The 111,741-nt window shown below is 61.5% G+C and carries 112 protein-coding genes and 10 pseudogenes (2 of these 122 cut by a window edge); 60 read left to right on the top strand and 62 right to left on the bottom strand.

Translation table 11 applies throughout. The features are described 5' to 3' along the window. The 3 genes from FOM02_RS28320 to FOM02_RS28310 all read left to right on the top strand — a co-directional run. Positions 1-126 carry the final stretch of a Crp/Fnr family transcriptional regulator gene (locus FOM02_RS28320; protein WP_027559726.1) on the top strand. Its footprint begins 621 nt before the window's first position, so the window shows 126 of its 747 coding nt (coding positions 622-747); its start codon lies beyond the left edge, outside the window; the stop codon is at positions 124-126. A gap of 138 nt (positions 127-264) precedes the next feature. Further along, entirely contained in the window at positions 265-456 is a 192-nt protein-coding gene (locus FOM02_RS28315) for a hypothetical protein (RefSeq protein WP_027559725.1), read from the top strand. 145 nt (positions 457-601) lie between these two features. After that, complete coding sequence (locus FOM02_RS28310) at positions 602-802, top strand: hypothetical protein (RefSeq protein WP_027559724.1); 201 nt, start codon at positions 602-604, stop codon at positions 800-802. 201 nt (positions 803-1,003) lie between these two features. On the opposite strand, the gene FOM02_RS28305 is transcribed toward FOM02_RS28310, so the two are convergent. Beyond that, positions 1,004-1,300: a hypothetical protein gene (locus tag FOM02_RS28305; protein ID WP_156950850.1), complete on the bottom strand. Its 297-nt coding sequence runs from the start codon at positions 1,298-1,300 to the stop codon at positions 1,004-1,006. A gap of 277 nt (positions 1,301-1,577) precedes the next feature. On the opposite strand from FOM02_RS28305, the gene FOM02_RS28300 reads away from it, so the two are divergent. The 7 genes and pseudogenes from FOM02_RS28300 (at position 1,578) to FOM02_RS28270 (ending at position 5,650) form a co-directional block, all read left to right on the top strand. Beyond that, the gene (locus tag FOM02_RS28300; RefSeq protein ID WP_027559722.1) at positions 1,578-1,784 is read left to right on the top strand and encodes a hypothetical protein; all 207 of its coding nucleotides are present in this window, start codon (positions 1,578-1,580) and stop codon (positions 1,782-1,784) included. Between the two features lie 2 nt (positions 1,785-1,786). Continuing rightward, positions 1,787-1,987: a hypothetical protein gene (locus tag FOM02_RS28295; protein ID WP_027559721.1), complete on the top strand. Its 201-nt coding sequence runs from the start codon at positions 1,787-1,789 to the stop codon at positions 1,985-1,987. A gap of 67 nt (positions 1,988-2,054) precedes the next feature. Continuing rightward, positions 2,055-3,131, top strand: coding sequence for a flavodoxin family protein (locus FOM02_RS28290; protein ID WP_027559720.1), 1,077 nt, complete (start codon positions 2,055-2,057; stop codon positions 3,129-3,131). Beyond that, a pseudogene (locus FOM02_RS28285) lies at positions 3,128-4,029 on the top strand (NAD(P)/FAD-dependent oxidoreductase). Before FOM02_RS28290 ends, FOM02_RS28285 begins: the two are co-directional and overlap by 4 nt. Before the next feature lie 26 nt (positions 4,030-4,055). Next, the gene (locus FOM02_RS28280) at positions 4,056-5,000 is read left to right on the top strand and encodes a cation diffusion facilitator family transporter (RefSeq protein WP_027559718.1); all 945 of its coding nucleotides are present in this window, start codon (positions 4,056-4,058) and stop codon (positions 4,998-5,000) included. A 120-nt stretch (positions 5,001-5,120) separates the two neighbouring features. After that, positions 5,121-5,450, top strand: coding sequence for a four-helix bundle copper-binding protein (locus FOM02_RS28275; RefSeq protein ID WP_027559717.1), 330 nt, complete (start codon positions 5,121-5,123; stop codon positions 5,448-5,450). Positions 5,451-5,461: 11 nt separating this feature from the next. Then, positions 5,462-5,650, top strand: a complete 189-nt coding sequence (locus tag FOM02_RS28270; RefSeq protein WP_027559716.1) for a hypothetical protein — start codon at positions 5,462-5,464, stop codon at positions 5,648-5,650. A 59-nt stretch (positions 5,651-5,709) separates the two neighbouring features. On the opposite strand, the gene FOM02_RS28265 is transcribed toward FOM02_RS28270, so the two are convergent. Next, a complete protein-coding gene (locus FOM02_RS28265; RefSeq protein ID WP_181411698.1) occupies positions 5,710-5,967 on the bottom strand; it encodes a hypothetical protein in 258 nt (85 codons plus the stop codon). A 258-nt stretch (positions 5,968-6,225) separates the two neighbouring features. Here FOM02_RS28265 and FOM02_RS28260 point away from each other — a divergent pair, with 258 nt between their 5' ends. Further along, on the top strand, positions 6,226-6,600 hold the full coding sequence (locus FOM02_RS28260; RefSeq protein WP_027559714.1) for a hypothetical protein: 375 nt from the start codon (positions 6,226-6,228) through the stop codon (positions 6,598-6,600). Positions 6,601-6,604: 4 nt separating this feature from the next. Here the strand turns inward: FOM02_RS28260 and FOM02_RS28255 are convergent, their stop codons facing one another. Together FOM02_RS28255 and FOM02_RS28250 are read right to left on the bottom strand one after the other, a co-directional pair. Further along, entirely contained in the window at positions 6,605-7,864 is a 1,260-nt protein-coding gene (locus FOM02_RS28255) for a polysaccharide deacetylase family protein (RefSeq protein ID WP_027559713.1), read from the bottom strand. Positions 7,865-8,024: 160 nt separating this feature from the next. Then, the gene (locus FOM02_RS28250; protein WP_027559712.1) at positions 8,025-8,798 is read right to left on the bottom strand and encodes a polysaccharide deacetylase family protein; all 774 of its coding nucleotides are present in this window, start codon (positions 8,796-8,798) and stop codon (positions 8,025-8,027) included. Between the two features lie 116 nt (positions 8,799-8,914). On the opposite strand from FOM02_RS28250, the gene mgtE reads away from it, so the two are divergent. The 4 genes and pseudogenes from mgtE to FOM02_RS28230 all read left to right on the top strand — a co-directional run bounded on the left by mgtE (position 8,915) and on the right by FOM02_RS28230 (position 12,920). Then, entirely contained in the window at positions 8,915-10,336 is a 1,422-nt protein-coding gene (gene mgtE, locus FOM02_RS28245; protein ID WP_027559711.1) for a magnesium transporter, read from the top strand. Positions 10,337-10,546: 210 nt separating this feature from the next. Beyond that, positions 10,547-10,849 (top strand): helix-turn-helix domain-containing protein, encoded by a 303-nt coding sequence (locus FOM02_RS28240; RefSeq protein WP_027559710.1) that lies wholly within the window; start codon positions 10,547-10,549, stop codon positions 10,847-10,849. A gap of 134 nt (positions 10,850-10,983) precedes the next feature. Next, positions 10,984-11,802: an aldo/keto reductase gene (locus tag FOM02_RS28235; RefSeq protein ID WP_027559709.1), complete on the top strand. Its 819-nt coding sequence runs from the start codon at positions 10,984-10,986 to the stop codon at positions 11,800-11,802. A 144-nt stretch (positions 11,803-11,946) separates the two neighbouring features. Then, positions 11,947-12,920: pseudogene (locus FOM02_RS28230) on the top strand (hypothetical protein). A gap of 266 nt (positions 12,921-13,186) precedes the next feature. On the opposite strand, the gene FOM02_RS28225 reads toward FOM02_RS28230, so the two are convergent. Together FOM02_RS28225 and FOM02_RS28220 are read right to left on the bottom strand one after the other, a co-directional pair. Then, positions 13,187-14,176 (bottom strand): helix-turn-helix transcriptional regulator, encoded by a 990-nt coding sequence (locus FOM02_RS28225; protein ID WP_084334351.1) that lies wholly within the window; start codon positions 14,174-14,176, stop codon positions 13,187-13,189. 252 nt (positions 14,177-14,428) lie between these two features. Next, complete coding sequence (locus FOM02_RS28220; protein WP_167381162.1) at positions 14,429-14,593, bottom strand: hypothetical protein; 165 nt, start codon at positions 14,591-14,593, stop codon at positions 14,429-14,431. Positions 14,594-14,832: 239 nt separating this feature from the next. Between FOM02_RS28220 and FOM02_RS28215 the strand changes: the two genes are divergently transcribed. Then, the gene (locus FOM02_RS28215) at positions 14,833-15,093 is read left to right on the top strand and encodes a hypothetical protein (RefSeq protein ID WP_027559707.1); all 261 of its coding nucleotides are present in this window, start codon (positions 14,833-14,835) and stop codon (positions 15,091-15,093) included. A gap of 548 nt (positions 15,094-15,641) precedes the next feature. Here the strand turns inward: FOM02_RS28215 and FOM02_RS28210 are convergent. Then, the gene (locus FOM02_RS28210; protein ID WP_084334349.1) at positions 15,642-15,839 is read right to left on the bottom strand and encodes a hypothetical protein; all 198 of its coding nucleotides are present in this window, start codon (positions 15,837-15,839) and stop codon (positions 15,642-15,644) included. 647 nt (positions 15,840-16,486) lie between these two features. Beyond that, a complete protein-coding gene (locus FOM02_RS28205) occupies positions 16,487-17,206 on the bottom strand; it encodes a DUF599 domain-containing protein (protein ID WP_027559705.1) in 720 nt (239 codons plus the stop codon). Positions 17,207-17,328: 122 nt separating this feature from the next. On the opposite strand from FOM02_RS28205, the gene FOM02_RS28200 reads away from it, so the two are divergent. The 4 genes and pseudogenes from FOM02_RS28200 to FOM02_RS28185 all read left to right on the top strand — a co-directional run. Then, on the top strand, positions 17,329-17,991 hold the full coding sequence (locus FOM02_RS28200) for a glutathione S-transferase family protein (RefSeq protein WP_027559704.1): 663 nt from the start codon (positions 17,329-17,331) through the stop codon (positions 17,989-17,991). Between the two features lie 75 nt (positions 17,992-18,066). Continuing rightward, positions 18,067-18,309, top strand: a pseudogene (locus FOM02_RS28195) (YidB family protein); the annotation flags it as partial. A 203-nt stretch (positions 18,310-18,512) separates the two neighbouring features. Continuing rightward, positions 18,513-18,704 carry a hypothetical protein gene (locus tag FOM02_RS28190; RefSeq protein ID WP_027559703.1) on the top strand — a complete coding sequence of 64 codons (192 nt, stop codon included), beginning with the start codon at positions 18,513-18,515 and terminating at the stop codon, positions 18,702-18,704. 151 nt (positions 18,705-18,855) lie between these two features. Next, a pseudogene (locus tag FOM02_RS28185) lies at positions 18,856-19,575 on the top strand (hypothetical protein); the annotation flags it as partial. Positions 19,576-19,636: 61 nt separating this feature from the next. Here FOM02_RS28185 and FOM02_RS28180 read toward each other — a convergent pair. From FOM02_RS28180 to FOM02_RS28160, 5 genes and pseudogenes are all read right to left on the bottom strand, one after another. Then, positions 19,637-19,822, bottom strand: a pseudogene (locus FOM02_RS28180) (MBL fold metallo-hydrolase); the annotation flags it as partial. Positions 19,823-20,093: 271 nt separating this feature from the next. Continuing rightward, complete coding sequence (locus FOM02_RS28175) at positions 20,094-20,351, bottom strand: DNA-binding protein (protein ID WP_265440300.1); 258 nt, start codon at positions 20,349-20,351, stop codon at positions 20,094-20,096. 71 nt (positions 20,352-20,422) lie between these two features. After that, positions 20,423-20,848, bottom strand: a complete 426-nt coding sequence (locus FOM02_RS28170) for a hypothetical protein (protein WP_265440298.1) — start codon at positions 20,846-20,848, stop codon at positions 20,423-20,425. Then, positions 20,838-21,704: a hypothetical protein gene (locus tag FOM02_RS28165; protein ID WP_265440297.1), complete on the bottom strand. Its 867-nt coding sequence runs from the start codon at positions 21,702-21,704 to the stop codon at positions 20,838-20,840. Before FOM02_RS28165 ends, FOM02_RS28170 begins: the two co-directional genes overlap by 11 nt. Next, entirely contained in the window at positions 21,701-21,913 is a 213-nt protein-coding gene (locus FOM02_RS28160) for a helix-turn-helix transcriptional regulator (RefSeq protein WP_265440296.1), read from the bottom strand. Before FOM02_RS28160 ends, FOM02_RS28165 begins: the two co-directional genes overlap by 4 nt. A 35-nt stretch (positions 21,914-21,948) precedes the next feature. On the opposite strand from FOM02_RS28160, the gene FOM02_RS28155 reads away from it, so the two are divergent. Together FOM02_RS28155 and FOM02_RS28150 are read left to right on the top strand one after the other, a co-directional pair. Then, positions 21,949-22,776 (top strand): hypothetical protein, encoded by an 828-nt coding sequence (locus tag FOM02_RS28155; protein WP_265440294.1) that lies wholly within the window; start codon positions 21,949-21,951, stop codon positions 22,774-22,776. 88 nt (positions 22,777-22,864) lie between these two features. Beyond that, positions 22,865-23,056: a hypothetical protein gene (locus FOM02_RS28150; protein WP_265440293.1), complete on the top strand. Its 192-nt coding sequence runs from the start codon at positions 22,865-22,867 to the stop codon at positions 23,054-23,056. 415 nt (positions 23,057-23,471) lie between these two features. Here FOM02_RS28150 and FOM02_RS28145 read toward each other — a convergent pair whose 3' ends face one another. Beyond that, complete coding sequence (locus FOM02_RS28145; RefSeq protein WP_265440292.1) at positions 23,472-23,717, bottom strand: helix-turn-helix domain-containing protein; 246 nt, start codon at positions 23,715-23,717, stop codon at positions 23,472-23,474. 118 nt (positions 23,718-23,835) lie between these two features. On the opposite strand from FOM02_RS28145, the gene FOM02_RS28140 reads away from it, so the two are divergent. The 3 genes from FOM02_RS28140 to FOM02_RS28130 all read left to right on the top strand — a co-directional run bounded on the left by FOM02_RS28140 (position 23,836) and on the right by FOM02_RS28130 (position 25,565). Further along, the gene (locus FOM02_RS28140) at positions 23,836-24,405 is read left to right on the top strand and encodes a hypothetical protein (protein ID WP_265440291.1); all 570 of its coding nucleotides are present in this window, start codon (positions 23,836-23,838) and stop codon (positions 24,403-24,405) included. Continuing rightward, positions 24,378-24,842: a hypothetical protein gene (locus FOM02_RS28135; RefSeq protein ID WP_265440290.1), complete on the top strand. Its 465-nt coding sequence runs from the start codon at positions 24,378-24,380 to the stop codon at positions 24,840-24,842. The genes FOM02_RS28140 and FOM02_RS28135 overlap by 28 nt, the downstream gene beginning before the upstream one ends. A gap of 345 nt (positions 24,843-25,187) precedes the next feature. Next, on the top strand, positions 25,188-25,565 hold the full coding sequence (locus FOM02_RS28130; protein WP_265440289.1) for a hypothetical protein: 378 nt from the start codon (positions 25,188-25,190) through the stop codon (positions 25,563-25,565). A gap of 445 nt (positions 25,566-26,010) precedes the next feature. Here FOM02_RS28130 and FOM02_RS28125 read toward each other — a convergent pair whose 3' ends face one another. Further along, entirely contained in the window at positions 26,011-26,178 is a 168-nt protein-coding gene (locus tag FOM02_RS28125; RefSeq protein ID WP_265440288.1) for a recombinase family protein, read from the bottom strand. A gap of 832 nt (positions 26,179-27,010) precedes the next feature. On the opposite strand from FOM02_RS28125, the gene dsr1 reads away from it, so the two are divergent. Continuing rightward, positions 27,011-30,787, top strand: a complete 3,777-nt coding sequence (gene dsr1, locus FOM02_RS28120; protein WP_265440287.1) for an anti-phage defense-associated sirtuin Dsr1 — start codon at positions 27,011-27,013, stop codon at positions 30,785-30,787. A gap of 46 nt (positions 30,788-30,833) precedes the next feature. Here dsr1 and FOM02_RS28115 read toward each other — a convergent pair whose 3' ends face one another. Continuing rightward, positions 30,834-31,826 (bottom strand): DUF4917 family protein, encoded by a 993-nt coding sequence (locus FOM02_RS28115; RefSeq protein WP_265440285.1) that lies wholly within the window; start codon positions 31,824-31,826, stop codon positions 30,834-30,836. 573 nt (positions 31,827-32,399) lie between these two features. Next, positions 32,400-34,271, bottom strand: a complete 1,872-nt coding sequence (locus FOM02_RS28110; protein WP_265440283.1) for a recombinase family protein — start codon at positions 34,269-34,271, stop codon at positions 32,400-32,402. 210 nt (positions 34,272-34,481) lie between these two features. On the opposite strand from FOM02_RS28110, the gene FOM02_RS28105 reads away from it, so the two are divergent. After that, complete coding sequence (locus tag FOM02_RS28105; protein WP_027565102.1) at positions 34,482-34,715, top strand: hypothetical protein; 234 nt, start codon at positions 34,482-34,484, stop codon at positions 34,713-34,715. Positions 34,716-35,066: 351 nt separating this feature from the next. Here FOM02_RS28105 and FOM02_RS28100 read toward each other — a convergent pair whose 3' ends face one another. The 4 genes and pseudogenes from FOM02_RS28100 to FOM02_RS28085 form a co-directional block, all read right to left on the bottom strand. Continuing rightward, on the bottom strand, positions 35,067-35,294 hold the full coding sequence (locus tag FOM02_RS28100; protein ID WP_141263476.1) for a twin-arginine translocation signal domain-containing protein: 228 nt from the start codon (positions 35,292-35,294) through the stop codon (positions 35,067-35,069). Between the two features lie 250 nt (positions 35,295-35,544). Next, positions 35,545-35,934 (bottom strand): PepSY domain-containing protein, encoded by a 390-nt coding sequence (locus tag FOM02_RS46925; protein ID WP_084335150.1) that lies wholly within the window; start codon positions 35,932-35,934, stop codon positions 35,545-35,547. A 191-nt stretch (positions 35,935-36,125) separates the two neighbouring features. Further along, entirely contained in the window at positions 36,126-36,503 is a 378-nt protein-coding gene (locus FOM02_RS28090) for an NUDIX hydrolase (protein ID WP_027565100.1), read from the bottom strand. Positions 36,504-36,677: 174 nt separating this feature from the next. After that, a pseudogene (locus FOM02_RS28085) lies at positions 36,678-38,116 on the bottom strand (IS1182 family transposase). Positions 38,117-38,329: 213 nt separating this feature from the next. On the opposite strand from FOM02_RS28085, the gene FOM02_RS28080 reads away from it, so the two are divergent. From FOM02_RS28080 to FOM02_RS28060, 5 genes are all read left to right on the top strand, one after another. Next, on the top strand, positions 38,330-39,271 hold the full coding sequence (locus FOM02_RS28080; RefSeq protein ID WP_199820267.1) for a hypothetical protein: 942 nt from the start codon (positions 38,330-38,332) through the stop codon (positions 39,269-39,271). Positions 39,272-39,427: 156 nt separating this feature from the next. Beyond that, the gene (locus tag FOM02_RS28075) at positions 39,428-39,961 is read left to right on the top strand and encodes a hypothetical protein (protein WP_035730722.1); all 534 of its coding nucleotides are present in this window, start codon (positions 39,428-39,430) and stop codon (positions 39,959-39,961) included. Between the two features lie 128 nt (positions 39,962-40,089). Beyond that, on the top strand, positions 40,090-41,088 hold the full coding sequence (locus tag FOM02_RS28070; protein ID WP_084335148.1) for an MBL fold metallo-hydrolase: 999 nt from the start codon (positions 40,090-40,092) through the stop codon (positions 41,086-41,088). Continuing rightward, on the top strand, positions 41,085-42,332 hold the full coding sequence (locus tag FOM02_RS28065; protein ID WP_141263474.1) for a WD40/YVTN/BNR-like repeat-containing protein: 1,248 nt from the start codon (positions 41,085-41,087) through the stop codon (positions 42,330-42,332). The genes FOM02_RS28070 and FOM02_RS28065 overlap by 4 nt, the downstream gene beginning before the upstream one ends. A 77-nt stretch (positions 42,333-42,409) precedes the next feature. Further along, a complete protein-coding gene (locus FOM02_RS28060; RefSeq protein WP_265440281.1) occupies positions 42,410-43,318 on the top strand; it encodes a hypothetical protein in 909 nt (302 codons plus the stop codon). 85 nt (positions 43,319-43,403) lie between these two features. Here the strand turns inward: FOM02_RS28060 and FOM02_RS28055 are convergent, their stop codons facing one another. After that, complete coding sequence (locus tag FOM02_RS28055) at positions 43,404-44,234, bottom strand: sulfite exporter TauE/SafE family protein (protein WP_159073991.1); 831 nt, start codon at positions 44,232-44,234, stop codon at positions 43,404-43,406. A gap of 720 nt (positions 44,235-44,954) precedes the next feature. On the opposite strand from FOM02_RS28055, the gene FOM02_RS46920 reads away from it, so the two are divergent. After that, complete coding sequence (locus FOM02_RS46920) at positions 44,955-45,344, top strand: MBL fold metallo-hydrolase (RefSeq protein ID WP_322596910.1); 390 nt, start codon at positions 44,955-44,957, stop codon at positions 45,342-45,344. Beyond that, positions 45,328-45,504, top strand: a complete 177-nt coding sequence (locus tag FOM02_RS28045) for a hypothetical protein (RefSeq protein ID WP_265440279.1) — start codon at positions 45,328-45,330, stop codon at positions 45,502-45,504. Before FOM02_RS46920 ends, FOM02_RS28045 begins: the two co-directional genes overlap by 17 nt. 298 nt (positions 45,505-45,802) lie before the next feature. On the opposite strand, the gene FOM02_RS28040 is transcribed toward FOM02_RS28045, so the two are convergent. Continuing rightward, positions 45,803-46,021, bottom strand: coding sequence for a DUF6894 family protein (locus FOM02_RS28040; RefSeq protein WP_027565084.1), 219 nt, complete (start codon positions 46,019-46,021; stop codon positions 45,803-45,805). 1,157 nt (positions 46,022-47,178) lie between these two features. Here FOM02_RS28040 and FOM02_RS28035 point away from each other — a divergent pair. Then, the gene (locus FOM02_RS28035; protein WP_035730713.1) at positions 47,179-47,358 is read left to right on the top strand and encodes a hypothetical protein; all 180 of its coding nucleotides are present in this window, start codon (positions 47,179-47,181) and stop codon (positions 47,356-47,358) included. 524 nt (positions 47,359-47,882) lie between these two features. Here the strand turns inward: FOM02_RS28035 and FOM02_RS28030 are convergent. Beyond that, positions 47,883-48,566, bottom strand: coding sequence for a helix-turn-helix domain-containing protein (locus FOM02_RS28030; protein ID WP_027565087.1), 684 nt, complete (start codon positions 48,564-48,566; stop codon positions 47,883-47,885). Positions 48,567-48,990: 424 nt separating this feature from the next. Then, positions 48,991-49,254, bottom strand: coding sequence for a hypothetical protein (locus FOM02_RS28025; protein ID WP_035730715.1), 264 nt, complete (start codon positions 49,252-49,254; stop codon positions 48,991-48,993). Positions 49,255-49,535: 281 nt separating this feature from the next. On the opposite strand from FOM02_RS28025, the gene FOM02_RS28020 reads away from it, so the two are divergent. Then, positions 49,536-49,760 (top strand): hypothetical protein, encoded by a 225-nt coding sequence (locus tag FOM02_RS28020; protein WP_265440276.1) that lies wholly within the window; start codon positions 49,536-49,538, stop codon positions 49,758-49,760. Between the two features lie 166 nt (positions 49,761-49,926). On the opposite strand, the gene FOM02_RS28015 is transcribed toward FOM02_RS28020, so the two are convergent. Both FOM02_RS28015 and FOM02_RS28010 read right to left on the bottom strand, forming a co-directional pair. Next, a complete protein-coding gene (locus FOM02_RS28015; RefSeq protein ID WP_141263470.1) occupies positions 49,927-50,223 on the bottom strand; it encodes a hypothetical protein in 297 nt (98 codons plus the stop codon). Positions 50,224-50,334: 111 nt separating this feature from the next. Next, a complete protein-coding gene (locus tag FOM02_RS28010) occupies positions 50,335-50,547 on the bottom strand; it encodes a hypothetical protein (RefSeq protein WP_027565091.1) in 213 nt (70 codons plus the stop codon). A 217-nt stretch (positions 50,548-50,764) separates the two neighbouring features. On the opposite strand from FOM02_RS28010, the gene FOM02_RS47210 reads away from it, so the two are divergent. Continuing rightward, positions 50,765-50,932 carry a DUF6894 family protein gene (locus tag FOM02_RS47210; RefSeq protein ID WP_416207715.1) on the top strand — a complete coding sequence of 56 codons (168 nt, stop codon included), beginning with the start codon at positions 50,765-50,767 and terminating at the stop codon, positions 50,930-50,932. Positions 50,933-52,690: 1,758 nt separating this feature from the next. Here the strand turns inward: FOM02_RS47210 and FOM02_RS28000 are convergent. From FOM02_RS28000 to FOM02_RS27970, 7 genes and pseudogenes are all read right to left on the bottom strand, one after another. Further along, entirely contained in the window at positions 52,691-52,966 is a 276-nt protein-coding gene (locus tag FOM02_RS28000; RefSeq protein WP_027565093.1) for a hypothetical protein, read from the bottom strand. A 1,020-nt stretch (positions 52,967-53,986) separates the two neighbouring features. Next, a pseudogene (locus tag FOM02_RS27995) lies at positions 53,987-54,963 on the bottom strand (IS110 family transposase). Positions 54,964-55,324: 361 nt separating this feature from the next. Next, entirely contained in the window at positions 55,325-55,567 is a 243-nt protein-coding gene (locus FOM02_RS27990; RefSeq protein WP_322596909.1) for a hypothetical protein, read from the bottom strand. Positions 55,568-56,033: 466 nt separating this feature from the next. Then, a complete protein-coding gene (locus FOM02_RS47205) occupies positions 56,034-56,255 on the bottom strand; it encodes a DUF6894 family protein (protein ID WP_416207714.1) in 222 nt (73 codons plus the stop codon). A 15-nt stretch (positions 56,256-56,270) separates the two neighbouring features. Beyond that, the gene (locus tag FOM02_RS27985) at positions 56,271-57,035 is read right to left on the bottom strand and encodes a Crp/Fnr family transcriptional regulator (RefSeq protein WP_265440275.1); all 765 of its coding nucleotides are present in this window, start codon (positions 57,033-57,035) and stop codon (positions 56,271-56,273) included. Between the two features lie 261 nt (positions 57,036-57,296). Continuing rightward, a complete protein-coding gene (locus FOM02_RS27980; RefSeq protein WP_265440274.1) occupies positions 57,297-57,542 on the bottom strand; it encodes a hypothetical protein in 246 nt (81 codons plus the stop codon). A gap of 1,422 nt (positions 57,543-58,964) precedes the next feature. Next, complete coding sequence (locus FOM02_RS27970) at positions 58,965-59,291, bottom strand: hypothetical protein (RefSeq protein ID WP_265440272.1); 327 nt, start codon at positions 59,289-59,291, stop codon at positions 58,965-58,967. Positions 59,292-59,659: 368 nt separating this feature from the next. Here FOM02_RS27970 and FOM02_RS27965 point away from each other — a divergent pair, with 368 nt between their 5' ends. The 3 genes from FOM02_RS27965 to FOM02_RS27955 all read left to right on the top strand — a co-directional run bounded on the left by FOM02_RS27965 (position 59,660) and on the right by FOM02_RS27955 (position 60,640). Continuing rightward, a complete protein-coding gene (locus FOM02_RS27965; RefSeq protein ID WP_265440271.1) occupies positions 59,660-59,926 on the top strand; it encodes a hypothetical protein in 267 nt (88 codons plus the stop codon). Beyond that, a complete protein-coding gene (locus FOM02_RS27960) occupies positions 59,919-60,215 on the top strand; it encodes a hypothetical protein (RefSeq protein ID WP_265440270.1) in 297 nt (98 codons plus the stop codon). The genes FOM02_RS27965 and FOM02_RS27960 overlap by 8 nt, the downstream gene beginning before the upstream one ends. A gap of 128 nt (positions 60,216-60,343) precedes the next feature. Beyond that, the gene (locus FOM02_RS27955) at positions 60,344-60,640 is read left to right on the top strand and encodes a DUF6894 family protein (protein ID WP_322596908.1); all 297 of its coding nucleotides are present in this window, start codon (positions 60,344-60,346) and stop codon (positions 60,638-60,640) included. Between the two features lie 93 nt (positions 60,641-60,733). Here FOM02_RS27955 and FOM02_RS27950 read toward each other — a convergent pair whose 3' ends face one another. Then, positions 60,734-61,543, bottom strand: coding sequence for a transglutaminase-like domain-containing protein (locus FOM02_RS27950; RefSeq protein WP_265440269.1), 810 nt, complete (start codon positions 61,541-61,543; stop codon positions 60,734-60,736). 387 nt (positions 61,544-61,930) lie between these two features. Between FOM02_RS27950 and FOM02_RS27945 the strand changes: the two genes are divergently transcribed. Beyond that, positions 61,931-62,926 (top strand): zinc-binding metallopeptidase family protein, encoded by a 996-nt coding sequence (locus FOM02_RS27945; protein ID WP_416207713.1) that lies wholly within the window; start codon positions 61,931-61,933, stop codon positions 62,924-62,926. 115 nt (positions 62,927-63,041) lie between these two features. On the opposite strand, the gene FOM02_RS27940 is transcribed toward FOM02_RS27945, so the two are convergent. Beyond that, entirely contained in the window at positions 63,042-63,224 is a 183-nt protein-coding gene (locus FOM02_RS27940; protein ID WP_265440265.1) for a DUF3606 domain-containing protein, read from the bottom strand. Between the two features lie 709 nt (positions 63,225-63,933). Between FOM02_RS27940 and FOM02_RS27935 the strand changes: the two genes are divergently transcribed. From FOM02_RS27935 to FOM02_RS27925, 3 genes are all read left to right on the top strand, one after another. After that, a complete protein-coding gene (locus FOM02_RS27935; protein ID WP_092226167.1) occupies positions 63,934-64,143 on the top strand; it encodes a cold-shock protein in 210 nt (69 codons plus the stop codon). An 805-nt stretch (positions 64,144-64,948) separates the two neighbouring features. Continuing rightward, positions 64,949-65,188, top strand: coding sequence for a hypothetical protein (locus FOM02_RS27930; RefSeq protein ID WP_016839771.1), 240 nt, complete (start codon positions 64,949-64,951; stop codon positions 65,186-65,188). 313 nt (positions 65,189-65,501) lie between these two features. Continuing rightward, complete coding sequence (locus FOM02_RS27925; RefSeq protein WP_265440263.1) at positions 65,502-65,729, top strand: hypothetical protein; 228 nt, start codon at positions 65,502-65,504, stop codon at positions 65,727-65,729. A gap of 695 nt (positions 65,730-66,424) precedes the next feature. Here the strand turns inward: FOM02_RS27925 and FOM02_RS27920 are convergent. The 4 genes and pseudogenes from FOM02_RS27920 to FOM02_RS27905 all read right to left on the bottom strand — a co-directional run bounded on the left by FOM02_RS27920 (position 66,425) and on the right by FOM02_RS27905 (position 69,693). After that, positions 66,425-67,525: a PAS domain-containing sensor histidine kinase gene (locus FOM02_RS27920; protein ID WP_265442209.1), complete on the bottom strand. Its 1,101-nt coding sequence runs from the start codon at positions 67,523-67,525 to the stop codon at positions 66,425-66,427. A gap of 29 nt (positions 67,526-67,554) precedes the next feature. Further along, positions 67,555-68,345, bottom strand: a pseudogene (locus tag FOM02_RS27915) (alpha/beta fold hydrolase). Positions 68,346-68,446: 101 nt separating this feature from the next. Then, positions 68,447-68,812 carry a response regulator gene (locus FOM02_RS27910; RefSeq protein ID WP_265440262.1) on the bottom strand — a complete coding sequence of 122 codons (366 nt, stop codon included), beginning with the start codon at positions 68,810-68,812 and terminating at the stop codon, positions 68,447-68,449. A gap of 89 nt (positions 68,813-68,901) precedes the next feature. Next, positions 68,902-69,693 (bottom strand): sensor histidine kinase, encoded by a 792-nt coding sequence (locus FOM02_RS27905; RefSeq protein ID WP_265440261.1) that lies wholly within the window; start codon positions 69,691-69,693, stop codon positions 68,902-68,904. A gap of 236 nt (positions 69,694-69,929) precedes the next feature. Between FOM02_RS27905 and FOM02_RS27900 the strand changes: the two genes are divergently transcribed. Beyond that, on the top strand, positions 69,930-70,937 hold the full coding sequence (locus FOM02_RS27900) for an alpha/beta fold hydrolase (RefSeq protein ID WP_265442208.1): 1,008 nt from the start codon (positions 69,930-69,932) through the stop codon (positions 70,935-70,937). A 1,556-nt stretch (positions 70,938-72,493) separates the two neighbouring features. On the opposite strand, the gene FOM02_RS27895 is transcribed toward FOM02_RS27900, so the two are convergent. After that, positions 72,494-73,279 (bottom strand): hypothetical protein, encoded by a 786-nt coding sequence (locus FOM02_RS27895; protein WP_027558101.1) that lies wholly within the window; start codon positions 73,277-73,279, stop codon positions 72,494-72,496. Between the two features lie 547 nt (positions 73,280-73,826). On the opposite strand from FOM02_RS27895, the gene FOM02_RS27890 reads away from it, so the two are divergent. After that, positions 73,827-74,975 (top strand): serine hydrolase domain-containing protein, encoded by a 1,149-nt coding sequence (locus tag FOM02_RS27890; protein ID WP_051377887.1) that lies wholly within the window; start codon positions 73,827-73,829, stop codon positions 74,973-74,975. Between the two features lie 140 nt (positions 74,976-75,115). Here FOM02_RS27890 and FOM02_RS27885 read toward each other — a convergent pair whose 3' ends face one another. Continuing rightward, a complete protein-coding gene (locus FOM02_RS27885) occupies positions 75,116-75,481 on the bottom strand; it encodes a hypothetical protein (protein WP_265440260.1) in 366 nt (121 codons plus the stop codon). Next, the gene (locus FOM02_RS27880) at positions 75,478-75,699 is read right to left on the bottom strand and encodes a hypothetical protein (protein ID WP_027558099.1); all 222 of its coding nucleotides are present in this window, start codon (positions 75,697-75,699) and stop codon (positions 75,478-75,480) included. The genes FOM02_RS27885 and FOM02_RS27880 overlap by 4 nt, the downstream gene beginning before the upstream one ends. Positions 75,700-76,686: 987 nt before the next feature. Here FOM02_RS27880 and FOM02_RS27875 point away from each other — a divergent pair. Continuing rightward, a complete protein-coding gene (locus FOM02_RS27875) occupies positions 76,687-77,664 on the top strand; it encodes an SGNH/GDSL hydrolase family protein (protein WP_141263139.1) in 978 nt (325 codons plus the stop codon). A gap of 4 nt (positions 77,665-77,668) precedes the next feature. Here FOM02_RS27875 and FOM02_RS27870 read toward each other — a convergent pair whose 3' ends face one another. From FOM02_RS27870 to FOM02_RS27855, 4 genes are all read right to left on the bottom strand, one after another. Then, positions 77,669-79,498, bottom strand: coding sequence for a carbamoyltransferase (locus FOM02_RS27870; RefSeq protein WP_027558097.1), 1,830 nt, complete (start codon positions 79,496-79,498; stop codon positions 77,669-77,671). 2 nt (positions 79,499-79,500) lie between these two features. Then, positions 79,501-79,653, bottom strand: coding sequence for a DUF5989 family protein (locus tag FOM02_RS27865; RefSeq protein ID WP_092217276.1), 153 nt, complete (start codon positions 79,651-79,653; stop codon positions 79,501-79,503). Beyond that, a complete protein-coding gene (locus FOM02_RS27860) occupies positions 79,653-80,096 on the bottom strand; it encodes an SxtJ family membrane protein (RefSeq protein WP_035729744.1) in 444 nt (147 codons plus the stop codon). Before FOM02_RS27860 ends, FOM02_RS27865 begins: the two co-directional genes overlap by 1 nt. Positions 80,097-80,407: 311 nt before the next feature. Next, on the bottom strand, positions 80,408-80,695 hold the full coding sequence (locus tag FOM02_RS27855) for a DUF3551 domain-containing protein (RefSeq protein ID WP_035731236.1): 288 nt from the start codon (positions 80,693-80,695) through the stop codon (positions 80,408-80,410). Between the two features lie 585 nt (positions 80,696-81,280). On the opposite strand from FOM02_RS27855, the gene FOM02_RS27850 reads away from it, so the two are divergent. Next, positions 81,281-81,472, top strand: a complete 192-nt coding sequence (locus FOM02_RS27850) for a hypothetical protein (protein ID WP_027558095.1) — start codon at positions 81,281-81,283, stop codon at positions 81,470-81,472. A 404-nt stretch (positions 81,473-81,876) separates the two neighbouring features. Beyond that, positions 81,877-82,197 (top strand): DUF1476 domain-containing protein, encoded by a 321-nt coding sequence (locus FOM02_RS27845; RefSeq protein ID WP_027558094.1) that lies wholly within the window; start codon positions 81,877-81,879, stop codon positions 82,195-82,197. A gap of 16 nt (positions 82,198-82,213) precedes the next feature. On the opposite strand, the gene FOM02_RS27840 is transcribed toward FOM02_RS27845, so the two are convergent. Continuing rightward, entirely contained in the window at positions 82,214-82,795 is a 582-nt protein-coding gene (locus FOM02_RS27840) for a TIGR00645 family protein (protein WP_027558093.1), read from the bottom strand. A 160-nt stretch (positions 82,796-82,955) separates the two neighbouring features. On the opposite strand from FOM02_RS27840, the gene FOM02_RS27835 reads away from it, so the two are divergent. Both FOM02_RS27835 and FOM02_RS27830 read left to right on the top strand, forming a co-directional pair. Then, positions 82,956-83,246, top strand: a complete 291-nt coding sequence (locus FOM02_RS27835; RefSeq protein WP_027558092.1) for a hypothetical protein — start codon at positions 82,956-82,958, stop codon at positions 83,244-83,246. Positions 83,247-84,214: 968 nt separating this feature from the next. Further along, positions 84,215-85,141 carry a septal ring lytic transglycosylase RlpA family protein gene (locus tag FOM02_RS27830; RefSeq protein WP_051377889.1) on the top strand — a complete coding sequence of 309 codons (927 nt, stop codon included), beginning with the start codon at positions 84,215-84,217 and terminating at the stop codon, positions 85,139-85,141. Here FOM02_RS27830 and FOM02_RS27825 read toward each other — a convergent pair. After that, complete coding sequence (locus FOM02_RS27825; protein ID WP_027558090.1) at positions 85,135-86,091, bottom strand: alpha/beta fold hydrolase; 957 nt, start codon at positions 86,089-86,091, stop codon at positions 85,135-85,137. The genes FOM02_RS27830 and FOM02_RS27825 overlap by 7 nt on opposite strands. Before the next feature lie 153 nt (positions 86,092-86,244). Between FOM02_RS27825 and FOM02_RS27820 the strand changes: the two genes are divergently transcribed. The 6 genes and pseudogenes from FOM02_RS27820 (at position 86,245) to FOM02_RS27795 (ending at position 92,957) form a co-directional block, all read left to right on the top strand. After that, positions 86,245-87,507, top strand: coding sequence for a D-alanyl-D-alanine carboxypeptidase family protein (locus FOM02_RS27820; protein WP_027558089.1), 1,263 nt, complete (start codon positions 86,245-86,247; stop codon positions 87,505-87,507). Between the two features lie 2 nt (positions 87,508-87,509). After that, positions 87,510-88,195, top strand: a pseudogene (tmk, locus tag FOM02_RS27815) (dTMP kinase). Continuing rightward, entirely contained in the window at positions 88,192-89,238 is a 1,047-nt protein-coding gene (locus tag FOM02_RS27810) for a DNA polymerase III subunit delta' (RefSeq protein ID WP_027558087.1), read from the top strand. Before tmk ends, FOM02_RS27810 begins: the two are co-directional and overlap by 4 nt. 109 nt (positions 89,239-89,347) lie before the next feature. Next, complete coding sequence (gene metG / locus FOM02_RS27805) at positions 89,348-91,357, top strand: methionine--tRNA ligase (RefSeq protein WP_084334145.1); 2,010 nt, start codon at positions 89,348-89,350, stop codon at positions 91,355-91,357. A 12-nt stretch (positions 91,358-91,369) separates the two neighbouring features. Beyond that, positions 91,370-92,146, top strand: coding sequence for a TatD family hydrolase (locus FOM02_RS27800; RefSeq protein WP_027558085.1), 777 nt, complete (start codon positions 91,370-91,372; stop codon positions 92,144-92,146). A gap of 13 nt (positions 92,147-92,159) precedes the next feature. Next, positions 92,160-92,957, top strand: coding sequence for an MBL fold metallo-hydrolase (locus FOM02_RS27795; protein ID WP_027558084.1), 798 nt, complete (start codon positions 92,160-92,162; stop codon positions 92,955-92,957). Between the two features lie 51 nt (positions 92,958-93,008). Here FOM02_RS27795 and FOM02_RS27790 read toward each other — a convergent pair whose 3' ends face one another. The 5 genes from FOM02_RS27790 to FOM02_RS27770 form a co-directional block, all read right to left on the bottom strand. Continuing rightward, entirely contained in the window at positions 93,009-94,454 is a 1,446-nt protein-coding gene (locus tag FOM02_RS27790; RefSeq protein ID WP_051377891.1) for an autotransporter outer membrane beta-barrel domain-containing protein, read from the bottom strand. 237 nt (positions 94,455-94,691) lie between these two features. After that, on the bottom strand, positions 94,692-96,353 hold the full coding sequence (locus tag FOM02_RS27785) for an acyl-CoA synthetase (protein ID WP_027558083.1): 1,662 nt from the start codon (positions 96,351-96,353) through the stop codon (positions 94,692-94,694). Between the two features lie 20 nt (positions 96,354-96,373). Then, the gene (locus FOM02_RS27780) at positions 96,374-98,263 is read right to left on the bottom strand and encodes a TRAP transporter large permease subunit (RefSeq protein WP_265440257.1); all 1,890 of its coding nucleotides are present in this window, start codon (positions 98,261-98,263) and stop codon (positions 96,374-96,376) included. A 16-nt stretch (positions 98,264-98,279) separates the two neighbouring features. Next, on the bottom strand, positions 98,280-99,311 hold the full coding sequence (locus FOM02_RS27775; protein WP_027558081.1) for a TRAP transporter substrate-binding protein: 1,032 nt from the start codon (positions 99,309-99,311) through the stop codon (positions 98,280-98,282). 681 nt (positions 99,312-99,992) lie between these two features. After that, a complete protein-coding gene (locus FOM02_RS27770; RefSeq protein WP_027558080.1) occupies positions 99,993-101,768 on the bottom strand; it encodes an adenylate/guanylate cyclase domain-containing protein in 1,776 nt (591 codons plus the stop codon). A 136-nt stretch (positions 101,769-101,904) separates the two neighbouring features. Between FOM02_RS27770 and FOM02_RS27765 the strand changes: the two are divergent. After that, a pseudogene (locus FOM02_RS27765) lies at positions 101,905-102,089 on the top strand (3'-5' exonuclease); the annotation flags it as partial. A gap of 249 nt (positions 102,090-102,338) precedes the next feature. On the opposite strand, the gene FOM02_RS27760 reads toward FOM02_RS27765, so the two are convergent. Genes FOM02_RS27760 through FOM02_RS27750 form a run of 3 tightly spaced genes read right to left on the bottom strand, consistent with a single transcriptional unit; the run spans position 102,339 to position 104,811 of the window. After that, the gene (locus tag FOM02_RS27760) at positions 102,339-102,878 is read right to left on the bottom strand and encodes a DUF4863 family protein (protein WP_027558078.1); all 540 of its coding nucleotides are present in this window, start codon (positions 102,876-102,878) and stop codon (positions 102,339-102,341) included. Continuing rightward, entirely contained in the window at positions 102,857-103,606 is a 750-nt protein-coding gene (locus FOM02_RS27755) for a nitroreductase (RefSeq protein ID WP_035729746.1), read from the bottom strand. Before FOM02_RS27755 ends, FOM02_RS27760 begins: the two co-directional genes overlap by 22 nt. After that, positions 103,603-104,811, bottom strand: coding sequence for an ABC transporter substrate-binding protein (locus FOM02_RS27750; protein ID WP_027558076.1), 1,209 nt, complete (start codon positions 104,809-104,811; stop codon positions 103,603-103,605). Before FOM02_RS27750 ends, FOM02_RS27755 begins: the two co-directional genes overlap by 4 nt. 227 nt (positions 104,812-105,038) lie before the next feature. On the opposite strand from FOM02_RS27750, the gene FOM02_RS27745 reads away from it, so the two are divergent. Then, complete coding sequence (locus FOM02_RS27745) at positions 105,039-106,016, top strand: LysR family transcriptional regulator (protein ID WP_027558075.1); 978 nt, start codon at positions 105,039-105,041, stop codon at positions 106,014-106,016. A 141-nt stretch (positions 106,017-106,157) separates the two neighbouring features. Beyond that, positions 106,158-107,354 (top strand): M24 family metallopeptidase, encoded by a 1,197-nt coding sequence (locus FOM02_RS27740; protein WP_027558074.1) that lies wholly within the window; start codon positions 106,158-106,160, stop codon positions 107,352-107,354. Between the two features lie 201 nt (positions 107,355-107,555). Here FOM02_RS27740 and FOM02_RS27735 read toward each other — a convergent pair whose 3' ends face one another. The 5 genes from FOM02_RS27735 to FOM02_RS27715 form a co-directional block, all read right to left on the bottom strand. Then, entirely contained in the window at positions 107,556-108,371 is an 816-nt protein-coding gene (locus FOM02_RS27735; RefSeq protein ID WP_027558073.1) for a hypothetical protein, read from the bottom strand. An 86-nt stretch (positions 108,372-108,457) separates the two neighbouring features. After that, complete coding sequence (locus FOM02_RS27730; RefSeq protein WP_028146291.1) at positions 108,458-110,170, bottom strand: FAD-dependent oxidoreductase; 1,713 nt, start codon at positions 110,168-110,170, stop codon at positions 108,458-108,460. Positions 110,171-110,186: 16 nt separating this feature from the next. Beyond that, positions 110,187-111,005 carry a sugar phosphate isomerase/epimerase family protein gene (locus tag FOM02_RS27725; protein WP_028146292.1) on the bottom strand — a complete coding sequence of 273 codons (819 nt, stop codon included), beginning with the start codon at positions 111,003-111,005 and terminating at the stop codon, positions 110,187-110,189. Further along, positions 111,005-111,661: a hypothetical protein gene (locus FOM02_RS27720; RefSeq protein WP_027558071.1), complete on the bottom strand. Its 657-nt coding sequence runs from the start codon at positions 111,659-111,661 to the stop codon at positions 111,005-111,007. The genes FOM02_RS27725 and FOM02_RS27720 overlap by 1 nt, the downstream gene beginning before the upstream one ends. Positions 111,662-111,675: 14 nt before the next feature. Then, positions 111,676-111,741: the 3' portion of a type II 3-dehydroquinate dehydratase gene (locus tag FOM02_RS27715; protein WP_027558070.1), read on the bottom strand. The gene runs 429 nt beyond the window's last position; only the last 66 of its 495 coding nucleotides appear in the window; its start codon lies beyond the right edge, outside the window — the gene reads right to left on this strand; its stop codon occupies positions 111,676-111,678.

The raw sequence follows: 111,741 nt of genomic DNA, 5'->3' as shown, positions 1-111,741 counted from the left end.
CAGGAACTGCGCGCCTCCGGCCTGATCGTGCTGCGCGACCGCACGCTGACCATCAACGATCTCGGCGCGCTCAAGGACGCAGCGCTGTTCTCGCCGAGCTACCTGCAACTCTATCGGCGCAGTTGATCGATTTATGTTCGAAAGGCGGCGTGCCTAATCCCCAATCTTGATCCAGGTTAGGCGAACGCGAGAGTTTTGAGCCAATGACGTCGTTTGAGTAACTTACGCAAAGGCGGGATACGGCTGCTGCTCCTATGATGGGCAATGCAAAATGCACTCTTTGCCCGCGCGACCCGCGCCATCGAAGCAAGCCGCGTTCTCCGCGACCAGCACCGGCAGGTGACGGAGCAGCACGACCGGACCTTGGCTGCTGCGCGACTTGCGGTGATGGATAGCGCGATGGCGCGCTCGGAGATCAAGGCCCATCGCGACAATCGAACAGACGAACCTGATTGAGGGCCGAGACGGACAACTCGCGGAACCCGAGCAACCGTTTGGTGTGTAGGACGTTGATGGCTCGCCATGCCGATCCGGCTTTGGCAACCACCCTGTGACCGGAACGCAACGACGCGCTCTGCCTCATGGTCAGGGAGAACGCCTCATGCTGACACGGCGTCGATATAGACAAACCGACTTGCTGGAGACGCGCTTGGCTGCCGAAGCGGAGCGGCTGCGCGAGCAAGCCAAAACGCTTCCGCCCGGGGCCGCGCGCGACGAGACGTTGCGCAAGGCACGCCAGGCGGAGACGGGGTCTCAGATGAGCGAATGGCTGCGCTCGCCCGGCTTGCAGCCGCCGAACTAGACGGCGATCCGGGCGCGTGCAGACGCGCATGAAGTGCGAGCTGCACGCGCCGGGAACGGGTCAGATGTCGGCGCGTACCGATGCGCTGATGTCGTGGGCAGAAACCGGAAAAATGAGCACCACGTCCATCGTCCCCGTTGCGTCCGGTTGTCACCCGGCGGTGCCTCCGGTCAACGCCCCTTCGCCGCTTTGGTTCGCCTGTTATAGGGTGAGCGGTTGGTCGGCCTCAACGAAATCCCCTTGCGTTGCGCCTTGCTGCGAATGGCCGCGACCGGACGCTGAAGCTTGACGCTCATCACGCCCGTCGGCGTGTTTCCCTTCGCGAGCTGCTTCAACTTGCTCACGTCCGCAGGCGTCCACGGCTGGCGCGCGCGCCGCTTGTACGCGGGATTTGCCTTGCGTGGTCCCTTGCGGCCGATCGGTGAGCCCGGCCGCTTCCATGCTGCTTTCGCCATGATGATCCTCCTTCAGGTCCTTCATGAACCAGCGAATCAGCATTTCGGTTCCGGCGCATTCGGTCTCGCAATGCACCGCCTCTCGCCGCGCATATTCACGCTGTCGACGAACCGGTGCCGCAGTGCGCACGCGCCTTGCGCAAAATCACCCAGCGTTAACTTATTGAAATGCTGGAACCCGTTGCCGGGGCGGAAGCTACCGACGCTGCCGGACTGGGCCGCCCCTGGCCGGCAGGCAACTGACAGATACTTGGGCCCCGGCGCCCGATCCCCCGCCGGGGCCTATTTCCCTCTATCCGAAATCACCCGCGAAAGACCAAATGACCGCCAAACGCAACCGCAGGAAACAGACCCAATCGCTTCAGGAGCGATTGGCCGCATTCGCCGAAAACGCCCGCGAGCGCGCGCGCAGTCTGCCGCCCGGCAAGGAGCGCGAGATATTGCTGCGCCGCGCCAAGCAGAACGAGGTGACCTCAAACCTGACAGACTGGCTCAGCGCGCCCGTCTACCCAAGACGAGGAGAATGACCATGCGGAGCATCAAGCATTATCGCGCCTTCCAGATCGATCCGGACGGGCATGTGTTCGGCTGCATCAATCTCGTCTGCGACAATGACGAGCAGGCCAAGCGCGAGGCCGCGGCGCTCGTGCTGGTCCACCGCATCGAGCTGTGGCGGCTGGACCAGCGGATTGCGCAATTCGATCTGCCGCAGGAGGCCGTTCACCAGTAGAGTGGAGCGGAACCGCGCACGGCGCCCCGGGTTGGTCGCATGAGACCGACTTCGCGAGGGAGCCAGCATGACGGAAGCCGACGTTCGCAAGGGAATGCCGCCCGTCAAGCTGTCGCGCGAGGAGTTCGAGCACCGTTACAAGAGCCAGTTCATCGATCCCGCCTTTGCGCCGCTCGGGCGCGAGCTGGATGCCATCGTCAGTGCCGCCTGGGACGCCTACAGCCATTCGCGCAAGGCACCGCTGACGCGCAAGGCCGGCCCCGGATTTACCGATCCCGACTACGACATCGCCCTCGACTGGCTGGATGCGCGCGTCGCGCTGCTGGCGGCGCAGCGGCGGCATGACGATGCGAGCGAGACGCCGCGCATCCTGATCATCAACGGCTCGGCGCGCAGCGAGCACACCTGTCCGGGCGAGATGTCCAAGACCTGGCGCCTCGTGAAGCTGGCCGAGCCGGTCTTCGTCGAGATGGGCTTCGCCGTCGACATCCTCGATCTGTCGCGCCTTGCTTCCGAATTCGGCAAGACCATCCATCCCTGCAAGTCCTGCGTCTCGACCGCGATGCCGCTCTGCCACTGGCCGTGCAGCTGCTATCCGAACTATTCGCTGGGACAGACCAGCGACTGGATGAACGAGATCTATCCGCTCTGGGTCGCGGCGCACGGCATCCTGATCGTGACGCCCGTGAACTGGTATCACGTGCCGTCCGGGCTCAAGGCGATGATGGACCGCATGGTCTGCGCCGACGGCGGCAATCCCGATCCGACCTCGACCCACGGCAAGACGGCCAAGGAAGCCAAGGCGATCGAGCTGAAGGGCTGGCCGTATCCGCGCCATCTCGCCGGCCGTCACTTTGGCCTCGTGGTTCACGGCGATGCCGTCGGCGCCGAGGGCGTGCGCCGGGCCCTGTCCGACTGGCTCACCGACATGCACCTGATCTCCGCGGGCCGCTTCGCCGAGCTCGACGGCTATATCGGCTACATGGACCAATACGCCACCTCGCACCACGAGCTCGACGAGGACAGCGAATTTCAGCAGGAGGTCATGAATGCGGCGCGCGCGCTCGGCGACGCCGTCAAGCTGGCGCGGAGCGGGCGCCTTGAGGAGCCCGGCGCGGGTCTTCAGGATCCGAATCCCAAATGACCGGTGCACAACCGATCGATTGCCTGATCGTCGGAGGCGCCCGGCCCGCATGATGGCCGCGATCTATCTGGCGCGCTTTCGCCGCCGCGTCTGTATCGCGGACACCGGCGCGAGCCGGGCGGCGCTGATCCCGCGCAGTCATAACGTGCCGGGCTTCGTGCACGGCCTGTCCGGCGCCGAGCTGATCGCGCGCATGTCGGCGCAGCTGGACGAGCTCGCCGTCACGCGCGTCGAGGCCGAGGTCACCGCATTGCAGCGGCTCGCGCACGGCTTTCAGGCGAGCTGGCGCGGCGGCGCGCATGAGGCCGCTACGGTCGTCCTCGCCAGCGGCATCGTCGACACCCATCCGCCGTTCGACGAATGGCGCGTGGCCGTCGCGGACGGGCTGTTGCGCTATTGTCCGGTCTGCGACGCCTTCGAGGCGATCGGCCGCCGCGTCGGTGTCGTCGACCCGCTCGGGCGTGCCGCCGGCAAGGCGCTGTTCCTGCGCGGCTACTCGCCCGATGTGACGCTGCTCGCAACCGGGCAGGGTGACGACGAGGCCGCGATGTCGCGGCTGGCCGAGGCCGGTGTCGAGGTGGTGTTCGCGCCCGACCTGCGCTTGAGACGCGCGGCGGACAGGATCGAAGCCGTGTTTGCGGACGAAAGCACGGCGCAATTCGACATGGTCTATCGCGTCATGGGCGCAGAGGTGCGCTCAAAGCTCGCGGTGTCGCTCGGCGCAGAGCATACCGCCGACGGTTACCTGAAAGTCGATGACCATCAACGCACGTCGGCCGGAGGTCTCTACGGCATCGGCGACGTCGTCACCGACCTGCACCAGATCTCGGTCGCGTTCGGCCACGCCGCAATCGCCGCCTGCACCATCCACAGCAGTCTGCCGCGGCGGCTGGCATGAGAAGCGGGGCCCCGACATCGGCGAACATGACGGCAGGATCATCCACCAAGACCTCGGTCTACGCGGCGTTGTTCGGCAACATCCTCGTCGCGATCACCAAGATCGGCGCGGCGGCTTGGACAGGAAGCTCGGCGATGACAAGCGAAGCCGTGCATTCGATCGTCGACACCACCAACGAGATCCTGCTGCTCTATGGCTACCGTCGCGCGAGCCGGCCGCCCGACGAAGCCCATCCGCTCGGCTATGGGCGCGAGCTGTATTTCTGGAGCTTCATCGTTGCGCTGCTGATCTTCGCGCTCGGGGCCGGTGTCTCGCTGTATCAGGGCATCATGCATGTCGCCGCGCCCGAGCCGATCGAGGATCCCACCGTCAGCTTCGTGGTGCTCGGACTGTCGTTCTTGTTCGAAGGCGGCTCCTGGCTGGTCGCGGTGCGGCGCTTCAGCGCCGATGCCCGGCGGTTCGGATATTATCAGGCCTTCGTCCGCAGCAAGGATCCTCCGGCCTTCATGGTGCTGCTCGAGGACAGCGCGGCGCTGGTCGGCATCGTCATTGCCGCCGCAGCGACTGCGGCCGCAGTGTGGCTGGCGCAGCCGGTCTGGGACGGCGTCGGCTCCATCCTGATCGGGCTGTTGCTGACGATCGCCTCGATCGGCCTTGCCCGTGAGAGCAAGAGCCTCCTGATCGGCGAGCCCGCCGATCCCGAGCTTGCGCGCGCCATCCTCGACATCGCAAGGCACTCGCCCGGCGTGCTGCGGGCCAACGGCCTGTTGACGGTGCAGCTGTCGCCGGCCGAGGTGGTCGCGGCCCTGAGCATCGAGTTTGCCGACGACAAGCGCGCCGACGACATCGAGCAATGCGTGGTTTCGATCGAGACAGAGATCCGCAAGCGCCATCCGAGCGTGGCGGCGCTGTTCATCAAGCCGCAGACCAATGCCCGCTTCCACGCGGTGCGGGCGCGGCGCTTCGGCTAGCGCCGTCCGCGCGGTTCCCCGGGATCTCACAATCGGCCAGCCGGCAGGAACGATCGAAGCCTCGCCTTGGTTGAGCGTGAGCGGGCAGGGCCGCATCGAAGGCGCAATTGGAGAGACCGGATGGCTCAATCCGAAGAGATGAACCGCTGCATCGCGCTCTGCATGAGCTGCTACCAGACCTGCCTCGGCACGGCGATGAACCACTGCCTCGAGACCGGCGGCAAGCACGTCGAGCCAAAACACTTCCGCCTGATGATGGCCTGCGCCGAAATGTGCCGGACGGCCGCGCATTTCATGCTGATCAACACGCCGCATCACCGGCACACCTGCGGCGAATGCGCGGAAATCTGCGACGAATGCGCCGCCGATTGCGAGCGGATCGGCGGCATGGACGAGTGCGTCGCGATGTGCCGCTCCTGCGCTCAATCCTGCCGCGCCATGGCGGCCTGAGGGACAAGCCCATGTTGGAAGAGAAGCTCAAGGAAGCCATCATCGGCGAGCTGGAACGTCAGGCGGCCAACCGGCCGCAGGCGCTGAAGGTCGAGGGTGGAGGCGATGCGAAAGACTCGGAGGAGCTTATCGTCAACGGCCGGATCGATCTTGCCGCGCTCGCCATGGTGATCGCGGGATCGGTTGCCGGCGGGCCGTAAGGCGCGATTGTAACCGCTTGAAATCGCAGCCGATGCGTCCGCGCCGCCGCGCGCGGGCCTCAGCCATATTCCTCGCCGATGCCGTATTCCCGGTAGATCTCCAGCGGATCGAGGTCGGGAAACAGGCGGCATTTGGCCTGCGCGAGGTGCAGGCTCACTGCCGCCGGCTCTTTGCCGTTCGCCAGCATCTTGCGAAGATCGTCCATATGCGCGTTCGGCTGGTGCTTAGGTTCGAGCTGCTCCAGCGCAACCAGCGCGGTCGCGAGCGCCTCGGTCAGAACCCATTCGTCGTGGCCCGTGATTCCCTTCTTCGGCATCGGCAGACCCCACATGTGGCGCTGCCAGTCTATCGCGACTTCGGCCAAATCTCCATTGCCGGCGGCCGGGCGCCAGCTTGCATTATGGCCGAGCGTGGCTAAAAGGCGGCGAGTTGCGGGCGCGGCGGTATCTTTCTTGAAACGAAGTTGGCGTAGAGGGACCTGCACGGCGTCCAGGCCGGCTGTTCCGCTCTGGGTTTCCCTGATCCCGTACCCGCAACCCGATCCGGTTGCGCACCCCTCAAGGCTCGAGCCAGCATGGTCTTCCTCAGCTTCGTCTACCGCTTCGTCACGAACTTCGCGTTCCTGGCGGTCGTCTATTTCAGCCTGAACTTCATGGAGAAGTATCCGAACCGGGCGATCCTGGCGATCCTGGTGCTGGTCTATTCCGCCATGCGCGCGGCCTCGACGCTGCGCGCGTTCTACTTCTTCCAGAAGATCGAGAAGCTGGAGGCCGAGACGCGCCGCCTCCAGGCGCCGATCAACGACGGTTCGGGTGGAACCAACGCGCGCAAGCAGGTCGTCGCCGACGTCGCGCGGCTGCGGCGCGACGGCGAGCTCAAGTCCTATATGGACCTGTTCTTCCTGGCGCTGATCGTGCTGCTCTGCGTCGCCGCCATCATGCGGCAATGACAACTCAAGCGCGCTTCTTCACGCCGGTCGCAATGCGGGTCGGGCGGGGCGTGGTGCCCTTTGCCTGCGCTGCATGCTTCAGCGTGCCATGCGCGGCGTGCGCGGTTCGAGGCGCGCGTGACTTTGTGGCCTTGCCCTTGGCCGCATGCGGCGTCTCGGCCGCCATCGCCAGCCGCGTCGCGGCGCGCCGCGACAAGGTCGTCGACAGCAGCACCTCGACCGAGCCCTCGGGGATTGCGAACAGATCGCGGCCCGGCGCGGCGAGGGTGGATGCGACATCCATCTGGGCCCTGGTCCGGGGCGGCAGCAGCGGCTGATGCGCGGCTTCCGCGTTCAGATCGGCGAGCGAGGGCGCCGGCAGCGACTTGGTCTCCGTGAACACGAAGGTCGGAACGGCCGGCCAGCGCGCGATCGGCGTCGTCTCGGTCGGCGGATGCAGCAGCCATTCCACTGCCGTCGTCGGCGTCGCCGGCTGGTCAGCAGTCGCCGGCACCACGTGCACGATGCGATAGCCCTTCGCCTTGAGGTCGCGGATGATCTTCGGCAGCGCCGCCACCGTGCGCGGCTGGATGTCGTGCAGCAGCAAAATGCCCTTGCCCTTGGCCTCCAGCCGCTGGATCGCGAGCTGGTAGACGCGATCGGACGACACATGGCGCCAGTCGTCGGCCGGGAAGTCGGCGCTCCAGACCTGGATGCCGCGCGAGATCAGATAGTTCTCGACGCCCTCGGCGCGCATCAGGCCGGGAATGCGGAAGAACGGCGCGAGCTTTGTCGGATCGGTCATCGCCGCCGAGGTCCACTGGATACCGCCGTTGATCTCGGGCTCGAATTTCTCGGCCGGCATCCGGTCGAAGGTCAGCGGATGGTCCATGCTGTGCGTGGCGACGGTATGGCCCGCCGCCACCAGCTTGCGCACGCCTTCGGGGTTCGCCTTGGCCTGCTGGCCGATGATGAAGAAGGTCGCCTTGATGCACTCGTCGGCGAGGATCTGGAGCACCTGGTTGGAATATTTCGGCAGCGGACCGTCGTCGAAGGTTAGCACGACCTCGTGGTCCTTCAGCGGCAGCGTCTCGCGGTACTGCATCGTGCCGATGCGCGGATGCTCGCGCGGATCGACCACGAGGGTGCGTGAGGTCCCGAGCGCGCCCGGATGCCCAGGGCATTCGGCCGCCAGCGCCGCCTGCGAGGCGGTGCCCAGCAATCCCAACACTACGCCAAGGACGGCCCACGATCGCGTCCCGAAAACAACGCTACGTCCGATCATGAAACTCGGTCTGCCCTCATAAGATTGCCGTCTTAGTAGGTCGGAGACGCCCCGAAACGGTTCAGGCGCAAGTCCCCAGCCATCTTTGCATGGCGTAGCATGAACAGAGTGTTAATAGGGCTCAAATCACCCCTTTTTGCGCCGACGTGACATTCCGGCATCAACGCGCGTCGGCGTTCTTCTGTGATGTCCCCGCCGGGACCACGTGAACCACGCGATAGCCGTTCTCCCTCAGATACCGCAGGAAGGCCGGCATGATCGCGGCCGTGCGCGCCTTGGGATCGTGGAAAAGGATGATGCCCTTGCCGGCAGCGGCGAGGCGCTCGGTGATGAGCTTCAATTCCTGCTCCGGCGTCATCTCGTTCCAGTCGCTGGCCCAGAGGTCGGCGCCGAACACGACGATGCCACGCGACTGGAGCAGGTCGAGCTCGGCTTGCGTCGCTTCGAAATAGGGAAAGCGGAAGAACGGCGTCGAGGGCGTCGTGGTCGAGACCCCGTGCAGCGCCATCTCGCCGGCCGCAATCCCGCGGTCGATCTCGCTCTTCGCCTTCTCGAACGGGATCCGCGCCATGAACGGATGCGACCATGTGTGGTGGCCGATGGTGTGGCCCTCGCGCGCGATGCGCTTGACCATCTCAGGATGCTCGGCTGCGTGCAGGCCGATCAGGAAGAAGGTCGCGCGCACGCATTCCTGCGCCAGCGCTGCCAGCACCTTCGACGTCGTCGGTGGATGCGGGCCGTCGTCGAAGGTCAGCACGACCTCGTGATCGGCAAGCGGCAACGTCTGCGGAAAGCTCTTCACGCCGACGCGCGGCGTGGTCTTGGCGTCGACGCTGAGGACACGCGAAGTGCCGAGCGCATCCTTGCGCGGGCAGTCGGCGGCCTCCGCAGAGGCGATGCCGCCGAGGGCCGCGAGGACCACGCCCAGCGACATCGAGGTCCACCGCAGTCGAAGCATCTTTGTCATTGCGCTCGGAGTTGCCTTGTGGGTATTGCCTGAACCATCAGCTCAGATCACACGTTCCAACCTGTCAAACGGCGAGGCGCACCATGGATGAACATATGGACGGTGCTCCATCCGCCGAGGCCTCGGTACTCGACCACGTGCCGATGCGCAATGAAGACGGCGAAATCCGGCACGAATTCGTCGAGGAAATCGCCCATGCGATCGAGGCCGGCGACAGCGCCGCGCTGCGCGCCTGCGTCGCCGAGCTGCACGAGGCCGATCTCGGCGACCTGATCGGCGCGCTCGAGCCCGACGACCGCGTCCGCCTGGTCGAGCTCACGGGCCGCGATTTCGACTTCTCCGCGCTGAACGAGGTCGACGAGGCCGTGCGCGAGGAGATCCTCGAGGAGCTGCCGCCGGAAACAGTCGCCGAAGGCGTCCGCGAGCTCGAATCCGACGATGCGGTCGAGCTGCTGGAGACCCTCGACGAGGCCGATCAGGAGGAGATCCTCGAAAAGCTGCCGTTGCAGGAGCGCGTCGCGCTCGAGCGCAGCCTGCTTTATCCGGAAAATTCCGCCGGCCGCCGCATGCAGACCGAGTTCATCGCGGTGCCCCATGATTTCACCGTGGGGCAGGCGATCGACTACATGCGCGAGACGCCGGATCTGCCCGATCGCTTCTACGAGATCTACGTCGTCGACAAGGATCAGCACTGGCAGGGCGCAGTCCCGCTCGACGTGCTCTTGCGCGCGCGCCGCCCGGTGCCGCTCACCGAATTGACCGATGAGGACCGCCGCCGCGTCTCCGTCCTGGAGGACCAGGAGGAGGTGGCGCGCATGTTCGGCAAGTACAATCTTGTCGCAGCCCCCGTGCTCGACACCCAGGACCGCCTCGTCGGCGTCATTACGGTGGACGACGTAGTCGACGTCATCGAGGAAGAGGCCGACGAGGACCTCAAGGCGCTCGGCGGCGTCACCAGCGACGAAGAGCTGTCGGACACGTTCCTGACCATCGCGCGCGGCCGCTTCAACTGGCTGCTGGTCAACCTCGCCACCGCGTTCCTGGCGTCCTCGGTGCTTGGCCTGTTCGAGGGCCAGCTGGAGAAGATGGTCGCGCTCGCCGTGCTGGCGCCGATCGTGGCGAGCCAGGGCGGCAATGCCGCGACCCAGACCATGACGGTCGCGGTGCGGGCGCTGGCGACGCGCGAGCTCGGCTCCTCCAATGCCTGGCGCGTGATCATGCGTGAGACCCTGGTCGGCCTCGTCAACGGCCTCGCCTTTGCCGTGATCACGGGCATCGCCGCGGTGGCTTGGTTCAAGATCCCGGGCCTTGGCATCGTCATCGGGCTCGCCATCATCTGCAACCTCGTTGCCGGCGCGCTCGGCGGCATCCTGATCCCGATGGCGCTCGAACGTGTCCGGGCCGATCCGGCGGTGGCGTCGGGCACGTTCGTCACCACGGTGACCGACGTGGTCGGGTTCTTCTCCTTCCTCGGTATCGCGACGTTGTGGTTCGGGTTGAAGTAGGGCCGCCTTTCTCTCCTCGTCATTGCGAGCGAAGCGAGGCAATCCAGAATCCCACCGCGGCGGCAGCCTGGATTGCTTTGTCGCAAGGGCTCCTCGCAATGACGGGGAGAGAGCTGCGCAGAACCGGGACCCCTGACTTCCCGGGCCAGAGGCGGTTATCTTTAATCCGAACTTAAGCGACCTGCCGCATCATCATGCCCGCTTGAGGGAATGGACATGCGGTTGCGGCTGAAGGCGGACGGACGGATCGTCGAATTGCGGGATGGGCAGGAATATCCGGTCCAGCCGAGCGCCAATGCCGGACCTGGCGACGCCGGCTCGCTCGCGGTGCGCGACCTGCGCCGCCGCGCCTGTCTCACCCAGATGGAGTTCGCCGCAAAGCTCGGCGTTCCCGTCGAGACCATCCGCAATTGGGAGCAGGGCAAGCGCGCCCCGCGGGGACCCGCCCGCGCTCTGCTCGCCGTGATCGCACACGCGCCGGAGACGGTGTTCCAGGCGCTCGCCAAGGCCTGATCGCCAAGGCCTGACGCGAACCTCCCGTTAGCATTGCCCTGAATATCCGGCCCGAGCGCCGCGGCATTCGTTGGCAGTGTCACCGACCGGGTCCATAATGATATCAGGGGCTGCCGCAACAGAGAGGATTCCTCATGCTGTTCGTCGAGGCCAGTGGCGCAAAAATCCCGGCGATCGGGCTCGGGACCTGGGAGCTGGAAGGGCGCACCTGTGCCCGCGTGGTCGAGCAGGCGCTGCGGCTCGGCTACCGCCACATCGACACCGCGCAGGTCTACGACAATGAGCGCGAGGTCGGCGACGGCTTGCGCGCCTCCGGCGTGCGCCGCGATGATATCTTCCTCACCACAAAGGTCTGGACCAATCACTTCGCGCCCCACGATCTCGAGCGCTCGGTCAAGGAGAGCCTGGCGCGCCTGCGGCTTCCTTCCGTCGATCTGTTGCTGCTGCACTGGCCCAATTCGCATGTGCCGCTGGCGGAGACGCTGGGCGCGCTGTCGCATGCCAAGCGCATGGGCCTGACCCGTCACATCGGCGTCTCCAACTTCACCGTGGCGCTAATGGAGCAGGCGGTGGCGCTGTCATCCGAGCCGCTGGTCTGCAACCAGGTCGAATACCACCCTTACCTGGACCAGGCGAAGGTGAGGGCGGCCTGCGACCAGCATGGCCTTGCGCTGGTCGCCTACAGCCCGGTCGCCAAGGGCCGTATCAAGTCCGACCAGAGGCTCGCCGCCATCGGCCGCGCGCATCGCAAGACGCCGGCCCAGGCCTGCCTGCGCTGGCTGGTGCAGCAGAATGTTGCGGCGATCCCGCGCACCTCGCGCGTCGAACGCCTGTCGGAAAACATCGATATCTTCGATTTCGAGCTCTCGGGCGAGGAGATGGCGGAGATCGCCGCGCTGGCGAGCCCCAAGGGCCGCCTGACGGATTTCGGCTTCGCGCCGAAATGGGATTGAGGGGGGACTGGGGTATGCCAGGCATGATCCGGAAAAGTGCGGTTTTCCGATAAGATCATGCCCAACCAGAAGCCTAAAACGCAATGACGGTTGATCCCGACCTCATCGCGTTTTAGGACCGCGACGGCAACCCAAGATCGGTCGATGGAACTGCGGAAGATCATACGGACGGACATTGCGGCGTCGGCGATCGCGCATCTGACGCTGGTGGCGCTGATCATCGTGATCAGCGAAGTCCATCCGTTTCATGCCGCCGCGCCCGAGACCGTTTCGGTCGACATTGTCACGCCCGAGCAGGTGAAGCAGGAGGAGGCCAAGGCCGAGGAGAAGGCTCAGGAGGAGGCAAAGGAAAAGGAAAAGCCGCAAGAGCCGCTTCCCGACCTGAAGCTGCCGAAGCTGGATTTCACCGACAAGGACAAGGCAGAGGCGGCGCCGAAGCCTGCGGCCAAGGAGAAGGCCACCGCGGCATCGCCGAAGCAGCAGGCATCGCCCGAACCGCAGCAGAAGCAGCCGCAACCCTCGCAGGCGGCGAAGCAGCGCGAGGCCAACGTGCAGCCTCAGCAGTCGCAGCCTCAGCAGCCGCAATCTTCGCAGCCCCAGCCGCAGCCGTCGCAATTGCCGCCGCCGCAGCCGCTGCCGCAAATGCAGCCTCAAGCGGCGCAGCCGCCGCCCCGCCGCCGGCCTATCAGGCGCCGGAGCCCGACGTCACCGTCAAATACGGCGTCATGCTGGGCCTGCCGCCCGAACTACCGCCCGAGCCGAAAGACCTGCCCAAGGATGACGGTGGCGACGCCAAGGATTCAATTGCGGCCAAGCTGCCGCCTGAGGTCGTCGCCGAGCTGCGCCGTCATTTGCGAAGCTGCGCAAAACTGCCGGCCGGGCTCACGCCGGCCGACAATGTCCGCATCAAGCTGCGCACGGTGTTCGCCACCGACGGCACGCTGGCACGCGAGCCGATCCTGATCGAGGCCCCGCCGTCGGCGAAGGGCGTGGCGCTGGTGAAGTCCGCGATGGCCGCGCTCCAGGCCTGCCAGCCCTACAAGATGCTGCCGGCCAATTTGTACGAGGAATGGAAGGTGATGGACCTGCCGTTCTCGCCGCGGGATCTCGGGTCTTAGCTCACCCTGGGGACTACGGGTCCCGGATTGCCCAACGGGCAAAACACCCGCGCGGCTGTCAATCGAACCCTTGAGAATATTCCGCTTTACCGAAATTCGGATTTGTCGTATATATCGTCCATCCCGGCTCATCCTTGAGGGGCGATCATGTGGTCGCATGGTCGCGAGCCGGGCTTGCGGTGGACGCGGCAGCGTCGGGCGCGAAAGTGCGGGCAGGGCGGATTGCTCTCCGTGAGCCCAGAGCTTCGCGCGGACAGACGGCGCTGTCAGGGGGCGCTGGATGACTTCTGCCGCCCGATTGATGCGGCGCGCACACCTGATGGCGTCTCGCCGAAGCGTCGGCGGAACGAGCGATCGAAATGAGAAAGGTCACCAAAGCCGACTGCAAACGCGATATCAATGATGGCCAAATGCAGATGGTGCGGGTCAGCCAACATCGCGAAGGCACGCTCAAGCCGACACCCTGCAAGGTGCTCGGTGAACGACTTTCCGGTCCCTTCGAGCAATTTTTGCACGTATCGCCGCGACATACCGAGCGTTCCAGCAACATTGTCCAGATCGAAATTGGGATCGCCGAAGCGTTGCGCGACCTCCGCCAGGATCGCCTGAAGCTTGGCCGCCTTCACACCACGCTCCGTAACCATGTCTGCAGCTTCGGCGGTCGGCCCGAGCGTCGCGGCCACGAGATCGAGGAGATGTACGCCGACGGTGGACGCCAGTTTTGATGACGGAGGTTGTTTGAAGGATGCGAGCGACCGCAGGTAGCGACCGAGCAATCTAAGCGCCGGTCCGCGATGCACCGGCCGACCTGAAAGATCTTCCGGCTGCGCAACCAGAGACCTAAGGGCAGCAGCCTGCACGGTCACGAATTTGACGCTGCCGCCACGCGGCCCAAACACGCGCAGCGGCCTTCCCCGGTCAATCAAACAAGCGGAGCCAGCGTCATAGACATTTTCCTGGCCAGCATTTGCAAATTGGACCGGTCCAGCCTCGACGATGTTCAGTCCGAATTGGTCACGGCTATCCTTGAGGTGGTGCTTGCAACGGATGAACTCCACCGGCGTGGTGACAATGCTACAAACGCCAACCGCGCCGAGCGACAAGTAGGTGACGTCGATACGTGGGCGGCCGCCGTTGTGATCTATCACGTCCAAGGCAAGGTTCAGCCGCGCAAACTCCTCTCGGAACGTGGAGAACCGAGCGCGCTCTGGCAGCATCTCGGTCGACCATCGCAAAAGCGCAGATGAGTTTGACATGCCGGTCTCCCGTTTCGGCGCCCAACCCCGCAAGAGCGACTGGACTATATCGGACTGCGCTTCGGTGCAGGTGTGAGGTGGATTACAAGGGAGGACTTCAAGAAAATGACGAGGAATTTCCCGTCAGACTTTCGATGCTGACACGGTTCGCATCGAGGTTGCGATGATGCGCGAAATTTCGTAACGGCCCGAGAAGATTTCCGCGTAGCCGCTACGAGAAGACTGCAGATCATTCGGTAGATGATGGAGGCCTCACTGCGGCCAATCCTTGCAGAGAGTGATGCCGATCATGATCAGCGAGCCGATTGCGACCGCCACCGGGCAGATAAAGGGCAACTCTTCCAGCACGCTGATAAAGACTGCCCGCAATCGAAGAGTTCTCTTCATATGCGCGAAGCGCAAACCTGCCGCACCCATCGGACATCTCCGTTTAGCCCCCAGCAGCAGCGGTCTGATATTCCGCGCCAAATGGGGCCGAGCTATTACCAGTTCGGGTGTTCCTTAAAGCAAGGTGAAGGAACCCTTTAGCTCGTAAGGACGCGCGTTACCGGCAGAATGATCCGCGTCGTGATAGGCCACGCGGCTTTGATTGGACACTAGGCACACCGGGGTCGTTCATGCGATCCGAGGCTTTGCTTGGCTAGGAATATCGCCGCATGTGGAACTGGATGATGCTCGGGCTGGAAAGCAACCGCGTGATCGGCCTGCGGATGGCGAAGCTGATGCGCGGCGGCAAAGCCGCTCAACGTGAAGCCCAACTCATGGTGAGTGAGAAATTCTTTGCGGCGGCGAAGGCCGGTAAAAGCCTGATGGCCGGGGCATCCGGAGACAAGATTGTCGCGCAGTATCGAAGGAAGGTTGCGGCCAACGCCAAACGGCTCAGCCGCAAACAAACACACAAGCGAAAATCGCGCTGATCCTTCGACGGCGGGGCTTACTTGCTCTGCTGCTTAACCGCCCACAGCCGGTAGGCTTCGTCCTTGTAGAGATCATCTTCGGTTGGCGGCGGGATCAGCTTCGACTAGCAGCAATCGTTGGTCAGCATGTTAGCTTGGAGGCGATTACTCCGGATGAGCCGGGCCGGGCGGTCGTACGCAAGTGGGTTCTCTTGTGGCGACGTTTCGACTAGCCTCGCTAGCTCGGCCAGCAGCCGCTGACCACGCTGCACCATGTCAGACCTGCGGTGCACACTTCAGGCAGGCGCTCAAAGGGACAGAAGCGCTATTGCCGCGAGCACCGTGTTGAGGGCACCGATCGCAATGATGGCGGCCGTTACGATCCGGTCATGCCTCATCTTACTTCCCCAGCGCTAGAGAGCGGTATTTCAGCACAGTACCTGAGCGGGAAAAAGGGCCAATGCCTGACCTTTAGCGAGAGTGCTGCAAATCAGAACTGATCCTGCACGCGCCGATATGCCGGATGCTTCGCGTTCTTCACCCACTCAAAGACTACCAGGGCGAACGGCTCAGGCTGAACGGCGGGATTTTCCATGCGGATGGTGCTTGAAGAAGAGATCAAGCTTCACAGGTTCGCCGGTATCTCGCCAGAACAATCTTTTGCCCATGCTGCCCGCCACCGCCAGGCGATGGTGGCCCCCGAGCAGAATATGATCATCCGTTGCTATGGCGATGACCTCGCCGGTTTCATCAACGATGACTTTCATGCAGCGCCTCCAATGCAGCGCGCGTCCGTCAGCGCAGCGCGATAATACGCAAAAAGTAAACCTTGTGTCGGTCTCCGCGTTCCAACCGTGAAGATCACGGCTTGCGTAAGCCACTCCGCGCACCCCATTTCTGTGCGAGTTGGTACAAAACGAAAGCGCGAAATCAAAAACTGCAAATATCCTCACACGGCGCGGTCGCGCTACCCCCGGTGGCTGCGGGCCCCAAAATAACTTGAGGCTTGAAAGGGGCGGTCCCCTCCAGGGCGCTCGTCGCGTCATCGCGCGTTTGGTCTTATGATCTAGGGGCGGAGGCGAGGTCGTCGACGAAACTCGGTGCGGGCACGTAAGCGCCTCGGGATGCCTCGGATTTCGCTTTGTTCCGCTGGAGCTGCGAGCGTCTGTGCGTCGCCCGTCGGGCAAAACACCCGCGAGGCTGTCAAGAGGGCTGTCTAACGTAGCGAGATCGCGATCGGCACTTCATCGGGACCCGAATGGTTGAACGAACTTAAGGTTCGCATCACAAGAGAGGGATCGACGAAGATCGGCAAGCATACCACGATCTGTGCCGGGATCGAGACCGGCAAACGGAAGCTTGATGTGGCGATCGAGGGCTACGAGAGCGGAAACCTGAGAGCCCGCCTTTGAGATCAATGACCGCGCTTCTGAACGTCCCCACCATCCGCAACCACCTCCGGCGCCATCGCAGCCCAGGCGTTGGACGCGAATTGCCGTCGCCAGGTCACGACCACCACCGCCGCGGTGCTGACGAACAGCACCCAGGGGCTGACGAACCAGCCGAGATAGCCGAGCGCGAAGAAGAAGGCGCGCTGGCCGCGGTTGAAATGGCGGCCGGCGGATTCGAACACGCGCGTGGTGCGGATGACATGGGCTTCGGCTTCCGGCGTGCCGCGCTGCGAGGCCGGCGGCATCCCGCCGAACAGGATCGCGACATAGTTGAACAGGCGATAGGCCCAGGCGAACTTGAAGAAGGCGTAGACGCAGATCAGCACGAGGCCGACGCATTTCAATTCCCACATGGCGGGGGAGGTGCTGAGATCGATCGGCAGCTTGCCCAAAATGGTGATGGCGTCGTTGGTGGCATGCAGCAGCGCCAGCGCGCCACCGAGCGCGAACAGGCTGGTGGAGGCGAAGAAGGCGGTGCCGTTCTGGAGCGAGGCCATGATCTGCATGTCGACCATCCGTGCCTCGCGATCGAGCAGGCGGCGCACCCAGACCTCGCGATAGCGGTTCATGCGCGCCGACAGGCTGTCGCGGCCATAGGCCGAATGCTCCAGCGTCAGTGCATAGACCAGCCATTCGATGATGAAGAAGCCGACGGCGGTGATGTCGACCCAGTGCCTGCTCATGTCTCTCTCCTCGCGGAGCGGCAACGATTGCCATGCATGGCGGGACGCAGCAACGATTGATTGGCGGCAGGCGATGGCGCTAAAAGCGGCTGCATCCAGAAGACTCGGGAAGGACCAGTGACATGGCAGCGCTGAAACTCGCGATCGGCAACAAGAACTACTCGTCATGGTCGATGCGGCCCTGGCTCGCGCTCCGCGCCAACGACATTCCGTTCGTGGAGACCGTGATTCCGCTCTACACCGACAATCCCGCGGACAAGGAGCAGATCCTCTCCTTCAGCCGCGCCGGCAAGGTGCCGGTGCTGGTCGACGGCGACATCACCGTGTGGGATTCGCTCGCCATCATCGAATACATCGCCGAGCGCTATCCGGAGAAGAAGCTGTGGCCCGACGACGTCGCGGCCCGCGCTCATGCCCGTTCGGTGTGCGCCGAGATGCACTCCGGCTTCATGGCCTTGCGCAACGAATGCGGCATGAACCTGCACCGCCCCGTGCGCCCCGTGACGCTGTCGGCGGACGCCAAGGCCAACATCGCGCGGGTGCAGGAGATCTGGCGCGAGTGCCGGACCCGCTATGGTGCCAACGGACCGTATCTGTTCGGCCGCTTCGGCGCGGCGGATGCGATGTATGCCCCGGTCGTGCACCGTTTCCGCACCTACGCCATCGAGGTCACACCGGAGACCAAGGCCTACATGGACACGATGATCGCGATGCCGGCGTTTCAGGAATGGACCCGCGACGGCATCGCCGAAACGCTTGTCATCGAAAAGTTCGAGACTGCTTAACTCATGAATGTGATTGCGCGCCGCTTGACGCCCTGTGCGAGGGCGGCGCCCAATCGCCAGGGAATGCAAGGAGAGGGCATCGTCGCAAAGCTCCAGCAGTCCGGCTTCGGCGAGCAGGTCAAATCCTGGCTCGGCGATGGCCAGAACCTGCCGATCTCGGCCGACCAGCTCCGGGCCGTCCTTGGCAACGACACCGTCCGCCAGCTGGCCGCGCGTTACAACATTCCGGTCGATCAGCTGGGCGAGATCCTCGCCCAGGAACTGCCCAAGGCGGTGGATCATGCAAGCCCCGACGGCCATTTGCCCCATACCGCCTGAAGCGGGCCGTTCCGGCGTTACCAGCGGCCGCCCGGTTCCCTGGCCATCATCCTGAAAACACTGACAGATCGGGGTGTTTGCCATGCCTGTATACTGCTGGCCAAAGCGGCCGGCCGCGTGCTATACAGCGGCCCGGGTTTAGCCGGTCCGTCGCAGTGGGACCCTGGGCACGGCCGGCGCTGTTTGAGTGATGGAGATGGGCGTTGAAGCATAAATTCCCCGTGGGAGCGCGCGTACTTTTCACGGCCAGCAACGTCGCGCGCCCTGCTGCGAGCGGCTCGTACGAGATCATCCGCCTGCTGCCGACGGAAGGCGACGACTGCCAGTACCGCATCAAGAGCTCGACCGAAGCCTTCGAACGCGTCGCCAAGGAAAGCCAGCTCGCGCTGTCCTAAGGGCTACCTGCGCCTTGTCGCGCCTCAAGGAATTTGTATCCTGCCGCCGTCAAAAGGCCGCTTCACCTTCGCAAGGTGAGCCGGGGCCAGTTGCCGACTCGCGGTGCTCGCTTGACCATTCGCTCTCAGCTCGCGTGAGGGGACGTCGCGCATGGACTGGGCTTGGGCCACTTCGCTCGACCAAACCTGGCGCTCGTCGGCTTTCCCGATGTGGATGACGCTGGCCGCTGCCGGCTTCTTCGGATTGATTCTGCTGATCACGCTGCTGCGCGCCGAGAGAACGGTCGCCAACGGCGCGCTGGCCGTGATCGCGCTGCTCGCCATCGTTATCGCCGTCGCCGCCACCATGCGCCTCTATGGGTCGCTCGGGCACGAGACGCCGGTTGCTGAAGGCCGCGCGCAGGCCACGGTCGTCGCGGGCCTGCCGGCGCTGTCCTGCCTCGACGAGCTCGCCGGCGATACCGTGGCCGCCGGCTGCGAGAGGGCGCTGTTCGGCGCGCCCGACGCGGCCGCCGCCGCCGTCGTCTATACGGCAAGCCGGATCGACCGGCTGACCGCGCTCGGCGATGCCGCGACCGCCGAGAAGAGCCTGACACAAGACATGAAGTTGCTGCGCAAGACGCTGGAGCACGATCGCTACGGCCTCGTCGCCCAGGTGCTGGTCGCGCGCGACGGCTGCACGCAGTTCGATTGCCCCGCGTTCCGCTCGCTGACCGATCAGCAGCAGGTCGCCGCCAACATGGATTCCCATCTCTACGATCAGCTGGTCGCGCGCTACGCGCCGACCTGGGGCGCGCCCACGACGCCGGGGGCGCTGCCGGCCAATGCTGCGCTCGCCGGGCTGCCGCCGTCGATGCCGACGGGTCCGCCTGCGTGATGAAATATTCGGCGTTCGGGAAGTGACGCGATCCGTCGTCCGCCATGCAGCCGCCGCAATGGTCGATGTGCGCGTGCGTCATCACCACCGCGTCGACGTCTTTCGGATCGATTCCCGCCAGCTTGAGGCTGCTCATCAGCCGGCCAGTCGTCGGACCGAATAGCGTCAGGCTTCCCATCCCAGTATCGAACAGGATGAGCTTGTCGCCGGTATTGACCACCAGCGCGTTCTGCTGGAGCACGAAGCTGACGTCTGTCGTGACTCACTTGAGCGACTGGCGCAGCGCCGCATTTCGAGACCAAAATCGTAGATTGCAACCGTAGCAATCGCGCTGGGCGCCGAAAAACGTCAAGCATTCAACAGAATGTAGAGGAGGGAGTATCCGTCGTTCGGAATTGAAGCGCATGAGCCTTCTCGCTCGTCAAGATCCTTTGGCTTGCATCGACTACTTGGCGATAGGGGCTTTCCGCACCATTCGGACGTTTCTTGGCCATGTGGCAGCTTCCTTAGCGTTACAAACCGGCAGACCTGCGATCCTTGCGACGTACCGCTTCTTCGTGCAGTCGACGCTCGACATACGCCTCTATGCTGCGCCATGTGATCTTGCGAGACGAGCCTTCTAAGTAGCTTTCCAGCATCCCAGCATTCAAAAGCTCATAAGTTTTTGCCCGTCCTATTTTCAATACTGTCATCGTTTCTTGAACGGTAGCGACTAGCGCCGGTCGAGCATGAACCAACAGGTCAGCGATGCTTTCGGAGCTTTTCTTCATATAATCTGCCTCTCACTTAGGATGACAAGAACCCGAGTCATGCTCGATACGGCAAAGCCGCGCCCCCGCACTCACTTGCCGAAAGCGGGGTTAATTGGCGTCGGATCCATTGCGCGTTCGAGGGAGATCGCACCGAGCACTGATTCCAAATGGGCGATAGTTTCCCTGGCGGGGAGTACCCGCTCTTTTGAAAGTTGGCGTAGCTCGGCTGGCGCCGGAGCCCAACGATAGTTGTAGCCCTGGCCGCACTCGCCGCGGTGCCAGCGTCTGATGGCTTCTGCGATTGCCCACGGAGGAACGCCTTCGAGGGCGACGAGATAAGCCTCTGCGCGCGCGCGGCCTGCTTCGGAAGTGCCATTTGGAATTGGATACGCCAGCAGGAGATTGCCGACTAACGCGAGCCGTGCCTTCCGATTTTCCGTTCCGTTGTCCGCTTCTGAAGCCGCGCGCAACTCGGCGATCTTTTGGCGAATGCAGAGCCGCTGGTCATCCGTCAATGTTAATCCTCCCGAGAGGTACGTCCGGGTCGCTAGTCCCGGGTACTTGACTGTTCCCAGCGATATCCGCCGCCAAGCCAGACATTCCGGAGAGGAAATCAGCGCCAGAATGTCGACGGGACGAACCGTAAGTTCGTTGGCCATTGTTGTTTGCCGCTGGCTGGTCGAGCCAACGCTCCTGATTGAGCCATGTTGCCGGATTGCAAAATGGTCGGTCGTCAGATTTGTTCGCGTAGTCGTTCAACGCCGGAAACAGCGCGTCCGGCGTGACCTTATGTGAGGCTTTGTCGAGGGCTTTCATGGCGTCGGCCTTGCCGACCTTGTTCGGAAATGCCGCCCAAAACCGCTCGCGATCGGCGTCAGTCCAAGGAGTAGCCAGCGCGCCTGCGCGCGGCCTTTCTTTTCGTTGCGTTTGGATTCTAGATTCTAAATTCTGCCCTTTAGCTTCTGGTCTATGGGCTTTATCCAGGGGGTTAACCTCGGTCTTAAGCTTGGGGTTACCGCCAGTCTTGCCGTTAGCCTTATCCCGCTCGGCCTTTTCATCGTCACGTTTCATGCGACGAGAGAAGATGGTCCCGTCTTCAGTGCGACTGAAAACTCCTGCCAGCTCAAGCTCTCGCAAGAGTGTTGTCGTTTCGCGAAAGGTTGCACCGCAAAGACTGGCGAGTTGCTTTGCGCCAATGGTGTTGCCATGAACGATCAATGAACCGCGCGGATCGGCCTCATGCATTATACAAAGCATTTCCATCCACAAACCGCGTGCTGCGAGGGAGCACATACGCAGGGCGGGATCAGCCCGCCAGTCTGCAGGATAGAACTTAAGCCATGGCAGCTTGCGTACGTCTGGCTTGATCATGACTGGCGCCGAGATTTGCGCAAATCGATCCACTCAAGGACTTCATTCAAGTCCCAGCCAATACGGCGCTCGCCCAGCTTAATGCGTTGGGGAAAGAGACCCGCTTGTTCGAGTCGCCAGATGTGCACATCGGAATATGGCACCAGCCGCCGACGCTCGGCTGATCCGATTATTCTCGCGTCACAATTCTCGGTGCGAATGCGAGCCATTTCTCCAACCCCGTATATTCAGGTTGGGTGTGGTAATGGTAGGTAAGGTGTTGCTCAATCCAATTTCAATGCAACGCTTTGGACATCGCATGGCGCAAAGGAAGAAATCTACTCGCTACAAATCAAAGATGAACCTCATCGTGACTCGCCCACTTCTCACCGAGGGTGGCGAAGACATCGGGCTTTGGATGGACCACAGGATTGAACTCTTTAGAAAACTTAGAGAGTTTAAAATCCCATTGGCTGTCATAGACGCCGTCGAGAGCCTCGGCTGGAGCAGGTCAGCTCGTTGGGTGACGCCATCTGGCAAGAAGCCTCAGAGCGGCGAAAAGGCGATTCTCCGGCTAATGCCTAGGAAGAAGCTGCGAATGACGGCTAACGATCAAGAAGAGTATAAGGAAGCTTGCAGGAAATTTGACGCAGCTTTCGAGGTCCCCGGATTCGCGGGGAACGCAGGCGAAGTCCTAGCTCTCTGTTTGCTTAAGGAGCTGCGTTCGCTTGGAGACGGACGAAACTCCCCCGTAAGGACACGTGGTAAGCTGGCGCGGTCGGTCATTGCAGCGGCAGCAATCACTTTGCTCGAAGACCAAGCCGATGACGGCACCTTTTTAGCTGAGCTTTTGCGTGAACTTTTATCCGTGAAGCTTCCAAGCCCTGAGGACACTAGGCATTATCAAGCAAGAGAAGCGGCAGCGCAGATTGCTGCGCAAGCTCCGCATCTAGGCGTACGAGCAATCGCTACTGCGGTAGGTGTCGATCCAGGCACGGTGTCGAGGTGGCGGAAACAACCATCGTTCGTTGCGAAAGCTGAAATGTTTCAAAGAATTTTGGCCGGACGGTCGTCCGTCAAAGATCCTAATTGAGCACCACTTTGGCTATAGGAGCGGTCTGGCACGTTCGACCGCGAAGGTTAAGCCTCGTGAGGGCCGCAGCCGCGTGTCGGACCAACAAATGGACGCGCGCTTCAACGCACAGCTTTCTTGGGCCGGAGCACCCTTTCCGGAGCGCTTTGCTCCGGCGACGGGCCGACGCGGCGGGCGCAACGCCGCGGACCGCGAGGGATCGGAGGGCAACCAAGTACGCGAGGTCGATTGGGCCTTCTCCCTCGTCAAGAGCTTCAGATTGGGGCTTTTCCCGGACTGAAGGCGGAAAGGGGCGAAGCTGTGCCCGGTCCCGAGGACGGGGGCTCTTGGGACAGCAAGCTGATGGATAGCTGGCGGTCGGGAGGCGCTGCGATTGCGTTAAAGCTAGCGAGTCACCGCCTCTAAGATAGCTTGAGACAGTGGGTGAGACACCCTGTATCTAGGGCCAATGTCTCACTCCGGGGCACGACCGTCGCAACAAATGCATGCGCACCTTAGTCAAATCGACAGGGGAAGCGAAAGACCGAGCCCTCTTACGAGCCGTTCAAGGTCGAATCCCGACCCTTGAGACAGCGAGTCACCGCGCGGACATGGATGAGACAGGTGTCTCAATCTTCACCGGCACGAAAATCCACGCTGGGACAATAGCTTAGCATGAGACGCCCCGGCCGCCGAGGGGAGAGACACCAGCAGCTTCAGCGCTTATTGCGTACTTCGCGACCAGGTTTGCTCGCCGGCGATTTGAGCAGTTCTGCGGGTTCTACCCGCAGGACAGTGGCAAGCTTGCCGACGATCTTTAAGCTCGCATAGAACGCGCCCTTTTCTAGCTGACTTAGGTAGCTCCGACTTATCTCCGCTTCATACGCAAGATCGTCCTGCGAAAGCCCTTGAGCGTTTCGCAGCTGGCGAAGATTCGTTGCAAAAACTTCTCGCAAGTCCATGCGAGAAGCGAAGACATCTGTTCAAAATATACACCTCGATATATAGAACAAAATGTGGTCCGATACCGAAATCGTTTGACTGCGTCTGCCATTGAGGGAGCCCAATATGAGGGCGTTGGTGACTATTCTGGCGTTCATGCTCGGAATGATTATCGCCGGCTGCGCCGTCGCCCTTGTAGGTGAGCTGGTATTTGGCGGCAGTCCTTACAGAGGACCGACTTGGTTTATTTACGCGGCCGCAGGAGCAGCACTCGGCACAGGTTGGGGGGCGGCGGAGTGGGCGCGGAGCCGCTTTATCAATTCGAGCCCTTCGCAAAAGAAAGCGATTTCGAGCATCGTCGGTCTGACCGTAATTATGTGCGGCGTCCTGCCTGCCGGCAAAATCGTTGGCAACTGGGCGGCCGACTTCGGCGCAATGCCCAGAGAGATCTCTCAGGCGGATCGCGCCGACATCATCAACCTCGTCAGGCAGCAGTGCGAGTTTGAAGCGCCTCGAAAAGTCGTTTTCCAGGGAGCCCGCGCTTCCCGTGTTTCTTCTTTCTGCCAGTGCTATGGCGACGCCGTTGGCACCATACTTACTCGCGCAGATGCAGACTTCATAATCGAGAAGGTCTCCATGCCCACTGCGCTTGAAAAGCGCACTCAGGATCTCGGTATCGAATGCCTGAAGCGATCCGGTGTGCTCTGACTGGCTCCATGATAGATTACAGACCCTACGACGCGCCCCTAGGGAGTAATTTCGCTTGCGATCAAGGCAGAGAGATGCATATGCGGTTCAAACCTGAACAGCACTTCAAAATGGCGGATCGATTGAGTTGGCAAGCCTTCGATGAGCCAGATCTCAACAGAAGGAGAAGGTTGGAATCCCTGGCGCGGGTCTTCCGGAGACTCGCAGTAAATGCGTACATCCCAACGGACGTCGGCATGAAACGGCGAGATTGGAGCGAATTCGATGTAGAGGCCGGGTTCGTCGGGTTTATCGATCCACCTTCACCGTGGGACACTTTGGAAGAGTGGCAGAGCTATGTAGAGAACCTTGAACAACTGCCACCTTCGAGACATATGAGGCTGCTCCTTGAGGAAGCTGAAGAGACAATCGTGAAGAAGAAGCTGGGCTTGTTGTAAATTTTGACTCGCCTGACGCTTGCTTGTCGTGGCTCCAACCAACAAATCCAAAGCCTCTACAGCGCGTCCTACTGAGTCGAAGTACAGAAGGGGCAACAACACATGGTCGGGCAGGGCACTCAATTGGTAATCTCGCGCATGGCGGGACGATGGCGGAATCAGAAGCTTCTCACTGAAGTGGGCCTGACCTCGCCGCACTCGTTCAAGCCCGGGGTTTGCGGTTTTCAATACAGATCGCGCAAGCCTCAGTCTCACGACCGCCCCCTCGAACAGGTGATGAATCCCGTGACGCCTATAGCTTCCCGTCAACGTTTCACGTAAAAGCTGTGAAACGACGGAGGGGGGATGGGGCACGACCCGGAGAAGCTCAAGGCGTTCTGGGAATATTGCAGCTCGTGGAGAAGCCTTGCGACGGCCCAAATTGCCGGCAACGCGGCGGGACTGGCCTATTGCATAAAGGTCCTCGACATCGCGTCGCCTCGGTACAATACGGGAGCGTTCATAGTTCTCTTCGGGATTGGACTTCTGCTAGGGGCCCTGTTTTTTCTCATCGTCTCGATGTTGAAGGCGGGCATGACGACAGCGATCGTTGCGCAAGAGCCACCCACGAATAACCTCAGCGACAAGGCTACCTATTACTTTGGTCTTTTCAGCTTATGGGGATCAAGCGCATGCTTCACCGCAGCGATTTTGCTGTTCATTTATCGGTTCGAAGTGATGTAATGGCAGCTGGGTCGCGGCCCCAAGAGACGCCCGCTTAAGCCGGTGTCTTATGGAGGGGCCGGAATCGAGACAGGCCATCGGACGGGGCTGGGGCTGTCTGGTAAGCGCCTCGAGGCGGAAAACGCTCAGTTTGCGGTCACTGTCTTCGAGCCGCTGTGCATCCGCGTGGCGTAAGGAGGTCCTTCAGCTCCAGCGGGCAGGGATCGGTACGGCCTCGGCCGAAGCCTTGTTGAGCCGTATGCAGGCCAAGATCGAGAGCCTCTGTGCCCAGCGAGACGAGCTGAACGATGGCACCAAGCACTTGGCGAACTAACTGCGGTTGGCGTATCCTCGATGAAGAAGTCAGGCCAGCTTGTCGGAATCAGCGTGATACCGATGCTGCGCAGGTGATCGTGTCCCCCTAGCTGGACTGCCAATTCGCCGGCAAAGCGGTCAGGGCTCTCGACTAGTATGGTCTTGACGCCATTACCAGCATGCGGTTGAGCATTGCCGCAAAGCCAGGCCGCTCGGCGATGGGATCGGCACCACTCGCAGCGGCGTCATAAAACTCATCGACAAGTTCGTACCCATTCGCCTTCGCGAAACTCTCAATGGCGGCGCTGCCGGCGATCACTATCCTTATCAGCACCCACGTTCGCTGCCGATGAAGTCCTCAGGTAAGCCACGGCTTCCAGCCGTTTTGTACTTTGTCTCATGGGTTTGCACCTGAAATAAGTACGGATTTCTTGAGAAAAGGCTGACGGCGCGGGCTGAAGCGAGACGGGCGGCGCTTGCCGTGAGCCAAGAAGACACGCTCACTAGAAGATGGCAGGGCTGAGTTTGCGGAGCTCCGCGGAACGGGGCTCCTCCAAACCGGAAGGGCTAAAGCATTGAGTTGGCGACCATTTGCATTAACGCGTCGAAGAACAACGTGAGCAGCTACGGTGAGAAGCTACAGATCGAGGCCGGCAAAATTTGACAGCGCAAATTGAAGGAGAGTAGGGCAGCTTGGTAGTATGCGGAGGCGCCAGGGCTTTCACTGTCTGGCGCACGTCGATCGCGACCCAGGCGATCAAGCTTCGTGACCACCAGGACATCCGACGCTCAAGACGCACCCATGCTCAAAATGAGTGCCACTATTTTTGAACAGCTTGCGAGCAGGCGACAACAAGGACAGCCAAAGGTGCCATACTCGCCCTGAATGAGGTTTGATTCGTTTCAGTTCTTCACCTGATAACAATCCGGTCGCGGCGAGTTTGGGGTTCGCAACTTGCATTCCGAGCGGCCTTGTTCTGCTGGGGGTGAGGGTTCAGCGAACCGCCTGTAATTTGAACGATGACGTTGAAATGACTGGGACATACCGGGGACAAGTCGTGAGCTTGCTCGCACCTTGGTTTCCTCTCGGCCAGCAGAACGCGCTTGCGCTACCCGCGACACGCCAACGGGCGCCGGCTAGGATCCGCTGAATGGCGCAGTTCATCAGCCATGGTCCCGATATTCCCGAGCGATTGCTGCAGGTGCATGAGGATGGGCGCGTTGTTTTCTTTTGCGGTGCAGGAATCTCTTACCCGGCGCGCCTGCCTGGTTTTGGCGGCTTGGTGGACAGGCTCTATTCGTCTTTGGCTATTAGACCCAGCGCGGTCCAGCAATCCGCTATCAAGACCGGGCAGTTTGACACCGCTATCGGCCTGCTTGAGGCTGAGATTGTTGGTGGCCGCAAGGCCGTGCGTCGTGCGCTGACCGGCATTCTGAAGCCTGACCTTAGCGCGCCAAATGCGACGGCGACGCATGAAGCCTTGCTGACTTTGGGGAGAAACCGCAAGGGCTTCACACGAATCATCACCACCAACTTCGATCGTCTGTTCGAGGAGGTGCTTGCCGCAAAGTCGCTATCGATCGAGCGTTTCCAGGCTCCGCTACTTCCGGTGCCGAAGAACCGCTGGGATGGCTTGGTCTACCTGCATGGACTCCTCAGTCTCGCACCGACAGCAGGTGAGCTAGATCGTCTGGTTGTCTCAAGCGGTGACTTTGGTCTAGCCTACCTTACCGAACGTTGGGCTGCACGTTTTGTCAGCGAGTTGTTTCGCAACTACACCGTATGTTTCGTCGGTTACAGCATTAATGACCCGGTGCTGCGCTACATGATGGACGCATTGGCCGCTGACCGCCTGCTCGGCGAGTCGTGGCCGGAAATGTTCGCGTTCGGCAGCTATGCCAAAGGCAAGGAAGACGAGCGCGCTAACGAATGGCGGGCGAAGAACGTCACGCCCATCCTCTACCGCGAACACAACCGTCACGCCTATTTGCACAAGACTCTTCGCGCATGGGCTGATACCTATCGCGATGGTGTGCGCGGCAAGGAGCGCATCGTCGTCGAGTCTGCTATGGCACGCCCCTTGGCGAGCACTCAGCAAGACGACTTCGTCGGCCGTTTGCTGTGGGCGTTGAGCGATCCAGGCGGCCTACCTGCCATGCGATTTGCCGACTTAGATCCGGTGCCATCGCTTGATTGGCTGGAGCCCTTGAGCGAAGACCGCTATCGCCATGCGGACCTAGGCCGCTTCGGGGTTCCGCCGATTGCGACAGTAGACCGAAATCTCGCATTTAGTCTGACCCGCAGGCCATCGCCGTATCCGCTGGCACCCGCCATGGCGATCGTCGATACCGGCTCCCGCGCCAGTCGTTGGGACGAAGTGATGCGGCACTTGGCGCGCTGGTTGATTCGTCATCTCAACGACCCCAAACTTTTGTTGTGGCTAGTCAAACGCGGCGGTCAGCTGCACGATGATTTGGCTAGGCAGATTGACCGCCAACTGAACGATCTGGCCAAACTCGAACGCGATGGCAGCACGACCGAGCTATCGCGCATCCGTGAAAGCGCGCCCAACGCGATCCCTGGTCCGCTAATGCGTACGCTGTGGTCGTTATTGCTCGCTGGGCGTGTCAAATCATGGGTGCGCGCCATCGACCTTTATCGCTGCATCGAGCACTTCAAACGCGATGGGCTGACCGCCACTTTGAGGCTGGAACTGCGAGAGGCGCTGACGCCATACGTATTGCTGCGGGAACCGTTCCGCTGGCGAGCCGATGATGGTGAGAGCCACGAGCCTGAGCGCATTGACGAGTTGGTTGGATGGGAGATCGTACTAGCGACGGATCACGTGCATTCCATCCTGCGCGATCTGCCCAACAATGGGCGTTGGGTGACCGCACTACCGGAGCTGCTTCCCGATTTTAGTGCTCTGTTGCGCGATGCCCTCGATCTCATGCGAGAGCTCGGCGGCGCGGACGACAGGAGCGATCGCTCCTACATTAGCCAGCCTTCGATCAGTAAGCACCTGCAGAACCGAGACTCCACCGACTGGACCGCATTGATCGATCTAACGCGGGACGCCTGGCTAGCGACGGCAGCGCAATCGCCAGAGCGGGCGGCGCTCGTGGCAGAGTCTTGGTGGCATCTACCTTATCCGCTCTTCCGTCGTCTTGCGTTTTTCGCGGCCGCGCAGGGCAACGTGCTATCCCATCGCCGCGCGCTCGATTGGTTGTTGTCCGATGATCAATGGTGGCTGTGGTCGGGGGAAACCCAACGGGAAGCAATCCGCTTGCTGGTCGCACTGGTACCGCAACTTGATAAGGCGATGCTGGTAGAGCTTGAGCGGGCCATCCTTTCCGGGCCTCCTCGGGCCATGTTTAAGGACGACATTGAGCCCGAGCGCTGGGCCCGGCTTGTGGATCGGGAGATTTGGCTGCGACTGGCAAATGTCGCTGGGACTGGCACGGTCTTGGGTGTGAGAAGTCAGGAACGGTTGGCCGCACTTGTTGCACAGTATCCAGAGTGGAAGCTAGCGGCGGATCACCGCGATGAATTTCCATTTTGGATGGGCGATGGCGACGAGCTGCGCAAGTTCGTCGCCACACCGCGTCGTCGCCGTGATCTGATCGAATGGCTAAGGCAGCAACCTGGCATGGATCACTGGCAGGAAGACGACTGGCGGCAACGCTGTAGCGACGACTTCTCTACCACCGCTTGTGCCTTGTGCGCGTTGGCCAAGGAAGGGGTCTGGCCGGCTGATCGGTGGCGCGAAGCCCTGCAGGCGTGGTCAGAGGAAAAGCTTCTCAAGCGCTCTTGGCGCTATATGGCGCCGGCCGTAGCTGAGGCACCTAGCCAGGTACTGCAAGACCTTGTCCATAGTGTCAGTTGGTGGTTGCAAAATATCGCCAAGACCTTCGAAGGTCAGGAAGCACGCTTTTTCAGCCTCGCGGGCCGCATCCTTGCGCTCGATTATCAGGACGACGCCAATAGCGGCGAGCCCGTCATGCGCGCCATCAATCACCCGGTGGGGCTTGTAACGGAAGCGCTACTGCGCTGGTGGTATCGACGCTCGCTGAAGGATGGGCAAGGCTTGTCTAAAGAAATTAAGCCCATCTTTACTGAACTTTGCGATGCGCGGATGGATAAGTTTCGGCATGGTCGGGTCGTGCTGGCAGCCCATTTCATCGCACTGTTCCGCGTGGACGGGCAGTGGACGACGCAAAGCCTCTTGCCGCTTTTCGACTGGCAGCACTCCGAGGCTGAAGCGCGCTCGGTCTGGGAGGGCTTTCTGTGGTCCCCGCGTCTGTACCGTCCGTTGATGGAAGTGCTTAAGCCTGCCTTCCTCGATACTGCGCACCATTATGCGGCATTGGGCGAGCATCGCCGTCAATACGCATCGCTGCTGACGTTCGCCGCCCTCGATCGAGGGGACACGTTCACCGTCGCCGAACTGGCTGGCGCCACCCATGCGCTGCCACCGGATGGTCTGTATGAGACAGCACAGACGTTGGCGAGAGCGCTGGAAGGTGCAGGTGATCAGCGTACTGACTATTGGACCAACCGGATCACCCCGTATCTCCACGCCATCTGGCCCAAGACCCGAAACAATGGTTCGCCTGCGATTGCCGAGAGCCTTGGCCGCCTGTGTGTTGCAGCACAGAATAGGTTTCCAGATGCGTTAGCGCTGCTAGGCGCCTGGCTGCAATCGGTGGCCCACCCTGATCTCTTGGTGCATCTCCTTCATCAGGCCGATCTGTGCGGCAAGTTTCCGGGGCAGGCGCTCGAATTTTTGGACCGGGTGATTGGCAGCGAAGTGCTGTGGTCTCCCAGCGAGCTCGGTGCATGTTTGAAGACGATTGAAACAGCGTCCCCAGAGTTGACTGCAGATCCGCGATTCCAACGGTTGTCGGCGATCGCGCGTCGGCGGTGACAGCACCTTGTGGCATCGGTAGAGACCGCAACAAATATGTGGGCCGCTAAGCGTAGATCCAAGCTCCGGGACTCTCCGCGTCGAAGAATGTGACTTTCTCAACGCCTGCTTTTTCGAGCATGCTTGATGCCCTATCGATCATCTTCTGCTCGCCCCGATAAACGCTCACCGCCACGCTCTTCGCTCGTTTCGTGGCGCGCTGGATCAGATGTTCATCGTGGGCCCAGAACCCTAGCCCATAAAAGGCGACGGCATCGCCGAGCGAGTCGAGCACCTCGAAATGGACGCGCGATAGGTAGTTCGATCGGCGGATCGCGGTCAGTTTTTTTTCGGTTGTCCCCTCGCTTACAAACAACGGGGTGACCGCCCCTTGCTCCCACTGGTCGGTAATCGTCTGGAGCAGGTTCTCGCCGCCGGCTGCGATTTTTATCTCGCTACCCTCGGCCTCGGTCCCGAGGCAGAGATTGCCATGCGGATAGAAGTAGAGCGTCGCGCCATCGGCCCGGTAGGGCTGCCTGAGAACCTGCCAGTCATCTCGAAACGTTGCCTTGCCGTCCGCCGTTATGAACCCGTCCTTGAACCACCGGCCAAACCCGTCGTCGTTATTCCACATCGCAGCCCAATAAAGCATCAAATCGTAGTTCGCCGACGTCACCGTTTGGAACCCCTTGAGGAAGGAACCCATGGCGGAAAAATGCTTCTTGACCTCGTCGTAGGCTGGATGGATCGCATGGACTGTTGAGATGAGGGACTTGCGCACTTCGGCGTAAGCTTCATCGACGCGATTGTTGCCGATCTGCAGAGCCTGGTTGACGAGGGTGGCCTGCCAGAGCCGCCTGAGCACTAGCTCGAAGTCCGTCGAGTCGAACGAGGTGAACACGGCTCGCGTGGCACTCGTGAGAAAGTTACCGTCTTGCGCAGCCTGGTAAAGTGATGGGTAGTTGAAGCGGTCGCTTATCCCGATGCTGGCTCCATTCCCTATGATTAGCCCCTGCGAGAAGTGCTTTTGGATCGCGGCCCATTTCACAATAGTTGTCATAACATCTTGCCCCCAAGAGTTCTCTATAGTGCGTCAGGAGTTCTTGAAGCTCAAGGCGGCATTGATTCAACCCATCCGGGCGGTCATGCATGCCGCGACCTTCTTGGCTGACATGGGATTTCAGTCGATGAGGCGAAACGCGGCAGTCGAGCTCGGACCTTCTCGAAGCGCTCCGTCGCCCGCATGCGTCGCACGTTCGTAATCAGATCGGGAGATCGTTGTGGACTTGGCCCTCTGGTAGAATGTGCTCAGGACGGCGAGCGTCTTCGCTGGCCCGTCTGAATGGCCGGCTTCGAGGATCACCGCTCCTCCAAACGCTAAAGCTAAATTATTGCGTACTCTGAAATTTTCGGCATGCGACCCGATGTTTGCGCGAATAGCTACGGTGATAAGCTACAGATTGGCCCGCGCGGCGAGCAGGCGTGAAGGGCAGGGCACTTCGCCATCCGTCAAATCACAAGAGCTGATCGCTTTCTATAGCGTCCAATCTATCGTGACCTTGTCGGCTCTCGGCGTGGAGCGGACCTTCGAAAGGCGACGGACTTCTCGAACGGGCCATTAGCTGACGTAGGCTCATCGACGTTCCGGCAAGCCATGCCGCATTGGCCAGCCAGCAAGCCGAACCAGTCCAGCTAAACGGTACGCTCGGGAAATCGACCCAAAATGATGGATCACTGTCGACGCCGCGGGCAAGTGCGGTTCATCATCAATGAGCCCTATTGTTATCTTACCTTCCCGCCGCGCCAAGACCCGCAGGCCGCGCAGGATATCTTCGGAACGATAGCGCAGGACACAGGCCAGCTTAGACTGCTGCGACTTCCGCCTAATGAGAGTGCCTTCCTTCCTCCGCCTGCAGGCTGCAAGGGTAATGTCCGAATGGCTACGACGTGGTAATTTAGCCAGCTTTCGCGCTTTGGTGATCGAGCCGAAGCGTTTAACGTAATATCCGCTTTTGGGCGTGCTGCCATTCTGATCGATCAGATTGGCCGAGGTATATCCGAACTGTTGCTCAAGCTGGCGCAAACCGCGAAGAAGCCGCGCGTCAGTCCAGCGAATGCCGTGGTAGTATTCATCACATCCATTCGATTTTCGACGCTCCCAGCTGCGTTTTTGTACTTCGCTGTGGGGAATGACGGGAAGTCCAGCCTCTTTGAGCGCGCGGGGCAATGAGCCGAGGTGCCGCCGTATGTAATTATCTGAAGGGAGGAAGATACATTTGTTGATAAGCCTGTTCGTGATGTACCCGTGGGCCGCGTGCAATTTCCGCAGCCCCGCCATTATCTCCTTTCTACTCCAGTGCTTTCCGTTATTGCCAAACGGGGAGACGGGCGGCGGCCTGTAGCCGACCGCTTCGTACGCGGCATGAAGCGACCCGAAGTGAGAGGCAACGGTCTCTGCCGATGGGACGTCTTTCGCGCGTTCGATCAACTTTTGCTTCAGGTATCCTTCGCGGGCGAACAGCCTTTTCAGGGCGGCCTTGATGGCTTCCTCGTCCCACAATCTGTGCCGTGCCAAGCGCTTCTGTGCGTCTTCGAACAGAGTAACCGGCACGACAGGCTCGAACGCGGAAAACCTCGTCCATGCAGATTCGGGATTTCGTATAACCGGCTTTTGCAGCCTGTGGATCGTCCGATTGTATGTCATTCGGCCGATGCACAGTTCGCTCGACAGGATTCTCCGAATGATCGCAGGGCTAAGCACGCTGCCAGCCTGTCCTCTTATGTTTTCATCGGCAAGGCATCGCGCGATCTTCTTGATTGACATCTCGTCACGAACATACATCTCGAAAATGCGCCTTAAGACCTCCAGCTCTTCGGGCGGGCCTGGGACAACGACGACCTTATCGTTGCTCAGTGCCTTTCTCTCGCCCTGTTGCAGGAGCTGCTTGGGGTTGCGTGCAGCGTCGACTAACACCCTCCGGAAGCCATAAAGGACCCGCGAGCCCTGGCGAAAACCAAGTTCGGCCTGCTGGCGCTTGGCACGAGCTAACTTGCCCGAGAGCTCCCGGCTATATTCACCAGCCATCACTCGCTTCAAATGCTTGACGATGGTCGTGACGGGAGCGACATCTTCGCCGAAAGGCTCGGCGCAGTACACGACGCTGATGCCAGCTTGGCGGCACAGAAATTCATAGTGCGCGGCCTGGTCGGGATTTTGAAAGCGCCCCCATCTGCTGACGTCGAGTACCAGGATTGCCTCGAACAAACGCTTTGCGCCTAGGGCATCGCTGAGGAGCTGCCGAAGGGCATCCCTTCCCTTCAAGGACAGGCCGCTCTTTCCGGCATCAATGTAGGATGCAACGACTTGATAACCGTGCTGCTCTGCGTACTCGGCGATCGCATTCCGTTGATTCTCGGTCGAGTAGCGCTGGTTTTCCGACGACATCCGCAGATATTGCGCGGCGCGGACCGGACCGTGGGCGCTCGGCGCGGGATCGCAGGACATTGAAAATGCCCTCCGCTATCTGTCGCTGCAGCAGGCAACTCACAGTCGCCATCGATCCCTTATACTCCGCCTCAGCGCTCCAGTGGAGGATATTCCTGCGAGTTCTTTGGTCTGCTTAGGGCCAGAAGGAGACATTTTTGGTGCAGCGTGGGGCGGCCGAGAGGCGGCCGCCCTCGACAGGGAATGCTGAATTAGCAAGCGTGTGCTCGTATGTCCAAAGCAATGGAATTAATCGTCGCCGGTTATGTAAAGGCGAAGGACCGGCGGGCTTTATCAGATCTTCTCTCACACCGTCGCAAAGTGGTCGCACAGCTTGAGGCCGTGACAGGTATCAATCCTGCTAGGGCGTTGGAGGCGGTGCGCGACGAGTTGTTGATCATTGAAGCGGGAATTGAGGAGCTAAAGCCGCCCGCCGGCTCCATGCCGGAGAACGAGTACAACTAAGATGCGCCGCTCGGACGGGCAGCGTAGCGACGTGCCACGCCAGCCGACGCTGCTCCCCAGATCGAGACGTCGTACCGCTCGTGCACCAGGGCTGGACTTCTCCTTTTTCTTCTGCGTTTCGGCGCATGCCACAACGGCTTACTCGTCTGGGTGGTTGGCTTTCTTCTTGTCGTGCAGTTCGGCGATCAATCGTTTGATGCCGTCTAGCGCTTTCTGGTCGTTGATGCGACCCTCCAGGAAGCGGTAGCGCGCAATCTGCTTGTCGAGAACGCCTCACCCGCGTTCTGCTGGAGCACCGCGTTGCTGAGCGGCAGGAAGTTGTCGGTAAGCTGCTTGTCCATCTCGGCAGCGCTAAGACCATTGAAGTTCTTGTGGGGGTCGCCGAGGCGGCAGCGGCCCGTCGGTCACGATCGTTGCTTCAAAATCGCCAATCTTGAAGCGATAGAACGGGGCAACCTGGGTGCCGAGCTTCAGGGCCTTGGCGAATGCTGGGCTGAGCGAGCCGAGAGCGCCCATCGCTCCAACTGCAGAGGCTCCGATCAGCAAGTTACGGCGTGATACCGCATGGTATCCGGCCATGTGCTTCCTCCTTTTCGTCGCATCATTGGCGCTTATGCGCGAGCGAACGTTACCGCAGCCTGGGCCGCGCTTCGAGCAGAAAGTCGCAAAATCCGGATGAGGTCCGGTCGCCCCGAGCATGTTGCCGATGCCTGTCGTCGCAAAAGCCGTTCCGAAGGGAGAAGTGCCTCGACCTATTCATGAACGGATTGCAGGGGGCCTGTGATCGACTACAACGACCTTTCGTGCCCCAAGGTCGTTCCTTCATAGATTAATCGTCCGGCTTCTCACGGGTTATCTCCCCGGTCTTGGGGTCTGCATGGAATTCCATCTTCTGTCCGTTCTTGATGACTTTGCCCTCCCACCGGCCATCGTCGGCTTCAATTCGGGTGACCACCGTGTAGCCGGACTCTATGACCTTCGCCTTCACCTGTTCAATCGGCATCCAGTCGGGACCAGGTTGGTCGGCATTTGCCAACGAGCTGACGGCGAGGAATCCGATTACCGTGATTGCGGCTGACGACGACTGACGGAAGGGAAATGGATTCCGAAACACCTCGGTCGAACGGTTAGCTGCCGGCGGTGAGTTCCCGACGTTACATTCGCGAACGTCTGGGCCGGAAGGAGCTGCAATGGGCAAAAAGACGACGACTGATACCATTAAGGCGGCCGCGCTTTATATGCTGAGAAACGGGTTAGCCAACTATCAAGAGATAGCTCAACTGTCTGGTAGATCCCGGCAAGTCATCCGCGTTTGGGGTAAAAAGGTCGACGCTCCAGCAGCCCGAAAGCGCTACCTTCGAAAAATCTGGATCGATGTCCATCGATCGCTTCGCTGACGTGACGTCTGGCCTACTTGGGAAACAGCTTGTCGCGAATATAACGCGAGGTCGCGGTCAGCCGGATGCCGCTCGGCTTCCGCCATACGGCCCGGTCGATCTCCTTCGGATCGCCGATGACCAGCTTGCCTCTGGCGTTCTTGGCGACGAAGATCGCATCGCTCATCTTCCGCCCCGATCGCTTGTTTTTCGCCGTGACCTCCTTCCAGAGGCTTACGCGTCCAAGCTTGAGTTTTGGCAGCTCCTCTTTGATTTCTCGGCGCAAGCATTCCTTTTCGGATTCGTTCGGGCGACGGCGGCCGCCCGGAAACATCCAGCGGCCGTCCGACCGACGCCTCACGAGGAGCACCTTGCCACGCTTCGCAGCAACTAGTTTCGATGATTTCGTCATAGCCAGCCGCAACGACCAAGAATCAGCGAAATGGTAACTTATCTCTTCGGCTAGACAAGTTTGGCGGCCGCTCGCCTAATGCCGCCAGGGTGGCTGCTTCACGTCTGCTTTGGGTCTTGGCCGTGTAAAAACGGCCTTACAGGCGTCAGTCTTAAAGCCAAAACTGAGCCGACCTCAGGCCACGATCGCGGCGATCAGCGGCCTGATCCCAAGGATATTCATTGCTCGGGTCAGATTATAGGCCAAAGCCGAGAGGGCCATCTCAGCGGCTAACCTTTGGAAGGGTTTTGGTCAGGAAGTGCGTCGCTCCCATGCGTGCCTTCATCGTGCCGAACGGATGCTCAACAGTCTCGCGACGAAGGCGCATAGCGAGCGGGTTCGCATCGAGCCGCTGCTGTACGGCGTCGAGCAGATCCTCGTGCTCCCATCGCGTGATCCGTCGCTCTGACCCGGGCGTGCACTGGGCCTTGATCGAACAATTCTTGCAGGCATTGGTCCAGTAGCGCCGCAGCATCTTGTCGGCTTCTTCGTTTGTATAGCGATACGGCAATCGCTCTCCGGCGGGACAACGATAGGCGTCTTCCTCCGGCAAATAGACAAAGTCCTGCTTACCGAAGCGTCCGTCTGACTTGGCGCCCGAAGTCATCGGCTTGGGCAGAGTTACCGTGATGCCGACCTCGTGACAGGCGAGGATCTCTGGACTGCTGAAGTAGCCACGATCGGCAACGGCCTCGAGCGTCTAGTCTTCAGAACAGCCTTCGCCTGCTTGGCCATGTTGGCAAGTTGTGCTCGATCTGAGCCGCTGTTCGTCACCTCATGCGCGATGATCAGGTGATGGTCGGTATCGACAGCAACTTGGACATTGTAGCCGACAACGCCGGATCCGCGGCCACTGGTTGCCATCAAACGGCTATCCGGATCGGTCAGCGAGATTTGCTGATCCGGCGAAGCAAGCATCTGCTTCTCGGAGGCAGCAAGCTTGCCATTTCCTCCTTCAGCTTTGTCAGCTTCTCGGTAAGCCTCGTCACCTTCGCCGCCAGCGCCTCGCTCGGCTCCTGTCGGTCGGCCGTGTCAAGTTGGCTCAAGTAGCGCGCGACGCTCTCCTCCAACTGAGCACGTCGCCGTTCCACCTTCGCGCGCGTGAAGTTCCTGTCCCGGTTGTTAACGGTCTTGAACTTGCTGCCATCGATGGCGACGCTCGCTGTCGCGAGCAGGCCCATCTCGCGGCAAAGTTCGACGAAGCGCGCGCATACCTTGCGCAGCGCCAGGCCGTTGTCCTTGCGGAAGTCCGCAATCGTCTTGTGATCGGGAGCGAGCCGACCCAGCAGCCACATCACCTCGACATTGCGCCCGGCCTCTCGTTCCAGCCGCCGGCTCGATTGCACTCGGTTCAGATAGCCGTAAATGTAAAGGCTAAGGAGCACCGAGGGATGGTACGACGGCCGACCGGTGGCCGCCGGCTCCGCACCCTCAAAGCCCATCTCAGCCAAACCGAGCGCATCGACAAATACGTCGATCACGCGAACTAGGTTACTCTCGTCAATGAAGTCATCGAGGCATTCAGGCAACAGCGTCCGCTGCCCACGATCCGCCTCTTCAACGAAGCGCCTCATCGATCCCCCCAAAAGAATCACAGGAGAATCATAACAGCAGCCCGCCGTTTTCACACAGCCAGGGTCAAAAGCTGCCGTTAGCGGGCTGCTTCACCTTGGTCGGCTCATCTCCTGCAAGCAGATGTTTCGGGTCTTCGAGCGCAAGTCGGCAACGGGCCAGGACGAGACATAGCTCGGGACATCCTGTTCCAAGGGCACGCGGGGCCGGCTGCCATGCCCCGCACCGCGGCCATGTCACGGGCGCACGCGATAGGGGAATTTGGTGTTGGGTCTAAATGCTGTTTAATAATGGACGGGGGTCGCCATTTTGGTACGTGCGTAATGACCGGAACTGCCCACGTTGTGTCCTTCCTGTTTCTCGGTTTTTTCCTCGGGATGCGGCATGCGACCGACGCCGACCACGTGGTCGCCATTGCCACGATCGTCAGTCGCGAGCGCAGCATGGCCGGCTCGGCGCTGATCGGCGCCGCCTGGGGCATCGGGCACACCATGACGGTGATGGCGGTCGGCGCGGCGATCATAGTGTTCGGGGTCGTGATCCCGCCAAAGCTCGGTTTGTCGATGGAATTCGCCGTCGGCATCATGCTGGTCTTACTCGGCATTCTCACCTTGACCGGGATGGGGCGGGCAGTCGGCGCAGCCCATGCCCATGCGAGTATCCCAGGCGGACATTCGCACGATCTTCACGATCACCTGCATGCGCATGGCGACTACGTGCACACGCACCCACACGGTCATGACTCGGATGCGCATGGGCACGCCGAAGACCAGACGCCGCTGGCGCAGCTCGACCGCAGTGCGTTTGGGCGAATGGCGTTCTATCAGTGGCTGCGACCGTTCGTGGTCGGTCTCGTGCACGGTCTTGCAGGATCGGCCGCCGCAGCCCTGATGGTGCTGTCCGTCATCCGCGAACCGGTCGCAGCGCTTGGCTATTTGCTGCTGTTCGGGCTCGGCACTGTGGTCGGTATGATGCTGATCACGCTGATCTTGTCAGCGCCGTTCGCGTTCACCGCCGTCAATTTGCCGAAATTCAATTGGTGGCTCCGTGTGGCGTCGGGCCTGATCAGCTTCGTCTTCGGAGTGATCCTGATCTATGCCATCGGCTTTGCCGAAGGCGGCCTGTTCACCGACGCGCCGAGTTGGGAACCGCGCTGACGGCTGCCGCACGACTGGCGATCAACGGCAACATGCGTTTCCGCAAGACCTGTTTCGGTTGACCGTCGGGGAAACCGAGAGATACAGTGTCGCAACGACAGATTGAATGGAGGATACGCCATTCGGACGATCGGCATGCCCGGTAGGCGGCCGTTGTTGCTGGTCGGCGTCGTTGGGGCGCTCGCCGCAACCACCGGTGCCGCGTGGCTGCACGAGATCCGGCCGCGGTCGGTGGCGGAACCCACGGCGCAAACCAGCGGAGCACGAGCCGAGAAAACCCAGCCGCCGGCATTGACCGCGGACGAGGAACGCTTCGCGACAGAATTGTGGGCCCTCCACCGGGAGGCAACCCGGTCGGCGGTAGCGATGAGCTTTGCTGGCATCTCCTATCAGACCGACGATCGGGACCCACGCGCGTTCGCACGAAAGATCGAGCCGCTGGCGAAATTCTTCCATGCCGCCGAAACGCAGGTCCGCACCATGAATGCGCCGCCGTCGCTGTCCGGGACGCAAGCGCAATATGTCAGCGCCATGGCGCTCTACGCTAACGCCGCCGCCGAAATACAGAAATTCACCGAGGATGGCGACGCGCAACATCTCGGCGAGGCCCACCGCATGGATGTGAAGGCTTCCGAAGACATGCTGCGCGTCGGCGAAGTGCTGTGGCCGGGACAATACAAGCCGCATTGAAGCGTTTTCGACTGAAGTGGAGACCGGTTCGCACCGAGACAAGATAAGGCCATCGAATCGCAGGTGAAGAGACAAGCGCAGTCCAATCTCGATCAGGAAGGCTCAAAGAAGCTGCAGGGAGAAAGACAATGAGAAAGCGTGCGTTACGAAACCGTCCGTTCGCGTGGGCCGCAATGATGGCGGGGCTGGCGTGCCTGTTCAGCGCGGCTGCACAGGCCCAGCAACCGGTCTGTTCGGCATGGCTGATCGAGAGCAGCCGTTTCATGAACGTCCCATTCGGATCGTTCATGCCGGATCGCGCTTTCGTGCCCGGCAGCACCAAGCCGGAGAGCAACATTCCGAGCGTCGATCTCCCGGTCAACATCGGCGTGATCAAGTGCGGCAACGAGTTGATCCTGTATGATACCGGCTGGAAGCAGCAGGACTATCTGAAGATGACCGGGTCGGAGCACTGGGCTCCGCTGCCGGACCAGTTGAAGGTTCTCGGCTTGAATGCCGCCGACGTCACCAAGGTGGTGATCGGCCACGCCCACTGGGATCACGCCGGCCAATTATCCGACCTGCCTAATGCCGTACTCTACGTCCAGCGCGAGGAACTCAAGGCGATCGAGTGGGCGCTCAACTATCCAGAGCCGCACATCCGAGCGGTCAACTCCGATCCCGGCGGCTGCAATCGTACGCCTGCCTGCGGCTACATGCCGCTCACCATCGAGGAAGTCTACGGCAAGGTGCTGAAGGGCAAGGCGGTGATCGTCGACGGCGAGATGGAGATCCTGCCGGGCGTGCGGATTCATCCGGCGTTCCGCGCCCATACCGCCGGCTCGCAGCTGCTCGAGGTGCCGACCAGCATCGGCAAGCTGGTGTTCGGCTCGGATGCGTTCTCGTCCTACGAGGGCATCCGCGACTGGATGACGGCGAACGTGCAGCAGACCGACACGGTCCAGCAGTTTCTCTCCTACGAGAAGTGCTACAAGATCACCGGCGGATACAACAACTGCGTCGCCGCTCACGAGCCGCTGAGCTACACCGACAAATATCCGCTGACGAAGAATTCCTGGGTCGCGTTGAACGGCGGACGGATGGCCGAAATTGCGCTGGCGCCGGGTGAGAAATCGCGCAAGCCATGAATGGTGTGCTCGGGGTGGGACCAGCCTTCCCAGCCCGACCGCTTCTTATTGAAGCTGGAAAAAAGCAGATCGGGTTGCGCCAGGTGGCCCTATCGGTGCGCCAGTTGGCGTTCGCGCTCGCCTGCATGTTGCTGTCCGGCAGTGCGTCGTCGCATGATGCGAGCAGCTATGGTGGCGTGTTTCGTTCCCGCGATCTCGGCGCGGCTTGGCTCAATGCGGATGTCGGTCTGTTTCTCAATGCTGCGCTCGTCATTGCTGTCGATCCACGCGATTCATTGCACCTGCTGGTCGGCACCGACCTCGGTATCATGAGTTCGCGCAATGGCGGGCGCAGCTGGGTGCCGGAGGGGCCCGACGTCATCATCGGCGCGGTATTTGCGCTCGCCTTCTCGGCGGACGGTGAACTGGCCATGTGTGCGGCCACCAGCGGCGTCTTTCTTCGTAACCAGAACGGCTGGCGGCGCGTCGAAGCGCCTTCTTCCGCGATCCCTGCGCGGGCGCTGGTCGCGGGGGCAGGGAAGGATCGCTTCTATCTGCTCGGCCGCAGCCGGCTGTTCGCGAGCCAGGATGGCGGCCGCAGCTTTGCCGTCGTGCCCGGATTGTCGCAAACGAGCGAGATGACGGCGCTAGTGGCGATCCCGGGATCGGCCGAACTTCTGGCGGCAGTGATCGACAGCCGGGCGATGGTCAGCGACGATGGAGGGCGCAACTGGCGCAATACCGGTCTTGGCGGCGCGGATGCGCCGGTCGACATGATCGCGGCCGATGCGACGCGGCCGCAACGCATTTGGGCGGCGGCAGGCGGCCGGATCGTCGTCAGCGATAACCTCGGCGCCGATTGGCATTCCGTCGGACGTTCGCTGCCTCTGGCGGGAGCGAGGGTGCGCGGAATCGCGGCGAGCGCCGACGCAACCACGCTCGTGGTCTCCTCCGATCGTGGCGTCTATCGCAGCGAGGACGGCGGTCAAACCTGGGCGCCAAAAGAAGACAACCTTCCGATCCATATCGAGGCCGGGCCGCTCGCCCGCGATCCGAACGATGCGGGTGTGATCTACGCGGTGTTCTCGCTGATGCCCTATGCCGAAGTCTGGCGAACTGCCGTCGAAGGCGGCAACCTGCTGGCGCGCATCGACCCGATCAGCCTCGCCGGCGGGCTCTCGTTCTGTGTGCTGATGCTGATCGGCGGCGTTCTTGCGGTGCGGTACCTGTCGCGCCGGCGCGCCACCACACATTCGCCGCGATGATCCGCGCATGGCCGCTGATGCTGCGAATATCAGCCGGGGTACTCGGCATCGCTGTGTTGGCTGGAGTCGCATTTCTGATGATGCGCGCCGTGCTGGTGCAAAAATTTGTCGAGTACCGCATGAGCGAGCCGCAGGATTCGCCGATCGCGATTGCGGCGGGCGCCGACGGCAGCATTTGGTTCACCATCGACCATGCCGATGCGATCGGCCGTCTGCGCGACGGCCGCCTCGAGCGGCTGCCGACGACAAACCGCAACGTCGAGCCCCTTGGCCTGGCGGTCGCCGCCGACGGCAGCGCCTGGTACACCGACCTCGCCGGACGCGCCATCGCGCGCGTCCAAGCAGCGCCGGCCAGATCGCACGGGTTTGCGTTGGATACCCCGATTGCGCGCCCCGGGCGGCTGACGCTCGCGCCCGACGGCGCGGCCTGGTTCGCCGAGCCGACCGGCTATGGCGTGACCCGGCTGAAGGATGGCGTCTTTACCCGCCACCAGATCGATTCCTCACGCGGCGGACCCTATGGGATCGCCGCGACGGCCGACGGCGCCATATGGGCGACGCTGCAGAACGGCAACCAGCTGCTCAACCTCGCCGCCGACGGGACCAGCCGGACAATCGATCTTCCGCGCCGCGGCGCCGTACCGACAGATGTTGCCGTCGGCTCCGACGGCTCGGTGTGGTTTCTGCAGTTCCGCGCCAATCGCATCGGACGCTTCAAGGATGGACAATTCTGGGATGTCGAGGCGGCTCGCGAAAATTCAGGCCTCAGTGGCATTGCCGTAGCTCCCAACGATGACGTCTGGTTCGGCATGATGCGCAGTGCAAGCCTCGGGCGGTTGCGCGACGGCCGCATCACGGCCTTTGCGCTTCCCCGCGACAACGCCCGCCCGTTCAGTGTTGCGGTCGATCGCGACGGCAATGTCTGGTACGCCGACATTAGCGGATATGTCGGCATGCTGCCGGCCAGGTATGCGGGTGCGCGGTAACAGTGGATTTCAAGTGGATTTGGATTTTCTATGGTACTCGCGGCAAACCCAGTAGGATGTGCCGCTAGGTGGTGCGAACTACGCATCAGCCCGCCGGCAGCGCTGCCAGCTCGGACACCGCGCGGATGGTCAGCACCACGCCCATGCCGACGATCAGCAGGCTGGTCGCGATCTGGAGGCGGATCATCCAGATGCTGGCCAGCCAGTCGAGCACCTTCTCGCCGACCTTCGCGGCAACGATGCCCACCACCACGAGCGTTGCCGCGAAGCCGAGGCTGAACACCAAGACGGTCATTAGGCCTAGGAGGACTTTTCCGCTCGACAGCGCGCCGAGCAGCAGCGCGAGCGCGGCTGGATCGGGGAGTAGGCCGCCCGCAACACCCAGCGCCAGCAGCACTGGGAGTTTCGGACGGTTTTCGGCCACGACGTCCAGCCGGTGGGCGTGGACCTTACCGAAGCCGTGGCTGTGCCAGACCACAGGCTCGCCGTGCCCATGGTCAGGCGGGTGGTCGTGAGCCGCGTCATGCGCGTGATCGTGAGCATGGTCCTGCGCATGAGCATCCGCTCGATTGGCGACATCGCCAGGCTCGCCCATCGCGAGCGCCACCAGATCGCGCTGCGTCCACAGCATCCATAGGCCGAGCACGATCACCAGGATGCCGACCCCGGCCGCCAAGTAGGCTTCGGTGCGCTGCGGCCGGAGCCAGGTCGAGCCGAGTGAGGCGAGCACGCCGACCAGCACGATTCCGCTGGTGTGGGACAGCGTGACGAAAATTCCCAGGATCACCGCGTCGATCGGCTTGCCGCGCGCGCCAACGATGTAGGCGGCCGCGATCGTCTTGCCGTGACCCGGCGTCGCCGCATGCGCGGTGCCCGCCCAGAAGCTCGACAGGACGAAGAACAGGAGTTCCCGCATTGAGGCAACCATCAGTTGGCCGGCTACGGCCGTGGAATTTGCCACTTTAACTCGGTCAAGAATCCCATCAAGGCGGCAAGAGACGACGGGTTGAATTCGTCACTTGCTCTTTGTCCAACAACAGCCCGTTTCGGTCGTTGCCCCTCCAGCAAACTGGCCCCGGCAAGTTATGCCGGAAGGACATTCCTGCATTCGCAGGACCGAGCCAACTTCAGCTCTGGGTCACAATGCGAAGAACTCAGGTTGAGAAAATCTGGTCCGCTCTGCCGCGATGAGCGGACCACGTCGGACCCGGCGCAACTTCGCAGATGGGCCACAATCCGAGATCGCGTTCACCCCAAACCGGAACCCACGATGCCGTTTTCAGCACGTGACCGCCCCCGTGTGACAAATCTATTGAATCATCATACTCGTGCTGTTAGCATTCGGAGCGGGGGTTGGAATGCAGCTCGCGTTAACTGCGACTATGATCGTTTGGGGACGTATCGGTGCACAGGGTTTGGTGCGGATATTTTTCGCCACGGCTTCATCAGCCATTTTGGTGCTTCCCGCTGAAGCGCAGGAGCGTTCTGCCCAGCAGCCGGACCAACTCCCACCAGTCACCGTAACCGCGCCCGATGCAAAGCCACCAAGACGAATTGTACGACAAAAGCCTCTGCCAAATCGGGCGCGCGCACAAGAAACGTAGCTCGGCCTGGGCAACAACGTGAAGCGCCCATTGTGGGCTCAAGCGGGGTGACGCCTGCGTCTTCCGATGATGCTACAGGCTTGCGCCCCACAGCTGCCAGCTCGATCCGCTTCACCGGAGCCGAGGTCAATGCGGTGCCCTTCACGCGGCCCGTGGTGGTCAATACCGGCGACAAGCTCGTCGTGTTCGATTCTGGGATGGGAAGCCTGACGCTGTTTGGTCCGACGACTGGCCGGCTGATGAGCAGCATCAAGCTGGCGGGAATCGATCCGAAAGACGTTGACGCGGTGGTGATGACGCACGCGCACATCGACCATTGCGGCGGCTGCATGGGGGACGACGGATCGCGTCACTTCCCGAACGCCGAATATTTCATCACGCAGGCGGACGGCGCCGGTGGCCTTCATGGTGAAGAGAATTGAGCGCGTTGATCTTCTCGATATGAATGCGGCCGTTCTGGACCGGCTCAACCTGGGCAGCGAGCTCGAGCGGCCTGCGGGCGGCGGCTTTTGGGGCCGCATACGGGTCCATTGTTTACCTCATGGCGAGCAGCTAAAAATCACTAAAAATCATATGTTGTGATTGTTGGGACCTCGTCCGGCCTTACACGCCCCTTGGCCTTGTCCAACGCGCTTTCCCAACTGCTTCGTGAGGCGCTCTTGCTCGGCTCTGACCGCAAGGCGCTATCCGAAACCTTGAACCGTCCGTGTTGGTGACAACCGAAGCCTTCGGCATCGCCAGTTCTCGGAAGCTCACCTGAATCAGATCCGCAAATAGGACAAACGCTCATCAATACCTCCTTGGGGTGGCCTTCAGGGCTGGCACACCGTGCGGCTTCCTGGCGGAGATTCTCGTGGGCCGCAAGGTCGCTCATCGACCATCACAGCATGGCGTCTAGTGGAATGCTACAAAACGTGACGCCCTTATCATCGAGAACGACGATCGAATAGCATCTGCCAACCAATTCCGGCCGAGCCTCGCGCAGCGACCGAGCGAGCTTGATAGCCTCTATTTGCGCCTCCGTTTCGCCAGGCAGGTCATGCGTGCCGAAGTCCGCGACAAAGTGCGCCTCGATGAGCCTGTAGCTAAAAAGGGGCATCGGGATTGGAGCCTCCCTGCGCAGAGCCCCCGCCAGAGTAAGGCAGGCAGGGGCTCGCGGGTGGATGGCGCGAGGCTCGCGGTGGAGGTGTCGCCCCAAGGACCCGCATCATTGAAACGCCGGCTCGACTTAACGGGGCATAAAAAATGTTGTGCAAGGCGCGGAAATAAGAGGCAGACGCTGATAGCCGATAAGGAATGGGCCCGGTGTGCCTAGGAGGCCGGGCCCGTAGCCTCAGCAGCGGCGATGGCCGTCGTTCGGCTATGACTCCCATAAGCGATGAAATAGATGCTAGTTCCTGATGGAGAGCGGTGCTGGCCCTCTCAACTCCGCTCCCTGGGTTCCGGCTCACGCTAAACGCGCTTCTTGTCAGTCGGTGGCGTGCCGTGCCGATCGCGCGAAAGCGACGACACGCAGTACCTGACCGTACTGACCGGCAAGCAGGTCTTCGATCAAGGCCCGGTGGTCGATGCCTTCATCCGTTTTCGGACGCGGCGCCGTCTCGGTACTCTTCTAAGACCAGATAGAAGGCCTTATCCAAGCGATTCGTTCGGAATAATCGAAGGCGAGGCCATACGCGAGACTCCAGTGACCAGAGTCCAAGGTAGGACCTCAGCTGCAAAAGCGAGTCGCCGCCCTGTTGACAACCTCCTGGCGGCTCTCAGCGCTCCAGAGCGATTGGGGCTCGATTAACATATGTGAAAGCGAATTCTTTAGATCCGGGGCCGGCGAGCCATTTTATTTCGGAATGATTGAAACCCGTCGGGGGCCGCTGTACCAGAGCAGCGGCCCTTGTTTGTGGCGGGAGGCCGAAGCGAGCGAGAGCGCTGCTTTCACCGGAACGAGCGCGTTGTATCTGCATTTTCCCTGGCGGCTATGATGACACCAGCGGAATACTTGGAATTGGCAGATCGCTTCGCCCGGGCCGCAGATCGGGCTCGGGACCCAATCTCTAAGTCCCAATTCGAAGCCTTGGCCCGCAGCTCCGCGGTCCTTGCCGAAAGCACGGCCGTTCTAAATCGATCCGGCCAGACCCTTGAGGCCATAGCACAGGACCGTAAGAAGTAAGGTCGGGTGCTGTCCGTATTTTGACTCCACCTGTCCTATGTTGTTTTCAGTCACGGTGGTATAATCGTTCCATCGGGGGAACGACTGCCATGGATTACCGCGCTTACATCATCGATGATGACGGGCGCATTACCGGCGTGCATGAGCTGGATTGCGCCAACGACGAAGAAGCCAAAGAGAAGGCGGCCCAATTGCTCGATGGGCACGACCTTGATGTTTGGCAGCTAGAACGACACGTCGTTAGGCTCAAGCACCACACAAGGCAGTAAGGCCGCCTCAGTTTGCGGCCTCTTTTCCCCTCTACAGGGGCTCTAGAAACCCAAGCCCGTTTTGTTGCTTATAGCGGATGCAACAGGTTTATTTGGTTCGGGTCACAACCGACAGCGGCGAACGCCAGCTCTGGCTAGCAGCGACGGAGCGAGGCGCCGCTGTTGATCGAGTGCTAGACGCCATTCCGGAAGGCTGGGCAGCGAGCCTAGTTGAACGGGAGCTGGATGCGGACCTGACAGCTTCATTGAACATGCAGCCCGGCGAAGTCCGGCGACATCTGGTGTCTTGATCCCCCTCCGCGGGTGTCGCGTTGAACGTTGGAGCGCCCCAGCCAGACATATAAGATTGGATTTTACAATCTCCCTCCCGGGGCTGGAATGCCGCCGCCTGCGCTGATTTTCAAGCGGGCGGCGTTTTTGTTTCACTTCAGTCGGTGTCCTAGGGCGGTCCGCTTCCCGGGTCTAAGCAGATATTTTCTGCTCAATCAGAGTATGCCGGTTGCTCGCGGCAGCGGACGGGCGACTCACTGACGCTGGAAATCAGCTGCGCGAAGTCTCGCCCGATCCAGGATAATGATTTTACGCTGCGTCGAGCCCACGAAGTCGAGTAGTCCCACACGGCGCATTTTGGACAAGGCGCGAGATACAGTCTCTAGCGTCAGTCCGAGATAATCGGCGATATCCCGTCGCGTCATCGGGAGAGCCATAACTTGCGAAGCTACGCGTTCGTCCATTTCCACGAGAAAAGCGGCCACCCTTTCAATTGAGTCTTTGCGACCCAAGAGCAACATATGGTCCTCGACGTGCTTCAAATTCAGCGTAGCCATGCTGAGGAGTTCGCGAATTATGAGGTTGTTGGTCTCGGCGACCGTCTCCAACGTCTGACGCTTGATCAACCGCAGTGTGGTCTCAATGATTGCTTCCGCAGTGAACCGGTGGGCATCGTCATCGGCGAGACCAAAAATATCTCCCACCAAGTGAAACGCGCCAATCTGCCGTCGGCCATCGGAGAGCAGCTTGTATGTTCGCACGGCGCCTTTTTTAACTTGATAGACGTATTCGGCCGGCTCCTTTTCGCCGTAAACTTCCGTGCCTTTTCTATAGGTGATTTCGTTCAGGCTTACCGCGGCGCCTGAATGGCTCGCTATACCGAAGTCGCCGAGCGTATTGATGTGGGGCTTACTGTTTCGAGTGGTGCGCAGAAACATGGGTCGCTCCATCGCACTTTCCAGTAGAACCGTAGTTGCCAGTAGGAGCGTAATTGGCGCCTGTACTAAGGAACATTGTACCAAGGTACAGGGGAATTCAGGCGCGGAATGAGCGGTTTCTCCCTCAATTTAGACGCCGCCGAAGCTTCTCAATTAGTCTCCGCAACTCCTTCGCGTACTCGGAAATCACGCGCAGAGCTTCCTCGGTCCTGCTCGCGCTACGACCAAGTCGGCGCCTGCGTACCTTTGGGCTGCGGGCGGCCTTCATACCGGCATGCTGCTGGAGCGCCGGTCAGTTCTTTTGAGCTAGATCAAAAGCCCGGACTTTTACTATCCGGTTCGGCTGAGGTCTGCTTCTGCCCTTCTCGGACCTCGTGCAATGTCAGCTCCTACGCCGCTGTCGGGGGTAAGCTGACATGTCGCTTCAGAGAGGCCGCGCTCCGTCTTTGTTGAGCAACCTGGCGTAAGTTCCGCTCTCGTGAAGCTCGAGCCAGCCTCGCTCGATTGCATATCGGAGGCCGTTCCCGAACTCCGGATGGCCACGACTGCCCTTCAAGAGGGCCACGAATTGCGCGTTGATCCGCTCGATGTAGATCCGGCCGTCCTGCACGGCAGGCGTGGTAGCGGCGATTTCCACCAGCTTGCGCGCCGCGGCTCCTGGGTCAGAGTAGGGACGTTCTCCAGTCATCTTCAATCAGCGCTCCCCCGGCCAATGAAAGCGGGTTAGTGGCGGATATCTTGGTGGTACGCAAGGCCACCAGCTGGCTGCGAGCAGCGGTTCTTCTCGGTCGAGGCCTCGGCGAAGAAGGCTGCGAACTCGATCGCTGCGGCCCCTTGATTTCAGCAAGCTTCAAAGTAGGGCGCACGCCCGCCGGCTGGCCGGTGACGAGAGCAGGGCCGCCGGTTCACGCTGGTGAGCCTTGAACTGAGATGCCCTAAGTTCATTTGTGAACTTTCCTGAGTCATCCGTTGCAGTACATCGCCAATCTCAGTTCGATGCGCACGGGGCTTGGAATGCTGACTGCCGAAGAATGCCGGAAGTTAGCGTTGGATTATCGGAGGAAGGCAGACGTTTCCGGCGTCACTCCACGAACCGCCACCGTACTTAGGAACATCGCGAAGAGCCTCATAGGACTGGCCAAGCAGTACGATATGCTCGCCGCTATCGAGGATGAAGAACGACGCGCGCGTTGAGCCGCCTCAATTGACGGCCTGGGCGGGCCTTCGCTTCCCTGTTGACCGGCCGAGGAACCGATCTCCAGGTCCAAGGGTTTACCGTTCGCTTCTGGCCGCCCGTCCCCGACTCCGTGGTCAGAAGACTGGAAATAGCGGCTCCGGCCCCCCAAGACTGGAGCCGTTTTTATGTGCCTCTGCTGCGCCGCTTCACGCTAGGGCCTTGCTCTCTTAATGTCCTGCCGTCGTCGTCCTTGCGGGGGCTTCTTTTAGAATCGAGAAGCTTTGGCAAAGGCGCCATCTGCCGGCGCGGCGTGTCGGCAGCAGCGTCGGGATGTGTATTCACGTAGACCGTGTTCTTTGTTTTCTTTGCGCCGACGAGAACACCAATAAAGCCGGCGACCACAAGAAACGCCCCTGCGATCATCAGCCAGTGGGGCAACTTCAGCATTGCGACCGGCGATAGCCATGCAGTCTCCGCCAATATCTCTACTCCTTAGCCGCGGGTTCACGCTCGCGCGCCTGTACTCCGTTAATCACCCGTACCGAAAAGAATAGACGCCCGAGTTCACTGCCTGTTGGCTGCCGCCGGAATTCAGTCCGGCGCTTCACGCCCCTGGGTAGTCAGCTCGTATCGATCGCCGTTCTTCGTCAGCCAGCCGCCCTCGACCAACCTGAGTGCAAACGCTTTCGTGCAAACTGGATGAAAGGCGGCCAACTGATAGATCTGGCCGTTTCGCTCGATCAGGTAGCCGTAGAGCCGGGCCCGCCGCAGAATCCTACGTACCTCTGGCGATAGAACCAACATGATAATCGCTCAAGCATCGGTTTGAGGGAGTGTTCCTAAGAACGGCGAGACACTGCGGGGTGCTCATTGCCGCACCTCGCCGGTTCACGCTGGTGGACCTCTGTGCTGGCAAATTGGCCTGTCGCGCCGATCGTGCGGAACGTCGCGGCCCCGGCCGCAGGAGCTGTTCCAGAGCGGCGCCTGCGGCCGATCGTTCTGGATCCCAGAGTTGTTTAACATGGACGCTGTGGAGCGAGAGGCTGCGCGGACAATGGCCGATGCAGCAGCGGAGAATTTCCAATTGCCAATCAAGCCTTCCGAGGCTTCAATCGAGGTGCGCGACGATGCCGGGCCGCTCATGCAGGTGCGGTTCACAGTTGAGATAGAGCGCCTGAGGAGCCAATAGACTCCTCTCAATGTTCATGACGCCTGAAGAGGGCTGAGGCCGAACGGTATCGAGAACTCAGGGAGCAGGCCACGGACTCATTCCCCCGGCACCACCCTGAAACTATGGAACGCAGCTTTTAAACGCTGGGCGAGAGCGAGGCGGCGCTACGGCGGTCCAGGAAGATCATCGTGTCGAAGTAAGGTTGCCTCGGTTGGCTTGGCGGCATCCCACAGGATGGAAACGCGGCCCCGGCTTCAGGGGGCTTGGGGCGGTAAAGGCCGGGGCCGCTTCGCCAGCCCGTGGCGAGCCGGCGAGACTCAAGCTCATGTCGCGCCGTTTGTTCCTCCATGCTCCGCACGGTACCCCCATGATTGCGCGCCGCCCGTCACTGCGCTCGAAGTCCGGCCGTACGTCGGCGCCGCGGCTGCCGCACCCCTGACAGACGAACCACGGCTCGAGATCGGACGGTCGCATCTCGTCCGGCCAGCGATCTGCAGCGCAACGTGGTGCCCGCAACGGCAGTAGACCAGGACGCCGCCCAAGCCTATCTCGCGCATCTCGCCGAACGTGATCTTGAGCGGCCGGCCGTTGGCGTGCGTAGGAGCGTGGCGTCGGATCGGGCGCGGCATGCCGCCATCAAAGCTGCGTCGTAAGTAGCTTGCAAATTATCGATTGCTTGCGGCTCGGAACAATCGCAAGCTAGGCTGGCCATTCGAACATCCGGCCATCGACCTGCTGCAGTTGTCCAGCGGAGCTCCATTCAGGCGAGGCAGGCAACGATGGCAAGCACCACATCGGCGCCGAGTTCGGGTGAATAAATCCAGCAGAACAATCCGGCACCGAGGACGGCCGCAATTCCTTGAAGTGCAATCATCTGAGGTCTCTCCGTGAAAGCTCCTCATGGGGAGAGTGGCCCCCGTCTGTTTCCGGATTGCTTCGATCGGGGAGAAAGATGTTTCATTCACCAACCCGTTATCGAGTGTAGGGGCGGCGGGTGCCACCGCGGCCTCTGGGGGGGGGCGTTGTTCCCCAGGCCCCAGAACAGATAAATCACTCCTGCTCTGGCGTGTATTCACAGACGGAACACTCAAGCAGTTCCGGAACTGGCTCGGACCCGTGAGGCCGCTCGGCACAGCCCTTCAAACAGGTGCGCGTTGCCAATTTTTCCGGATCGTGGCCGATGATTCGCAAGGAATAGTTGGACCAACTGTGCAACATTGCTGCCGGGTCGCGCTGGCGGGCCGCCCCCGATGGCCTAGTTAGAATTGGCTGGTAGCCTGTTTTGTTTTTCTGGCGCATAAAGGCGCATGCCAGAATCTCATCATCGGTCCTGTCTGTGCGGTGCTGTTTACAGCCGCACTGAGGCGATGACCCCTTCGCGGGAAATAGCCAGCTTCGACTGCTCGGTTTGTGGCGCGACGATGGAAACGTGGAACACCGCTTGGGTGCCCACATATCGGTTGATAGCTGGCCCAGTTCGACTACCCACAAACAGCAACTAGCGACACTCTATTGCATTAGCCGCGATGGCGGAGTCGTTCGGCAATTCATTCACTATCGTTGAGGTGGCCTCAGACGACGCGCCGCCAACGAAGCAGATGTGGCTTGCTTTAGCTAAACCTAGGCAGGCGTTGACGCTGGTCCTGGCCGCCGTTCCCGAAGGTTGGACGGCGGAAGTTATTCCAGCGGTCCTTACGGAAAGGCAGCAAAGGACATTCGAGAAGCTAAGCCTCAATCCGGGCGACGTTTACAGGATCGATCCAGACTAAGGCCGCCTCAGTGGTTGGGCCTTTGCTGCAAATCAGGGGCGCCCCCCTTTAGAAGCCGCACGTAAGTTCCCTCATGCAGCTCCAGCCATCCTTGTTCCACCGCGTATCGGATGCCGGCACCAAATTCTGCGCCAGTCCCTTTCAGGGTGTAGAGAAAGGGCGCGTTGATCTTCTCAACATGGATGCGGCCGTCCTGGTCGGTCTCGATGATCGAGGCCAGTTCGACTAGCTTGCGGGCGGCGATTTCCGGGTCGGCGAAGGCACGTTCATCAGTCAATTTCAACTCAGCGCTCCTCTCCGCACTAACCTAGCAGCACAAGCTGGCCGGCAAGAACCTATTCAGAGTCTTCTGCTGAGCCAACGAGGATTTCGTACGCTCGCTCCGCCTGCTCCCTCGTCAAATTGGCTGCCCAGTCGGCGCCGATCAGTGCTGGACCTCGGCGCTCTCGATCGTAAACCATCCAACCAATGCCTCCCATGCGAATGAGAAATCTGTTCGGCGGCACACTTTCAGTCACCATAACCTCTAATCACCTGGAGACTTGGTGAGTGGGCGCCGCTCGTTCCCGGATTGCAATTGACCCATGTGAGTCAATTCGGGAAAATAGGCAACAGAACTGTGCGAAAGCGAACAGAGCCGCCTTCGGCCTCTGCCTAGGCTCGCGTCTGCTTCGTGCAACCCGAGCGCAGCGGCTCCAGCCTACACTCCCAAATGCCACGCCGGCCGGGCATCAGGCGGTCTTAATGTTGCTGCTCATCATTCGGCGCCGTGGTAGCTACTTTTTTCCGTCCCCTAGTTTGCCCTTGTGTATCATTTGACGCGTTGCGATCCAAAGGGACCTGCTACTATTTCCCGATCAGGGGGGGGGGCGGCGATGGATCGGCTGAAGAATGCGCTGGGGCAGCTCGGAGCCCCGGACCGTCCGAATTGCCGGATCACCATGAGATGGTTTCGCTCGGAGTTGGTGCGAGACACTCCGGATCCGTTAATCGCCCACCTCTTTCTCTGCCCGAACTGCAAACGCGCTCAGCGGACCGATACAACGTTCACGCCAGCTCGCGTCCCGCCTGACAAACTGGCGGCTCCTCGTTTCCGTGTGATTGCAGGAGTACGGTAAGGTCGCCACTTCCGCCGTCTAGCGGCTACTCAGCCCACTACGCCTCGACCGACACGCGCGATTTCACCGCATTGTCTGCGGCAACGGCCAAGGCCCGCGACAGCTCAAGCGCTTGATCCGCCGTCACTTGGAAATGAACGCCGACAACGCTCGCGACGGAAACGGTGATTTCGTCGTCGATTTGCTCAACGCAGTGCCATGCGGGCGATCTTGTTGGCGAGCGCGATCGCAGCAACCTTGGTCGGTCGACGCGTCAGCAGTCCCGTAAGCCAAGGCCGATGCCCCGTGCCATGGATCTTGGCATAGCGGATCACCGCGAGCGCGCCAGCCGTGAACAAGCTGCGCAAATAGCGATCACCTTGTTTGCTGATACTGCCAAGCTTATCCTTGCCCCCGCTCGAATTCTGCTTCGGCACGGTCCAACCCAGGCCGAGAAATCTCGACCCGATCGGAAGGCCTTGGCAACGCTCGCGACCAGCGCTGTCGCCAGCGCCGGCCCGACGCCAGGGATCACGTCCAGCCGTTTGCTCGTCGCGCTTGATCGATGCCAGGCGATGATGCGCCGGTCGAACTCCAGGATGTGGGCCTTCAGCACCCGCAATTGACTGCCGAGAGCCGCAAGACATGCGCGGGCCACCTCCGGGAGCCGGCGGTCGGCTGTATCGGCGACGACTTCCAGCAATTGCTCGACACCCCGGCGCCCGACGGGAGCGACAATCCCGAACTCGGCAAGATAGGCGCGGATTGAATTGATGACCGCAGTCTGCTGGCGGATGAAGAGATGGCGCGCGCGATGAAGCATCAAGCCGCTCTGTTGCTCGACCGTCTTGGTCGGCACGAACTGCATGTTGGGTCTCGTGACCCCCTCGCAAATCGCCTCCGCATCGGTGGTGTCGTTCTTCTGCCGCTTGACGTAGGGCTTCACATAGGCCGGAGGCATCAACCGCACCGTATGCCCCAACGCCTGCAGTTCGCGGGACCAGTAATGGGATGACGCGCAAGCCTCGATCCCCACCAGGCACGGCGGCAACTTCTCGAAGAAGGAAAGCACGAAACGGCGCTTGAGCTGGCGGCGGATCGCCACCTGACCGGCTGCATCGACACCATGCACTTGAAAGACCGACTTCGCGATATCCAGACCAATCGTCGAAATTGACTGCATAGGCTGCTCCTCCGAATCGTGGGAGCCTCAAACGGCGCCCACTCCTTGGCACTCTCGTGCCCGTGGAGGAGCCGTCCACAGCATCACAAGCGGACCTCAGCGGATATCCCGCGAAGGTCGCTACGGGCCACGACCGGACTCATGCACCGCAGCTAACAACAGACGTCGATGCGCCAACGGACAAAGGTCCCAAAAACAAGCCGCCGGTGGCGTTCCGGATAACGTACTCAGGGGAAGCAAGACGCGGGTAGATGGCTTGAGGGAGAGCACGGTGCGCAATCGATAAACCGCGGCCGTTCTGCCTGCAACGCCAGGGTCCCGGCTGCGCGGGACCCCTCGCTGTCTGGCAAAATCCCGACCATCAGGTTGGGCTCAATGGGATCAGCGTCATTTCCTCCGGATAATAGCGGAAGCCATCGCCCTGCTTCGCCGCGTGGCCGATCCCCGGCCAAGCGAAATGATAGGCGAGCAGGCGCGTCCTGCCCTCCGCCAGTATGTTGAGCACACGCACCCGGCTCTTCGCCGACTGTTTGGCGTCGGTATCGTACAGGCGGCAAGAGTCGCGAGCGCAAGGATGTCGGCCGCCGTAAAGCACCTCGCGCATATTTTGGATCGGATCTTTAGGCTCCGGCGATCAAAGCCAAGCGATTCCCGCGGCGGTTGATATAGATCAAAGGATATCGGAGCTCGGTTCTGGCTACGCGAGGGGGAGAGCAGGTCCGCTAAGGGTCAAAAGGCGACGTGGCCATCGTTACCGGTCTTGGAGCAAAGCAGACTTAGCGGCGGTACATCCCACGTCATCAAGATTCAGCGGATATCCACTCCTCCAAACGACAATAGCCAAGGGTTTGAACCTTCTACGATTTTCTGAGGGCGACCTGAGGGTCGCGCGAAGTAGCTACGGTGACAAGCTACGAACTCTGTCACCAAGCGGAGACCGAAAGTGTACCTCGCGTTTCTTCATCGGCAGCTGAGTTCTGGTGTGAGATTGTCGTGGGAGCCTCAAACGGCGCCCACTCCTTGGCACTCTCGTGCCAGTGGAGGAGCCGTCCACAGCATCAACAGCAGACTCACCGCGTAGGCGATCGGGCGATGGAAACCTTCACGGTCACGGTGCCAATCGTCCCATCGTCGGACGAGACCGTCAGAGTGAGTGGATCCGTCAGATCCTGCTGGTCACGGGCGAGCAAAAGCGCAGTCAGCGCGGCCTCTTTGACAGCCGCGTCAGCGTCTACGAATTCGACCCCCTCTTCATCAGGAGGGTTCCCAGGTTGAGAAAAATAGAAGCGCATTCCAAACCGAGGCTCTCAGGAGGAAGGAACGTTCCTAGTCAGGTATAGATAGCTCTCGTCAAAGCCCGACGCTTGGACGACCTTCTCATAATCCTCGATGGTCACAAAGTTCTTTTGCAAGTCGAGAACCCGCTCTGCACGGAACGCCTGCAACACTCTGTTGACGTGCACCGTGCTTAATCCGAGCGCTTCCCCTAGCTCGGTTTGCGTCACCGGAAACTCGAACTCTTCTCCGTTCGTCAGTCCGACCGCGGCCATCCGTTGCCGCAACTCGGCAAGAAGGTGCGCCATACGTGCGGCGGCCGGTCGCACCCCCATGTTGACGATCCATTCGCGAAAGATAGCAGCGTCTACCAGTGTTTCCCGCCAGAGCGCGCAGGCGATCAAGGGGTGGGTTCGGACCAGGTGCTCCAGCGCCGAATGAGAGATGAAGCCCACCGTTGCTGGAGACATTGTTGCGAGGTCATGATCCATCGTTTTCAAAAACAGGCTCTGAAGATCCGGGATGTCGCTTGGGATATGAAAGGAAAGGATCTGCCGTTTTCCATTGTTAGCGACCTTGGAGCGGCATGCGAAGCCCTTGATGATCAGACAGCAATGGCTGGGACGATCCCCTTCCGAGACAAGATAGGTGTCCGCAGGAACGACTCTGGTCTCCACCTTGAGGGAATGAATAGCTTTGGCGTCATCGTCGGAAAGATGGGTGTCGACCCGCAATCTGCGGATTAGCATTTCGGTAGGATGCATGGTGGACCGTGCGATGGCGAAGTCCAAGACCATCGACTTGAGGCCGGGTTGAAGAACCTCGGAGCGACGAACCTAAGTCGCTGAAAGGCCGCATAGTGCGGCGAAACGCCAGATTGCTGACGCAGAACCGATGTTCAGGAAGGTGGGTGGCACTCAACCACCCAAGGCACGTGTCTTTGTAATACACGAAAGGGTAGTACGTTCCTACACAATAAAGCTCTGGACGCATGCCACACCCCCGCGGTGCAACCATCCCGCCAGAAGGCAGCTTAGAGCGGCCGCCTGGAAGGCGGCTCACTCTGGGGCGAGCTTGTATATCTCACCGGGTTTTAGGTTGAGTTCGTCAAATAGCCTTTGCTGCTTTTCGTCGAGAGCCGCCGGTACGATGTCCGCCGTCCAGCCTTCGGGAACGGCCGCAAGAACTAGCGTCAGCGCCTGACTTGGCTTGGCGAAGGCGAGCCACATCTGCTTCGTTGGCACAACCCCGTCGTCCGAGGTCACTTCAACGAGCGTAAACGAATTGCCGAATGACTCTGCCATAGCAAATTGATCCCGCTACCGGCCCACTCCTCGAACTAAGCGGCTGAGCCGGTTACGGCTAGCGGCGTTGCGAGAACCGGCCCATCGCCAAACGCGCGTCAGACAATGGGCCGTCCCGGGTGGATGGCGGGACCTTAGGCCGGTATCTGCCACAGACCAACTTTCCAAATTTCGAAGCGGAGAGTCGTTCCTATCAGGGGCTTTGCAGGTAGCCCGCCGCACAGGTCTCAACTGGTTTTTTGGAAGGACTAAACTGCGACACCACAAAAAAACGCCGCCCGCTTAAATAAAGCGCAGGCGGCGGCTTACCAGCCCCGGGAGGGTGAGAGTAAATCCCGATGAGAATGAGTGTCCAGCGACGTGCCGAGGTTCACCGCTTTGCCGAAAAAGCTCAGATTGGTGGTTGTAGACCCGGCGAGGTCAGCCACTTGTTAACCTCCCCTGCAACATCGATTTGCCTAGCCTTTCGCAAGAGTTCCGTGCGGCGGATGCCAGGGGGCATCCCGCTGGCCTGTTGGCGCAAATTAATCGCCTCTTGTGCGAGACGGTACTCGAAGGTTGATGATTGTTTCAGGATAGGTCGGGCCGACATGTGGTGCTCGCGGTCGGGTTGAGCGGGAGCGCTATTCGCGTCCACACCACCGATAGATGCTACGGGCCACTCGGTGGCGGCGGGATCGTGCGCCTTTATCTGCGACATAGCCAGCGCTTTGTTTTATTTCCTCGCACAGGATCCGCAAACTGGCCCAGGGTTTCGCAGTCGCCTCAATTACTCCTCGCCTCTGGACCTCTTATCAGACCGATCAACGCGGTCCGCTCGAAATTCCGCAGGTCCGTCAAGCAATCGCTGCTTTCTCGTCGATTGGACCTTGGAGCTCGCGGAGGCGTCGGCTCTTTCATCTATCGCAGTGCCAGCGAGGTGGAGAGCACGCTTGCGCTGCCGGCCCACGCGACGACCTTTAACATCCTCTTGCGTCATTCTACTGACTCCCTGAGTTGGAGCTATTTGGAACGCAACGGCAGCCGTGAGACTCAGCAACCACGGCAAATGTTTTTTAGCTTCGCTGCGGTGCGAGCTTCTTCCGCAAGGAAAGGATCCTTATCGAGCGAGGATGAGTCGGTACTGCTCGCGGAGGGCTTCCTCGCTTTTGGAGGAAAGGCTGCGTCGTAACAGGACAGGCGCGCGCTGGTGCTCTCGATTGAACGGCAATTCGGCTCCGCCGCAAAAGCCGCTGGTGCTGTACCGAATACTGACGCGAGGAAAAGCGCGGCCGTACAAAGACCTGTTCGAGCCATTGTCATGCTGAACGCCCTTCTATTTGATGTCGGCTCGATCGGTTTTTGCCGGGCCCGTGTTCGAAAGCGGCTTACCTGGGGCCACACCACCTTTTCCGATTCTTCTAGCCAGGTGTCAGGTCCCGGCTACCTCTTCTTTGCGGGCCCCAAATCAGGCTGCCAAGCGGCATCCTTTCGGCTCGGCGCCGCCGCGATCACTTTTGCCTTTTCCTTCTTCGGCTTCTTGGCTTCCCGATTGCCGCGTTGCTGGCCCTTCGCCATATCACTCTCCTGTGATGGTTCGAGTTCGTCGAGTTCGTTTGGCTGCAACACTCGTCCGCGGGGAGTGCAGACTCTGACGTCCATGTAGCCTTCGCGCAGCAATTTTCGCGCAAGTCGCAATGCGACCTTCGCCATGCCGCGGCCGATATTGGAGCCGCCATATTCGTTGGTACCACCGACGAGATACAACACGCGCGTTGGCCTAACCATTGAAGATAGCGGCCGCGCACACAAGAAGCAGAAGGAACAGCGGAACAATCACCGGCGGCACGATCCAGTCAGAGATGCGACCACGCGACATCGAACGCTCCTGCAAGGCCTTTGGCGGGAGCACACGTGACCCTCAGTCACCGGTCGAAGCCGTTAGAATTGCGGTGATGCCAGCGACCCTACGCCAGTGCTGAACCAATAGCGAGGGATAAGTGCCGCGCGGGTGCCGGCTCCGCTGTGACAACTTCATCTGCGGGCAGGAGACAATAGTGCTGGCTATTGGCGCGCGAGCGGCGCATGGTCTTGGCTGCCAGCATCGGTTGGGGCTTCACTTGCGAAAGGCAGCGTGCATGACCATCCGTTCGCGGCGAGAAACCGTTACCTTCAAACATCCGTTCCGCATCCGCGGCATCGAGCGCGTCTTGCCACCGGGCGCTTATGAGGTCGTCACGGATGAGGAGATGATCGAGGGGCTGACGTTCTCAGCCTATCGCCGTATTGCGACAATGATCACCGTGCCCGCTGAAACCGGCTTCGGAACGACCGAGATGTTGTCGATCGGCTCGATCGATCTTGCGAACGCACAGGCTGCGGATGCGAGTATCGTCCATGACTGACCTGCCGGTCGATCTCGACAAGTGCCGCGGCATGGCCGCGCAGAAGGCCACCGACCTGCGGCGCGCCTTGGCTGACGTCGAGGCCAATCTTCGCGAGGTGCGTGTTCGCGAGGCTGACCTCGAAAACCGCATGATGACCGTTCCTGCCGCGTCCTGGCCGGAGGCAGCTGTGAAGGCACGCCATCTGCTCAACCTCTATGCTGCAAGTCGGCCTGCCGAGGATACGCGCCATCGCGCACTAGTGGCAGCGCTGCTCGACGATTTCGCCCGGCTGTCGGGCGAGAGCTGAGGCGAGCGTCGGCCGCTTCCATTCTCGGCTCGGCTCGACCGGGAAGCAGGGCCACGGATTGTGATTGGTGGCACGCCGTCCTGGGTCCCGATTGCGGAACTGGAGCGAGCCGCGAAGTTGACCTGCGAATGCCGGACATGCCTTCGAATCCTCTCGCCCTGGCGCCGACATTCTCTAAAAGGGCGCTCATGATGATCCGATATTTCTTCGATATCAGAGACGATCAGGAGCTCTACCCTGACGAAGATGGAATAGAGTTTTCCACGCAGCGAGAGGCGGAGATGGAGGCGGCTCACACGTTGAAAGGATTGGCCCGCGATTTGGCGGGTCAGGAAGACCGCCCGGACGTTGCAGTCGAGGTCCGGACGGAGGCGGGCCGCTTATTTCAGGCGGTACTGGTCTTCGAGGCCAATAAATCCAAGTAACAGACCTCTCCCCGTTGCGCGTTTTGACCGTGAGGGATTCTGTTCCGCGCCTTGTGGCTGCAGTTGCATGGCCCAACTCGGCGCTGCGGCGTCTCAACAGACGAGTTCGTCGGTCCAAACCTTGAAGCTGAGTAACGTATTGGGGCCAAATGTCTGGGTGATTGGAACGTCCGCAGCATCGCGGCCCTGCGCGATTAGCACGCGACCGATCCGCGGAATGTTGTTACGCGGATCGAATGTGTACCAGCGCCCGCCGATATAAGCTTCGAACCAGCCGGCAAAATCGCCGGCGGCATATGGAGGTGCCATGCCAATGTCACTGAGATAGCCCGTGCAGTAGCGCGCGGGAATGTTCATGCAGCGGCAGAACGCAATAGCCAGATGTGCATAGTCCCGGCAGACGCCTTTGCCTTCGTTGAACACTTCCCAGGTAGTCTTGGTAGGGCGGGCGTGTTCGTAGCCGAAAGCGATGTGGTTATGGACGAAGTCGCAGATGCCCTTGACCCGTGCCCAACCAGACGCGGTCTTCTCGAACAACTTCCACGCCACGTCGGTAAGTCGGTCGGTCTCGACATACCGGCTGCCGAGCAAATAGACGATGGTGTCCGGAGGAAGATCTTCCACCGCATGTTGCTGCGCTGATGGGACGATGAGGTCGGCTAGACCGCTATCTCGTACGATGCCGTCTGCCGTGAGGCGCATGCGGCCGGCGGGCGCAACAAGACGGCTACACCAATTTCCGAAACCGTCGCGATAGGGCGTGATCGGTACTGATGGCTCACTGACAAGATGATCGGGCACGACAATGTCGGATGCCCGCGTGAAGTGGGTGCCGACAACCGCAATCAGGGGTGTCGGTTGCGGAAAGTCGTAGATCATCTCGAAGCCAACGCGGATTTTCATGGGATTTGGCTCCAATGAGACGATTGAGAACGTCGCATGACCTGTCTGCGCCTCGTCACCGATGAATGCCGCCAGCGCTCAGGCGCGAATGGTATGACATCGCAGCTGGGATCGCCAGCAGCATGCTCGATTGCGACGGATCAACCGTCCATACCTGACCGGAACCCATTCCAAACTGAGAGCTTTCTAAGAGATGAAAATGCGATCCAGAGTCAAACCCATGTCGGTTCAGCCGGTGCAAGACTGGCTGGCCCAGCCCATGTCCGACAGGGCGTCTCGTCAGGGCGCGCGTCGCACCGTGAGTGAAGCCGACGCTGACATTCTGAGGAAGCGCGCATTAAAGAAGCAGCGCGCGTTGATCGGCGCCCTCAATGACCGTGCCCGATCATGAGAGAGTTCAAATGTCCTCATTGTGGGCAGCTTTCAGCTTTCGAGGACTCCGAATGCAATCGGTGTAAGCAGCGCTTGATGTTCGATCCTGAGAACATGGCAATGGTTGGCGCAGAAAGCGCCCTGGAATGCGTCAACCGAAACATCATCGGTTGCAATTGGTGCGCTGTTGCCTCGGCTCCCTACTGCCTGTCCTGCTCCCTGACCCAGGTCATTCCTACCACGCAAAATTCCCATAACGTGTTCCTGTGGACGCGCGTGGAGGAAGCCAAGCGCAGACTGATCTACGACCTGCGAAGGCTCCGCCTACCCATCGCATCCGCGGGTGGATTTCAGCTGGCATTCGAGATTCTGTCCGACGAGCATGGACCGGTCCTGACCGGGCACGAATCCGGCCTGATAACAGTTAACCTTGCGGAGGCCGACGATGTGCAGCGCGAGATCAGGCGCGTTTCATTTCGCGAACCCTATCGCACCCTTCTTGGTCATTTTCGACACGAAATAGGCCACTTCTACTGGAATGCGCTGATACACGAAGGAGGCTTCCTATCGCCCTTTCGGCTGGTGTTCGGCGACGAGACCGAGAATTATCAGGCTGCGCTTACCGCCTATTACGCCCGTCAAGATCGGCCTGACGACCGGACAAGTCACATCAGCATGTATGCGACATCTCATCCCTGGGAAGACTGGGCAGAAACCTTCGCCCACTTCTTACATATCGTTTCGACCCTGGATTCGTTGGCAGGACTTCCGCTGTCCTTGGAGGCGCGAGCTCAGCACACATTTAACGATCCCTATCTCGAAAGCGATTTTGGTGCACTTTTGGAGTTGTGGGCCCCGCTCGCACTGACGATCAACCGTCTCAACCGTTCACTGGGTCTCGCCGACGCGTACCCGTTCGACATTTCGCCCGCAGTTAAAGGCAAACTACACCTGGTCCATATGGCGATTTCGGCTTTTAGAAATCGGAAAGAATCAAGAGAAACGGGGTAGGTTGTCGATTGCGAGGAGCTCTATCGGATCTGCTCGCGCTTCCGGGGGCTCGAATAATCTCGCTGGCACGGAGGCATGGTCATTGTGGCTCAACAGGTCGGCTCGAAGCAAATACTCAGCTTATTGACTTTAAAGTGGATGCTTCCTTGGTGATGGCCGAGATGGCGGTGCCAGACTTGCGAACGAGGCTAGTAAACTGCTCATCCGACAGCTTGAGTCGCTTGCGAAGAATCTTGACTTGTACTTTGTCTTTCAAATCCAGCGAATTACGGAAATAGGTCGGCTTGTACCTGTTCATGGCATTCTCTCGCAATTGGGGATGGGAAGATCGTGACCAGGGCTGGCATTAAGCCGTTCCTGCCGCGGAGGTTGACCTCGCGCTCCTCGCGCAGCTTCCGCGTCCTTTAAGGCAACATTTCCCACAGGTCGGTGTTCCGCGTTCCAGGAATATATCAGCGTCAGCGGCAGATAGCTGGGTTAGGTTTGTTAGGGTCAAAACCGCTGGCGACACCAGCGTTCAACAATCTCCGCTCGATCTGGGACAGCTGAGATGGTGAACGAAAGAGCCCGGCTGGTGGCTTGGGGTCCCGGGACGTTTGCGGCTCGATCCGAGACGAACTCAAGGCCGCCGACAAGATTAAGCGCGCTCGCCTTCCGGGCGCGTAGAGTAGGGTCCGCCCGGCTTTCGTTTGACGTCTGGCAGAAGGGCTCTCCAGTCGCGACATTGAAATATCGGCCCGTGGCGCGAGACCTGGACCCTTCCAGGTTTGGGTCATCCACCTATAACCATCTTCCGACGCGCGTTTGGCGATGGGCCGGTTCTCGAAATTCTTGACTTTCTCAACTGCTGGTGTATGGTCTCGCCATCGATACTGGCCGAACAACTGTTCCGCTTTCGCCTCAGATCCTGCGGCGCGCACGTTTCAGACATTCTCCAACATCGACTAATTGGACACTGGCCGCAGCTCCGCGCGCCGGGTCCTGCGCGCACGCGAAAGGAAATCCTTATGAATACGGGTACAGTGAAGTGGTTTAACACCCAAAAGGGCTTTGGCTTTATCCAGCCAACGAACGGCAGCAACGACGTCTTCGTTCACATCAGCGCTGTCGAACGCGCCGGTATGGGGACTCTGAGCGAAGGTCAGACGCTGTCTTATGACGTCGTGGCAGACCGTCGTACCGGTAAGTCCGCTGCCGAAAATCTTCGTGCTGCTTAAATAACAGCTCGACAGACCTGTCGCTCCAGCCACGGATGTACTGGCAGAGCTTGTGGTCCTGCCCCGCGCCCGAGCCATCGGGAGCGGGGCTTTTTCATTGAATCCGGCAAAGAAATTCAACGGGCTCGTCTGTGGCTTCGCTTCGACGATGGGCCCTTGTGTCGCTGAGTTACGATTGAGCTGAACCGAGGTCTGCCTCGAAGCTCATCGTGCAAATGATTTCGGAGTGGCTTGTTTCGTCTTTCAGGTGCATAAATCGGTATGCACGATTCTGATCATCGATCTTGTCGGTGCGGCGCCGTCTATAGCCGAACCGAGGCGATGGCACCTAGCCGGCAGATCGCCAGCTTCGAGTGCTCCGTTTGCGGCGCTACGATGGAATCATGGAACACCGCTTGGGTGCCCATCTACAGGCTGATAGTCGGCCCAGTTCGACATTCCTCATCTGAAGGATGACTTCACCTCGCAAATCGAACCCCGGCCTGTGGCAGGAATTGTTCATCGCAGAGTCGTTCGGCAACTTGTTTACTAGCGTTGACGTGACCGCGGACGATCGTCGGACCTTACACGAGCCAAGTCAGGCGCCCGCGTTGGTACTCGCAGCCGTTCTCGAAGGCTGGGCGGCGGAACTCGTGGTTCAACCCTGAGGGAAGAACAGCAAAGGCTTTCGAGGAGCTGCACCTCAAGCCGCGCGATGTTTACAGGCTGCCCCCGGTCTGGCTCAACGAAGTGCGACCACGCCGGCATGTTGACTAGACGCGGCTACATCTGGAACGTCTATCCTTGGTGCCAAGCAGGAGATTCAATGAGCATCGTAAAACGTCATCTGGCCGAGCAAGAAGAACGCCTGGTACTAATCGAGGAAATTTGCATCGATACAGGAGCGCTCGTCTTGGATACGGCTACAGACGAAGTCTACTTTTCTGCAGACGAAGCAGCTTACAAGAACGCCTACGTCACCGTGTTTCAAGCCTGGGCGAAGGGCACGATCAAGGGCACAGCGGAACAGATATTCGAGGCTACAAAATCCATTCTTGAGGACTAGGACGCCGCCCTGGACACCAACGAGCCAGATAGAGTCGTGAGCGATGAGGAAAAACTATGCCATATGCCTACAAGCTGAATGAGGACGTTCGCCACCAAGCTCAAGGCCCGCAAGGACGCGCCGCAACTGAACCGCAGATGATCTACACGATCATACAGCACATGCCGATCGAGTCTGATGGACGAGTTAGGTATCGCATCAGGTGCAAATCCAAGAATATCGAGCGCGTTGTTACGGAAGATCAGCTTTCGTATTTTCAGTAATCACAAGCGTCGTCGGACTGCTACACTGTCCGGCCGCGCAAGGAGGAAAAATGTCAGACCGGCGGGAGCTCTATCGGAGCCCGAATGGCGACGCATGGTTCATCGCACGGGAGCCGACAAACGGTTACGCTTTCATCATCCACCAGCCCAATGCGCCCTCTGGCGGCCGGCTATCTCACATCGAGTTGGGTGATTTCCTGCGAGACGGGAAGGGGCCCGAACAGCAAGCGTTGTTGCGATTGATCGGAACGCTGGTCGAAGTACCGCCCTTTGCCTAGGATGCACCCCTTATCATGGCCGCATCGCCTTGTAAGGCGAGGTCCACCTTCAACAGCTGCCAATTTGAGAGCGAGTTGAGAAAGCTCTTCTTGCTAGAGCAACACCTGAGGTCTCCGGCCGCGAAAGTACTTCACAGGCCACAACCGTTCAGCAGCCTACTTGCCGCGAGAGAACCTGCGCCACCTCGAGAATAGCGGCTTTGGTTGAGGGAAGCTGGATAGTCGAGGTGGTCGCCGGACTTTCGGCGTGAGCCGGAAGCGGCAGGCGAGCGCGACAGGAGGAAGAAGCTATCAAGTCACTTCGCGTATCCCTGTGATCGGAGCCAAGCGATCCGACGCTCTCCATTCATCCAATCGTCAATCTGGGCTTTGCTCGTAAAGCCCGTGATTTCTGGATGCTCTGCGCCTGGATACTCGGCGACGATAGTCCAATCGCCCTCAGACTTGCGAACCGGTTTGAAGCTCACTTTGATTTTTGCCATGTCGTACCATGCAGGAAAGCGCCCGGAAAAGAAACCTCGTCCTCCACAATGTGGGTGGTTACCCACCAACTGTCACCGTAATCGGGCTGTCGGCCCTACGACTTATGGCTCCCTAGAGCCCGACATCGCCAGCTAGCAAGGGGAATCATTTGTCCGTTCAAACAGAACGAGCACTCATCTTCCTGATGCGGACAAATTCCCTGAGAGAAGCAGTCAAGCTTCTGCCGAAAGCGGCATAGTGAACGTGAACTTGGTTTCTTCACTCGTCGAGCTGACGGTCAATTCGCCCCGGTGAGCTTTTGCAATCTGCGAAGCGATGTAGAGCCCCAGTCCGAGCCCCTGGCGGCTGGCATGAGCATTCCCGCGGAAAAAGGGCTCGAACAGCTTGTCCATCGCGGCTTGTGGGATCGGCTGGCCGGCGTTGGAGACCCAGAGCTCGAATACGCGCTCCCTTGTTTCTGCGTGAACAATCACGGGCTTGCTCGAAGATCCGTGCGTGAGGGCGTTCCCGACGAGGTTGGACAGCATCTGTCCAAGCCTTTGGCCGTCACAGTTCACGGGCTGCTCGATCTTGAATTCGGCCTCTATGATCCGACCTGGCGAGGCCAGTCTTAGTTCGTCCACGACGCCCATGAGCACCGGCTCCAGCGGCTTTCCGAAATCGAGGTTCAACCGAATTCCACCGCCGAGCCGTCCACGAGCCAAATCAAGCACGTCATCGATCAGTCCTGCCATTCGCATGACCGTGGTCTGCATCATGGCGATGACCTGCCGCTCTTTCTCGGTCCGGACTGTCCTGTCGAGGATACGTACCCCGGCACTGATCGAAGCGAGGGGATTACGCAGGTCATGGCCGAGAACCGCGATGAACTGCTCTCGGAGCTCTGACGTTTCGTGCTCTCGCTGCAAATTGACCTCGGCAGATCTTTCGCCTGTTCTGGCTGCCTCGCGGGCTCGAAGAAGCTCCTGTTCATAGCGGCGACGATCAGTTGCTCTAATGAACGCTAGGCGGATCGAAAGGGGCTTGCCGTCCGTGTCCCGACGCTCAGTTGCGTTAGCGATCATCTGGAGCCGCTGCCCGTCCGCCTTGATGACGTCGATGGCAAATTCATCGAACGAACCCTGCATTCGTAGGAGCGGCGCGATGTGAGTTTCATAGTAGATGCGCCCAGCCATCGTCAGAAAGTCGCTGAAGCGCTTTCCGATCATTTGGTCGGCGGTATGACCGCTCCAGCCGGTCAAAGTTCGATTCACGTACTCCATCCGGCCGGCAGGCGACAGCGAAACGTAACCGCAAGGGGCGTTCTCGACCATGTCGGTGAAGTCGAGCGACGCCACGCGGGTCACACAAACGTTCGCATGGCGGACACCACTTCTTCCGGTGCGCTGAGGTTCGGACAGTGGCCGGTCGCCTTGAGAAGGATCATCCGGCTGTTCGGGATGGTGCGGTTGACGAAATCGCCAACATCCTGGCTGGCGATAATGTCCTCGCTGCACTGAAGAACGAGGGTTGGCACAGCAAGACGCGCGAGGTCTTCGCGGTTGTCCGAAGTGAAGGTCACGCGAGCGAATGCCTTGGCGATTTCAGGATCGGTTCGGCAGAAGCTGTTGGTCAGCTCCTGGCCCAACTCGGGGCGAGCCGGATTGCCCATGATCACCGGCGCCATCTGCGCGGACCAGCCCATGTGGTTGGACTCCAGAAATTCCAGCAGCTCTTCGATCTGCTTTGCGCTGAAACCACCGGTGTATCCTGCATCATCAATATAGCGGGGCGAGGGGCCGATCAGCACAAGCTTGCCGAACATTCCGGGCGCCTTTTCGGCGGCGATCACGCCGATCATGCTGCTCACGGAATGGCCGACGAAGACGGCGTCCGAAAACTCCAGCTCGCGGGCGATCTCCACAACGTCGGTCGCGTAGCCTTCGAGGCTGGAATATTTGGCCCTGTCGTACGCGCTTAGATCCGAACGCCCGGCACCGACGTGGTCGAATAGGACTGTCCGAAAGTCCGTTTCGAACGAGGAGCCACGAAGCGCCACATGTTCTGGTCGCAGCCGAAGCCATGGACAAACATCATCGCTTTTGCGCCGGCACCTTGAATATGCACGTTGTTTCGTTCGAGCACTTTCGACATGAGCCACCTTATATTCCCTTGCGCCGTTTAAACTGCCCACGGGAGATTGCGATATCTACGCTATTCCCGACTCGAGCGCCGGATACCCGAGGAGTAATCAATCAGGTAGTTCTGGTCAGTTCGCGCAGAACCTCGACGGCTTGGGCGCTACGGTACGGCTTAGGCAGAAACACGCTGCCGGCCGGCAAATCGTCGTCGCCAATGTGTACGTGACCGGAGGTCGCCACGATCTTGATCGGCGGCCAACGGTCGCGGACGAACCGGGCAAGCTTCAACCCGTCCATCGAACCCGGCATCTGAATATCCGTAAAGACAACATGGATGTCGGAGCGTGCTGATAGAATGGCGATGGCTTCGTCGGCATTGACCGCTGGAATGACTTCAAAACCGGCGTCTTTGAGTACCTCGGCGGAATCCATCCGCAGTAGGAATTCGTCCTCGACAATCAATATGACGGGGCTCGCCATCCGAGTGCAATCCTCCACGCTGGCAAGCGCGCCATCAAGTTATTGTTCCTAAAGATCAGGAACTTGCGTTTCGCCCGATCCGCGAGCAGTCAGGAGCGAGGGAGTTGAATTGTGAACGTTGTGCCGGTCTTCTCGTCCGAGCTAACGGCGATGTCGCCGCCATGGGCCTCGACGATCAACCTCGCGATGTAGAGGCCGAGCCCCAGATGAGCACGGTCACCCAAATCCTGCACTTGGCCACGCATCCACGGCTGGAAAATCGCCCTTTGGCTTTCAGCAGGTATGGCAGGACCGAAATTGTGAACGCTCACAGCCAGAGCGAGGGGATCGTTGCCCGATATCGTCACCCAGACCGGTTCCGTTCCGTCGCTGTATTGGACCGCGTTGCCCATCAGGTTGCACAGCACTTGTCCCATTCTTGCCAGGTCCCAAAGCCCGTTCGGATCACCTTCCTGAGTGACTATGAGAGTTTGCTTTTCGTGTACGCTTCGCAATTCGTCGGCGATTTCCTGGCATAGCGACGCGATGTGGGTTTGAGCGTTCGCGACCGGGATGTCGGCTCCGAAAGATGAGCGGGCGAGATCGAGCAGATCATCCAGGAGTCGCGTCGCCCGGTCCGTCGTGCGGATGAGATCGGAAACCATTTGGGCTTGCTTCGGATCCGTCGTCCCAGAAACGCTTGATCCGCTGCGCGGCCATTGAAGCTGCGCCAATCGGGTTCCGCAAGTCGTGACCAAGGATGCAGTCACAGCCTGATCGATCGCTTCGTTGAACCTGGTGAGATCCTCCAGATCAGTGCTTTCGAGACTCCGGTGGTTTGCCATTGCTTCACTACACTCGCTCGCAAGGCTCGAAGCCGTCCGCGAGCCGGAGAGCGGCATGCAAGCTCTGCCGTGCTCTTGCGAACCATCCGTCTCCGGCCTCCATGCCACGCGATTTGTCGACCTGTTCGGCCGCCGTTTGGGGAGCCTCCAGGTCCGTGGCGACGAACTTGAGAACATCGACAATGTGCACCACGCAGGAGTCCTGGAACGAAGTCGCTGCGCTTTCATTCTAGACTCCTGCAACATTTCTCATTTTCCTGGGGCATCGTGCAGGCCATTTCAAGGTGTTGCGTATGCCCCCGAGCCGAAACCGCATTTCGTCACGACCATCCCAATTCGAGAGCAAGGCTTCGCTGCGTCGGCACCCCGTGATCACGGTTGCTGGGGCAGCAGCTTTTGTTCTGGCCGACACGGCCCTCGTAAACCGTCAGCTTGCCAAGAAGGCGCAGCGCGATAATCCGCCCAAGGGACGGTTCATCGAGGTCGACGGGGTTCGACTGCACTATGTGGAGCGCGGTAGCGGTCGGCCGCTCGTTTTTCATGGCAACGGCAGTATGATCCAGGACTTCGAATCCAGCGGTCTGATCGAACTCTCATCCAAAAGATACAGGACGATCGTATTCGACCGCCCGGGCTTTGGACATAGCTCCCGCCCTCGGGAGGTCGTCTGGACTCCGGCCGTGCAAGCGGATCTGTTCAGGAAGGCGCTGGAGCGCCTCGGGGCCGAGCGGGCCATTGTTCTCGGACATTCGTGGGGAGCGGCGGTCGCGGTGGCATTGGCCATGAGGCATCCCTCGTCTGTGCAAGCGCTGGTGCTCGCGTCCGGATACTACTATCCGTCCGCCCGCACCGACGCAGCGACGTCTTTGCCATCGGCTTTGCCGGGGCTCGGCGATATCCTCAGCTACACTGTATCGCCCATCATGGGGCGCATGATGTGGCCGGCCATGTTGCGCAGGATGTTCGGACCCAGCCAAGTCTCAGAGAAGGACGCCTCTTTTCCCATGGAAATGACCGTGAGGCCGTCACAGATGCGTGCCGCCGCCGCGGAGGCGTCAATGATGGTGCCGTCCGCCTTCATAGCATCGAAGTGTTATGGTGGACTGCACATGCCGACGGTCATCATCGCCGGGGAATGCGATCGGCTGATCGATATCGGCAAACAATCGGCCAGGCTGCACGATGAACTCAAGCAGAGCTCACTGCTCCGGGTTGCCGGGGCAGGACACATGATCCACCAGTCGGCAACTTCGGACGTGATGGCGGCCGTTGACGAGGCCGCTGACCGGACGTTGCAATGAACGGCGGAGCTGACGTCGCGGTCGAAACCTGGTCCACGATCAGAACCTCGACTTTGCACTGGCGAAGGTGAACGTCACCTACATCGCGCGACAATTCCTTACCCTAATGGCAAGGGCTGAAAGCGAATGTCAGCCACCCCCGCTTCACTTTTCTGGCAGGACGTAGCTTTTCGCGACCGTCTCGTATGAGACCGACGCCAGATCTGGCGCCGTCGGCTTCGGGTCAAACCGCGAAGAACTCAGGTTGTGCAAATCTGGTCCGCTCTGCCGCCATGAGCGGACTTCCGGGAAGCGCCGCTCAGCGCACCCGTCACCCGCGTCATTGCGATGCGTCCGGTTCTTTCCCCTTGGTCCAATCTTTCGGACCGCCGGCGGCATTGCACCGGTCGCAGCGTTTCGAGACCTCGAGGCCCATGCGGCAGGCCGCGCCCAAGAGCTCCAGACCGATCTCATCGCCTGATGTGACCATGTCTTGCTGGCTCAAAAAAGGCTCATCATGAAAATCCGAGATCGCGCACCTAGCAGCCAAAGCGAACTTAGGTAGACCGCAGCCTTTCGAACTACCAGCGTTTGGCCTCGGATGCGGTCCACTTCGAGGAAAAGGCTGGCGGGAGAGGGGCAAGTAGCAATGAAAACTACGGTAGGAGCGTCGCAGCAATGACCGTTGCAAGCGCCGTAGATATTCTTGCGAAAGGCAGGAAAATGCTCATCGAATCAAAGAGGTTGACAGGACACCCCTTCCGCCAGGTCGCAAAAAAAAAACGGCCCCGGCACAACGCCGGAGCCGTTGGAAGCCTCGACGGTAATGGGGCGCGCCAAGGCACATTGGGTCTAGGGCGATTCGGCAACGGGGTCTGTATGTCTTTGGAGATAGGCGGCGCCTTGGTAGGTTAGGCGCTATTGTCTGGTGTGGTGTTCAATCGCGCGACGCGCCGCTCTCGCTGCCAGACTTCTAGTCGTACCATCTAGAAATTGGGCTGCCTTTTGTCTCGCATCCTCGTCGTCGGCGCAATCCAGCTCGTGCACACCGATGATCCGCCCGTCACCATCAAGGATGTAAGCGCGGTCGTCCATGGCGGCCGTTCCCCCAACGGAACGATTATGTAATCGGCTAAGAAATTGAGAAGTGGCTGGCGTTCTCGAAACTTTTCGGTCGGATACGGGGTTGACGCTTAGCTCGGGCGATCCGAGCCGAACGATGGGTGACTTGCCCCGGCCGCGTGATCCCCCACCGCCGGGGCCTTCTACTCTCCGCAAGGCCCGCCGAGTGCCCGATGCCGCAGGCCAAGGCCGACGGCTTCTCGATGTCCTCAGCGGCTCTGACCTTAATGTCACACCTTCTAAGTTCCTCAAAAGGAACAGTATTTTCTTGCGCGACGAAATACGGCCGAAACATCGCAGTGCTCTAGTTTGGGCACCGGGGCTGGCTCATACTTCACTTAGATCTTTTCACCCGGTTCATTTGACCTTGCGCGGGCCGCAGCGATTGACTTCGCTGCGGCCTTCGTCGTCGAGGTCGGCGTGTTTGCTTTTGGGGTGGGACGTCGATATCCGCTTTAGCGCTGTGACCATGGCCATGCCAATAACGGCTGCGGCTTCTTGGCCTGCGATCGCTCCGGGGTTGGCGGCGGCCTTTGCGTTTGGGCGACACTGGCCGGCTGCCGCGGACGCGGCAGCGGTACGTCGGGCATCACCGTTGGCTCTTCGGGGCTTACTTGTGGCGGCGCTTCGGGTGTCGCCTTTGGCTCTGAAGCGCTGGTGAGGACGCGGGCGAGTTGTTCCTCATTTGCGTCGAGCCGCTCGGTAAGCGTCATGTTTTGGCGCGCCATTTCGATCTGGTTGGCCTTGATCTGGTCGATGATACGGTCGTTGCGTGCCAACTCCTCTCGGCTCGCCTTGAGTTGGCTCGCCAAATTGTCATTGTCGCGGATCAATTGTTCTTGCCTCGCCTTGAGTTGTTCGACCGTTTGGCTCAAGGCAGCGAGATCGCGCGCCATCGGTTGGAGTTGCTGCGTTAACTCGGAGCTCAGTGCAACGGCAGTCGGTGCGGCGGCGTCCGGCACGGCGCGTGTCAGAACTGCTGGATCTGAGGCAGTCATCCTTGCCGTATCAACGGAGGATGACCACCACCAGGCAGCCACACTTATTGATGCTGCCAACAGCAAACCGACGAAAGCCACATAGTGCCAGTGCGCCTGAATCGTTGCGAGGGCAGCGGGAGGCCTCTTCATGCTAGCCGGCGGGGCCGTAGGAGCGAATCCAGCTTCGAGCAGGTTCGACAGCTGCTCCTCCAAGCTTGCGATCGGCTCTTTCGCGAGCCCGTCGTCCAGCGTGGAATTCATTTGATGCTCAGTATCAAAATGCGTTGGCATTCGCATGAGAGTGATCGGCGCATCTGCGCTACGGCGCGAGCTAACACGCAGCGGAACGCACTGGTCTCGAGCTTGCGAGGCTTCCCACGGATTAGCATGCAGGTGCTCGTCAATCGTTTTTCCTGCCAGTTGCTCTGTACGTTTTAACGCGGCCGAGAAGGCGGAACTATGTTCGGGGGCTTGAAACTACGGAAGCAGCACTGACCCTTCGAATAATGCCCCCGGTCCGGTACCTCGCTGCAAGAATGACCAAAACGCCTCCGGCACTGGACTGAGCCGTCCCTCCGTGTGCGTATTTGGTCAAGAGGCGCAGGCAAATCCTACGGCCCGAGAATGTGGTTTCATTCGCCTCTTCAGGCATATGGCGATCCTCGCCCACGATCCACCACGGGCGAGCAAGACGTGTCGAGGGAAGCTTTGCGCCTTATGGTAGGATTGTTCTATGTCTCGATCTGTCGTCTGTCCGCGGAACGCTAAGTCGACGGTTCTCAGGATCATTCATCGAGCCTTGCTCGCGATGATAGGTAGCCTCGTTGTCCTCCCGACTTCACGCGCTCAGGACAACGCGGCCTTAGCCAGCGACAGCGATTTCGAGCAGCGCATCCAGCGCGTTGTGAATGGCCTGCGGCCGGCTACTAGCGGCCGCCCGATGACGCTTGTTGACCGGATGAACGAACTGCACGTGCCTGGCGTCAGCATCGCTATCATTCACGCCGGCGCGATCCGGGCTCGCGGGTTCGGGCACGCTAGCATCGGTGGTCCGCCGGTCCTGCCTGAAACGTTGTTCCAGGCAGCGTCGATCAGCAAACCGGTTACTGCAGTGGCGGCGCTTGCACTAGCTCAGGCCGGGAAACTCAATCTTGATGGCGATGTCAATCTGTCCCTCAAAAACTGGAAGCTTCCGGCCAACTCCTTTAGCGCCCAATCCATGGTTACACTTCGAAGACTGCTGAATCACTCGGCTGGTGTAACGGTCCGCCGCTTTCCTGGGTACGCTGCGGACACACCAATTCCTTCACTCCGCAACATTCTCAACGGGGAGCCGCCGGCGAATACAGCACCTATTGTCGTCCATCACGAGCCCGGCGCACAGTTTGAGTATTCTAGCGGGGGCTATACCATTGTGCAGCAGATGCTCATCGACGTAAGCGGTAAGCCATTCCCAAACCTGCTTGAAGAAGTTGTCCTGAAGCCGCTCGGAATGACTCACAGTAGTTTCTTCCAGCCTCTCCCAAAAAATGACGCTCAAATTGCCGCAACACCTTATCAAGCAACGGGAGCGCCCGTGCCTGGAGGTCCACACACCTATCCCGAATTAGCCGCAGCGGGATTGTGGACGACACCTACCGACCTTGCGCACTTTGCGCTGGGTGTTCGGGATGCATGGACCGGTCGCGACACGTCCCTGTTGTCTCAGGCCACGGCGCTCCAAATGCTCACGCCCGGTTTTGGCGATTACGGGCTGGGCTTTGTTGTTCGCGGGCGTTCACCACATCAACGATTTCTGCACGAAGGCGACAATGCTGGTTTTCTCAGTTCGATGATCCTGTTTGAGAATGGAGATGGCGCTGTCGTCATGACGAACGGAGCTAACGGTGGCCAACTGGCCAGCGAGATCATGCACAGTATCGCATTGGAGTATGACTGGCCGGATGGCCGGCCCTAGCTTGGCTGCGCCTTCTAGGCAACCGACAAAGACGTCTCCGGCACAAATAGCGGCGTGGTCTCTCTGAAGTCGTCGATAGCCATTTGATCGATCCGAGCAAGGGTACAATCGATCAGAGATCAGCGCGGGCAGCAGGGCTCCTAATTGGTGTGCTCTACCTCGACCAGGCCGAAACGACGCCGCCTCTCAATGCGACTGAGCGCCGCTAACACATGATCACTGATGAGTGCGTCCATCAGCTTTTCGACCGTGGCGTTCGCGTCACGAGGACTATTTGGCACTAGGTAGGCGCTCAAAATCGCCCGCGCATCCAGAAAGGCGCCAAGCAGAACTTGCACGTCCGTTCGCTTCGGCACGATGGACCTAGCCTTATCTTCCACTGGACATTCAACGGCTACGCCATAGGGATCATTCTGGCATAGCCATTCGTTAGCAGTATCGTAAGAACCGAAGACTTTTACGGTTCCCTTGGGCACGTTGACGTACAACCACACTGACTCAGTCATCGGGGAGCCTCGCGATATCTGAACTCCATGACCGTGAAATGGTCGCGCGCGTTGATCCGCGACAAAGCCGCATCAACTTCTTCGCTATCAATGAAATCGACTATTTGATCTAGGGCCCCTGCGGCCTCAAAAGTATTCACCGGATTGATGTCCTTGCTCAAGGCAACGCGCGCACGCCACAACGCATCCAAACAAATCCCGGCATCCGTTCTCTTCATGCTGCACCCCCAGCTAGCTACGGTGAGGCGAAGTGCGCTGCGTGAGATAGCTTCCTAAACACCGCTGAGTGGCTCCCCAATTTGGCGGCGGCCAAAGTCGACTTCACACGCTAGGAACTTCGCCGTTCTATAGCTGGTTCATTTCGCGTGACGTTGTTTGATCCGAATAGCCCAATGATTGCCTGTCCGACTGCCGGGCGTGGCCGATGGCCATAAATGTGATGGCCTATGGCACAGGCCGCCCCAAACAGATCGACTTCCGACGCGGCAAGTGCGGATATCGAAATTGTGCCGAGGTAAGTTACGTCCGAATTTGATCGGCTGGAAGTCGCGAAATTATTGCAAAGCTGCTCTTTTGAAGTTCTTGCGAGGTACTCTGTCCTCGCGCAGCGGTCGACTCCTTTGATTAGCGGAGGCGTTTCGGTAGACGCTGGGAAATGAATTATGGACTGTCGGGTAATCTGCCAAGCCACCCCGGATTTAGCTGTTTACGCAAATCGATCGCCGAACACGGATCGTGACGACGGACGGTTTTCGGCCCGAACTTGCGACAGAAGCTGAGCATTTCCATCCAGGGTTGTGAAAAGGCAGCGTCGTAGATTTGCAATTGCATTTGGCATGGCCAGCTCGGGGCTTCCACTGGCTCTAAGCTATATTCTGGCTGCGGTACTCTAGCCGCCTGACGAAACCATCGCCGCGTGCCTTCAGCCACCTTGATCGCGTCAGCACGCGCGCGATCGCATCGTGTTCGCCGCAACGTCATCAGTCTTCCGATCTCCCCGAGCCGATCGTCGATGGCCGGCTTTTGGGCCACCGGAAGTTGACCGTCCCGGCGGCTGTCAGCTATGCAAAAGAAATCTGCGCAGAGGCGGGATTTTTGGTGCGGCAGGTTTGGAATCTCTGAACGTTGGGGAGCTTTGGTTGAGTAGCCGGGAGTCGACATCGCCAGAACTAAGTCCAACCAAGAAGGCGATCTTTTACGTCATCATGTTCGTGTTCGTCCTTCTGTCGGTAGAAGGCATGGCGCAGCTTTGGCGCTATGTGCGTAACGCGCGGATTCCCGTTGCAACCGAGACGTTCCAGGTGCGCTCGTTTACACGGCTTGTAGACGACGCTCGCCACGTTACAGCAGTTCCGGATTCAACAAATCCGAATTATGGAAATGGCTGGGGAATTTCGACCGATGCATATGGCTTTCGCCGCGGCGCACAGCGGACCGAGCCAAATTGCCCCAACGTCGTGTTCATCGGGGATTCCGTTCCATTCGGGTATGGCGAGCCTGACAACGCATCGATGCCCAGTAAACTGTTCGAACGTTTGCAGAAGGCGAATGACGCTCGATGCGTCATCAATGCGGCAATTCCATCCTATTCGTTGTTCCAGGCCGTTGCGCGCTTCGAGCACGAGATCGCGGGCAAGTTCAATGTAAGCGCGCTCTACCTTCAATTTTTCGATCCTGCGACGCAGTTTTCGCGCCTCGGCGCGGACTGGCGTCCGGAAGTTGACTGGACGACCGAAGCAGTGCTGGTCAAGAAGAAGTGGCAGCCCATTGCTTCAGTTGAACTGATCCGTGATCAATTGCTGCGTTTGGACGTGATAACCCCAATTGACGAGCAATCGCTCAACCGGTACCGGCTCGAAATTCGGCAAGCGCTGGAGCGCTTACATGATCTGGCCGTCCGGGCCGGCGTGAAGCAGCTCATCGTTGCGCCGATCACCGTGCCATACAGCTCGTATCAGAGGTGGCCTCCAGCACTTCGTTCCGCGATCGATGCGGCGAACGATGAAACCAAGCAACTCTCCGTCAGGCACACGGACACAAGCTTTCTCGACACGATCGGGCTCTTGAGGAACTATCCGGAAGACGACGTGTTCGTCGACAAATGTTGTCACCTGACTGAACGAGGCAACGATTTGGTCGCTGAACAGGTACAGCGGCTTATTGCTTCCGAGCGTCGACAGTAACCGTTCAATCTGGTGGCAGGTCTAAATTGTAGCTCTGCTTTAGGCTTGGATCCTGGTCCTGCTTTCTCAGGACGCAGGTTCCGACCACCAGCATGTCGAGCTCGTTGCCCATGAAGCAGCGGAAGGCATCTTCCGGCGTGCAAACAATCGGTTCGCCACGCACGTTGAAGCTGGTGTTGACCAGAATTGGGCATCCCGTGAGGCTTTTGAAGCGGACCAGCAGACGATGAAAGAACGGATTTGTGTCGGCGCTGACCGTCTGGATGCGGGCGGAGTAGTCGACATGCGTCACGGCGGGGACGCTCGACCGCACGATATTCAGCTTGTCGATGCCGAAAAGTGCCTGCTCGTCTTCGCTCATTGCAAGACGTCGGTCGTTCCTGACGTCAGCGACGAAAAGCATGTAGGGGCTGTCGCTATCTAGTTCAAACCAGTCGGCGACGTCTTCGCGGGTCACCGCAGGTGCAAACGGCCGGAAGCTCTCGCGATATTTTACCTTGAGATTTAGGTTCTTCTGCATCGAAGCGGAGCGCGGATCGCCAAGGATCGATCGTGCTCCAAGCGAGCGCGGTCCGAACTCCATTCTGCCTTGGAACCATCCAACCGCGAGTTGGTCGGCGAGCGCTGCCGCGGTCGTCTCGATCATCGCTTCTTCGGTCAGGACGTCAAAGCGCGCACCAACGGCGCACAGCCGCTGCTCGACCTCGTCTTGCGAGAACTCAGGTCCCAGAAAAGCTCCCGACATACCGTCGCCAGCCACAACGCGACGCGGCTGTTGCTTGAATTGGTGATAAGCGGCCAGGGCAGCTCCAACTGCCCCTCCGGCGTCTCCGGCGGCGGGCTGAATCCACACGGAATCGAACTTGCCGTCACGCAACACCTTGCCGTTCGCGACGCAATTGAGCGCAACGCCCCCTGCAAGGCATAAATTGCGCGCGCCGGTTTGGCTGGCAAGGCTGCGGGTCAGACGGAGAACGACTTCCTCGAGGACTGACTGGATCGAGGCTGCGATATCCATGTGGAACGGGGTGAGCAACTGATCGGGTTCGCGGACAGGCTCGCCAAAAAGCTGAGCGAACCGTTCGTTGGTCATCGTCAGCCCGGTGCAATAGTCGAAATACGACATATCGAGGCGAAACGATCCATCGGCCTTCAGGTCTATCAGGGAGTCGAGAATGCGCTGAGCGTATTTTGGCTCGCCATAGGGCGCGAGCCCCATCAGCTTGTACTCGCCGGAATTGACCTTGAAGCCCGTGTAATAAGTGAAGGCAGAGTAGAGCAGGCCGAGCGAGTGCGGGAAATGGATCTCCTGAAAAATCTCCAGGCGGTTGCCATCGCCGTGCGCCGCGGAGGTCGTGGCCCATTCTCCAACGCCGTCCATCGTCAGGACCGCGGCCTTTTCAAACGGCGATGGAAAAAAGGCCGATGCCGCGTGGCTCAGATGGTGCTCGGCGAACAAGAGGCGATCGAGAGCGAACTCCGGGTCGAATTCAGCCAAATGCTTCCGTAGCAGGCTTTTTTGAAAGAGCTTCTCTTTCAACCAAAGCGGTAGCGCCATCTGGAAAGAGCGGAACCCGCTCGGCGCGAGTGCGACATAGGTTTCCAGAAGCCGCTCGAACTTGAGGAACGGCTTATCATAAAACACCACATGATCGATGTCGGATAGCTTTGCTCCCGATATCTCCAGGCAAGACGCTATTGCGTGCTGCGGAAACGCGGCGTCATGCTTTTTCCGTGTGAAACGTTCCTCCTGTGCGGCCGCAACGACACGGCCGTCATCGACAAGTGCTGCTGCACTGTCATGGTAGAAAGCCGAGATGCCGAGGATCCGCATTCCTAGAACAGGGTATAGATGAAGGGAGCGACGACCGACCCCTTGGCCAGGATGGCCAGGCCACCGAATATGACCATCATGACCAGGATTGGCAGCAGCCACAATTTCTTCCGGACGCGGAGAAAGCGCCAGATCTCGGAGACGAAGTCGAGCATTAGAATTGATCTCGCATGCTTTCGGGCGCGGGACCGGGCGTCCGGCGAATCCAGTAGCTCTCCGCGCCCGCGTCGCGGTTCAGGCGCAGCGGGTCCTTGCCGCGCAAGCGCATCACCAGGCCGGTAGGCAGGATCGCACCAAAAAAGATGAGCCCCATCACAATCGGGTTCACGATCTTATGCAGAAGCAAGCCGAGCTTCATCCAGGCACGATTGAGTGGATGCAGCATCGCCGGACGAACGATTGCGAAAAGTGCGAACACTGCGGACAAAGCCGAGGTCCATGGCCACAAGTGGCCGGAGTGCCAGACGTTGAGAAGGCTGACGACCGCGAGAGCAGCGGCCATCACCCATCCAAAAGACCGATCAGAGCCAACAACGAGTTTCTCCTTTTGGGAGAGAGGTTCGTGAGTGGTTTGTCTCACCGCTTGATCCGAGCCCATCTTTAGGTATCAGAAATCGTCTGAATACCGCAAAAGTAGCCCATTCCATAGAAGGATGTGTCGAGTCAATCCAACAATGGCGGGCGGTACAGCGCCTATTACGGGAGCTCTCGGCAATGTCCATGGTAACGTGGAGGTTTGCCGGTCTCGGCAAAGCGGCGTCACGGTCGCGAGCTGAGGGCGGGCAGCGCGACCACGTCGGAATAATCGCATTTGCGCAGCTGTTTTGCCCGACGCGTCAATCGGCCTTTTCGGGATGCGCAGGGTGGGGCGCGTAGGGTCTTGATCCGACACGCGCGGGTCACGCTGGCCTAGTAGGGATACCATTGACCGCGATAGCCGCTGCCGGCGAAGGCATGGCGCGGGTTTATACCGCAATAGGCGTTCGTACCCGATGCGGTTGCCATGCACTGCTCGTAGGTTGCGAATTGGCAGTTGCCGGGGTAGCCCCATATCCGCCCCTGCAAGCAGTAGAGATCAGCTGGGCCGCTCTGGGGAATGTAGCCTTGGCGATATTGCCGTGCGGTCGTAGGCGAGATCGAACCAGCCGATACCAGAATTGAGCCAGCTGATACAATCGCGAGAAGCAGGCGAGTGATGTTCATATTCACCTCCTGATTTGGTCTCGCCAATCGAATTTGAGTGGCGCCTTCGGACAATGTCCACAGTGTCGCAGCTCGCGTCCCGTTGCAGAATGTCTCCGGTTCTTGGTCCAACCGGTGCCATTGCGAGAAACAGGCACACGCGCTTGTCTTCCCGGACGACCAATATGAGCTAGCGGTCGCGCTTGACTTCGCAAGTCCAGTCCGGCCCTGAAAAGACCTGCCCGCCGGCGATCGCCAGGCACCGGTCAGGCGAGAGGCGGAAAGGCAAGCGCCGCAACGCGAGGCGGGCAACTCCGTGGCGGATTTTCCGAAGTCGGCAGAATGCCACTGTTTTGCCCGACGAGTCAAACGGCTTTCCGCGGCGGATGAGAAAAAGCGTTGTGCCAGCTCGACTTAGCTACTGTGCATGGGGTTGTTTTCGATATTTGTCTGAGCGCCCTGCCGGCAAGGCGGATGGCTTCGAGTCCAACTCGGTTTGTCACCACTAAAGTCCTGAATAAGCGGACATTTCGGTTTGGCCGGGCCCCCCGGTGGGGGTGAGGGGGCGGAACTCTTTCCTCACCGTCGCGTTGTCTCGCCATGACTGAAGACCTTTCCTACCGACGCAAACCCCTGACCCCTGAACAGCGCCAGGCGCGCGATGCGGCGCGCCGGATCGAGGCCGAAAAGGCCATGCGCGATCATGAAGAGGCGCAGAAGGCGTTTTACGCCAACAAGGAGCGGCTCAAGGCCGAACGTCTTGCGCGCGAGGCCGCCGCCGCGAAGGCCTGACGGATCCCACGCGTCGCGCCGAAATGGCTCTCGATGAGATCTTGCGGCCGGTGCCGGCGCCAGTGCCGGCCATCGCCCCGTGCTGCGCTCAAAGCGAGCTCGAGCGCCTCGCTTGCCTCGGCTGCGATGCGGCAATCATTCGCGACATCGAGCAACCGGCTGCGCGCGAGGTCCAGGGTGGAGAGGGCCGCCTGCCAAGGGCATATCCGGTCAAGCCGTCGAAACTCCCGCAAGGTCGCTGTTCAAGCGTCAGCGCTCGATCTTCCCGCCATGCAGGGAGAGGCTTGACGGCGTTTGGCTTCCGCCGGAAGCTTCAGATGATCCCGAACTGACGTGAACCCACGGAGACGATTGCTCCCAGCCAGTTTCGATCCTCTTGACGCGAAAACGAGATGGAGCTGACCATGACCACGTTCGACAAGCGCGAGCAGGGCTTTGAAGCCAAATTCGCCCACGACGAGGAGCTCATGTTCAAGGCCGCTGCGCGGTCCAACAAGCTGCTCGGGCTGTGGGCCGCAGGCCAGCTCGGGCTCAGCGGCGATGCGGCTTCGAATTATGCGACGGCGCTGGTGACGGACAGTCTGGGGAGCCAGACGATCGACGAGGTCGTGAACAAGGTCTCGGGCGATCTCGCCGCCAGAGGCGTGGCGCGCGAGCAGGTCGCGGCCAAGCTTCAGGAGTGCCTGCACCAGGCGCTCGCGCAGCTCGAAGCAGACAAGCAATAGGCCCGGCCTTTGCGCCTCACTCGGCGTGCCTGCGCATGCCGGAATCGCTGAGCTTGTCGACATAGGCGATGCCGAGCGCCGAGACGATGAAGGTGATGTGGATCAGCACCTGCCACATCACGCCGGTCTCGGTGAAGCCGGCGCGGCTGGAGCCGAGATTGCCGGCCTCGATGAAGGTGCGCAGCAGTGCGATCGAGGAAATGCCGATGATGGCCATGGCGAGCTTGATCTTCAGGACGCTCGCATTGACGTGGCCAAGCCATTCCGGCTCGTCGGGATGGCCCTGGAGGTCGAGCCGCGAGACGAAGGTCTCGTAGCCGCCGACGATCACCATCACCAGCAGGTTGGAGATCATCACGACGTCGATGAGCGCGAGCACGCTCATCATGATCTGCTGCTCGGTGAGGTCGAGCGCGTGCCAGGACAGATGCCAGAGCTCCTTCAGGAACAGCGCGATGTAGACGCACTGCGCCACGATCAGTCCGAGATAGAGCGGCAGTTGCAGCCAGCGCGAGCCGAAGATGATCATCGGCAGGATGCCGAGACGCGGCGCGGGCAGGGAATGTGGGCCAGTGTTGGGCTCAGGCTCAACCGACATTCAGGCAGTATCCTTGCGAGCGAAATGACCTTGCATTCATGTACCCCGGCAAGATGGCCGGTGGAAGACGCGAGGCCGGGGCTGCCGTTCGCGGACCGTGACGTCTCGTGTTACCCTGCCGGCGGCCGCAGTACAGGCGATCTGGATCGGGAGGGCGGGCGTGTCCTGGAATGGATTTGGCAAGGCAGTGGGCGGGATTGTGCTCGCGGCCGCGGTCCTGGTTGGCGCCGGCGCCACGGACGTTGCGGCAACGCCGCTGACGCCGTTTCGCTACGAGGCGCAGGCGCAGCGCCATTGCCCGCACGACCAGGTGGTCTGGCTCGATTTCCGCAAGGGCGTCTACTACGGCAAGGGCCAGAAGCGCTACGGCCAGGGTTTCGACGGCAGCTTCGTGTGCCGGAGCGAGGCCCGCGACAGCTTCTATCGCCGCTCGCTGCTCGGCCTGCGATGAGCGGCGCGTGATTCGGATGTTCGGCCGACGCCGGTTATTTCTGGTTCGGCAGCTTCACCGGCACGTGCGGGGAGGAGCTAACGGTTCGGGGGCTGCCGTCGGGGTAAATGCGGTCGCCGCGGATCAGAGATTCCAGAACAAGAAAAAATTTCTCTGCAAGCATTTGCGTCACCCTCGTTGGTGATGGCCTCTTGAAATTAAGTCGAGGCGCCGCGCGTAGGAATTCAATCAACTAAACGGGAGAGGGGCTATGGCGGGCAGCAGCTGCATGCTGCGTCGCGGCGTAATCGTGGTCGGAAAAAGCGAAACTGCGATCGCGCTCAGCCGAAGGCGAGGGCCACAAGGCTCGAGCAGAGAAGGACCAAGCCACCGGCTGTCAGCACCAAGAAGCTATCCGATACCAGATCATGGTTGCGCATGGGACACCTGCCACTCTCGTTTTCGATGCTCGGTCGGATTGATTAAAAATGTCCGAACGTGCCGCCCTTGAAAGAGGTGATGCTTGCCGACCGCGCGAGTGCCTCAGGCCCTCGTGCGGTAACCTTCAAACGCATGGGCCAGGAAGATCCCCGCGCTTACCAGACCCATCAGTGCCGAAACCGTCTCGATCATCGTTAAATTCCAATCCGCCCCTGCCAGCCGAGAAGACGCGGGCGCCTTGCACAGTCAAAAGAATTCCAGGGCGGCGCGCGACAATGGGGGTGGAGTGAGGTTTTGGCGCAACAGCATGTCCAGCCGTGGCACAGCAAAGGGCGCCTGCGGTCCGTAGATCAACGGGGAGAAGCGAACGCCCCGTTTACCATTCCGCTGTGATCGCCGCGGGCTCCCCATTTCCGCCGTGTTCGGGTTGCGTTATCCTTACTGCTCCGACGCGGTGGTGGGCCGCTTCGGATTTGAAGGACCGGACAGCGCTCCCCCGTAGCCAAAGCGGGTTGGGTACGCCTCCGGCGAAGTGGTATTTGGGGCACATGGGGATCCGACGGTCAGATTCGGTTTTGCGGGCCGCGCGCGGTGTTGCGGCAGTCGCAACCTGCCTCGCGCTCGCCAATTGCGCCTCGTCCAACAAGTTCGCCAGCCGCGTCGATCCGAAATACGGCGTGTCCTCGAGCCCGCGCGTCGTGGCCTGGGGCGACCCGGTCCCGAAGGGCGGCGGCACCTACCGCGTCGGCAAGCCCTATGTCGTGGCGGGCAAGACCTACGTGCCGGAGGAGGACGTCAACTACCGTGCCGAAGGCATGGCGTCCTGGTACGGCGATGATTTCCACGGCCGCCTGACCGCCAACGGCGAAGTGTTCGACATGGGCTCGCTGACAGCGGCGCATCCGACGCTGCCGATGCCGTCCTATGCGCGGGTCACCAACATGTCGAACGGCAAGTCGCTGATCGTCCGCGTCAACGACCGCGGTCCCTATCACGGCAACCGGCTCATCGACGTCTCGAACAAGGCTGCCGAACTGCTTGAATTCAAAGGCAATGGCGTCGCCAAGGTCCGCGTCGAATATGTCGGCCGGGCACCGCTCGAAGGCTCCGACGACCGCCAGCTGATCGCGACCTTGCGGACCGGCATTCCGGCGCCGTCGCCGTCCATGGTGCGGGTCGCGTCCGCTAGGCCATTCGTGCCGGAATTGCCGTCATCGAGCCGCGGCGCCATTCGCGGCGAGGTCCCGATGCCGGAGGGGCGGCCCTACAATCTCGGCAACACCTCCGCCGACATGGCCTCGCTCAATGCGACCTCGGAGATGTCGGCCTCGAGCCGCAGCCGGGGCCGGGCGCTCCAGAACGCGCGCGCGGTGTCCTATGACGAGAACGGCCGCTATGCGACCGAGAGCGCTGCCAATACCTCGGACGGCGCTGCCGAGGCCCGCAGCATCCTGAGCGGCCGCGGCCTCTACTGAGCCGCGCTCTCCTTCAAGAACTTCACCAGCGCGGCGTTGACCTCGTCGGGGCGCTCCTGCTGCACCCAGTGCCCGGCGCCGTCGATGATCAATTTGCGCTGGAGGTTGGGCAGCACGCGCTCGAGCTCGTTGATGCGCTTGGCGCCGATCAGGCCGGTGATGACGGCGTCCGTCGAGCCGGCAATGAAGAGCGAGGGCTGGCGGATCTGCGCATCCTGCCAGGGCGCCGTCAGCTCCCAATTGCGGTCGAGGTTGCGATACCAGTTCAGCCCGCCGCGGAAGCCCGACTTGCGGAAGCTCTCGGTGAAGGTGGCGAGATCCGCCTCGCTGAGCCAGTCCGGCAGCGGCTCCTCGCTGGTCGCGTGGCCTAGAAAGCCCTTGCCCTCCTGCACGAACATCGCGGCGCTGGGATCGGCAAGGCCGCGGCCGCCGAGGACGATGCGCATGGTGCGGGCGACGTCGAGCTCGAACTCGGCCTCGGCGACGCCGGGCGTCTGGAAATACTGCCAGTAGAAATTGGTGATGCCGCCTTGGCGCAACAGATCGAGCGGCCTGCCGCGGCCGCGGAACGGCGGCGGCACGCTCAGGCCCGCCACCGCCGTGAAGATCTCAGGCCGGAACAGCGCCGCATGCCAGGCGACCGGCGCACCCCAGTCGTGGCCGACCACCATCGCCTTGGTCGCGCCCAGCGCCTGCACGAGGCCGACGACGTCGCCGACCAGGTCGAGGATGGAATAGGCGTCGATCTCGGCCGGCGCCGCGCTCTGGCCGTATCCGCGCATGTCGGGGGCGACGACGTGAAACCCGGCGGCTGCCAGCGCCGGGATCTGGTGGCGCCAGGAATAGGAGAGCTCCGGCCAGCCATGACACAGCACCACCAGCGGTCCCTGGCCGGCTTCGCGGATGAAGAGGTCGATGCCGTTGGCCTTGATCACGCGGGTGGAGGACATCGCTTTTCCGCCTTGTTTCAGGGGTTTGGTCGTCAAACATGAGGTGCCACGATAGGGGCGTGGCGCGAATCGTGCAAACTCGGGTGCCGGCACCCAGCCGCGTGTTGTTCGCGCCGGTTCCAACTGTTAGAACGCCGCTCTCAGGGCTTGGCCATGGCATTTCGTCTCATTCCGCTCCGTCGCAGCCGGTGCACCACCGGAGCGCTGGCGCGTGGGCTGATCGCGACAGTTTTGGCGGCGAGCGTCGGCTGGGGCGGGATTCTCCACGCCGCCAACCAGAGCGTGCAGGGCGCCAAGAAGACGGAAGAGGCCGGCTTCGACGGCGATGCGCCGACCGCGATCCTGATCGAAGCCTCCAGCGGCAGCGTGCTGTTCGAGAAGAATGCCGACGAGCTGCGCGCGCCCTCCAGCATGATGAAGCTGATGACGGCGGAAGTCGTCTTCAACGCGATCAAGAAGGGCGACGTGAAGCTGACCGACGATTATCGGATCAGCGAGAATGCCTGGCGCAAGGGCGGGGCGCCCTCGGGCGGCTCGACCATGTTCGCCGCGATCAACAGCAAGGTCTCGGTCGACGATCTCCTGCATGGAGCGATCATCCAGAGCGGCAACGATGCCTGCATCGCGCTCGCCGAAGGCATCGCCGGCAACGAGAAGATCTTTGCCGCCGACTTCATGACCAAGCGCGCCCGCGAGCTCGGCATGACCAGATCGACTTTCGGCAACTCCAACGGTCTGCCCGACCCCGGCAACAAGATGACCGTGCGCGAGCTCGGCATCCTCGCCCGCCACATCATTCTCGACTTCCCCGAATTCTACAAACTGTTCGGCGAGAAGGAGTTCACCTGGAACAAGATTCGGCAGCCCAACCGCAATCCGCTGCTCAATTCGATGGAAGGCGCCGACGGCCTCAAGACCGGCTACACCAAGGAAGGCGGCTACGGCATGGTCGGCTCGGCCGTGCAGAACGGCACGCGGCTGATCGTCGTCGTCAACGGGCTCGAAGACCCCGAGGATCGCGCCACCGAAGCCAAGAAGATGCTGGAATGGGGCTTTCGCAATTTCGAGACGCGGACATTGATCGCGGCCGACCAGCCGGTCGGCTACGCCAAAGTATTCGGCGGCGAGAGCCGCTCGGTGAAGCTGGTGGCCAAGACGCCCGTCAAGGTGATGGTGCACAAGAACGGCAGCGACAAGCTGATCGCGCGCATCGTCTATAGCGGCCCGGTGCGCGCGCCGGTGCAGGAAGGCCAGCAGGTCGGCGTGGTCAAGGTCTGGCGCAGCGGCAACATCGCGGTGGAGACGCCGGTCTATGCGGCGGAGGCGATCGGCACCGGCTCGACGATGCGGCGCGCGATCGACGGCGCCAGCGAGCTGGTGATCGGCATGTTCCGCGCAGGCGCCGAGAAGCTCTGATCATGAGTGAGAGCGCGGTCAAGCGGCCGTCCGGACGGGGACGCTTCATCACCTTTGAAGGCGGCGAGGGGACGGGCAAGTCGACCCAGATCAAGAAGCTCGCCGACCGCCTCAAGGCGGCGAGGATGCGGATCCTCGTCACGCGCGAGCCGGGCGGCTCGCCGGGCGCCGAGATCATGCGCCATCTGGTGCTGTCGGGCATGGGCAAGCTGCTCGGGCCCGAGGCCGAGACGCTGCTGTTCGCGGCCGCGCGCGACGACCATGTCCGCACCCTGATCGAGCCCGCGCTCAACCAGGGCGCTTGGGTGCTGTGCGATCGCTTCGCCGACTCGACACGCGCCTATCAGGCAGTCTCGGCCGCGTTCCGGCCGGGCTGATCAACGCGATGGAGCGGGTCACGATCGGCGATCTCAAACCGGACCTCACCATCATCCTCGATTTGCCGGTCGAGATCGGCCTCGAGCGCGCCGCCGCGCGGCGCGGCAGCGGCACGCCTGACAGGTTCGAGGGCGAGAAGCTCGCTTTCCATCAAGCCCTGCGCGAGGCCTATCGCAAGATCGCCGCGGACGAGCCCGGACGCTGCGTGCTGATCGACGCTAATTCCGACCTCGACACGGTCGCTGGAAGAGTCTGGGCCGCAGTCCGCGACCGCCTCCTTCCCACGCCGGCTTCGGTGATCTCAGCATGAGTCCGCGCCAGGCCGAGCGCGAGACGGCCATCCCGCATCCGCGCGAGACATCGAGGCTGTTCGGCCATCGCGAGGCCGAAAGCGCATTGCTGACGGCCTATCGCAGCGGTCGCATCCCGCACGCCTGGCTGATCGGCGGGCCGCAGGGGATCGGCAAGGCGACGCTAGCCTATCGCATGGCGCGCTTCGTGCTTGCGCACGGCCAGCCGCTGGCGTCTTCCGTGCAGCGCGCCGAGGATCTCGCGATCGATCCTGATGACCCCGTGGCGCGGCAGGTCGCCGCGAGCTCGCATGGCGGCCTGTTGACGCTGGAGCGCACCGCCAACGACCGCGGCGTGATGCGCACCGTGATCACCGTCGACGAGACGCGCGAGACCATCGGCTTTTTCGGCTCCACCGCGGCCGCCGAAGGCTGGCGCGTCTGCATCGTCGACACCGTCGACGAGCTCAATCCGAATGCGGCCAACGCGCTGCTGAAAATCCTGGAGGAGCCGCCGCAGCAATCGCTGTTCCTGCTGGTGAGTCACGCGCCGGCGCGCGTGCTTGCCACGATCCAGTCGCGGTGCCGCAAGCTGCGTCTGCGGCCGCTCGCCACCGATGACGTGATCGGCGCGGCAGCTCTCGCGGCTGACCTCGATGCGAACGATCCGGCGCTGCGCGAGGCGGCGGAGGCTTCGGAGGGCGGTGTTGCGCGCGCGCTGACACTGCTCGGTGGTGACGCGCTCAAACTCCAGCAGCGCACGGCGGCACTGCTTGCGCGTCTGCCCCAGGTCGATCCGCGCGAATTGCACGCGCTCGGTGATTCCCTCGGCACCAGCGACCGTGTCGCGCTCGCGGCCTTCATCGACGGCATCGATCGCTGGATCGCGGAACGCCTGCATGCGGACGAGGCCAGTGCCAACCAGAACCTGCCGCGCCTTGCGCGCCTAGCTGAGGTATGGGAAAAGATCGTCCGCGCCGCGCGCGACACCGAAACCTACAATCTGGAGCGCAAGCCCTTGGTTTTCTCGGTGTTCGGCTGGCTGGCGGACGCAACGCGCTAGAGCATGATCCGGAAAAGTGCGGAGCGGTTTTCCGAAAGGATCATGCTCAAAACAATAACCGAACGCAGGTTCGTTTCCAGATTTTGAGAAGCCGGTAAAGGAATTCGTCGTGGCAACGCGAGCTAAGAAAACTGCCAAGGGCAAGAGCAGCAAGAAGACTGCGAAGAAAGCCACGAAGAAGGCTGCGAAGGCGCTTGCGCGCAAAGGCGCCCGGAAGGTCAAGAAGACCAAGAAGGCTGCCGCCAAAAAGGGTGTGAAGAAGACGGCGAAGAAGGCCGGAAAGAAAGCTGCGAAGAAGCAGGCCGTCGCAAAGAAGGCAGTGAAGAAGGCTGCCAAAAAACCGGCCAAGTCTCCGGCGACGAACAAGGCTCCGGCAAAGAAGGTGGCCAAGAAGGCGGCGGTGACTGCGCCCGTCGCGACCGCCGCACCGGCTCCCGTCGCCACGCCGCCGAAGGCTGTGAAGCCGAAGGTGTCGAAGCCCAAGGTATCGAAGCCTGAGGTATCGAAGCCTGAGGCACCGCCTGCGCCGAAGCCCGTTGCCGTTCCGCAAGCTGCCGCGCCCGCAGTCGCTGCTGCGCGCGATAACGTCTTCTACATCACGACCGCGATCGCCTATCCCAATGGCCAGCCGCATATCGGCCACGCCTATGAGGCGATAGCCACCGACGTGCTGGCGCGCTTTGCCCGGCTCGACGGCAAGGACGTGTTCTTCCTGACCGGCACCGACGAGCACGGCCTGAAGATGGTCCAAACCGCGCAGAACGAAGGCCTGACACCGGCCGCGCTCGCGACCCGCAACGCCGGCCGGTTCAAGGAAATGGACGAGCGGCTGAACGTGTCGTTCGACCGCTTCATTCGCACCACCGAGGAGCAGCACCATCGCTCGACCCAGGAGATCTGGCGGCGCATGGAAGCGAACGGCGACATCTATGCCGATACCTATGCCGGCTGGTACTCCGTGCGCGACGAGGCCTATTACGCCGAGGACGAGACGCGCCTGAACGACGACGGCGTGCGGCTCGGGCCGCAGGGCACGCCGGTCGAGTGGGTCGAGGAGAAGAGCTATTTCTTCCGCCTGTCCGCCTATCAGGACAAGCTTCTGAAGCTCTACACGGACAATCCTGATTTCATCGGCCCGGATGCGCGTCGCAACGAGGTGATGAGCTTCGTCAGGAGCGGTCTGCGCGACCTCTCGATCTCGCGCACGACGTTCGACTGGGGCGTCAAGGTGCCCGGCGACGAAGAGCACGTGATGTATGTCTGGGTCGATGCGCTGACCAACTACATCACCGGCGTCGGCTTCCCCGACGAGAGCGACAAGAACTGGCGCTATTGGCCGGCGGACGTGCACATCATCGGCAAGGACATCATCCGCTTCCACGCGGTGTACTGGCCGGCATTCCTGATGTCGGCCGGCATTCCCGTGCAGAAGCGGGTCTATGCCCACGGCTTCCTGTTCAACAGGGGCGAGAAAATGTCGAAGTCGGTCGGCAACGTGGTCGACCCCTTCAATCTCGCCGACCAATATGGCGTCGATCAGATGCGCTATTTCTTCCTGCGCGAGGTGCCGTTCGGACAGGACGGCAACTACAACCATGAGGCCATCGTCGCGCGCATCAACGCCGATCTCGCCAACGATCTCGGCAACCTTGCGCAGCGCTCGCTGTCGATGATCGCCAAGCAACTCGGCGGCGTGCTGCCTGAGCCCGGCGAGTTCAGTGACAACGACAAGGCAATTCTGGCGTTGGCCGACGGCATGGTCGCCGCATCACGTGAGGCGATGGCGACGCAGCAGATCCATCAATGGCTCAACGCGGTGTGGGCGGTGGTCGCGGAAGCCAACCGCTATTTCGCGGGCGAGGCGCCGTGGGCGCTCGCCAAGACCGATCCTGCGCGGCAGAAGACGGTGCTCTATGTCACCGCCGAAGTCGTGCGCCAGATCGCGATCCTGGCCCAGCCGGCGATGCCGACCGCGTCCAGCCTGTTGCTCGACAGCCTCGGCATCCCCGCTGGTGAGCGCGATTTTGCGATGCTCGGCGGCGACAAGCGGATCGCGCCTGGCTCGACGCTGCCCGCGCCGACGCCGGCCTTCCCGCGCTACATCGAGCCGGCGGCGTAAGGCGTTCATTCGATGTTGGTCGACAGCCACTGCCATCTGGATTTTCCCGACTTTGCAGAAGATCTCGACGGGATCGTGTCGCGTGCGCGTGCGGCCGGAATCGGCCGCATGGTCACGATCTCGACGCGGGTGAAAAAGCTTGACCAGCTTCTCGCCATCGCCGAGCGGTTCGACGACGTCTACTGCTCGGTCGGCACACACCCGCACAACGCGGATGAAGAGGACGGCATCACGCCGGACGAGCTGATCGCGCTGACGCAGCATCCCAGGGTCGTCGCGCTCGGCGAGGCCGGGCTCGACTATTTCTACGACAACGGCTCGCCCGAGGCGCAGGCGAGGGGCTTTCGTGCCCACATCGCCGCGGCTCGCACGACCGGCCTGCCTCTGGTGATCCATACACGCGAGGCGGATGAGGATTGCGCCCGCATCTTGGAAGAGGAGGCGGCCAAGGGATCGTTTGGCGCCGTGCTGCATTGTTACACCGGCGGGCGTGATCTGGCGCTGAAGGCGGTGTCGCTCGGGCTTTATATCGGCTTCACGGGCATCCTGACCTTCAAGAAGTCGGAGGCCCTGCGCGCGCTCGCGGCCGAACTGCCGTCGGACCGTATTCTGGTTGAAACAGACTCGCCCTATCTTGCGCCCGGCAAGTTCCGGGGCAAACGCAACGAGCCGGCCTATGTGGTCGAGGTCGCCAAGGTGCTCGCCGAGACGCGCGGCGTGTCGCTCGAGGAGATCTCGCGCCAGACCACCGACAATTTCTTCCGCCTGTTCTCCAAGGTGAAAGCGTAAGATTGGGAGCCGCATGACGCTGACGCTGACGATCCTGGGTTGCGGCTCCTCCGCCGGCGTGCCGCGCCCGGCACTCGGCTGGGGTGCTTGCGATCCCAACAATCCCAAGAACCGTCGCCGCCGCTGCTCACTGATGGTCGAGCAGGCCGGCGAGCACGGCACTACGCGGATCGTCATCGACACCTCGCCTGACCTGCGCGAACAGCTCATCGACGCCAATGTCGATCACATCGATGCGGTCTTCCTGACCCACGAGCATGCCGACCAGACCCACGGCATGGACGATCTGCGCTCGGTCGTGCTCCATATGCGCAAGCGCATTCCGACCTATTTCAATCAGTCGACCGCGAAAGACATCATGGCGCGGTTCTCCTATTGCTTCATCTCGCCGGAGGGCAGCGACTATCCGCCGATCCTGACGCGGCATTCCATCGAGGCCGGCGAGAGCCAGACCATCTTGGGGAAGGGCGGCGCGGTGAAGATGACGGCCTTCCTGGTGCAGCACGGCCAGATCCCCGCGCTCGGCTATCGCATCGGCAACGCGGCCTATACGCCTGACCTCAACGACATCCCGCGCGAGAGCTGGGGGGCGCTGGAGAACCTCGATCTCTGGATCGTCGACGGATTGCGCTACATCACCCATTCCAGTCATTTCAGCATCAATGACGCGCTGTCCTGGATCGAACGCTTCAAGCCGAAGCGCGCCGTCATCACCAACATGACCGCCGATGTCGATTACGAGGTCATCAGGCAATCGCTGCCCGCGGGCGTCGTGCCGGCCTATGACGGGATGCGGTTGGAGACGCACTAAAGGCAGCGGGTCGGATGTAGCTCCTGACGCGCATGTCCGGCGCGGGCAGGATCACCAGACGTAGCGCAGAACGGCCCTGCCGGTGTAGGAGCGCACGAGGCTCGACAGCTCGCTGTCGACATTCGCCGACGCGGACCAGCCCTTCATGTCTCGCAGCTCGAGCGAGACGCCAGACAATGCCGAGTTCGGCGCGACTGCAAATGCCGTGGTGCCCGCGATCAAGCCCTGGGAAGAGACGGCCTGGAAGACCGCCGGCATCGATCGAGCCGCGCTGAAATCGTGCGCCCAGGCGAGACGGCCGCGCAGATCGAGCAGGCCGCCGGCGACGACGAACGACGTGCTCGCGCGCAGGCCGAGCTCGCTGCGAGTGTCGGTGAAGCTGTCGCTTCCGGATGAGGTCGCCGAGCCGTCAACCATGTAAGCCGACTGGTTGGCATTGGCGGCAAGGCGGAACATGGTGAACTGACCGGCCGCGTAAGGCGTGATGCCGAGCCATGGCGTCGCGAAGCGATAGCCGCTCTCGATGCGGCCCGAATAGGCGTTGGCGTTGGTGGCTGCGCTGGCCTGATCGGTGCCCGCCGGCGTCACCTGATAATCGCCCGTGATGGCCTGCCAGCCATAGGCGAGCGCAGTCGCGACATAGGCCGATCCAACCGAATGCCTGACGAAGGTGCCGGCCTGGAACAGATCGGAGCGGCCGCTCGAGAAATTATTGACGAAGCCGGTGCCGCCGCCGGCGAGTGCAAAGCCCATCCGCGTCTGCGGCGAGAGAGAATAATCGGCGCCGACCACCGTGCCGAAACTGCGGCTGGCCGAGCCGCTGCCAGCGGTCGACACTTGTGAGCCGCCGAAGCCGGCAGCCCAGACACTCCAGTGCGGCGCCGAGAGCGAGGGCTTGCCGTAGGTCGCTGCATAGGCCTCGCGTCCGATGCCGCCATGCGTGCGGTCGTTTCCGATCTCGGCGTAGGCGGCGAGCTCTGCGTCCAGTTCGGCAGGGCCAATCCCGCGCCCGTCAATGGCGGGATCGAGCAGGGTCTGCGTGAACTGGGTCATCGCAAGGAACGTCGCCTGGGCCGTCTCGGTTTGCGCAGCGTTGCCGTTGGAACCGGCACGAAACACCTGCAGCATGCCGAAGCGCGCAGTGGAAACGCCCGCCGGATCAGCGCTGCCGACGTAGTTCGGCGGCATCCCGCCGCCGCCATTACCGTTGCCGAGAGGCGCGCCGCCGCCCCCCGATATCAGCTGCGGGCCACCGTACATGGCGCCACCCATGTACATGGGACCGCTCATATACATGGGGCCGCCCATACCGACGCCAGCATTGCTGACGATGTTGAAATTGACGACGTTCGCCGGCCCGTTCGGGCCCGAGCCAAAATTCTCGGTCGCCCCGAAGGCGCCGAACTCGCGCATGACCTGTGCGTCAGCCGCGCGCGGCAGCAGCAGTCCAGCCGTCAATAGCAGCAGCGCCAGACGCGCACGCACGTCGATGCTCACGACACCAGCCGCATGAAGCGCCCCAACCGCGCCGGTCGCCGGCCGCGCAGCCCGCGCGGCGAATCATGTGGAAGCAGCGAATCCGACTGGAGCGAAACGTAAATGCGTCTCTAACGTTTTCCAATCTTTTCCTGACGTGTCGCGATGTCTTCAAACGTACACAGTCGGTTTCGCGACAACACGCAATCGTCACGCGAACGCAGCTTTATTTCCGAATGTTTCTGCGCGGGGACGGCCTCAGGCCGAGATCGCCTTCGCCGAGCCGACTTCGTTGCGCAGCAGGAATTTCTGGATCTTGCCGGTGGAGGTTTTCGGGATCGGTCCGAACACGACGGCCTTCGGCGTCTTGAAGCCGCTCATTTGCGTGCGGCAGAACGCGATGATGTCGGCTTCGGTCGCGCTCGCGCCGTCCTTCAGCTCGATGAAGGCGCACGGTACCTCACCCCATTTCGGATCGGGCTTGGCGACCACGGCGGCGAACAGCACGGCAGGGTGCTTGTAGAGGACGTCCTCGACCTCGACGGACGAAACATTCTCGCCGCCGGAGATGATGATGTCCTTCGAGCGGTCCTTGATGGTGACGTAGCCGTGCTCGTCGAGCACGCCGAGATCGCCGGTGTGAAACCAGCCGCCCTCGAATGCTTCCTGGGTCGCCTTCTCGTTCTTCAGGTAACCCTTCATCACGATGTTACCGCGGAACATGACCTCGCCGATGGTCTCGCCGTCGCGCGGCACCTCCTGCATCGTCTGCGGATCGATGACGGTGACAGCTTCCTCGAGCGGGTAGGGCACGCCCTGCCGTCGCTTCATGCGTGCGCGCTCGGCGGCGGGAAGCTCGTCCCAGCCGGGCTGCTCGGCGCAGACGGAGGCGGGGCCGTAGACCTCGGTCAGGCCGTAGACATGCGTCAGCTTGATGCCGATGTTTTCGGCGCCTTCCAGCACCGCGACCGGCGGCGCAGCACCGGCGATCAGGCCGACGACGCGGCGCGCGGCATTGCCGGTTGACGTTTCCCTGGGCGCATCGGGTGCGTTGATCAGCGTGTTGTAGACGATCGGCGCACCGCACATGTGGGTGACGCCGTGCTGCCTGATCAGCTCGAAGATTTTCGTCGGCTCGACCTTGCGCAGGCAGACATTGATGCCGGCGGCCGCCGCGATGGTCCAGGGAAAGCACCAGCCGTTGCAGTGGAACATCGGCAGCGTCCAGAGATAGACCGGATGCTGGCCGAGATTGCCGGCGAGGATGTTGCTGACGGCGTTGAGATAGGCGCCGCGATGATGGGTGACGACGCCTTTGGGATTGCCGGTCGTGCCCGAGGTGTAGCTCAGCGCGATCGCATTCCATTCGTCGCTCGGCGTGATCGCCGTGAAGTTCGGATCGCCTTGCGCGACGGCAGCCTCGTACTCGATTTCGCCGATGCGCTTGCCGCCCTTGAAGGCGGCATCATCGACGTCGATCACGAGCGGCTTCGGTCCGCTCATTTGCGCCAGCGCATCGGTGATCACGCCGGAAAATTCGGGATCGACCAGGATGATCCTGGCGCCGCCATGATCGAGCTGGAACGCGATCGAGGGCGCATCGAGGCGGATGTTGAGCGCGTTGAGCACGGCGCCGGTCATCGGCACGGCAAAGTGCGCCTCGTTCATCGCCGGGATGTTCGGCAGCATCGCCGCGACGGTGTCGCCGACGCCGATGCCCTTGCCGGCGAGATATGAGGCAAAGCGCTTGCAGCGCTCAAAGGTCTGCGCCCAGGTGAAGCTGCGGCCCTCATAGACCGTGCTGACGTGATCGGGATAGACCGCGGCGCTGCGCGCGAGGAAGCTGAGCGGGCTCAGCGGCACGTAGTTGGCGGGGGTCTTGTCGAGGCCGATATCGTACTGGTTCTGCCGCTCGCTCATCGACACCTCCTCAAACCACGTCAAAGGAATCCAATCGAGATCCAGGGGAAGATCGCGACGATGATCAATCCCACCAGCAGCGCCAGCAGATAGCCCCAGATCGGCCTGATGCCTTCAGCCGGATCGACGCGTCCGATGGCGCAGGCGGCATAATAGCCGACGCCGAAGGGCGGGGCGAACAGGCCGATGCCCATGGCCAGAATGATTACCATGGCATAATGCACCTCGTGCACGCCGACCGCACGGGCGATCGGAAACAAGAGCGGCCCGAACAGCACGATTGCCGGAATGCCCTCGAGCACGCTGCCGAGAATGGTGAAGGCGAGGATCGAGACGGCGATGAAGGTCGCAGCTCCGCCCGGCAAGCCGGTCATGGCGGATGCCAGCGAGCGCGAGAAGCCGGACTGGGTCAGGCCCCAGGCCATGCCGGTGGCCGTGCCGATGATCAGCAGGATCGCACCGGACAGCGCCGCAGTCTCGACCAGCATCGGAAACAGCCGCCGCCAGTCGAAGCGGCGGTAGACGAGGAGGCCGACGAGGGCGCCATAAACGATGCCGATTGTGGACACTTCGGTCGCGGTGGCGATGCCCTCGACCACGGCGTAGCGGATTACGAAGGGCAGCGCGAGTGCGGGCAGGGCGACAATGAAGGTCTTGCCGATCTCGCTACCCGTCGCGCGGCGGACATGGCTCATGTCCTCGTGGCGGTAGCGCCACCACACCAGCATGCAGAGCGTGACCGCGAGCACGACGCCGGGCAAGAGGCCGCCGGTGAACAGGGCGGCGATCGAAACGCCGGTGACCGAGCCGATCGCGATCAGCACGAGGCTCGGCGGGATGGTTTCGGTCTGTGCGCCGGTCGCAGCCAGCAGCGCGACGAGATCGCCGGGCTTGGCGCCGCGCTGCTTCATCTCCGGGAACAGCACCGGCGCGACCGCGGCCATGTCGGCGGCCTTGGCGCCGGAGATGCCGGAGACAAGGTACATGGCACCGACCAGCACGTAATGCAGGCCGCCGCGGACGTGGCCGAGTAGGCTCGCCAGGAACGCCACCATGGCTCGCGCCATGCCGGTCATCTCGATCAGCAGGCCTAAGAACACGAACAGCGGCACCGAAAGCAGGATGAGGTGGCTCATGCCCTCGTCCATCCGCCCGACCAGCACCATGACCGGCGTGCGCGTCGTCAGCGCCAGATAGCCGAAGATCGCAAGGCCAAACCCGAACGCAATGGGAACGCCGCCGAACACGCAGAAGCCGGCGACGCCGACGAAGAAGATGACGAGGTTGAGATTGCCGAGCGGCCGTAAGTAAGGCTGCGCCAGCCAGAACAGGCCGACGACGATGGCCACGGACAGCGCGGCCATCAGCACCATCCGGTAATCGGCCGCGCGCACGAGCCGCAGCAAGGCAAACGCCGCCATCAGGCCGATGCCGGCCGGCAGCGCCGCGGCGCGCCAGATGTTCGAGATCTGGAGCGCCGGCGTGGTGATGAAGCTTTCCTCGTAGGCGTATTCCCAGGACGGCCAGACGATCAGCACCAGGAACGCCAGCGCCGCGCAGACCGCGACCAGATCGAGCCAGGCCCGCATCGCCGGGCCCGCGCTGGCGACGACCGCGGTCATGCGCATGTGCTCGGAGCGGCGGAACGCCACCGCCGCGCCCAGCATGGCGAGCCACAGGAACAGGATCGAGGCGAGCTCGTCCGACCAGATCAGCGGCCGATGCAGGCCGTAGCGCGCGACCACGCCGGCAAATAGGATCGCGATCTCGGCGACGACCAGGATCGCCGCCGGGATTTCGACGAGGAGGCCGAGCCAGCGCTCGAGCGATGCCAGCAGCGAAGGTCGGCGAGGGGACTGAGCAGCAGCCTCGCCCGTAACTTCGTTCGCTTCGACCCCGACATGAGCCATGACGGCTCCCAACGCGTTACGACAGCTTGCCGACGGCCTTTTCCAAGAGGTCCCAGGCCTGGTCGCCATACTTGCCCTTCCACTCGGCATAGAAGCCGGCGGAGCGCAGCTTGTCGCGGAACGGCGCCACAGCGGGCTGGTTGAAGGTCAGACCCTTGCCCGCGAGCTCCTGCTGGAGATTGGCGTTGAGCTTGGCGGTGTCCTCGCGCTCCTTCACCGCGGCGGCATTGATGTGCTTGGCGACGATGGTGCGCACGTCTTCCGGCAGCGCGCTCCAGGCTCTGCGGTTGGCCAGGAACCAGAAGCCGTCCCACATGTGGTTGGTCAGCGAGCAGTACTTCTGGACCTCGTACAGCTTGGCGGTCGAGATGATCGCAAGCGGATTCTCCTGGCCTTCGACGATCTTGGTCTGCAGCGCGGAATAGACCTCGCTGAAATTGATCGAGGCGGGCGCGGCGTCGAACGCCTTGAACATCGAGGTCCACAGCGGCGACACCGGCACGCGGATCTTGAAGCCCTTGAGGTCGTCAGGACCGTTGATCGGCTTGCTCGAGGAAGTGGTCTGGCGGAAGCCGTTGTCCCAGATCTTGTCCATGACCTCGAGGCCGGCCTTCTTGATCTCGCCGCGGACATGAGCGCCGAGATCGCCGTCCATGGCTTTCCAGACCGTGGCGTAGTCCGGGAACGCGAAGCCGATGCCGTTGATCGAGGCTGCCGGCACCAGGGTCGACAGGATCAGGCCCGACAGCGTGAAGAACTCGACGCCGCCGGAGCGGATCTGGCTCAGCATGTCGGTATCGGAACCCAGCTGGTTGTTCGGGAAGATCTGGAGGTCGAACTTGCCGTTCGTCTCGCTCTTGATCGCCGCCGCCATCTCGCGGGCGCGGACGTTCAGCGGATGGGTGTCCGGCAGGTTGTTGGCATATTTGTAGGTGAACTCGGCGCTCTGGGCGCGGGCCACATGGGGCGCACTGAGGCCGCCCAGGACCGCGGTCGCGGCGGAGGCCTTGAGAAGCGTGCGTCGGGAAAAGCGCGTCGAAAAGACCATGGGTCTGCTTCCTCGGAAGGTTTGTTGTTGTTCTGAGATGCAAACCTATACGGACGGACGGTCAGAAGGTCATCTGCGATCTCGCGAGGCCTCGCTTATTGCAGCCGGACATCATCACGGCAATATCGGCTTTCGGCACAGGCGCCGGATTCAAAATCTGAAAAACAACCCCATGCACAGTAGCCGTCAAGCGCTGAGGCCATGGTCGAGCCGGAAGCCGGAAAACGCGCCGGAGCGAAGGCATGGTGTCAGGAATTCCGCCTAAATATTTGATCTAATTACGTATAAATATATTCCATAATATACCTTATGCGAATTGTGGATATGGGTGTACGGGCTGGTGCCGCTGTGGCGATTGACCCAAATTGGGTCTGACGGGCCCTACTCTGAGTCTGGCTGCGGAAGTTGAGTCTGGCGGGCAAACAGGAGCCGCGAAGCTTTAGAAGCCCGTGGGATTCGGGTCGCCATTCGGCAGACCGGCGGCCTATGCCCAAGCGCTTTGAGGCGGGCAGTTCCGGCTGGAAATTCCGCCGGCGCGCAGTGGCCGCACAAGTTATGCAGCGGGCGTCAAACAGCACCCTGCTCCAGCCGCCTTTCCAGGGGCTCGGCATTTCGGGTGAAGAACACGACGTCAGGCGTAACGCTGGCCTAAGAGCTTCGGTTGTTCTCAGAATCCCGCTGTCACTCGGGGAGGCCTGCCTTTTCCAAACCGCTGATGTAAAGATCGGACATGCGCTGATCCCGAAACACGCTGCTGCGGGAGTTCCGAAGACTCGAACTCGGCTGAGCTTGCAGGAGATCGACGATCGCGGCGCGAGCCTCGTTCAAGCGACCAAGGTGTGCGAAGGCTGCGGCTCGGTAGCGGCGCGCGACGTTGTGGGTCGGCACCTCCGCCAGGATACGGCCTGTGATCGCCACGGTCTCCTCGAAGTGGCCAGCAAAGAAGTGGGCCACCGCAAGCCCGAGCATTGGAAAATAGCTCTTCGGATCGATCGGGCTCAACCGCCGCGCCTCTTCGAACTGCTCGATGGCTTTGAGACTCTCCCCAAAATAGTTGTACACCCACCCGCAAAACGAACGGACATGAACGGAGTTTGGGTGGATCGCGAGAGCACGGTCCGCAAGCTCGAGGGATTGCTCGAACCGCACGCCAACCGTCGAATAGGCCCAGGCCGCAATGGCAAGAATCGTGGCGTTCGCGGGATCAAGGGTGACGGCTCTCGCCGCGAGGTCGGCGGCTTCGGCCGTTGCAGCCGATTTGTTCGCCACCCAGCCGTTGAGCGTCATTCGTACCAGGCACTCCGCAAGGGCCGCGAGCGCTTCCGCGTAGGCTGGATCGAGCGCCACCGCGCGACGCAGCAGGGTTTCAGCCTCCACGAACCCCTCTCGCGTATAGGCGTTTATCGGGGGGAGCGCGCGGAGGAGCAGGTCGTAGGCGTCCAGGTTGTCCGTCGGCTTCCGCTGGGCGCGCTCAATCTCGGCCAGGCGAACGCTTGGTTCGATCGCTACCACCACCGAAGCGGTGATCCTGTCTTGTAGATCGAAGATGTCCGCGAGATCCCCGTCGAAGCGGTCAGCCCAGAGATGGCGCCCCGTTGCGGCCTCGATCAACTGTCCCGAGATTCGGACCCTCTGTCCCGCCTTCCGGATCGAGCCTTCGACGAGGTAGCGCACACCGAGTTCGTGCCCGACTTGGCGAGCGTCAACGGGCCTGCCCTTGTAGATGAATGACGAATTGCGAGCGATGACGAACAGCCATCGCGTGCGGCTTAGGGCTGTGATGATGTCCTCAACGATACCATCCGCGAAATAGTCGGTCTCATGGTCGCCCCCGAGATTCTTGAAGGGTAACACCGCGAGAGAGGGCCTCTCCGCCTGGGACCGACCCGTTGCGGAGCCAATCGACCTCTCCGCGGCGGCGCTCCCATGGTTCGCCTTTCCCCCGATCAGATAAGCTCTGACGGGGCGCTGGATGTTCTTGAGATCCCGCTCGCCGAGGTCGACGACGTCGTGATTCAATCTGTTGCGAACTTGATCGTATGCGGCGGCTGAGATGCAGATGCCATTTGGGGCCGAGATGCTTTCGAGCCTGGCCGCGATGTTGACCCCGTCCCCCATAAGGTCGCCATCGTCTTCTTCAATGATCTCGCCGAGGTGGATTCCGATGCGAAACTCGATGCGACGGTCAGCTGGCAAACCCGTATTGCGATCCGGCATGGCCGCATGGATGTCGAGCGCACAACAGACGGCGTCGCTCACGCTTCTGAATTCGGCCAAGAAGCCGTCGCCCGTCCACTTGAACTCGCGGCCGTGGTGGGCTGCAACGGTTGGATCGAGGTGTTCGCTCCGAAGTGCCCGAAGCCGCGCCAGCGTGCCATCCTCGTCCGTGTTCGTCAGACGACTGAAGCCGACGACATCAGCGGCAAGGATCGCGGCGATCTTTCGGATTTCGGCCATACCGTGCTCCGTGAAGCTAAAGGTGGGGCTTACCACGCCTTTCTCTACACGGGACCGCCCTGTAAGCGTCCACCAGGGACCGCTCAGCCTAGCAGGTGGTTCCAGGGCATGTCGAGGTCCGTAGGATTGTTAGAGCTCTTGGGCCTGCAGCGCGACCGAGGTCGACTGGCGCGTCTGCTCAATGGCGTCGGCTACTTCCATCAGGCCGACAGGGCCGTCGACGACTGCCACGCGCTTCTCGAAGTTCTCGCCTTCGAGCTTCCGACGACGAACGCGCCCGCGCTTGCCATCCTACTGGAGACGGCGCGCAGGGAGACGATCGGGACCTAGAGCCGCGCGAAGGTGTTCGCGATGTCGGCGATCGGCGTCGAGTTGTCGAAAGAGTGGAGCACACTGAGCCATTCCCGCATCTCAGACTCAAACGGCGGAGCGGTGTGGCAATGGGTCATGGCCAGCGGGCTTACAGCTCGTGGCCGTCGCGACGGATCGCCGCCGCGCGGACCTGGCTGTGCCTTCTTCACATCGGGTGACGCTCGCAGACGGCGTCACCCGAAATCGTCTGGCCGTCCATCAGGACGGCGCTGCGAAGTCATACGAGATGCGTCCGGCGGGCAGATAGAACAGCGCGATGACGGCGCCGCCGCGGACCTCGGGATAGTGCCGGCTGCCGGGATCGGGCGCGGTCCAGCCGGGCCCCTGCCAGCCCTGCAGCCCCTTCAGCTCGGCGCCCTTGTCCAGCGGCACGACCAGGTTCAGCTCGCCATAGGGGTGACCGTGATACTGCCCGCGCAGAACGTCGTGGTCGTCCTCGTCCTTGAAGCGGCGCGGATCGGCGCTGTTCATGTAGACGGCCGTGATGCTGAACTGGAACGTCTCGGGCACCGGCTCCAGGATGCGGCTGCGCCGGTAGTTCGGACCGTCGACCTCCTGGTTCGCCGCCCAGCCTTCGGCGACCCCGAACTTAATCAGGCGGGCCAGGTCCTGATAGAGCTGGCTGCCCTCGCCGTATTTGTCATTGAGCCACCGCTCCATCTCCGCGCCGGGCGTCATGTCCTTGACCTCGCGCAGAAACGGAATGCTGCACGCAATCAGTTCGTCTCGGCTTCCCATGGTCTTGTCCTTTCCATCTGGGTTGCACTTTGTTCCTTGAAGCCTGCGAACGAAGCGAACTCCGCGATATCAGCTCGCGGCATCAGCCTGCCCGTGATTTGATGCCTTGCGCGGCCGATCGAGATGCCGCACACCACCATCTGCTCCGCCGGGATCGACAGCAGCGGCCGCAGGATCCCGTGGTATTTCGAGAAGGTCTCCTGCGGACAGGACTGAAGCCCGTGGCCTGCCGCGGCCAGCAGCACGTTCTGGACGAACATGCCGAGGTCGAGCCAGCTCCCGACCTGCAGGCGCCGGTCGATGGTGACGATCAGCCCGATGGGCGCGCCGAAGAACGCATAGTTCTTGGCGGTTTGGGCACTCCTCGCGTCACTATCGGTCTGGGCGATGCCGAGCGAGCCGTAGAACAACCGGCCGAACTCCTGTCGTCGCTGCAGGTAGGGTTCGGGCAGGTCGCTGGCGTAATAGCTGTACTCCGACACGTGCGCGTCGCGGGCGGTTTCGTGCGCCTTGCGCAGTGCCGCCGACACCCTGTCCTTGGCGGCGCCCGCCAGCACGTAGACGTGCCAGGGCTGGATATTGGCGCCGCTTGGCGCAAACCGCGCCACGCGGAGAATCTGCTCGATGGTCCCTCGCCCGACCGGCTCGCCCGAGAAATCGCGGCATGCAAAACGGCCCGCGATGATCTCGTCGATACGGTTCTGCGCAGCCGCCCCCGCGCCGGTCATGGCTTCCTCAAGAGCGGACAGCCACCCTGCTCCATCGGCCGGAACGCTTCGTCACCCGGGATCGTCGCCAGCAGCTCGTAATAGTCGAACTTGTATTTCGACTGCTCGGGCGACTTGACGCGAAACAGATAGATGTCGCGGACCAGCCGGCCGTCTTCCCGGATCCGCCCATTTCGCGTCATGAAATCGTTCACGGGCAGCTCGCGCATCTTGGCGGCGACGGCCGGTCCATCCAGCGTGCCGGCCGTTTGAACTGCCTTGAGGTAGTGCATCACCGCGCCATAGGTGCCGGCGTGGATCATGGTCGGGACCTTCTGGGTCTGCGCGATGAAGCGCTTCGACCACGCCCGCGTGTCCTCGTTCAGGTCCCAATAGAACGCCGAGCTCAGCATCAGGCCCTGGGCGCTCGGCAGTCCGAGACTGTGAATGTCGGCAATGAACACCAGCAGCCCGACCAGTTTCTGATGCTGCGTGATGCCAAATTCGCCGGCCTGCTTGACCGCGTTGATGAAGTCGCCGCCGGAATCGGCCAGCGCGATCACGTCGGCCTTCGAGGACTGCGCCTGGAGCAGAAAGGAGGAGAAATCCGGTGTGTTGATCGGATGTTTCGCGGCGCCGAGCACCTTGCCGCCCATGGCGTCGATGACCTTGCGGCTGTCGGCCTCGAGCTGCGCGCCGAGAGAATAGTCGACCGAAATGAAGTACCAGGACTTTGCGCCGAGACGCGACATCGCCCGCGTCGTTCCCTGTGACAGCGCATAGGTATCGTAGGTCCAGTGAATGCCGGTCGGCGAGCATTCGTCGCCGGTGAGGCGGGATGTGGCCGCGCCGGTGGCGAGGAACAGCTTCTTCTTGTCGCGCGTGATGCCCTGCACCGCCAGCGCGACCGCGGAGTTCGGAACGTCGAGAATGACCTCGACGTTTTCGTTTTCGAGCCACCGCCGGGCGATGGTCGCGCCAACATCGGCCTTGTTTTGATGGTCGCCCGCGACGATCTGGATGCTGCGCCCCAGCACCTGACCACCGAAATCGTCGACGGCCATTTGCGCGGCGACGACCGAGCCCTGGCCGCCATTGTCGGCGTAGAGCGAGGACATGTCGGTGAGGACGCCGAGTTTCACCGGACCATCCTGTGCGACCGCCGAGGCCGTAAACAGCGCCAGTGCTATTCCAATAGCTCCGATCGACATTCCGCAGGATTGCATTGCCCGTCTCCTCCAAATCCGGCGTCGGGATCATGACGGGATCGCGCAATTGCGGAAGTGAAACTCTTGCAGAGTGATCCTGAACGACCTTCAGATTGGTGCGGCGAACGGCCAGGCGTCGGGTCCGGCAACCTGCTCGGTTGCGTCCGCTGCGTGGTTGGCCTTAACTGGATCAGATCGCAGGTACGCAACGGGCGCGCGATCCGCCTTGAGACGGTGTGCTGCTCGTGGCTGTTTCCTTCAAGACCCTGGACCTGAACCTGCTCAAGGTCTTCGACGCCGTCATGGAGGAGCGCAGCGTGCTGCGGGCAAGCCAGCGGGTGGCCCTCAGTCAATCCGCCGTGAGCCATTCGCTCGCCCGGCTGCGCGAGATGCTGGAAGACGATCTGTTCGTGCGCACGGCGACCGGCATGCAGCCGACGGCGCGCGCATTGACGATGGCGCCACAGGTTCGCGAGGCCCTGCGGTCTCTCGAGGCGGCAGTCGAACAGCCGAGCTTCGTTCCGGCGGCCTCCACCCGGCAGTTCACCCTCGCCGCCAACGACTTCACCACGATGGTGCTGGCCTCACCGCTCCTGAAGATACTGAAGGCTGAAGCGCCGGCGATCGACCTCATCATCAAGCCGGTGACGCGGATCGACCTCGCCGAGCAGATCGACCTTGGCCGTATCGACGTTGCGATCGGCGTCTTCTCGGATCCGCCGAGCCGCTTCCGCACCTCGCTGTTGTTCGAATATGACGACGTGCTGATCGTCGGCGGAAAGCGCAAGCTCGGCCGCATCGACAACGCGGCTCTGGCCCGCATGCCGCTGGTCGTCGTCTCCTTCGGCGGCGAACAGGAGGGCGCAATCGGAGGCTTCATCTCCGAGCGTGGCCTTGCCAGGCGATCGGAAATGTACGATCGCGCTGCGCTGGAGCGCGCCCTGTCCGAAAGCGACCGGCCGCCGCGCATAGCCGTTTCGCTGCCGCATTTCCTCGCTTTGCCCGCCCTGCTCGCGGACTCCGAGTTCGCAGCCATCGTTCCGCGTCCATTGGCGCGGGCATTCGAACGCGCGCATGCCGTCACAACATGCGAGCTGCCTTACGCCACAACTCCTGTCGAGGTCCGGCTGCTGTGGCACGAACGTATCGAAGGCGAGCCATCGCATGACTGGCTCCACGAGACCCTGAGGCGCGCGACCGAAGACCTCAGGCGTGGACGCTAGCTGAACGCGCCCCGCGGCCTGGTTCCATGTTTCATGAATGCGACCAGGTGGGCGCGCTGGTGTGGAGGTTGTGCTAGACTGGGCTCGCAGTCCTAACAGAGATCAACAAGGCGGTCTGAACCGCCACTCAGGGAGTTCGTCATGCAGGAGAACGTCGCCCAGGCAGGCCGCTCGCGCGCGCTTCCATTCGATGCCGCCAAGCTCGACCGCCTGATGGAAGCCGCCGGCCTCGACGTGCTGGTCGCGACCTCCAAGCACAATGTGCAGTACCTGCTGGGCGCCGAGCGCGCGATCTTCTTCGACTACATGGATGCCATGGGCGTCAGCCGCTATCTGCCGGTGCTGGTCTATCCCAAGGGCGCGCCGGAGAAGTCCGTCTATATCGGGCACCGTCTGGAGACCCATCAGCGCGCCGTGGCGCCGCCATGGGTGCCGCAGGTCCGGACCGAGTCCAACGGCTCGGTCGATGCCGTGACGCGGGCCGTGGGCCTGATCAAGGACGCGGGCGTGCCGTTGAAGCGGGTCGGGGTCGAGATGGCGTTCCTGCCGATGGATGCCGGCAAGGCGCTGGCCGACGCCCTGCCCGGCGCGGAGCTCAAGGACGCGCTGCTGGTGCTGGAGCGGCTGCGCGCGGTGAAGTCGGCGGACGAGCTGGCAAAGCTCAAGACGGCCTCCGAGCTCGTCATCACCTCCATGCTGGAGGTGATCAGCAAGCATGGCCCCGGCACGACCAAGCAGCAATTGTCGGATGCCTTACGCATCGCCGAAGCCAATCGCGGCCTGACCTTCGAATATTGCCTGCTCGCCTGCGGCAGCAGCCACAACCGGGCACCCTCATCGCAACGCTGGGAGCAAGGCGACGTGCTGTCGCTCGATTCCGGCGGCAATTATCACGGCTATATCGGCGACCTCGCGCGCATGGCCGTGCTCGGCGAGCCCGACGGCGAGCTGAAGGATTGCCTTGCCGAGATCGAAGCGGTGCAGCGCGCCGCGTTTGCGGCGGTCCGGCCGGGCGCCATGGGTGGCGACATCTACGTCGCGGCCGAGCGGGAGCTCGCAAAGATCACCCAGCGCGACTGCACGGACTTCCTGGCCCACGGCATGGGCCTCGTCAGCCATGAGGCCCCTCGCCTGACCGCCACGGGTCCGGTCCCCTACGACGACACGGATGCCCGCCTGCCGCTCGAGCCCGGCATGGTGGTCTCGATCGAGACCACGATGAAGCATCCGAAGCGCGGCTTCATCAAGCTCGAGGACACGGTCGCAGTGACGGCTGCGGGCTACGAGATTTTTGGCGAGGGCGGCCGCGGGTGGAATTTGGGCGGGCGGGGCCTTTAGATCTCGCAGACTATCTGGTGCGAGCCGCGGAGAAGGTGCGCCCCCTCTCCCGCTTGCGGGAGAGGGCTGGGGAGAGGGTGTCTCCGCTGGAGAGACTCCCTGAGAGGAGAGAGCCCTCACCCGGCGCTTCGCGCGACCTCTCCCGCAAGCGGGCGAGGTTAAGGGAGCCAGCCGTCAGCGCATCGACCAAAATGATCTGAACTACCGCGCCAGTAGCATCTCCAGCTGGCTCTGCGCCTTCTTCACCGCGGCCGCGAACCAGCTCTGGTTCGGCGCTTCCTTGGCGAAGCACTTGGTGTAGGCGTCCATCGCCTGGTTTTCCTTGGCCATGGCGTCCTGTGGGGTCTTCCTGGCCATCATCTGCTTCCAGACCTTTTCGCAAGCGGGAATCTCGGCCGTCTTCACGGCCTCGCTTGCGGCGAGGAAGTAGACCTTGTCGCCCACGATCGCGACGACGTCGATTTCGTGCGGCGCTCCCTTCAAATCGCCGTTGCCGCGGATGCCGAGCACGGCGACCGCGGCGCTCGCGGATGCGGGCTTGGTGACTGGCAGCTCCGCATATTTGGCAAAGGCCGCGTCCTGGATCGCCTGATAGTAGAAGCGGTCCGACTTGAAGGCGGCGCCCGCCTCCTGCGGCATGCCGTCCTCGCGATGCTCGGCGAGCCAGTGCTTGAGCAGCCCGGTCGTGGTCACGACGGCCTGCAGCTTGTCGCCTTCGGTGGCGAAGCCGAGGCCGTCGAGATGGCCGAAGCCGATGTCGTCCTTGAACAGCGTATCGACGTTCGACGTTCCCTCCGCAGGCAGCCCCTTGATCGTGACCGGCCCGACCAGGCCGCGCAGCACGCCGGCCAGCTCCTTCAGCGCCGCATCGTGCTGCTTATAGGTCTCGTCGTTCTCCTTGGCCTTCGAGAATTTTGCGATGTAGCGGTCGCGCAGGTCGAGATAGTGCTGCTCGGGCGCGGCCGCATGAGCAGGCGCGGCCAGGGCTAGCAGGCACAGCAAGGCAAGCGATCTCATGGCAATTCCAGGCGGGTCGGAGCGATCTCCAGTCTTTGTGCCGGCGCCGGGCGCGAAGGTTCATCCGGCAAAGAATTGCAGGAGCCCTACTCCGGCGTAGCACAGCTGCCTCCGGCCGCATCCATCGCAGCACACCAGCCGAACACGATGGCGGGCCCGATCATCGTGCCGGGCCCCGGGTACGTGCCGCGGAAGATCGAGGAAGCATCGGTCCCGACCGCGTATAGTCCGGACAGGATCTTCCCATCGCGAGACAACACCCGTGCGCTCGAATCCGTGCGCAAGCCGGCGCTGCTGGCAAGATCCGACGGCCACACGGCGACCGAATAATACGGACCCGGGCCGATCCGCCGCAGGCAGGGATTGGGGCCGGCCAGGGGATCGCCGTTGAAGCGATTGAGCGGGCTTGAACCGCGACCGAAATCTTCGTCGACCCCGGAGTCGGCGTAGCGATTGTATCGCTCCATCGTCGCAGCAAGCTGCCCGGCATCGACGCCGATCTTTTGCGCCAGCTGCGCGATCGTCTCCGCCTCGACCAAATAATTGGCTTGTACGAACTCATTCAGGTTCCGGGTGCCGGGGTGAACGAGCCCGATGCCGAAATCCCTGATGAAGGTCCGATCGCAGATCAGGAAGGCTGGAATTGAAGACGGTGCGTTCGATCGCAGCATCGCGGCCACGAAGTCGTGGTAGGAATCGGCCTCGTTCACGAAGCGGCGGCCCGATCTGTTGACGGCCAGCAGTCCCGGTTTGGCCCGATCGAGCATGATGTGCGGGAATACCGACACATGGCCGTCCGCCTGCGCCATCACCGAGCTCGGCATCCACAGGGCCGGACTGTCGAGGTCACGCGTGATGGCGGCGTTGATGCGCTCGGCTGCCAGGATACCGTCGCCCGTGTTCGACGTCGGCGCGAGCGAAAAGCGGCGCGCCGGTTCCGGAAACAGCCGTTCGCGAAGCTCGCGGCTCCAGCCGATGCCTCCGCTTGCCAGTACCACGCCTCTGCGGGCGCGTATCCTCAGCTCTCCCGCCGGAGACGAAAGAACCGCACCGACGATCTCGTCGCCGTCGCATATGAGCTCGCGAAGCCCGGTCTCAAACCGCACAGTGACGCCGGCCCGGCGCACACTGTCAAAGAGCCTCGCGACGAGCGCATTGCCCATGATCAGGCGCGTTCCGCGCTTGTGGTTGATGCGATCCAGCGCATGCCGGGTGAGCAGACCGGCGACGTGCCGAAAATTCGCCCAGCTGCGAAAGGGAGCGAGCAGCGCGGGAATGTCGGCTTTGCCGATCATCATGCCGCCGAGAACCATGAACTCGCGGCGTGGTGGCCTGATGCGGGCAAAATCGTCGCCGAGCTTGCGGCCGTCGAACGGAACGGCTCCGAGTGCGCGGCCGCCGATCGCGGCGCCCGGAAGGTGCTTGTAGTCGGGGTGGACCGGGGGCGCCGCGAACCGGACGCTCGTCTTTTGCTCGAGATAGTCGAGAACGACCGGACCCATCTTGAGGAACCTGTCCACGCGTTGGTCGGTCGCTTGCTCGCCGAGCATCGCGGCAAGATAGGTACGCGCGGCCTCGACCGTATCAGGCGTTCCGGCGCGCTGTCCCTGCCGGTTGCCCGGAATCCAGACTGTCCCGGCGGAGGTCGCGGTGGTCCCGCCCACCATGTCCGACTTCTCGCAGAGGATGACGTTGAGCCCTTCGAGGGCACCAACCAGCGCGGCGGTCATGCCGGCCGCACCGGCGCCGACGACCAAGAGATCGGTTTCAACGTCCCAGGAGCGATCGGCTTGCGCCATCCCGAGCCACCTTCTCTCACGCCGCCGCGCGCGCCCTTTCGACCACGGCCCTGCCCGCCGCGAGAGCCCGGCGCGCCCGCGTTTCGGCATCGACGGTCTTCGCCAGTTGAACGGTCGGCACCTCGATACTGATGGTCAGGCCCTCCGGCATCGCCTTCGTCAAGCCGACGAGATCGATGCCGCCCTCGCCCGGAAACATCCGCTCCTCGCGCGCGGCATGGATGAGCTGCTCAGCCGTCGCCGGACGTTCGGCAGGGCCGTCGCAGAGTTGCCAGTAGTGAAGCCGCTCGATCTCGATGGTGCGAAGATCCGCGAGAGAGCTTTGCGACCGATCGAAATGCAGGGCATCGACCAGGATGCCGGCTGCGGGATGATCGACCTCGGCGACGATCCGCATTGCGGTCTTCAGGTCCGGGACGCAGGTCCAGGGCATGAATTCGAGATCGGACGTCAGGCCGTACTTTGCCGCCACTTCGCAAAACTGCCGATAGCGATCGGAGAACCGTGCCAGATCCGGGTCGTAGGCAGCGACAAGAATGTGCCTGGCGCCGAGGCGGGCGCCGGCCTCGAAGAAGGGCGTGAAGGACGCAACGTCCGTCTCCGGCCTGAACGCAACGACCTCGAGATCCGCCACGGTCACGCCGGTCGACTCCAATCGCCGCAAGGTCTCCCGCAGGAGCGGCGCGTCGTCCATCAGGCGATAGGCGATCCCGTCCGGCGTGGCAGGCAACAGCCTCAGGCCGACTTGGTCGTAGCCGCAGCGGGCTGCCAGGGTGATCATCTCCGGCGGCGCGAGCTCGAGCACGGTGAGCGCGGCGAGCGAGAAACTGGCCATCAGCCGAAATCCGCGATGCGGGCGTCGAGCGCGAACATGGCCTGATATACCTCCGCCTCGCTGGCGCGGTCCATGACCTCGGGCGCAATCCTGCGCGCCTGCTGCAATGTAGCGTCGAGCGAGGCCTCGTCGAGCGCCTCGATCAGCAACAGCCCCGCGAAGAAGCCCTCGTCCTTCCGCATGCCTTTCTCCGTTGTCTGAACCGACGTCCGCGCCTCGTCGGTTGCGCCGATCTGCACGGCGGCAATTCCGTCGCAGGCGACGAGCGCCTCGGCCAGCTTCTGCGGGTTTTCAGGCAACGCCTCGATCCGCAGCGCCGTGATCGTGGCCCCCTCGCCTCGCCCTGCCCGCGCGACCATGACGCCGCCGCCGCGGATGAAGTTGCCGAGCTTCGGCATGATGCGCTGCGACCACGGGCTCGGTGCGTTGAGGCGCGCGAGATAAGCCTCGCCGTCGAGGACCTCGGGCGCTTCGAGCTCGTACAGGATGAAGAAGCGGTTGATGTCGTCCCGCGCGGCGCGGAAGACGCGCGACGCCAGAAAGCCCTTGGTTGTCACTCGCTCGGTGGTGTGCTCGCGCGTCAGCCAGTGCCGGTAATCGGTCAGATCGTGCGCCTCGACGTCGCTCCAGATCGCGAGAAATCCCGCTCCGCGCATAGCCCGCTCCCTGCTTACGCCTTGCCGGCCGCCGCAAGCCCATGCAGGGCCGGCGGGATCGTTTCGGGCAATTGCCCAAG

It is taken from the genome of Bradyrhizobium sp. SEMIA (assembly GCF_014844175.1).
In the GTDB taxonomy this organism is placed as follows: Bacteria; Pseudomonadota; Alphaproteobacteria; order Rhizobiales; family Xanthobacteraceae; genus Bradyrhizobium; species Bradyrhizobium arachidis.
This window is presented reverse-complemented; position numbering and strand designations above follow the sequence as displayed.

Bases quoted from the DNA above. Each gene is read 5' to 3' on its own strand.
- FOM02_RS27760 (WP_027558078.1), bottom strand. From the start codon at position 102,878: ATGGGAAGCCGAGACGAACTGATTGCGTGCAGCATTCCGTTTCTGCGC.
- FOM02_RS28240 (WP_027559710.1), top strand. From the start codon at position 10,547: ATGGACATGCGGTTGCGGCTGAAGGCGGACGGACGGATCGTCGAATTG.
- FOM02_RS27900 (WP_265442208.1), top strand. From the start codon at position 69,930: ATGCCCCCGAGCCGAAACCGCATTTCGTCACGACCATCCCAATTCGAG.
- FOM02_RS28135 (WP_265440290.1), top strand. From the start codon at position 24,378: ATGCCTGAAGCGATCCGGTGTGCTCTGACTGGCTCCATGATAGATTAC.
- FOM02_RS28290 (WP_027559720.1), top strand. From the start codon at position 2,055: ATGACGGAAGCCGACGTTCGCAAGGGAATGCCGCCCGTCAAGCTGTCG.
- FOM02_RS28105 (WP_027565102.1), top strand. From the start codon at position 34,482: ATGTCCAAAGCAATGGAATTAATCGTCGCCGGTTATGTAAAGGCGAAG.
- mgtE (WP_027559711.1), top strand. From the start codon at position 8,915: ATGGATGAACATATGGACGGTGCTCCATCCGCCGAGGCCTCGGTACTC.
- FOM02_RS47210 (WP_416207715.1), top strand. From the start codon at position 50,765: ATGGACGCTGTGGAGCGAGAGGCTGCGCGGACAATGGCCGATGCAGCA.
- FOM02_RS27935 (WP_092226167.1), top strand. From the start codon at position 63,934: ATGAATACGGGTACAGTGAAGTGGTTTAACACCCAAAAGGGCTTTGGC.
- FOM02_RS28025 (WP_035730715.1), bottom strand. From the start codon at position 49,254: ATGACTGGAGAACGTCCCTACTCTGACCCAGGAGCCGCGGCGCGCAAG.
- FOM02_RS28310 (WP_027559724.1), top strand. From the start codon at position 602: ATGCTGACACGGCGTCGATATAGACAAACCGACTTGCTGGAGACGCGC.
- FOM02_RS27940 (WP_265440265.1), bottom strand. From the start codon at position 63,224: ATGAACAGGTACAAGCCGACCTATTTCCGTAATTCGCTGGATTTGAAA.
- FOM02_RS27895 (WP_027558101.1), bottom strand. From the start codon at position 73,279: ATGAATTCCACGCTGGACGACGGGCTCGCGAAAGAGCCGATCGCAAGC.
- FOM02_RS27755 (WP_035729746.1), bottom strand. From the start codon at position 103,606: ATGACCGGCGCGGGGGCGGCTGCGCAGAACCGTATCGACGAGATCATC.
- FOM02_RS27730 (WP_028146291.1), bottom strand. From the start codon at position 110,170: ATGGCGCAAGCCGATCGCTCCTGGGACGTTGAAACCGATCTCTTGGTC.
- FOM02_RS27725 (WP_028146292.1), bottom strand. From the start codon at position 111,005: ATGGCCAGTTTCTCGCTCGCCGCGCTCACCGTGCTCGAGCTCGCGCCG.
- FOM02_RS28300 (WP_027559722.1), top strand. From the start codon at position 1,578: ATGACCGCCAAACGCAACCGCAGGAAACAGACCCAATCGCTTCAGGAG.
- FOM02_RS27735 (WP_027558073.1), bottom strand. From the start codon at position 108,371: ATGAGATCGCTTGCCTTGCTGTGCCTGCTAGCCCTGGCCGCGCCTGCT.
- FOM02_RS28010 (WP_027565091.1), bottom strand. From the start codon at position 50,547: ATGTTGGTTCTATCGCCAGAGGTACGTAGGATTCTGCGGCGGGCCCGG.
- FOM02_RS28130 (WP_265440289.1), top strand. From the start codon at position 25,188: ATGGGGCACGACCCGGAGAAGCTCAAGGCGTTCTGGGAATATTGCAGC.
- FOM02_RS28280 (WP_027559718.1), top strand. From the start codon at position 4,056: ATGACGGCAGGATCATCCACCAAGACCTCGGTCTACGCGGCGTTGTTC.
- FOM02_RS27885 (WP_265440260.1), bottom strand. From the start codon at position 75,481: ATGACTGAGTCAGTGTGGTTGTACGTCAACGTGCCCAAGGGAACCGTA.
- dsr1 (WP_265440287.1), top strand. From the start codon at position 27,011: ATGGCGCAGTTCATCAGCCATGGTCCCGATATTCCCGAGCGATTGCTG.
- FOM02_RS28315 (WP_027559725.1), top strand. From the start codon at position 265: ATGCAAAATGCACTCTTTGCCCGCGCGACCCGCGCCATCGAAGCAAGC.
- FOM02_RS27750 (WP_027558076.1), bottom strand. From the start codon at position 104,811: ATGCAATCCTGCGGAATGTCGATCGGAGCTATTGGAATAGCACTGGCG.
- FOM02_RS27740 (WP_027558074.1), top strand. From the start codon at position 106,158: ATGCAGGAGAACGTCGCCCAGGCAGGCCGCTCGCGCGCGCTTCCATTC.
- FOM02_RS27960 (WP_265440270.1), top strand. From the start codon at position 59,919: ATGACTGACCTGCCGGTCGATCTCGACAAGTGCCGCGGCATGGCCGCG.
- FOM02_RS27955 (WP_322596908.1), top strand. From the start codon at position 60,344: ATGCCGGACATGCCTTCGAATCCTCTCGCCCTGGCGCCGACATTCTCT.
- FOM02_RS28160 (WP_265440296.1), bottom strand. From the start codon at position 21,913: ATGGCTCGCATTCGCACCGAGAATTGTGACGCGAGAATAATCGGATCA.
- FOM02_RS27780 (WP_265440257.1), bottom strand. From the start codon at position 98,263: ATGGCTCATGTCGGGGTCGAAGCGAACGAAGTTACGGGCGAGGCTGCT.
- FOM02_RS28255 (WP_027559713.1), bottom strand. From the start codon at position 7,864: ATGATCGGACGTAGCGTTGTTTTCGGGACGCGATCGTGGGCCGTCCTT.
- FOM02_RS28265 (WP_181411698.1), bottom strand. From the start codon at position 5,967: ATGCCGAAGAAGGGAATCACGGGCCACGACGAATGGGTTCTGACCGAG.
- FOM02_RS28305 (WP_156950850.1), bottom strand. From the start codon at position 1,300: ATGCTGATTCGCTGGTTCATGAAGGACCTGAAGGAGGATCATCATGGC.
- FOM02_RS27720 (WP_027558071.1), bottom strand. From the start codon at position 111,661: ATGCGCGGAGCGGGATTTCTCGCGATCTGGAGCGACGTCGAGGCGCAC.
- FOM02_RS27880 (WP_027558099.1), bottom strand. From the start codon at position 75,699: ATGAAGAGAACGGATGCCGGGATTTGTTTGGATGCGTTGTGGCGTGCG.
- FOM02_RS27845 (WP_027558094.1), top strand. From the start codon at position 81,877: ATGACCACGTTCGACAAGCGCGAGCAGGGCTTTGAAGCCAAATTCGCC.
- FOM02_RS46925 (WP_084335150.1), bottom strand. From the start codon at position 35,934: ATGGTATCAGTCGTCGTCTTTTTGCCCATTGCAGCTCCTTCCGGCCCA.
- FOM02_RS27795 (WP_027558084.1), top strand. From the start codon at position 92,160: ATGACGCTGACGCTGACGATCCTGGGTTGCGGCTCCTCCGCCGGCGTG.
- FOM02_RS27800 (WP_027558085.1), top strand. From the start codon at position 91,370: ATGTTGGTCGACAGCCACTGCCATCTGGATTTTCCCGACTTTGCAGAA.
- FOM02_RS27875 (WP_141263139.1), top strand. From the start codon at position 76,687: ATGTTCGTGTTCGTCCTTCTGTCGGTAGAAGGCATGGCGCAGCTTTGG.
- FOM02_RS27905 (WP_265440261.1), bottom strand. From the start codon at position 69,693: ATGCCGCTCTCCGGCTCGCGGACGGCTTCGAGCCTTGCGAGCGAGTGT.
- FOM02_RS27925 (WP_265440263.1), top strand. From the start codon at position 65,502: ATGTCAGACCGGCGGGAGCTCTATCGGAGCCCGAATGGCGACGCATGG.
- FOM02_RS27825 (WP_027558090.1), bottom strand. From the start codon at position 86,091: ATGTCCTCCACCCGCGTGATCAAGGCCAACGGCATCGACCTCTTCATC.
- FOM02_RS27930 (WP_016839771.1), top strand. From the start codon at position 64,949: ATGAGCATCGTAAAACGTCATCTGGCCGAGCAAGAAGAACGCCTGGTA.
- FOM02_RS27990 (WP_322596909.1), bottom strand. From the start codon at position 55,567: ATGCGCGAGGTGCTTTACGGCGGCCGACATCCTTGCGCTCGCGACTCT.
- FOM02_RS27810 (WP_027558087.1), top strand. From the start codon at position 88,192: ATGAGTCCGCGCCAGGCCGAGCGCGAGACGGCCATCCCGCATCCGCGC.
- FOM02_RS28260 (WP_027559714.1), top strand. From the start codon at position 6,226: ATGGTCTTCCTCAGCTTCGTCTACCGCTTCGTCACGAACTTCGCGTTC.
- FOM02_RS28270 (WP_027559716.1), top strand. From the start codon at position 5,462: ATGTTGGAAGAGAAGCTCAAGGAAGCCATCATCGGCGAGCTGGAACGT.
- FOM02_RS28145 (WP_265440292.1), bottom strand. From the start codon at position 23,717: ATGGACTTGCGAGAAGTTTTTGCAACGAATCTTCGCCAGCTGCGAAAC.
- FOM02_RS47205 (WP_416207714.1), bottom strand. From the start codon at position 56,255: ATGCGCTTCTATTTTTCTCAACCTGGGAACCCTCCTGATGAAGAGGGG.
- FOM02_RS28215 (WP_027559707.1), top strand. From the start codon at position 14,833: ATGTGGAACTGGATGATGCTCGGGCTGGAAAGCAACCGCGTGATCGGC.
- FOM02_RS28065 (WP_141263474.1), top strand. From the start codon at position 41,085: ATGAATGGTGTGCTCGGGGTGGGACCAGCCTTCCCAGCCCGACCGCTT.
- FOM02_RS28250 (WP_027559712.1), bottom strand. From the start codon at position 8,798: ATGTCGCTGGGCGTGGTCCTCGCGGCCCTCGGCGGCATCGCCTCTGCG.
- FOM02_RS28060 (WP_265440281.1), top strand. From the start codon at position 42,410: ATGATGCGCGCCGTGCTGGTGCAAAAATTTGTCGAGTACCGCATGAGC.
- FOM02_RS27870 (WP_027558097.1), bottom strand. From the start codon at position 79,498: ATGCGGATCCTCGGCATCTCGGCTTTCTACCATGACAGTGCAGCAGCA.
- FOM02_RS28220 (WP_167381162.1), bottom strand. From the start codon at position 14,593: ATGGGTGCGGCAGGTTTGCGCTTCGCGCATATGAAGAGAACTCTTCGA.
- FOM02_RS28200 (WP_027559704.1), top strand. From the start codon at position 17,329: ATGGCAGCGCTGAAACTCGCGATCGGCAACAAGAACTACTCGTCATGG.
- FOM02_RS27910 (WP_265440262.1), bottom strand. From the start codon at position 68,812: ATGGCGAGCCCCGTCATATTGATTGTCGAGGACGAATTCCTACTGCGG.
- FOM02_RS28210 (WP_084334349.1), bottom strand. From the start codon at position 15,839: ATGAAAGTCATCGTTGATGAAACCGGCGAGGTCATCGCCATAGCAACG.
- FOM02_RS27820 (WP_027558089.1), top strand. From the start codon at position 86,245: ATGGCATTTCGTCTCATTCCGCTCCGTCGCAGCCGGTGCACCACCGGA.
- FOM02_RS27890 (WP_051377887.1), top strand. From the start codon at position 73,827: ATGATAGGTAGCCTCGTTGTCCTCCCGACTTCACGCGCTCAGGACAAC.
- FOM02_RS27850 (WP_027558095.1), top strand. From the start codon at position 81,281: ATGACTGAAGACCTTTCCTACCGACGCAAACCCCTGACCCCTGAACAG.
- FOM02_RS27785 (WP_027558083.1), bottom strand. From the start codon at position 96,353: ATGAGCGAGCGGCAGAACCAGTACGATATCGGCCTCGACAAGACCCCC.
- FOM02_RS27985 (WP_265440275.1), bottom strand. From the start codon at position 57,035: ATGGTCTTGGACTTCGCCATCGCACGGTCCACCATGCATCCTACCGAA.
- FOM02_RS28165 (WP_265440297.1), bottom strand. From the start codon at position 21,704: ATGATCAAGCCAGACGTACGCAAGCTGCCATGGCTTAAGTTCTATCCT.
- FOM02_RS27830 (WP_051377889.1), top strand. From the start codon at position 84,215: ATGGGGATCCGACGGTCAGATTCGGTTTTGCGGGCCGCGCGCGGTGTT.
- FOM02_RS27950 (WP_265440269.1), bottom strand. From the start codon at position 61,543: ATGAAAATCCGCGTTGGCTTCGAGATGATCTACGACTTTCCGCAACCG.
- FOM02_RS27945 (WP_416207713.1), top strand. From the start codon at position 61,931: ATGAGAGAGTTCAAATGTCCTCATTGTGGGCAGCTTTCAGCTTTCGAG.
- FOM02_RS28115 (WP_265440285.1), bottom strand. From the start codon at position 31,826: ATGACAACTATTGTGAAATGGGCCGCGATCCAAAAGCACTTCTCGCAG.
- FOM02_RS27770 (WP_027558080.1), bottom strand. From the start codon at position 101,768: ATGGCCGAAATCCGAAAGATCGCCGCGATCCTTGCCGCTGATGTCGTC.
- FOM02_RS28080 (WP_199820267.1), top strand. From the start codon at position 38,330: ATGCCCCGCACCGCGGCCATGTCACGGGCGCACGCGATAGGGGAATTT.
- FOM02_RS28235 (WP_027559709.1), top strand. From the start codon at position 10,984: ATGCTGTTCGTCGAGGCCAGTGGCGCAAAAATCCCGGCGATCGGGCTC.
- FOM02_RS27920 (WP_265442209.1), bottom strand. From the start codon at position 67,525: ATGGTCGAGAACGCCCCTTGCGGTTACGTTTCGCTGTCGCCTGCCGGC.
- FOM02_RS28035 (WP_035730713.1), top strand. From the start codon at position 47,179: ATGGATTACCGCGCTTACATCATCGATGATGACGGGCGCATTACCGGC.
- FOM02_RS28055 (WP_159073991.1), bottom strand. From the start codon at position 44,234: ATGCGGGAACTCCTGTTCTTCGTCCTGTCGAGCTTCTGGGCGGGCACC.
- FOM02_RS27840 (WP_027558093.1), bottom strand. From the start codon at position 82,795: ATGTCGGTTGAGCCTGAGCCCAACACTGGCCCACATTCCCTGCCCGCG.
- FOM02_RS28205 (WP_027559705.1), bottom strand. From the start codon at position 17,206: ATGAGCAGGCACTGGGTCGACATCACCGCCGTCGGCTTCTTCATCATC.
- FOM02_RS28100 (WP_141263476.1), bottom strand. From the start codon at position 35,294: ATGGCCGGATACCATGCGGTATCACGCCGTAACTTGCTGATCGGAGCC.
- FOM02_RS28155 (WP_265440294.1), top strand. From the start codon at position 21,949: ATGGTAGGTAAGGTGTTGCTCAATCCAATTTCAATGCAACGCTTTGGA.
- FOM02_RS27865 (WP_092217276.1), bottom strand. From the start codon at position 79,653: ATGCTCGACTTCGTCTCCGAGATCTGGCGCTTTCTCCGCGTCCGGAAG.
- FOM02_RS27860 (WP_035729744.1), bottom strand. From the start codon at position 80,096: ATGGGCTCGGATCAAGCGGTGAGACAAACCACTCACGAACCTCTCTCC.
- FOM02_RS28070 (WP_084335148.1), top strand. From the start codon at position 40,090: ATGAGAAAGCGTGCGTTACGAAACCGTCCGTTCGCGTGGGCCGCAATG.
- FOM02_RS28030 (WP_027565087.1), bottom strand. From the start codon at position 48,566: ATGTTTCTGCGCACCACTCGAAACAGTAAGCCCCACATCAATACGCTC.
- FOM02_RS27965 (WP_265440271.1), top strand. From the start codon at position 59,660: ATGACCATCCGTTCGCGGCGAGAAACCGTTACCTTCAAACATCCGTTC.
- FOM02_RS28295 (WP_027559721.1), top strand. From the start codon at position 1,787: ATGCGGAGCATCAAGCATTATCGCGCCTTCCAGATCGATCCGGACGGG.
- FOM02_RS28175 (WP_265440300.1), bottom strand. From the start codon at position 20,351: ATGAAGAAAAGCTCCGAAAGCATCGCTGACCTGTTGGTTCATGCTCGA.
- FOM02_RS28110 (WP_265440283.1), bottom strand. From the start codon at position 34,271: ATGTCCTGCGATCCCGCGCCGAGCGCCCACGGTCCGGTCCGCGCCGCG.
- FOM02_RS27775 (WP_027558081.1), bottom strand. From the start codon at position 99,311: ATGGTCTTTTCGACGCGCTTTTCCCGACGCACGCTTCTCAAGGCCTCC.
- FOM02_RS28040 (WP_027565084.1), bottom strand. From the start codon at position 46,021: ATGCCCCTTTTTAGCTACAGGCTCATCGAGGCGCACTTTGTCGCGGAC.
- FOM02_RS27980 (WP_265440274.1), bottom strand. From the start codon at position 57,542: ATGGCAGAGTCATTCGGCAATTCGTTTACGCTCGTTGAAGTGACCTCG.
- FOM02_RS28225 (WP_084334351.1), bottom strand. From the start codon at position 14,176: ATGTCAAACTCATCTGCGCTTTTGCGATGGTCGACCGAGATGCTGCCA.
- FOM02_RS28275 (WP_027559717.1), top strand. From the start codon at position 5,121: ATGGCTCAATCCGAAGAGATGAACCGCTGCATCGCGCTCTGCATGAGC.
- FOM02_RS28045 (WP_265440279.1), top strand. From the start codon at position 45,328: ATGGTGAAGAGAATTGAGCGCGTTGATCTTCTCGATATGAATGCGGCC.
- FOM02_RS28090 (WP_027565100.1), bottom strand. From the start codon at position 36,503: ATGACGAAATCATCGAAACTAGTTGCTGCGAAGCGTGGCAAGGTGCTC.
- FOM02_RS28150 (WP_265440293.1), top strand. From the start codon at position 22,865: ATGGACGCGCGCTTCAACGCACAGCTTTCTTGGGCCGGAGCACCCTTT.